Annotated in this window: 79 protein-coding genes, 3 tRNA genes, 5 rRNA genes and 3 pseudogenes (2 of these 90 only partly in view); 55 read left to right on the forward strand and 35 right to left on the reverse strand. The window is 59.5% G+C overall.

The annotated features are described in order from the left end of the window. Both trpB and trpA read left to right on the forward strand, forming a co-directional pair. On the forward strand, positions 1 to 1039 hold the 3' portion of the coding sequence (gene trpB, locus EL257_RS00565; protein ID WP_126358890.1) for a tryptophan synthase subunit beta. It extends 209 nt beyond the left edge of the window; 1039 of the gene's 1248 nt are visible here — the last part of the coding sequence; its start codon lies beyond the left edge, outside the window; it ends in the stop codon at positions 1037 to 1039. Further along, complete coding sequence (trpA, locus tag EL257_RS00570; protein WP_126358892.1) at positions 1039 to 1854, forward strand: tryptophan synthase subunit alpha; 816 nt, start codon at positions 1039 to 1041, stop codon at positions 1852 to 1854. Before trpB ends, trpA begins: the two co-directional genes overlap by 1 nt. Positions 1855 to 1909: 55 nt before the next feature. Here the strand turns inward: trpA and EL257_RS00575 are convergent, their stop codons facing one another. The 10 genes from EL257_RS00575 to EL257_RS00625 form a co-directional block, all read right to left on the reverse strand. Continuing rightward, on the reverse strand, positions 1910 to 3871 hold the full coding sequence (locus EL257_RS00575) for a DUF4105 domain-containing protein (RefSeq protein WP_126358894.1): 1962 nt from the start codon (positions 3869 to 3871) through the stop codon (positions 1910 to 1912). Further along, on the reverse strand, positions 3868 to 4188 hold the full coding sequence (locus tag EL257_RS00580) for a DUF2388 domain-containing protein (RefSeq protein ID WP_126358896.1): 321 nt from the start codon (positions 4186 to 4188) through the stop codon (positions 3868 to 3870). The genes EL257_RS00575 and EL257_RS00580 overlap by 4 nt, the downstream gene beginning before the upstream one ends. Positions 4189 to 4227: 39 nt before the next feature. Beyond that, positions 4228 to 4545 (reverse strand): DUF2388 domain-containing protein, encoded by a 318-nt coding sequence (locus tag EL257_RS00585; RefSeq protein ID WP_126358898.1) that lies wholly within the window; start codon positions 4543 to 4545, stop codon positions 4228 to 4230. A 108-nt stretch (positions 4546 to 4653) separates the two neighbouring features. Then, the gene (locus tag EL257_RS00590; RefSeq protein ID WP_007953908.1) at positions 4654 to 4971 is read right to left on the reverse strand and encodes a DUF2388 domain-containing protein; all 318 of its coding nucleotides are present in this window, start codon (positions 4969 to 4971) and stop codon (positions 4654 to 4656) included. Between the two features lie 372 nt (positions 4972 to 5343). Continuing rightward, on the reverse strand, positions 5344 to 5559 hold the full coding sequence (locus EL257_RS00600) for a DUF1127 domain-containing protein (RefSeq protein WP_007911656.1): 216 nt from the start codon (positions 5557 to 5559) through the stop codon (positions 5344 to 5346). 321 nt (positions 5560 to 5880) lie between these two features. Next, the gene (locus EL257_RS00605; RefSeq protein ID WP_126358902.1) at positions 5881 to 7374 is read right to left on the reverse strand and encodes an acetyl-CoA hydrolase/transferase family protein; all 1494 of its coding nucleotides are present in this window, start codon (positions 7372 to 7374) and stop codon (positions 5881 to 5883) included. A gap of 214 nt (positions 7375 to 7588) precedes the next feature. Continuing rightward, complete coding sequence (locus EL257_RS00610; protein WP_126358904.1) at positions 7589 to 9022, reverse strand: NAD(P)(+) transhydrogenase (Re/Si-specific) subunit beta; 1434 nt, start codon at positions 9020 to 9022, stop codon at positions 7589 to 7591. Then, positions 9022 to 9342, reverse strand: a complete 321-nt coding sequence (locus EL257_RS00615) for an NAD(P) transhydrogenase subunit alpha (protein WP_003187417.1) — start codon at positions 9340 to 9342, stop codon at positions 9022 to 9024. The genes EL257_RS00610 and EL257_RS00615 overlap by 1 nt, the downstream gene beginning before the upstream one ends. Before the next feature lie 15 nt (positions 9343 to 9357). Continuing rightward, positions 9358 to 10479 (reverse strand): Re/Si-specific NAD(P)(+) transhydrogenase subunit alpha, encoded by a 1122-nt coding sequence (locus EL257_RS00620; RefSeq protein ID WP_126358906.1) that lies wholly within the window; start codon positions 10477 to 10479, stop codon positions 9358 to 9360. Positions 10480 to 10913: 434 nt separating this feature from the next. Then, positions 10914 to 11813: a LysR family transcriptional regulator gene (locus EL257_RS00625; protein WP_126358908.1), complete on the reverse strand. Its 900-nt coding sequence runs from the start codon at positions 11811 to 11813 to the stop codon at positions 10914 to 10916. A 158-nt stretch (positions 11814 to 11971) separates the two neighbouring features. Between EL257_RS00625 and EL257_RS00630 the strand changes: the two genes are divergently transcribed. From EL257_RS00630 to rrf (EL257_RS00675), 9 genes are all read left to right on the forward strand, one after another. Beyond that, a complete protein-coding gene (locus tag EL257_RS00630) occupies positions 11972 to 13153 on the forward strand; it encodes an acyl-CoA dehydrogenase (protein WP_126358910.1) in 1182 nt (393 codons plus the stop codon). A gap of 13 nt (positions 13154 to 13166) precedes the next feature. Further along, on the forward strand, positions 13167 to 14387 hold the full coding sequence (locus tag EL257_RS00635) for a CaiB/BaiF CoA transferase family protein (RefSeq protein WP_126358912.1): 1221 nt from the start codon (positions 13167 to 13169) through the stop codon (positions 14385 to 14387). Between the two features lie 572 nt (positions 14388 to 14959). Next, positions 14960 to 16496, forward strand: a 16S ribosomal RNA gene (locus tag EL257_RS00645). A gap of 123 nt (positions 16497 to 16619) precedes the next feature. Further along, positions 16620 to 16696 (forward strand) — tRNA-Ile (locus EL257_RS00650). A gap of 10 nt (positions 16697 to 16706) precedes the next feature. Further along, positions 16707 to 16782: transfer RNA gene (locus EL257_RS00655), tRNA-Ala, on the forward strand. A 239-nt stretch (positions 16783 to 17021) separates the two neighbouring features. After that, a 23S ribosomal RNA gene (locus tag EL257_RS00660) occupies positions 17022 to 19915 on the forward strand. A 162-nt stretch (positions 19916 to 20077) separates the two neighbouring features. After that, a 5S ribosomal RNA gene (gene rrf / locus EL257_RS00665) occupies positions 20078 to 20193 on the forward strand. A gap of 106 nt (positions 20194 to 20299) precedes the next feature. Continuing rightward, positions 20300 to 20415: ribosomal RNA gene (gene rrf, locus EL257_RS00670) — 5S ribosomal RNA — on the forward strand. Between the two features lie 106 nt (positions 20416 to 20521). Continuing rightward, positions 20522 to 20637: ribosomal RNA gene (gene rrf, locus EL257_RS00675) — 5S ribosomal RNA — on the forward strand. Together the 16S, 23S and 5S rRNA genes with 2 tRNA genes alongside form the textbook arrangement of a ribosomal RNA operon. A 49-nt stretch (positions 20638 to 20686) precedes the next feature. Here the strand turns inward: rrf (EL257_RS00675) and EL257_RS00680 are convergent. The 4 genes from EL257_RS00680 to EL257_RS00695 form a co-directional block, all read right to left on the reverse strand. Then, positions 20687 to 20926 carry a hypothetical protein gene (locus tag EL257_RS00680; protein ID WP_126358914.1) on the reverse strand — a complete coding sequence of 80 codons (240 nt, stop codon included), beginning with the start codon at positions 20924 to 20926 and terminating at the stop codon, positions 20687 to 20689. A 74-nt stretch (positions 20927 to 21000) separates the two neighbouring features. Then, positions 21001 to 23505, reverse strand: coding sequence for a TonB-dependent siderophore receptor (locus EL257_RS00685; protein ID WP_126358916.1), 2505 nt, complete (start codon positions 23503 to 23505; stop codon positions 21001 to 21003). A gap of 87 nt (positions 23506 to 23592) precedes the next feature. Continuing rightward, positions 23593 to 24594: a FecR domain-containing protein gene (locus EL257_RS00690; RefSeq protein WP_126358918.1), complete on the reverse strand. Its 1002-nt coding sequence runs from the start codon at positions 24592 to 24594 to the stop codon at positions 23593 to 23595. Next, positions 24594 to 25094 carry a sigma-70 family RNA polymerase sigma factor gene (locus EL257_RS00695; protein WP_126358920.1) on the reverse strand — a complete coding sequence of 167 codons (501 nt, stop codon included), beginning with the start codon at positions 25092 to 25094 and terminating at the stop codon, positions 24594 to 24596. Before EL257_RS00695 ends, EL257_RS00690 begins: the two co-directional genes overlap by 1 nt. Before the next feature lie 67 nt (positions 25095 to 25161). On the opposite strand from EL257_RS00695, the pseudogene EL257_RS00700 reads away from it, so the two are divergent. Then, positions 25162 to 25313, forward strand: a pseudogene (locus tag EL257_RS00700) (methyl-accepting chemotaxis protein); the annotation flags it as partial. 192 nt (positions 25314 to 25505) lie between these two features. Here the strand turns inward: EL257_RS00700 and EL257_RS00705 are convergent. The 5 genes from EL257_RS00705 to EL257_RS00725 all read right to left on the reverse strand — a co-directional run bounded on the left by EL257_RS00705 (position 25506) and on the right by EL257_RS00725 (position 32571). Beyond that, complete coding sequence (locus EL257_RS00705; protein WP_126358922.1) at positions 25506 to 25973, reverse strand: SRPBCC family protein; 468 nt, start codon at positions 25971 to 25973, stop codon at positions 25506 to 25508. A 21-nt stretch (positions 25974 to 25994) separates the two neighbouring features. Further along, complete coding sequence (locus tag EL257_RS00710) at positions 25995 to 29387, reverse strand: amino acid adenylation domain-containing protein (protein WP_126358924.1); 3393 nt, start codon at positions 29385 to 29387, stop codon at positions 25995 to 25997. Positions 29388 to 29400: 13 nt separating this feature from the next. Next, positions 29401 to 30330, reverse strand: a complete 930-nt coding sequence (locus EL257_RS00715; RefSeq protein ID WP_126358926.1) for a diiron oxygenase — start codon at positions 30328 to 30330, stop codon at positions 29401 to 29403. Next, complete coding sequence (locus EL257_RS00720) at positions 30327 to 31100, reverse strand: DUF3050 domain-containing protein (RefSeq protein ID WP_419866588.1); 774 nt, start codon at positions 31098 to 31100, stop codon at positions 30327 to 30329. The genes EL257_RS00715 and EL257_RS00720 overlap by 4 nt, the downstream gene beginning before the upstream one ends. 760 nt (positions 31101 to 31860) lie before the next feature. Beyond that, a complete protein-coding gene (locus EL257_RS00725) occupies positions 31861 to 32571 on the reverse strand; it encodes a GntR family transcriptional regulator (protein WP_126358930.1) in 711 nt (236 codons plus the stop codon). A 196-nt stretch (positions 32572 to 32767) separates the two neighbouring features. On the opposite strand from EL257_RS00725, the gene lapG reads away from it, so the two are divergent. Continuing rightward, positions 32768 to 33460, forward strand: a complete 693-nt coding sequence (gene lapG / locus EL257_RS00730) for a cysteine protease LapG (RefSeq protein WP_126358932.1) — start codon at positions 32768 to 32770, stop codon at positions 33458 to 33460. A 14-nt stretch (positions 33461 to 33474) separates the two neighbouring features. Beyond that, entirely contained in the window at positions 33475 to 35421 is a 1947-nt protein-coding gene (gene lapD / locus EL257_RS00735; RefSeq protein ID WP_126358934.1) for a cyclic di-GMP receptor LapD, read from the forward strand. Positions 35422 to 35882: 461 nt separating this feature from the next. Here the strand turns inward: lapD and EL257_RS00740 are convergent, their stop codons facing one another. Further along, positions 35883 to 36221, reverse strand: coding sequence for a hypothetical protein (locus EL257_RS00740; RefSeq protein WP_016772279.1), 339 nt, complete (start codon positions 36219 to 36221; stop codon positions 35883 to 35885). A gap of 148 nt (positions 36222 to 36369) precedes the next feature. Continuing rightward, positions 36370 to 51422, reverse strand: a pseudogene (locus EL257_RS00745) (LapA family giant adhesin). Positions 51423 to 51781: 359 nt separating this feature from the next. On the opposite strand from EL257_RS00745, the gene EL257_RS00750 reads away from it, so the two are divergent. From EL257_RS00750 to pgaD, 23 genes and pseudogenes are all read left to right on the forward strand, one after another. After that, complete coding sequence (locus EL257_RS00750; protein ID WP_126358936.1) at positions 51782 to 53137, forward strand: TolC family outer membrane protein; 1356 nt, start codon at positions 51782 to 51784, stop codon at positions 53135 to 53137. Between the two features lie 33 nt (positions 53138 to 53170). Next, positions 53171 to 55327 carry a type I secretion system permease/ATPase gene (locus EL257_RS00755; protein WP_126358938.1) on the forward strand — a complete coding sequence of 719 codons (2157 nt, stop codon included), beginning with the start codon at positions 53171 to 53173 and terminating at the stop codon, positions 55325 to 55327. Beyond that, positions 55317 to 56684, forward strand: coding sequence for an HlyD family type I secretion periplasmic adaptor subunit (locus EL257_RS00760; protein ID WP_126358940.1), 1368 nt, complete (start codon positions 55317 to 55319; stop codon positions 56682 to 56684). The genes EL257_RS00755 and EL257_RS00760 overlap by 11 nt, the downstream gene beginning before the upstream one ends. 338 nt (positions 56685 to 57022) lie before the next feature. Further along, positions 57023 to 57919: a TauD/TfdA dioxygenase family protein gene (locus tag EL257_RS00765; RefSeq protein ID WP_126358941.1), complete on the forward strand. Its 897-nt coding sequence runs from the start codon at positions 57023 to 57025 to the stop codon at positions 57917 to 57919. A 17-nt stretch (positions 57920 to 57936) separates the two neighbouring features. After that, positions 57937 to 58797, forward strand: coding sequence for an ABC transporter ATP-binding protein (locus EL257_RS00770; protein WP_126358943.1), 861 nt, complete (start codon positions 57937 to 57939; stop codon positions 58795 to 58797). Positions 58798 to 58817: 20 nt separating this feature from the next. Then, on the forward strand, positions 58818 to 59684 hold the full coding sequence (locus EL257_RS00775; RefSeq protein WP_126358945.1) for an ABC transporter permease: 867 nt from the start codon (positions 58818 to 58820) through the stop codon (positions 59682 to 59684). Positions 59685 to 59816: 132 nt separating this feature from the next. Further along, positions 59817 to 60734 (forward strand): LysR family transcriptional regulator, encoded by a 918-nt coding sequence (locus EL257_RS00780; protein WP_126358947.1) that lies wholly within the window; start codon positions 59817 to 59819, stop codon positions 60732 to 60734. 191 nt (positions 60735 to 60925) lie between these two features. Continuing rightward, the gene (locus EL257_RS00785; protein ID WP_126358949.1) at positions 60926 to 62464 is read left to right on the forward strand and encodes an MFS transporter; all 1539 of its coding nucleotides are present in this window, start codon (positions 60926 to 60928) and stop codon (positions 62462 to 62464) included. Between the two features lie 25 nt (positions 62465 to 62489). Continuing rightward, the gene (locus EL257_RS00790) at positions 62490 to 63560 is read left to right on the forward strand and encodes an HlyD family secretion protein (RefSeq protein WP_126358951.1); all 1071 of its coding nucleotides are present in this window, start codon (positions 62490 to 62492) and stop codon (positions 63558 to 63560) included. After that, complete coding sequence (locus tag EL257_RS00795; protein WP_172604438.1) at positions 63557 to 65152, forward strand: efflux transporter outer membrane subunit; 1596 nt, start codon at positions 63557 to 63559, stop codon at positions 65150 to 65152. The genes EL257_RS00790 and EL257_RS00795 overlap by 4 nt, the downstream gene beginning before the upstream one ends. 78 nt (positions 65153 to 65230) lie before the next feature. Next, positions 65231 to 65476 (forward strand): DUF2789 domain-containing protein, encoded by a 246-nt coding sequence (locus EL257_RS00800; protein WP_126358953.1) that lies wholly within the window; start codon positions 65231 to 65233, stop codon positions 65474 to 65476. Positions 65477 to 65566: 90 nt separating this feature from the next. Continuing rightward, a pseudogene (locus tag EL257_RS00805) lies at positions 65567 to 65811 on the forward strand (type II toxin-antitoxin system Phd/YefM family antitoxin). 403 nt (positions 65812 to 66214) lie between these two features. After that, positions 66215 to 66643, forward strand: a complete 429-nt coding sequence (locus EL257_RS00810; protein ID WP_126367959.1) for a MarR family winged helix-turn-helix transcriptional regulator — start codon at positions 66215 to 66217, stop codon at positions 66641 to 66643. Further along, entirely contained in the window at positions 66640 to 68703 is a 2064-nt protein-coding gene (locus EL257_RS00815) for an FUSC family protein (RefSeq protein WP_126358955.1), read from the forward strand. The genes EL257_RS00810 and EL257_RS00815 overlap by 4 nt, the downstream gene beginning before the upstream one ends. Further along, complete coding sequence (locus EL257_RS00820; protein WP_126358957.1) at positions 68700 to 68909, forward strand: DUF1656 domain-containing protein; 210 nt, start codon at positions 68700 to 68702, stop codon at positions 68907 to 68909. The genes EL257_RS00815 and EL257_RS00820 overlap by 4 nt, the downstream gene beginning before the upstream one ends. After that, entirely contained in the window at positions 68906 to 69793 is an 888-nt protein-coding gene (locus EL257_RS00825) for an HlyD family secretion protein (RefSeq protein ID WP_016772263.1), read from the forward strand. The genes EL257_RS00820 and EL257_RS00825 overlap by 4 nt, the downstream gene beginning before the upstream one ends. Further along, the gene (locus EL257_RS00830; RefSeq protein WP_126358959.1) at positions 69790 to 71232 is read left to right on the forward strand and encodes an efflux transporter outer membrane subunit; all 1443 of its coding nucleotides are present in this window, start codon (positions 69790 to 69792) and stop codon (positions 71230 to 71232) included. The genes EL257_RS00825 and EL257_RS00830 overlap by 4 nt, the downstream gene beginning before the upstream one ends. A gap of 92 nt (positions 71233 to 71324) precedes the next feature. Next, positions 71325 to 71960: an NADH:ubiquinone oxidoreductase subunit N gene (locus EL257_RS00835; protein ID WP_126358961.1), complete on the forward strand. Its 636-nt coding sequence runs from the start codon at positions 71325 to 71327 to the stop codon at positions 71958 to 71960. 248 nt (positions 71961 to 72208) lie between these two features. Further along, on the forward strand, positions 72209 to 73714 hold the full coding sequence (locus EL257_RS00840) for a YdgA family protein (protein WP_126358963.1): 1506 nt from the start codon (positions 72209 to 72211) through the stop codon (positions 73712 to 73714). 236 nt (positions 73715 to 73950) lie between these two features. Beyond that, positions 73951 to 76431 carry a poly-beta-1,6 N-acetyl-D-glucosamine export porin PgaA gene (gene pgaA / locus EL257_RS00845; protein ID WP_126358965.1) on the forward strand — a complete coding sequence of 827 codons (2481 nt, stop codon included), beginning with the start codon at positions 73951 to 73953 and terminating at the stop codon, positions 76429 to 76431. A gap of 12 nt (positions 76432 to 76443) precedes the next feature. Beyond that, entirely contained in the window at positions 76444 to 78441 is a 1998-nt protein-coding gene (gene pgaB, locus EL257_RS00850) for a poly-beta-1,6-N-acetyl-D-glucosamine N-deacetylase PgaB (protein WP_126358967.1), read from the forward strand. Between the two features lies 1 nt (position 78442). Then, positions 78443 to 79798, forward strand: a complete 1356-nt coding sequence (pgaC, locus tag EL257_RS00855) for a poly-beta-1,6-N-acetyl-D-glucosamine synthase (protein ID WP_126358969.1) — start codon at positions 78443 to 78445, stop codon at positions 79796 to 79798. Further along, positions 79795 to 80322, forward strand: coding sequence for a poly-beta-1,6-N-acetyl-D-glucosamine biosynthesis protein PgaD (gene pgaD, locus EL257_RS00860; RefSeq protein WP_126358971.1), 528 nt, complete (start codon positions 79795 to 79797; stop codon positions 80320 to 80322). Before pgaC ends, pgaD begins: the two co-directional genes overlap by 4 nt. Positions 80323 to 80513: 191 nt before the next feature. Here the strand turns inward: pgaD and EL257_RS00865 are convergent, their stop codons facing one another. After that, the gene (locus EL257_RS00865; protein ID WP_126358973.1) at positions 80514 to 82037 is read right to left on the reverse strand and encodes an FAD-dependent oxidoreductase; all 1524 of its coding nucleotides are present in this window, start codon (positions 82035 to 82037) and stop codon (positions 80514 to 80516) included. A gap of 139 nt (positions 82038 to 82176) precedes the next feature. Between EL257_RS00865 and EL257_RS00870 the strand changes: the two genes are divergently transcribed. Next, positions 82177 to 82737 carry a YbhB/YbcL family Raf kinase inhibitor-like protein gene (locus EL257_RS00870; RefSeq protein ID WP_126358975.1) on the forward strand — a complete coding sequence of 187 codons (561 nt, stop codon included), beginning with the start codon at positions 82177 to 82179 and terminating at the stop codon, positions 82735 to 82737. A gap of 107 nt (positions 82738 to 82844) precedes the next feature. Further along, positions 82845 to 83051: a hypothetical protein gene (locus EL257_RS00875; RefSeq protein ID WP_126358977.1), complete on the forward strand. Its 207-nt coding sequence runs from the start codon at positions 82845 to 82847 to the stop codon at positions 83049 to 83051. A 77-nt stretch (positions 83052 to 83128) separates the two neighbouring features. Here the strand turns inward: EL257_RS00875 and EL257_RS00880 are convergent. After that, positions 83129 to 83205, reverse strand: a tRNA-Arg gene (locus EL257_RS00880). A gap of 432 nt (positions 83206 to 83637) precedes the next feature. Here EL257_RS00880 and gabD point away from each other — a divergent pair. From gabD to EL257_RS00895, 3 genes are all read left to right on the forward strand, one after another. Continuing rightward, the gene (gene gabD, locus EL257_RS00885; protein ID WP_024011131.1) at positions 83638 to 85080 is read left to right on the forward strand and encodes an NADP-dependent succinate-semialdehyde dehydrogenase; all 1443 of its coding nucleotides are present in this window, start codon (positions 83638 to 83640) and stop codon (positions 85078 to 85080) included. 186 nt (positions 85081 to 85266) lie between these two features. Then, positions 85267 to 86544 (forward strand): 4-aminobutyrate--2-oxoglutarate transaminase, encoded by a 1278-nt coding sequence (gabT, locus tag EL257_RS00890; protein WP_007917687.1) that lies wholly within the window; start codon positions 85267 to 85269, stop codon positions 86542 to 86544. Between the two features lie 137 nt (positions 86545 to 86681). Continuing rightward, entirely contained in the window at positions 86682 to 87893 is a 1212-nt protein-coding gene (locus EL257_RS00895; protein ID WP_126358979.1) for a response regulator, read from the forward strand. A 134-nt stretch (positions 87894 to 88027) separates the two neighbouring features. Here EL257_RS00895 and EL257_RS00900 read toward each other — a convergent pair whose 3' ends face one another. Together EL257_RS00900 and desA are read right to left on the reverse strand one after the other, a co-directional pair. Beyond that, the gene (locus EL257_RS00900) at positions 88028 to 89017 is read right to left on the reverse strand and encodes a GGDEF domain-containing protein (RefSeq protein ID WP_126358981.1); all 990 of its coding nucleotides are present in this window, start codon (positions 89015 to 89017) and stop codon (positions 88028 to 88030) included. A gap of 228 nt (positions 89018 to 89245) precedes the next feature. After that, positions 89246 to 90427, reverse strand: coding sequence for a delta-9 fatty acid desaturase DesA (gene desA, locus EL257_RS00905; RefSeq protein ID WP_126358983.1), 1182 nt, complete (start codon positions 90425 to 90427; stop codon positions 89246 to 89248). A 146-nt stretch (positions 90428 to 90573) separates the two neighbouring features. On the opposite strand from desA, the gene dibA reads away from it, so the two are divergent. From dibA to EL257_RS00935, 6 genes are all read left to right on the forward strand, one after another. Then, positions 90574 to 92493, forward strand: coding sequence for a phosphodiesterase DibA (gene dibA / locus EL257_RS00910; protein WP_126358985.1), 1920 nt, complete (start codon positions 90574 to 90576; stop codon positions 92491 to 92493). A gap of 238 nt (positions 92494 to 92731) precedes the next feature. Next, on the forward strand, positions 92732 to 92914 hold the full coding sequence (oscA, locus tag EL257_RS00915) for a sulfur starvation response protein OscA (RefSeq protein WP_007917682.1): 183 nt from the start codon (positions 92732 to 92734) through the stop codon (positions 92912 to 92914). A gap of 161 nt (positions 92915 to 93075) precedes the next feature. Next, a complete protein-coding gene (locus tag EL257_RS00920) occupies positions 93076 to 94089 on the forward strand; it encodes a sulfate ABC transporter substrate-binding protein (protein WP_126358987.1) in 1014 nt (337 codons plus the stop codon). 173 nt (positions 94090 to 94262) lie between these two features. Next, positions 94263 to 95081 (forward strand): sulfate ABC transporter permease subunit CysT, encoded by an 819-nt coding sequence (cysT, locus tag EL257_RS00925; protein ID WP_126358989.1) that lies wholly within the window; start codon positions 94263 to 94265, stop codon positions 95079 to 95081. A 13-nt stretch (positions 95082 to 95094) separates the two neighbouring features. Then, complete coding sequence (cysW, locus tag EL257_RS00930; protein ID WP_108224225.1) at positions 95095 to 95967, forward strand: sulfate ABC transporter permease subunit CysW; 873 nt, start codon at positions 95095 to 95097, stop codon at positions 95965 to 95967. A gap of 3 nt (positions 95968 to 95970) precedes the next feature. Then, entirely contained in the window at positions 95971 to 96960 is a 990-nt protein-coding gene (locus tag EL257_RS00935) for a sulfate/molybdate ABC transporter ATP-binding protein (RefSeq protein ID WP_126358991.1), read from the forward strand. 124 nt (positions 96961 to 97084) lie between these two features. Here EL257_RS00935 and EL257_RS00940 read toward each other — a convergent pair whose 3' ends face one another. Beyond that, entirely contained in the window at positions 97085 to 97612 is a 528-nt protein-coding gene (locus EL257_RS00940) for a DUF962 domain-containing protein (RefSeq protein WP_126358993.1), read from the reverse strand. An 83-nt stretch (positions 97613 to 97695) separates the two neighbouring features. Here EL257_RS00940 and EL257_RS00945 point away from each other — a divergent pair, with 83 nt between their 5' ends. Then, positions 97696 to 98373: a Crp/Fnr family transcriptional regulator gene (locus tag EL257_RS00945; RefSeq protein WP_126358995.1), complete on the forward strand. Its 678-nt coding sequence runs from the start codon at positions 97696 to 97698 to the stop codon at positions 98371 to 98373. A gap of 163 nt (positions 98374 to 98536) precedes the next feature. Here the strand turns inward: EL257_RS00945 and uraH are convergent, their stop codons facing one another. Then, positions 98537 to 98947, reverse strand: coding sequence for a hydroxyisourate hydrolase (gene uraH / locus EL257_RS00950; protein WP_042610175.1), 411 nt, complete (start codon positions 98945 to 98947; stop codon positions 98537 to 98539). An 11-nt stretch (positions 98948 to 98958) separates the two neighbouring features. Further along, positions 98959 to 99444 (reverse strand): GlcG/HbpS family heme-binding protein, encoded by a 486-nt coding sequence (locus EL257_RS00955; RefSeq protein ID WP_126358998.1) that lies wholly within the window; start codon positions 99442 to 99444, stop codon positions 98959 to 98961. 136 nt (positions 99445 to 99580) lie between these two features. Between EL257_RS00955 and EL257_RS00960 the strand changes: the two genes are divergently transcribed. Together EL257_RS00960 and EL257_RS00965 are read left to right on the forward strand one after the other, a co-directional pair. Then, entirely contained in the window at positions 99581 to 100261 is a 681-nt protein-coding gene (locus EL257_RS00960; RefSeq protein ID WP_041477440.1) for a heavy metal response regulator transcription factor, read from the forward strand. Continuing rightward, positions 100251 to 101636, forward strand: a complete 1386-nt coding sequence (locus EL257_RS00965) for a heavy metal sensor histidine kinase (RefSeq protein WP_126359000.1) — start codon at positions 100251 to 100253, stop codon at positions 101634 to 101636. Before EL257_RS00960 ends, EL257_RS00965 begins: the two co-directional genes overlap by 11 nt. Before the next feature lie 132 nt (positions 101637 to 101768). On the opposite strand, the gene EL257_RS00970 is transcribed toward EL257_RS00965, so the two are convergent. Beyond that, a complete protein-coding gene (locus EL257_RS00970) occupies positions 101769 to 102773 on the reverse strand; it encodes an AraC family transcriptional regulator (protein WP_126359002.1) in 1005 nt (334 codons plus the stop codon). 100 nt (positions 102774 to 102873) lie between these two features. Here EL257_RS00970 and EL257_RS00975 point away from each other — a divergent pair, with 100 nt between their 5' ends. Beyond that, positions 102874 to 103944 carry a fatty acid desaturase gene (locus EL257_RS00975; RefSeq protein ID WP_126359004.1) on the forward strand — a complete coding sequence of 357 codons (1071 nt, stop codon included), beginning with the start codon at positions 102874 to 102876 and terminating at the stop codon, positions 103942 to 103944. 394 nt (positions 103945 to 104338) lie between these two features. On the opposite strand, the gene EL257_RS00980 is transcribed toward EL257_RS00975, so the two are convergent. The 3 genes from EL257_RS00980 to EL257_RS00990 are packed head-to-tail and all read right to left on the reverse strand — an operon-like array spanning position 104339 to position 108374. Further along, on the reverse strand, positions 104339 to 105949 hold the full coding sequence (locus EL257_RS00980) for an arylsulfatase (RefSeq protein ID WP_126359006.1): 1611 nt from the start codon (positions 105947 to 105949) through the stop codon (positions 104339 to 104341). 14 nt (positions 105950 to 105963) lie between these two features. After that, positions 105964 to 106779, reverse strand: a complete 816-nt coding sequence (locus tag EL257_RS00985) for an ABC transporter ATP-binding protein (RefSeq protein WP_126359008.1) — start codon at positions 106777 to 106779, stop codon at positions 105964 to 105966. Then, positions 106776 to 108374, reverse strand: coding sequence for an ABC transporter permease (locus EL257_RS00990; RefSeq protein ID WP_126359010.1), 1599 nt, complete (start codon positions 108372 to 108374; stop codon positions 106776 to 106778). The genes EL257_RS00985 and EL257_RS00990 overlap by 4 nt, the downstream gene beginning before the upstream one ends. Before the next feature lie 382 nt (positions 108375 to 108756). Between EL257_RS00990 and EL257_RS00995 the strand changes: the two genes are divergently transcribed. Next, on the forward strand, positions 108757 to 109770 hold the full coding sequence (locus tag EL257_RS00995) for an ABC transporter substrate-binding protein (protein ID WP_126359012.1): 1014 nt from the start codon (positions 108757 to 108759) through the stop codon (positions 109768 to 109770). Positions 109771 to 109906: 136 nt separating this feature from the next. Here the strand turns inward: EL257_RS00995 and EL257_RS01000 are convergent, their stop codons facing one another. Continuing rightward, positions 109907 to 110827, reverse strand: a complete 921-nt coding sequence (locus EL257_RS01000) for a LysR family transcriptional regulator (RefSeq protein ID WP_126359014.1) — start codon at positions 110825 to 110827, stop codon at positions 109907 to 109909. A gap of 182 nt (positions 110828 to 111009) precedes the next feature. Here EL257_RS01000 and EL257_RS01005 point away from each other — a divergent pair, with 182 nt between their 5' ends. Beyond that, positions 111010 to 111930, forward strand: coding sequence for a TauD/TfdA dioxygenase family protein (locus tag EL257_RS01005; RefSeq protein WP_126359016.1), 921 nt, complete (start codon positions 111010 to 111012; stop codon positions 111928 to 111930). 107 nt (positions 111931 to 112037) lie between these two features. Here the strand turns inward: EL257_RS01005 and EL257_RS01010 are convergent, their stop codons facing one another. Together EL257_RS01010 and EL257_RS01015 are read right to left on the reverse strand one after the other, a co-directional pair. Then, positions 112038 to 113654: an alkaline phosphatase family protein gene (locus EL257_RS01010; protein ID WP_126359018.1), complete on the reverse strand. Its 1617-nt coding sequence runs from the start codon at positions 113652 to 113654 to the stop codon at positions 112038 to 112040. A gap of 202 nt (positions 113655 to 113856) precedes the next feature. Next, positions 113857 to 114801, reverse strand: coding sequence for a LysR family transcriptional regulator (locus tag EL257_RS01015; RefSeq protein WP_126359020.1), 945 nt, complete (start codon positions 114799 to 114801; stop codon positions 113857 to 113859). A gap of 165 nt (positions 114802 to 114966) precedes the next feature. Here EL257_RS01015 and EL257_RS01020 point away from each other — a divergent pair, with 165 nt between their 5' ends. Further along, on the forward strand, positions 114967 to 115343 hold the beginning of the coding sequence (locus tag EL257_RS01020) for a TonB-dependent receptor (RefSeq protein WP_126359022.1). It continues 1984 nt past the right edge of the window; only the first 377 of its 2361 coding nucleotides appear in the window; it begins with the start codon at positions 114967 to 114969; its stop codon lies off the right edge, out of view.

Raw genomic sequence — 115343 nt, forward strand, 5'->3', positions numbered from 1 at the left:
GTATTTCGCCGAGCGTCTGACCGAGTTCTGCGGCGGCGCAAAGATCTACCTCAAGCGTGAAGAGCTCAACCACACCGGCGCGCACAAGATCAACAACTGCATCGGCCAGATCCTGCTGGCGCGGCGCATGGGCAAGAAGCGCATCATTGCCGAGACCGGCGCCGGCATGCACGGCGTGGCCACGGCTACCGTTGCTGCGCGTTTCGGGCTTGATTGTGTGATCTACATGGGCACCACTGACATCGAACGTCAGCAGGCCAACGTGTTCCGCATGAAGTTGCTCGGCGCTGAAGTGATTCCGGTGGTTGCCGGCACCGGCACCCTGAAAGATGCGATGAACGAAGCCCTGCGTGACTGGGTGACCAACGTCGACAATACTTTTTACCTGATCGGCACGGTGGCCGGCCCGCACCCTTATCCAGCGATGGTTCGCGACTTCCAGGCCGTCATCGGCAAGGAAACCCGCGATCAGTTGCAAGCGCAGGAAGGTCGTCTGCCTGACAGCCTGGTGGCATGCATCGGTGGCGGTTCCAACGCGATGGGCCTGTTCCACCCGTTCCTGGATGACAAAAGCGTCGAAATCATCGGTGTCGAAGCGGCAGGCTACGGCATTGAAACCGGCAAACACGCAGCCAGCCTCAATGGCGGGGTTCCGGGTGTGTTGCACGGCAACCGCACCTTCCTGCTGCAGGACGACGACGGCCAGATCATCGACGCCCACTCGATTTCCGCCGGCCTCGACTATCCGGGCATCGGCCCTGAGCATGCATGGTTGCATGACATCGGCCGCGTCCAGTACACCTCCGTGACTGACGACGAAGCTCTCGAAGCGTTTCATAAATGCTGCCGCCTGGAAGGGATCATTCCAGCGCTGGAAAGCGCCCACGCCTTGGCTGAAGTATTCAAACGCGCACCGAAGCTGCCGAAGGATCACCTGATGGTGGTCAACCTGTCGGGCCGTGGCGACAAAGATATGCAAACCGTCATGCACCATATGGAAAGCGCTCAACAAGAGCCATCCAAGCAGGAGAAACACTGATGAGCCGCCTGCAGACCCGTTTTGCCGACCTCAAGGAACAGAATCGCGCCGCGCTAGTGACCTTCGTCACCGCCGGTGATCCGGATTACGACACCTCGCTGGCGATCCTCAAGGGCTTGCCGCAGGCGGGGGCGGACGTGATCGAGTTGGGTATGCCGTTCACCGACCCCATGGCTGATGGTCCGGCCATTCAATTGGCCAACATCCGAGCCTTGGGCGCCAAACAGAACCTGGCGAAAACCCTGCAAATGGTTCGCGAATTCCGCCAAGGCAATAGCGACACGCCGCTGGTGCTGATGGGTTACTTCAACCCGATCCACATGTACGGTGTGGCTCGTTTCATTGCTGACGCAAAAGAGGCCGGCGTCGACGGTCTGATCGTGGTCGACATGCCACCTGAGCATAATGAAGAACTGTGCGATCCGGCGCAGGCGGCCGGTCTGGACTTCATCCGTCTGACCACACCGACCACCGACGATGCGCGCCTGCCACGGGTGCTCAACGGCAGTTCCGGTTTCGTTTACTACGTTTCGGTGGCTGGTGTGACCGGTGCCGGTGCTGCGACTCTGGAGCACGTTGAAGAAGCGGTGACTCGCCTGCGTCGCCATACCGATCTGCCGATCAGCATCGGCTTTGGCATCCGTACGCCGGAGCAAGCGGCGGCCATTGCGCGTCTGGCAGATGGTGTCGTGGTGGGCTCGGCGTTGATCGATCATATCGCCAACGCGACCACCCCCGCTCAGGCCATCGACGGCGTGTTGAGCCATTGCGCGGCGCTGTCCGAAGGCGTGCGTAAGGCCCGCGTCAGCCAGTAAAAGGCGCAGTCAAAAGATCGTCCGAATGCGGCCGCGTTCGGACGATCTTTTGCTTTCAGGGCAACTCCAGTCCGCCTGAAGCCTTGTGCAACTGGCGCAGATGCGCGCCAATCTGTTTAACGTTCTCCTCGCTGGCGGCAATCTCGGCGGCACGTTTTGGCTCCAGCAATTTACGGACTTCTGCGTCCAGATCACCGGAAAGTGCCAGCAGCTTTTTCTGCCGTTGACTGCTTTCATCCTCCAGCCGCTTGAATTCACTCGGCTGCGGCAATCCATAGCCTTTGGAGTCAAGCAGCTCCGCCGGACGGCTTAGGAATCCGCTGTTGGCGAGAATTTCCTGCAAAGTCGCGTTGGCCTTGTCCATGCCACCGTTCTCCAGCTCTCGGGCTCCGAGGTAGCGCTGCTTCACCTCATCTTGAGCCAACAGCAATTGGCGGCGATAACTCGCTTGTTCGAGCAACAGCAACGCCGCGCTGGTTCGCAGATCCGCGCGTGCGAACCACTCCCGACGCTCTTGGGCAGTGAGCGAGAGCCATTCTTCGACGGTGGTCTGTTTGATCGGCAGCTGCTTTTTCAACACATCGAACATCGCCTGATAGCGATCGCGGAACGAGTCGAAGCGGTAACCCAGACGCAGCGCTTCTTTCGGATCGTCCAGCACGCTGGTATCCGCCAGGCCGCGCCCCTTCATCACCTCCAGCAAGCCGTTGGGCATGATGCTGTCGAGGCCGACGAACTGAGTGTTGTTACTGCCGCTGCGCAACAGTTTCAGGCCTTCCACTGCGCAATTGTTGGAAAGGAAAAAGTAGTTGCCGTCGTAGCTCCAATGCATTTCGGCCGCGTGTTCGACCACGCCTTCAATTTCCTCCCGTGACAGATTCAGCGGCACTGAAGCGAGGCTACGCAATTCGGTCTTGGTGTATTCGTCGATCACTTGCGCGAGTGGCAATACGAACAGCCGCGACGGATATTTGCCGACCAGTCCGTCCCAGCTCGACAACTGCACATCGCCAACGAACGCACGATACGAGAGCACCAGATGCTGATCCAGATCGAGCCGGCAATCCGGGCCGCGCGGGCGACCGGGGGCGCAGATCACCAGGCGCAGCATGCTGTGGCCCCAGCGGCTGACCCAGTTCTGGTTGGCCTCCGCCAGCAGGTAATCGACGGCGTACACGCGCTCAGGGTCAACCTGCCCCAAAGGTTGTTTGGCGAAGTCGTTCCCGGCATTGAGAAACGCGAACGTCTTGCTGCAAGTGTCCTTGGCCGGCGGTGCCCAATCGAAGTGCTGCTGGTAATAGCGGTAAAGCGCGGGTCGGCGGCAGGCGTAACTTGGATCGAGGAGAAAATACTCCATGTTGACCGCAACGAATTCTTTGGAACTGGAGATCTCGTAAAGATCCGGGCTGCGGGCAATTTGTCGATTGTGCTGCTCGCGCTCGCCACGGCGGCCAACGTATTGCTGCCAACCGGCGAGGTCGAGCAGGCGCGGATCATCGCTGAGGCTGAAGCGCCGGCCGTTCTGCCCGCGACATTCATCGGGAATACCGATCAGCCCGGCGCTGTTGAACCGGCGCGTGCAGCGCTGAATCAACGTGCGCTCGGCATCTGGCCATAGCCGCGCCCGATCGTAGATATGGGTAATTTCATGCAGCACGGTGGCGAGCAATTCCTGGCGCACCGTGCCGTGCGGGCGATTGGTTTTTTCTCTGGCGGCGCTGCCGTCGGTGAGACCGGCGAGCAGCTTGCGATTCAGATCGAGTTCGGAAACCAGCGTGGCCTGGCCATAAGCGTTACCGGGCATGTCATCGGTCCAGCCGACATCGATGCGTCGATCCAGCCGTTCGATAAAACTCGGTGGCAACTTCGCCATCGCCTCATCAATCAGCGCCTGACTGGCGTGTTGTTGAGCGGGGCTCAAGCCCTCGGTCTTGAGCCGCAATTGCAGGCCAGCGTTGGCGTTGTTGCCAAGCAGCAACAAAGCCCCGGCCAGCAGCCAGGCGCCGAAACGCCTCACAGTGCGAGGATGGCTTCGGCGAGTACCTGATCACTGGCGTCGCGCGCTTCCGGCACGCGAGCGCGCAAGGTGTTGAGGGCGGCTTCCAGGTGAGCGCCACGAATATCGCCATTGCTGGCCACGAAGCTGGCGGCGTCGTCATGGGCTTCGCGGATGATTTTCGAGTCGCGAATCGACGTGGTGGTGTCAGAGGTGAAATCAATGGTGCGCTGGGACGCGCGAACGATGATGTTACTGGTGGCTACCAGGGTGTGCGCCTGGGCCACGTCGGCCAACAAAAACAGGCCAAGGGCGGCAGCAATCAGCGGGCTACGCATGGAACGACTCCAATAGGGCAGTGATAACGGACAGGATGACTATTGGACGAGAATTGCCTCTGCCAGTTCAAGGTCGCTGACATGAAGTTTTGGCCGGGTTTTGCGCAAGTAATGCAGCGCGGATTCAAGCCTTGCGCCTCGCCATTCACCGTCACTGGCGACGAACGCCGCTGCGTCATCTCGGGCGGCGAGCAGCAGTTTACGATCGAAGGGGGCGGAAGACACCATGCTCGTGGCGTACCCGCTGACGACGGTGCCTTGGGTGGAAGCATTGAACGCATCGAAGGCGCCGGCGGACGTGACCCAGCAGGCGGTCAATAAAGCAGAAGTAACAATAAGATTTGGAAGAAAGCGCATGGGACTCGACAACTGTTAGCGAGCCCAAAGGCTAGCGCAATGCCCGAGCCAGAGCCAGCGCCGAAACATCGGGACACGCCGAGCGTGCCCCGTATGCCGCGCGATGGTTTAGATCGTCAGAATGGCTTGGGCCAATTGAGCGTCGGTCGCGTTCAGTTGTGGCGCCTGATGGCGGATGTGATCCAGCGCGCTTTCCAGTTTCACACCGCGAATCTCGCCTTCGCTGGCAACGAAGCTGGCGGCGTCGTCACGGGCGGCGAGGACGATCTTGTCGTCACGGAAGGATGAGGTGACATCGGAAGTGGCATCGGACGAGGATTTGAGAGCACCGACCACAGCATCCGTGGTGACGATGAAGCTGGTAGCGCTGGCGTTGGCGGCTACGGCCAGCAAGGCGGCAGCGCTGAGCAGGCGAAGACGGGACATAAGGTAACTCCTGTGGATAAACCGTTGTGGGAGGTGGCTCGGTATCTGAGGAGTCAGACGCCAGTTGCGCAGCATTCGCCACGTTCTGAACCGATATTAGGCGCAGACCGCTTGGCTCACCAGCTTCGATACAAAACTGTAGGAGCTGCCGAAGGCTGCGATCTTTTGATCTGGGTTTTTAAGATCAAAAGATCGCAGCCTTCGGCAGCTCCTACAACTGTGATGGTTCTTTTTCGGATGACTTGAACTGTAATGGTTTGGCTTTCTGAAGCCCACAACGACAAAACCCGTCGTGGTTTCCCACGACGGGTTTTGTTTTGTTCAATTCGGGTTGCTGGCGGTGGGTCTGAAGACCAGAGCCAGCGACGCTACTTAGCGCCAGAACGGCTTGCTCAGCTCTTCGTAGCGTTGTGCTTCGCTGATACCGGCGTCAGCCAGCAGACGCGAATCCAGACGGGCCAGTTGGTGGCGGCTGGAGATGCGGCGCTGCCACAACATCAGGTTGGCGATAACGCGCAGAGGCAGGGAAGCCTGGGTGTTTACAGCTTTGTCTTCGAAGAACAGTTCGGAACTGAGTGTACGTTCCATGGTTGACATCCTTCCGCTTGTGGCGGGATCAGGTAGTGGTTTGACTGGTGCCCATGATCCTCTCGTTTGCCTAGTCTCTCTAGATACAGTTCAACTGTATTGTGAGTGACCAGTTAACTGTTTATAGGGGGTGTACGGGTCAAAATCGAGCAAACTGTACCTGTGTGCACTCAAGTGGTGCATTTTCGCCTGTTTTAATCGAAACGGTAGGCAAATGCTGTAGGAAATGACCAGTACAGCAGTACAGTTTTTGTAAGGTGAGAGGCTTGCGAAAATCCACTGACGCAAACTGTGTCTGCATCAGCGGTTTATCTGTGTGAATTACACAGCGAGCATGCGACCGGTTTCTTCCAGGTTCATATGCCAGCTCAGCGCTTCCCGCAGGATGTGCGGGGTGTGGCCACCGATTGCACAGGCCGCTGTGAAGTAATCGTTAAGCGCCTGACGGAAGTCCGGGTGCACACAGTTATCGATGATCACCCGCGCACGCTCCCGTGGCGCCAGGCCGCGCAAGTCAGCCAGACCCACTTCGGTCACCAGAATGTCGACGTCATGCTCGGTGTGGTCAACGTGGCTGACCATCGGCACCACGCTGGAAATTGCGCCGCCCTTGGCGATCGACTTGGTCACGAACACCGCCAGATGCGCATTGCGCGCGAAGTCGCCCGAACCACCAATGCCGTTCATCATCCGCGTGCCGCAGACGTGGGTGGAGTTGACGTTGCCGTAGATATCGAACTCCAGCGCCGTGTTGATGCCGATGATGCCCAGACGTCGCACCACCTCCGGGTGGTTGGAGATCTCTTGCGGACGCAGCACCAATTTGTCCTTGTACTTCTCAAGGTTGCCGAACACGTCGCTGTTGCGCCGCTCCGACAGGGTAATCGAGCTGCCCGAAGCAAAGCTCAGCTTGCCGGCATCGATGAGATCGAAAGTCGAGTCCTGCAGCACTTCGGAGTACATGGTCAGGTCTTCAAATGGCGAATCGATCAAGCCGCACATCACCGCGTTGGCAATGTTGCCAATCCCCGCCTGCAAAGGGCCGAGCTTATTGGTCATGCGCCCGGCAGCGACTTCCTCTTTAAAGAAGGTGATCAGGTGCTCGGCGATGGCGTTAGTGTCCACATCGGGCGTCGATACGGTGGACGGCGAGTCCGATTGCTGGGTAATGACGATGGCGACGATCTTCTCCGGCGGAATCGGAATCGCCGTACTGCCGATGCGGTCGTCGACTTTCACCAGCGGGATCGGCGTGCGTGTCGGGCGATACGTAGGGATATAGATGTCGTGCAGGCCTTCGAGGTTGGCGTTGTGCGCCAGATTGATCTCGACGATCACCTGCTTGGCGAAAATCGCAAAGCTCGCCGAGTTGCCCACCGAGGTGGTCGGCACGATGTGGCCTTGTTCTGTGATCGCCACGGCTTCGATGACTGCGATATCCGGCAGCTTCAATTGCTGATTGCGCAGTTGCTCAACGGTTTCCGACAGGTGCTGGTCGATGAACATCACCTGGCCGGCGTTGATCGCCTTGCGCAAGGTGCTATCGACCTGAAAGGGCATGCGTCGCGACAGCACGCCGGCTTCGGTCAGTTGCTTGTCGAGGTCGTTGCCGAGGCTGGCGCCGGTCATCAGGCTGATTTGCAACGGCGTGACCTTGGCGCGCTCGGCCAGTGCGTGAGGAACGGCTTTGGCTTCGCCGGCACGGGTGAAACCGCTCATGCCGACGGTCATGCCATCTTCAATCAAAGCGGCGGCGTCGGCGGCGCTCATCACTTTATCCAACAACGAAGGCAGGCGAATACGGTCACGGTACATGGATTATTATCTCGGGAAGCGAGTAGCAGGATGCGCAGTCTAGTGAATTCGACGGGCGCCTGTCCCGCTACGAAGGTCGCAAACGAGGCCTCTATTGCGCGGGTTTCCAGCAAAACACCGTTACCGGATCGGCAACAACGCGGCAAATTGTCCGGCGCTTTGCGCAAACAAAAACGCCCCGACAAGTCGGGGCGTTCGGTATTGCGGCGCTGAGTTACTCGACCGCTTTGACCATATCTTCGATGACTTTCTTCGCGTCGCCGAAGACCATCATGGTCTTGTCCAGATAGAACAGTTCGTTGTCCAGGCCGGCATAGCCGCTAGCCATCGAGCGCTTGTTGACGATGATGGTCTTGGCTTTGAACGCTTCGAGAATCGGCATACCGGCAATCGGCGACTTCGGATCGTTCTTCGCCGCCGGGTTGACCACGTCGTTTGCACCGAGCACCAGCACCACGTCGGCCTGGCCGAACTCCGAGTTGATGTCTTCCATCTCGAACACCTGATCGTAAGGCACTTCGGCCTCGGCGAGCAGGACGTTCATGTGGCCAGGCATACGGCCGGCAACCGGGTGAATCGCGTACTTCACGGTCACGCCACGGTGGGTCAGCTTCTCGGTCAGCTCTTTTAGCGCATGTTGTGCACGCGCTACCGCCAGGCCGTAACCCGGCACGATGATCACGGTGTCGGCGTTGGTCAGCAGGAAAGTTGCGTCGTCAGCCGAGCCGGATTTAACCGGGCGCGCTTCTTTTGCACCGGCCGGGCCAGCATCCGCCGTATTGCCGAAACCGCCGAGCAGTACATTAAAGAATGAACGGTTCATCGCCTTGCACATGATGTACGAGAGGATCGCGCCGCTCGAACCTACCAGCGAGCCGGCAATGATCAGCATCGAGTTGTTCAGCGAGAAGCCGATACCCGCCGCCGCCCAGCCCGAATAGCTGTTGAGCATCGAGACCACCACCGGCATGTCCGCGCCGCCGATCGGGATGATGATCAGCACGCCCATCACGAACGCCAGCGCCAGCATCAGCGCGAACGCGGTGAGGTTGCCGGTGAACATGAAGGTCAGACCGAGTGCCAGCGTCGCCAGGCCCAGCACGGCATTGAGCTTGTGCTGACCGGCAAATTGTACCGGTGCGCCCTGGAACAGACGGAACTTGTACTTGCCCGACAGCTTGCCGAAGGCAATCACCGAACCTGAGAAAGTGATTGCACCGATCGCCGCACCGAGGAACAGCTCCAGACGGTTGCCTGCCGGAATCGAGTCGCCCAGCTGTTTAACGATACCCAGCGATTGCGGCTCAACCACGGCGGCGATGGCAATGAACACCGCCGCCAGGCCGATCATGCTGTGCATGAACGCGACCAGTTCCGGCATCTTGGTCATTTCAACGCGTTTGGCCATGATCGAACCGGCAGTGCCGCCGACCAGCAGGCCGACGGTCACGTAGCCGATGCCGGCGGTCGCGAGCTCTGCGCCCAGCTTATAGATGAGACCGACCGTGGTGATGATGGCCAGCGCCATGCCGAGCATGCCGAACAGATTGCCGCGCCGCGAAGTGGTCGGGTGCGACAGGCCTTTGAGAGCCTGGATGAAGCAGATCGACGCGATCAGGTAGAGCGTCGTGACGAGATTCATGCTCATTACTTCGGCGCCTCTTCTTTTACTTTCGGGGCTTTCTTCTTGAACATCTCAAGCATGCGGCGGGTAACCAGGAAGCCACCGAACACGTTGACCGCGGCCAGCGCCACGGCGAGAGTGCCCATGGTTTTGCCCAATGGCGTGACGGTCAATGCGGCGGCAAGCATGGCGCCGACAATGACGATCGCCGAAATGGCGTTGGTTACCGCCATCAAGGGTGTATGCAGCGCAGGCGTTACGTTCCAGACCACGTGGTAGCCGACGTAAATCGCCAGCACGAAGATGATCAGGTTGTAGATACCGGGGGAGATAAGCTCTTCCATCGTCTGAATCCCTGCTTAGGCGTTTTTGCGGATGACTTGGCCGTCGCGGCACATCAGGCACGCGGCGACAATGTCGTCTTCGAGGTTGACGTCGAACTGGCCTTCTTTGGTGAAGACCAGCTTGAGGAAGTCCAGCAGGTTGCGCGCGTACAGTGCCGAGGCATCTGCAGCGACTTCACCGGCCAGGTTGGTCGGGCCGCAAATGGTCACGCCATTCTCGATCACAACCTGATCAGCCACCGTCAGCGGGCAGTTGCCACCCTGAGCGGCGGCGAGGTCGATGACGACCGAGCCCGGTTTCATCTGCGCCACGGTTTCTGCGCTCAACAGCGTCGGCGCCTTGCGGCCGGGAATCAGTGCAGTGGTGATAACGATGTCCGCCTGCTTCGCGCGTTCGTGCACAGCCTGGGCCTGACGCTGCATCCAGCTCGCCGGCATCGGCCTGGCGTAACCGCCGACACCGACGGCGCATTCGCGCTCTTCATCGGTCTCGTAAGGCACATCGACGAACTTGGCGCCGAGGGATTCGATCTGCTCTTTCACCGCCGGACGCACATCAGAGGCTTCAATCACCGCACCCAGACGTTTCGCCGTGGCAATCGCCTGCAATCCGGCAACGCCGGCGCCGAGAATCAGCACACGCGCCGCTTTCACGGTGCCCGCAGCGGTCATCAGCATTGGCATGAAGCGCGGATAGTGGTGGGCGGCCAGCAACACAGCCTTATAGCCAGCAATGTTCGCCTGCGAGGACAACACATCGAGACTCTGCGCCCGGGAAGTACGCGGCGCGGCTTCGAGGGCGAACGCGGTAATGCCGCACTCGGCCATCTTCGCGATGGCGTCGTTGTTGAACGGGTTGAGCATGCCCACCAGCACCGTACCGCGCTTGATCAGCGTCAGTTCGGCATCGCTTGGGGCGACCACTTTGAGAATCAGCTCGGCGCCAAACGCATCATTGGCGCTGCCAATGGTTGCGCCTGCCGCTTCATACGCACTGTCGACCACACTGGCTTTAACGCCGGCGCCGGTTTGCACAGTGACCTTATGACCTTGGCTGATCAGCTTTTTAATGGTTTCCGGGGTTGCAGCAACCCGTGTTTCACCGGTCTGGGTTTCGAGAGGAACACCAATGTGCACGTCAAATCTCCTGCGTGATCTTATTGAGTAAACCCAGGCACTGCGGATGGTGCGACTGGGGCGGCCGATCAGCACGATCCCGCCAAATCAGGGCGGGGCGCGGCATTTTGCAGGCGAACTTTAAGCCCTTCAAGGGATTATGACGGGTGACGGAAAATTAACTACAAGTCATGCCGTGACCGAATGTCGCAGATGGCCAGCCGAAACCCTTGCAGGCCGTGCCTTAGAAGGATTTTGGCCGAATATGGAAAAATTTCTCATCGGTGGCGTGAATAGACAGTAATACGTCGTCCGTGAAGGCTCAAAGCCACGTCCTCAGGCGCTTGTAGGACGTCTGTACGACTTTCGGATACAGTCTGTCGAATTGCGACAATTACTTATATCTGTAGGGCTTTGTTTTTCCTGACTACGGGGTTAGTTATCGCGGTAAGCCTTTATTCTTCTAGGTTGTAGCTCTGCGCCTGATTTACCAACCAGTCGCGAAATGCTTTTAACGACGCTGATTCGACCTTTCGCTCCGGAATCATCAGGTAATAAGCCTTGATGCTCGAAAGGGCCTGGGGGTTGGCGATCACCAGTCTTTTCTCGGCCAACTCCCGCTGAATCAGGAACGGCGGAATCAGCGCTACGCCCATGTCGTGCATGGCGGCCTGGGCAAGCATGGAGAATAGCTCGTAGCGCGGGCCGGTCATGTCGCGCGGGACATTCAGCTGTTGCGAGTTGAACCACTGACGCCACGCATACGGGCGGGTGGTCTGTTGCAGCAGGGGCAGTTCGGCAATGTGATCAGCAGTCAGATGCGTTCTTTTGCCGAGTAGGGATGGGCTGCAAACGGGCATCGGATTTTCCCCCATCAACCTGTGGGATTCAGTACCCGACCAATCCGCATCGCCGAAGTAGATCGCTGCATCGAATTCAGTGTCGGCAAACAGGAAGGGGCGGGTGCGGTTGGTCAGGTTGACCGTGACTTCCGGGTGCTTGAGCTGGAAATCCTTGAGGCGCGGCAGCAGCCATTGGGTGCCGAAGGTTGGCACCACCGCCAGTTCAATCACATTGGTGCCTTGTTGGCCCATCACGGAGAGGGTGTCGCGCTCCACGGCATCCAACTGAGTCGCCACTCGGCGACTGTACGAAAGGCCGGCTTCGGTCAGCTTTACTCCGCGGCGTGAACGTCGGAACAGCTCCACGCTCAGGAAGTCCTCAAGACCGGCGATCTGTCGGCAGATGGCGCCTTGAGTGAGGGAAAGTTCTTCGGCAGCGCGAGTAAAACTCTCGTGCCGTGCAGCCGCTTCGAAGCTGATCAGCGCCGCGGTACTGGGAATCTTCCTGCGCATGTACTTGAACCTCACTAATGCGCCGCATAGATGGCATCGGCCGACGTTTCGGAGTGAGAAATTAGCACAACAGAATGCAAAATCCTCGTTTGCCGCGACCGCTAACCGCGCCTACGATCAGTGCCACGTTATTTCAGCTGATTTGCGAGGGCACACTCATGGGCGGTAAAGCTAGCTTCAACTGGATCGATCCTCTTTTGCTGGATCAACAACTCACTGAAGAGGAGCGCATGATTCGCGATACCGCCGAGCAATTCGCTCAACAGAGTCTGGCGCCGCGTGTCCTCGAAGCTTTCCGCCATGAGAAAACCGATCCGGCGATTTTCCGCGAAATGGGGGAGGTCGGCCTGCTGGGCGCGACCATTCCCGAGCAGTACGGTGGCAGTGGTCTCAACTATGTCAGCTACGGTCTGATAGCCCGCGAAGTCGAACGAGTCGACTCCGGCTACCGCTCGATGATGAGCGTGCAGTCGTCGCTGGTGATGGTGCCGATCAACGAATTCGGCACCGAGGCACAGAAGCAGAAATACCTGCCGAAACTGGCGTCCGGCGAATGGATCGGCTGCTTCGGTCTGACCGAGCCGAACCACGGTTCCGACCCGGGTGCGATGATCACCCGTGCACGCAAAGTCGACGGCGGCTACAGCCTGACTGGCGCGAAAATGTGGATTACCAACAGCCCGATTGCCGATGTGTTTGTGGTGTGGGCCAAAGACGATGCTGGTGATATCCGTGGCTTCGTCCTTGAAAAAGGCTGGAAAGGCCTGAGTGCCCCGGCGATCCACGGCAAGGTTGGGCTGCGCGCATCGATCACTGGTGAGATCGTCATGGACAACGTGTTCGTGCCGGAAGAGAACATCTTCCCGGACGTGCGCGGCTTGAAGGGGCCGTTCACTTGCCTCAACTCTGCGCGTTACGGCATTTCCTGGGGCGCGTTGGGCGCTGCCGAATTCTGCTGGCACACTGCTCGCCAATACACTCTGGACCGTCAGCAGTTCGGTCGCCCATTGGCTGCGACGCAGTTGGTTCAGAAGAAGCTGGCTGACATGCAGACTGAAATCACTTTGGCCCTGCAAGGCTGCCTGCGCCTGGGTCGAATGAAGGATGAAGGCACCGCTGCGGTCGAGATCACTTCGATCATGAAGCGTAACTCCTGCGGCAAATCGCTGGATATCGCCCGCGTGGCGCGTGACATGCTTGGTGGTAACGGTATCTCCGACGAGTTCGGCGTGGCGCGTCACCTCGTCAACCTGGAAGTAGTGAATACCTATGAAGGTACGCACGACGTTCACGCACTGATTCTTGGGCGTGCGCAAACCGGCCTGCAGGCGTTCTATTAATAGGAGAGCGACCATGGGCGCCTTGTCGCATCTGCGGGTACTGGATTTATCGCGAGTGCTGGCCGGGCCGTGGGCCGGGCAGATCCTCGCCGACCTTGGCGCCGAGGTGATCAAGGTCGAGCGCCCCGGCAATGGTGACGACACTCGCGCCTGGGGGCCGCCGTTCCTTAAGGACGCGTACGGTGAGAACACCTCCGAAGCGGCTTATTACCTCTCGGCTAACCGCAACAAGCAATCAGTCACTATCGACTTCACACGCCCTGAGGGGCAGAAGTTGGTGCGCGAGCTGGCAGCAAAGTCGGACATCCTCATCGAGAACTTCAAGGTTGGCGGTCTCGCGGCTTACGGCCTGGATTATGAGTCGCTGAAGGCGATAAATCCGAATCTGATTTACTGCTCGATCACCGGATTCGGCCAGACCGGACCCTATGCCAAGCGTGCGGGTTATGACTTCATGATTCAGGGGCTGGGCGGCTTGATGAGCCTGACCGGTCGACCCGAGGGTGACGAGGGGGCCGGGCCGGTTAAAGTCGGCGTGGCGCTGACGGATATTCTGACCGGGCTGTATTCGACGGTGGCAATTCTGGCGGCGCTGGCTCATCGCGATCATGACGGTGGTGGTCAGCACATTGATATGGCTTTGCTGGACGTGCAGGTTGCATGTCTGGCTAACCAAGCAATGAATTATCTGACTACCGGCAACGCGCCCAAGCGTCTGGGGAATGCACACCCGAACATCGTGCCTTATCAGGACTTTCCTACAGCCGATGGCGATTTCATACTTACCGTGGGTAATGACGGGCAGTTCCGCAAGTTTGCCGAGGTGGCGGGTCAACCCCAGTGGGCTGATGATCCGCGCTTCGCTACCAATAAGCTGCGCGTAGCCAATCGGGCGGTATTGATTCCGCTGATCAGGCAAGCGACCGTGTTCAAAACCACGGCGGAATGGGTAGCGCAACTCGAGCAGGCTGGCGTGCCGTGCGGCCCGATCAACGATCTGTCGCAGGTCTTCGAGGATCCACAGGTGAAGGCGCGTGGTCTGGCAATAGAGCTGCCGCATGCGTTGGCGGGAATGGTCCCGCAGGTGGCCAGCCCTATTCGTCTGTCGCAGACCCCGGTTGAGTATCGTTTCGCCCCGCCTTTGCTGGGCGAGCATACGCTCGAAGTCTTGCAGAGCGTGTTGGGTTTGAGTGCGGCTGCGGTGGCGGATTTGAGAGAGGGTGGGGTTCTGTGACAAACCCTTCTATATAGAAGGCGCTTTTTTCTCGCGATTGGTCGTTTTTTAGTCAATGTGCAAGTCATTGAAACAAAAGCGAAATTAACGGTTGACTGCAGATTTCAGATGTCTATAATTCGCCCCACTTCCGGCGCAGTCGAAACGGAAAACTCCTTGAGATTCAACGAGTTACGAAGTTTTCGGCAGTAGGTTGCTTCAGTTCATCGAAGCCAGAAGGAAGTTGAAAAAGAGGTGTTGACAGCAGCGTGTAACGCTGTAGAATTCGCCTCCCGCTGACGAGAGATCGGAAGCGCAAGTGGTTGAAGTTGTTGAAGAATTCTTCGAAAACTTCTGAAAATAATCACTTGACAGCAAATGACGCTGCTGTAGAATGCGCGCCTCGGTTGAGACGAAAGATCTTAACCAACCGCTCTTTAACAACTGAATCAAGCAATTCGTGTGGGTGCTTGTGGAGTCAGACTGATAGTCAACAAGATTATCAGCATCACAAGTTACTCCGCGAGAAATCAAAGATGTAACCAACGATTGCTGAGCCAAGTTTAGGGTTTCTTAAAAACCCAAAGATGTTTGAACTGAAGAGTTTGATCATGGCTCAGATTGAACGCTGGCGGCAGGCCTAACACATGCAAGTCGAGCGGATGAAAGGAGCTTGCTCCTGGATTCAGCGGCGGACGGGTGAGTAATGCCTAGGAATCTGCCTGGTAGTGGGGGACAACGTTTCGAAAGGAACGCTAATACCGCATACGTCCTACGGGAGAAAGCAGGGGACCTTCGGGCCTTGCGCTATCAGATGAGCCTAGGTCGGATTAGCTAGTTGGTGAGGTAATGGCTCACCAAGGCGACGATCCGTAACTGGTCTGAGAGGATGATCAGTCACACTGGAACTGAGACACGGTCCAGACTCCTACGGGAGGCAGCAGTGGGGAATATTGGACAATGGGCGAAAGCCTGATCCAGCCATGCCGCGTGTGTGAAGAAGGTCTTCGGATTGTAAAGCACTTTAAGTTGGGAGGAAGGGCAGTAAATTAATACTTTGCTGTTTTGACGTTACCGACAGAATAAGCACCGGCTAACTCTGTGCCAGCAGCCGCGGTAATACAGAGGGTGCAAGCGTTAATCGGAATTACTGGGCGTAAAGCGCGCGTAGGTGGTTCGTTAAGTTGAATGTGAAATCCCCGGGCTCAACCTGGGAACTGCATCCAAAACTGGCGAGCTAGAGTATGGTAGAGGGTGGTGGAATTTCCTGTGTAGCGGTGAAATGCGTAGATATAGGAAGGAACACCAGTGGCGAAGGCGACCACCTGGACTGATACTGACACTGAGGTGCGAAAGCGTGGGGAGCAAACAGGATTAGATACCCTGGTAGTCCACGCCGTAAACGATGTCAACTAGCCGTTGGGAGCCTTGAGCTCTTAGTGGCGCAGCTAACGCATTAAGTTGACCGCCTGGGGAGTACGGCCGCAAGGTTAAAACTCAAATGAATTGACGGGGGCCCGCACAAGCGGTGGAGCATGTGGTTTAATTCGAAGCAACGCGAAGAACCTTACCAGGCCTTGACATCCAATGAACTTTCCAGAGATGGATTGGTGCCTTCGGGAACATTGAGACAGGTGCTGCATGGCTGTCGTCAGCTCGTGTCGTGAGATGTTGGGTTAAGTCCCGTAACGAGCGCAACCCTTGTCCTTAGTTACCAGCACGTTATGGTGGGCACTCTAAGGAGACTGCCGGTGACAAACCGGAGGAAGGTGGGGATGACGTCAAGTCATCATGGCCCTTACGGCCTGGGCTACACACGTGCTACAATGGTCGGTACAAAGGGTTGCCAAGCCGCGAGGTGGAGCTAATCCCATAAAACCGATCGTAGTCCGGATCGCAGTCTGCAACTCGACTGCGTGAAGTCGGAATCGCTAGTAATCGTGAATCAGAATGTCACGGTGAATACGTTCCCGGGCCTTGTACACACCGCCCGTCACACCATGGGAGTGGGTTGCACCAGAAGTAGCTAGTCTAACCTTCGGGAGGACGGTTACCACGGTGTGATTCATGACTGGGGTGAAGTCGTAACAAGGTAGCCGTAGGGGAACCTGCGGCTGGATCACCTCCTTAATCGACGACATCAGCTGCTCCATGAGCTCCCACACGAATTGCTTGATTCATTGAAGAAGACGATAGAAGCAGCTTTAAGCTCCAAGCTGATAGCTCTGAGCTAACAGTTACAAGCTCGAAATTGGGTCTGTAGCTCAGTTGGTTAGAGCGCACCCCTGATAAGGGTGAGGTCGGCAGTTCGAATCTGCCCAGACCCACCAATTTTGTTATGGGGCCATAGCTCAGCTGGGAGAGCGCCTGCCTTGCACGCAGGAGGTCAGCGGTTCGATCCCGCTTGGCTCCACCATAAACTGCTTCGCACGTTTGAGAGTTTAGAAATGAATATTCGCTCTGAATATTGATTTCTAGTCTTTTGACTAGATCGTTCTTTAAAAATTTGGGTATGTGATAGAAAGATAGACTGGACGTTACTTTCACTGGTAACGGATCAGGCTAAGGTAAAATTTGTGAGTTCTCTTAATTGAGAAATTCGAATTTTCGGCGAATGTCGTCTTCACAGTATAACCAGATTGCTTGGGGTTATATGGTCAAGTGAAGAAGCGCATACGGTGGATGCCTTGGCAGTCAGAGGCGATGAAAGACGTGGTAGCCTGCGAAAAGCTTCGGGGAGTCGGCAAACAGACTTTGATCCGGAGATGTCTGAATGGGGGAACCCAGCCATCATAAGATGGTTATCTTGTACTGAATACATAGGTGCAAGAGGCGAACCAGGGGAACTGAAACATCTAAGTACCCTGAGGAAAAGAAATCAACCGAGATTCCCTTAGTAGTGGCGAGCGAACGGGGACTAGCCCTTAAGTGGCTTTGAGATTAGCGGAACGCTCTGGAAAGTGCGGCCATAGTGGGTGATAGCCCTGTACGCGAAAATCTCTTGGTCATGAAATCGAGTAGGACGGAGCACGAGAAACTTTGTCTGAATATGGGGGGACCATCCTCCAAGGCTAAATACTACTGACTGACCGATAGTGAACTAGTACCGTGAGGGAAAGGCGAAAAGAACCCCGGAGAGGGGAGTGAAATAGATCCTGAAACCGTATGCGTACAAGCAGTGGGAGCAGACTTTGTTCTGTGACTGCGTACCTTTTGTATAATGGGTCAGCGACTTATTTTCAGTGGCGAGCTTAACCGAATAGGGGAGGCGTAGCGAAAGCGAGTCTTAATAGGGCGTCTAGTCGCTGGGAATAGACCCGAAACCGGGCGATCTATCCATGGGCAGGTTGAAGGTTGGGTAACACTAACTGGAGGACCGAACCGACTACCGTTGAAAAGTTAGCGGATGACCTGTGGATCGGAGTGAAAGGCTAATCAAGCTCGGAGATAGCTGGTTCTCCTCGAAAGCTATTTAGGTAGCGCCTCATGTATCACTGTAGGGGGTAGAGCACTGTTTCGGCTAGGGGGTCATCCCGACTTACCAAACCGATGCAAACTCCGAATACCTACAAGTGCCGAGCATGGGAGACACACGGCGGGTGCTAACGTCCGTCGTGAAAAGGGAAACAACCCAGACCGTCAGCTAAGGTCCCAAAGTTATGGTTAAGTGGGAAACGATGTGGGAAGGCTTAGACAGCTAGGAGGTTGGCTTAGAAGCAGCCACCCTTTAAAGAAAGCGTAATAGCTCACTAGTCGAGTCGGCCTGCGCGGAAGATGTAACGGGGCTCAAACCATACACCGAAGCTACGGGTATCACCTTCGGGTGATGCGGTAGAGGAGCGTTCTGTAAGCCTGTGAAGGTGAGTTGAGAAGCTTGCTGGAGGTATCAGAAGTGCGAATGCTGACATGAGTAACGACAATGGGTGTGAAAAACACCCACGCCGAAAGACCAAGGTTTCCTGCGCAACGTTAATCGACGCAGGGTTAGTCGGTCCCTAAGGCGAGGCTGAAAAGCGTAGTCGATGGAAAACAGGTTAATATTCCTGTACTTCTGGTTATTGCGATGGAGGGACGGAGAAGGCTAGGCCAGCTTGGCGTTGGTTGTCCAAGTTTAAGGTGGTAGGCTGAGATCTTAGGTAAATCCGGGATCTTAAGGCCGAGAGCTGATGACGAGTTACCCTTTGGGTGACGAAGTGGTTGATGCCATGCTTCCAAGAAAAGCTTCTAAGCTTCAGGTAACCAGGAACCGTACCCCAAACCGACACAGGTGGTTGGGTAGAGAATACCAAGGCGCTTGAGAGAACTCGGGTGAAGGAACTAGGCAAAATGGCACCGTAACTTCGGGAGAAGGTGCGCCGGTGAGGGTGAAGGACTTGCTCCGTAAGCTCATGCCGGTCGAAGATACCAGGCCGCTGCGACTGTTTATTAAAAACACAGCACTCTGCAAACACGAAAGTGGACGTATAGGGTGTGACGCCTGCCCGGTGCCGGAAGGTTAATTGATGGGGTTAGCTAACGCGAAGCTCTTGATCGAAGCCCCGGTAAACGGCGGCCGTAACTATAACGGTCCTAAGGTAGCGAAATTCCTTGTCGGGTAAGTTCCGACCTGCACGAATGGCGTAACGATGGCGGCGCTGTCTCCACCCGAGACTCAGTGAAATTGAAATCGCTGTGAAGATGCAGTGTATCCGCGGCTAGACGGAAAGACCCCGTGAACCTTTACTATAGCTTTGCACTGGACTTTGAATTTGCTTGTGTAGGATAGGTGGGAGGCTTTGAAGCGTGGACGCCAGTTCGCGTGGAGCCATCCTTGAAATACCACCCTGGCAACTTTGAGGTTCTAACTCAGGTCCGTTATCCGGATCGAGGACAGTGTATGGTGGGTAGTTTGACTGGGGCGGTCTCCTCCTAAAGAGTAACGGAGGAGTACGAAGGTGCGCTCAGACCGGTCGGAAATCGGTCGTAGAGTATAAAGGCAAAAGCGCGCTTGACTGCGAGACAGACACGTCGAGCAGGTACGAAAGTAGGTCTTAGTGATCCGGTGGTTCTGTATGGAAGGGCCATCGCTCAACGGATAAAAGGTACTCCGGGGATAACAGGCTGATACCGCCCAAGAGTTCATATCGACGGCGGTGTTTGGCACCTCGATGTCGGCTCATCACATCCTGGGGCTGAAGCCGGTCCCAAGGGTATGGCTGTTCGCCATTTAAAGTGGTACGCGAGCTGGGTTTAGAACGTCGTGAGACAGTTCGGTCCCTATCTGCCGTGGACGTTTGAGATTTGAGAGGGGCTGCTCCTAGTACGAGAGGACCGGAGTGGACGAACCTCTGGTGTTCCGGTTGTCACGCCAGTGGCATTGCCGGGTAGCTATGTTCGGGAAAGATAACCGCTGAAAGCATCTAAGCGGGAAACTTGCCTCAAGATGAGATCTCACTGGAACCTTGAGTTCCCTGAAGGGCCGTCGAAGACTACGACGTTGATAGGTTGGGTGTGTAAGCGCTGTGAGGCGTTGAGCTAACCAATACTAATTGCCCGTGAGGCTTGACCATATAACACCCAAGCAATTTGCGTCGGCTCTGTAAACCAGAGCAACCAGATTGCGGTGTGTGAAGACGAAACGAACCGAAAGTTCGAAACGCACAAACACCTAGCTGTCACATACCCGATTTGCTGAAGCGAGGCCAGCTGGCCACGGTTCGGTACCCGAATTTCTTGACGACCATAGAGCGTTGGAACCACCTGATCCCATCCCGAACTCAGCAGTGAAACGATGCATCGCCGATGGTAGTGTGGGGTTTCCCCATGTGAGAGTAGGTCATCGTCAAGATTAAATTCCGAAACCCCAATTGCGAAAGCAGTTGGGGTTTTGTTTTAAGTAGAAGTAACCGTTTTTGCTGGCTTGTTACCGTGTTGACGGGCCAGAAACAGAATTTCTTGACGACCATAGAACATTGGAACCACCTGATCCCATCCCGAACTCAGCAGTGAAACGATGCATCGCCGATGGTAGTGTGGGGTTTCCCCATGTGAGAGTAGGTCATCGTCAAGATTAAATTCCGAAACCCCAATTGCGAAAGCAGTTGGGGTTTTGTTTTAAGTAGAAGTAACCGTTTTTGCTGGCTTGTTACCGTGTTGACGGGCCAGAAACAGAATTTCTTGACGACCATAGAACATTGGAACCACCTGATCCCATCCCGAACTCAGAAGTGAAACGATGTATCGCCGATGGTAGTGTGGGGTTTCCCCATGTGAGAGTAGGTCATCGTCAAGATTAAATTCCGAAACCCCTGTCTGCTAACGCAGACAGGGGTTTTGTCATTTCAGGGGTCAGCTTGACCTTCAGTAAAGCGCTCGATGCATTTGCCAATGCGTTGAGCCTGCCATTTGCGTCCCTGGACGCGATACTCACCCTGTAACGCCGGCGATTCATCTACCTCACGAATTAGCACCCGGTAAAGCGTGATTGAAAACCAGCATGCTTCCGGTTGCACCGCCATCAGTAAGCGCACCGCAGGGCCCAACACGATATGGCGCTGCAGAAAAACCAGAAATGCACGCACTGAAAGTTTCACCCATAAAAAAAGCCAGCGCCTGAAATTCAGGCGCTGGCTTTTTCATGCACCAGTCAACAGGCTCAGAATTGGTAGCTGACCGTCGCCGCGACGTTGCGCTCTTCGCCCATGTAGCAGAAGTTCAGACTCGCGCACGAAGCCACGTAGGACTCGTTGGTCAAATTATTCGCATTAAGTCGAATATCGACACCTTTCAAGCCGACCTTGCCCAAGTCATAGCCAATCGATGCGTCAAACAATGTGTAGGACGGCACCTTCAGGGTGTTTTCAGCATCCGCCCAGCTGTAGCCGACATATCGCACCCCCCCGCCCAGGCGCAAACCATCGAGCGCCGCACTGTCGAACGCGTAGTCAGCCCACAATGACGCCATGTGCCGAGGAGCCTGCGTTGGTGAGTTACCCTTGTTCTCGATCACGGCGGTCGGGGTGCTCAACGTGCTGATCATCGACTTCGAATACTCAATGTCAGTGAACGTGTAGCTGCCAAGGACTTTGAGATTATCGGTCAATTGCATGTGCGCCTCGAGCTCCAGTCCCTGAGATCGGACGGCGCCGACAGCGCGATAGAAGTTTTCCTGCGGCAGTTTGGTCGCCAGGTTCTCTTGGTCGATACGGAACAGTGATGCAGTGAACAAGTTGTCCGTCCCTGGCGGTTGGTATTTCAGACCGAATTCCCACTGCGTGCCGTCGGTTGGGGCCAAAGGATTGCCAGCGCTGTCAGCATAGGAGTTGGGGTTGAACGACTCCGAATAGCTGAGGTACGGCGCTAGCCCGTTATCGAACAGATACAACGCACCCGCGCGACCGGTCAGTTTGGTACGGCGATCATTGATTTCGGTACCCAGCGGGCGCTCAGCCTCGGCAAGCCGATTTTCGTCAGAGGTTTCGACCCAATCCTGACGCAGGCCTAGTGAGAAGCGCCACTTGTCCATCTCGATCAAGTCTTGCAGGTAAACGCCGGTCTGTTCCAGACGGCGCAGGTAACTGGTCTCGCTGTACATATCGATCGCCGAATTGCCGTACACCGGCTTGAATGCATTGATCGGCGCGAGGCCGCCGCTGGTCCAGTCGACCACCGTTTTTCGGCGCTGATAATCCGCTCCCAGCAATACCGTGTGCTTGGTCGCACCGGTGAAGAATTCAGCCTGAAGCATGTTGTCGACAATGAAGGCATGCAGGCGCTCATCACCACCGGTGTAGTAACGGTTCAATTCATTACTGGTCGGTGACGTCCAGCCATAGGCATAGACCTGATCCATATTCACTTTTGAGTCGAGGTAGCGCAGGTTCTGGCGGGCGGTGAAGACATCGTTGAAGCGGTGCTCGAACTGGTATCCAAACGATTGTTGGTCACGCGAATAACCATCAATCCCCGGTTCGCCTTCGAAAAAATGTTCGGAGATGCGGTTGCCGTTGCGCTGATGAATCGTGCCATCGGCAGGCACACCACCGTGGTAGCCGCCGTCCGGATCATGTTGCAGATAAGCCTGCAGCGTCAGCGAGGTGTCTTCACTAAAATCGATACTCAGCGTTGGTGCAAGGGCGAAGCGCTTTTCCTTGTTGTGGTCGAATTGCGTGTCGGACTGATCCGTTAGTCCGGTCAGACGATAGGCAATGCGCTTGTCGTCATCAACCGGGCCGCTGAAGTCAAAACCGACCCCTCGCTGACCCTGTGTGCCAACCGTGGCCTGCACTTGGTGATAAGCCTCGTAAAGCGGTTTTTTGCTGGTCAGCGCCACCAGACCGCCCGGTGAACTGCGGCCGTACAACACCGAAGACGGCCCTTTGAGAATGTCCACGCGTTCGAGGAAATACGGGTCGACCTGCAGCGTGCTGTAGGTGCCGCTGTCACCCATCGACTTAAGACCGTCGAGGTAGATATTGTCCACCGAGCCATCATTGAAACCGCGCATGGCGACATAGTCGTAACGGTGCGTTGCGCCGTACGGGTTGGTCAGCACACCGGGCGCGTAACGCATCGCCTGCGAGACGGTTTTTGAACCTTGGTCGTCCATTTGCTCGCGCGTGACCACGGAGACGCTCTGCGAGGTTTCCAGCAATGCGGTACTGGTTTTGGTGGCGATCTGGCTGTGCGTGGCGTTGTAGCCGTCCACGCTGCCCAGCGCGTTGCCGAGTGCGAAGCCTTTGATATCAGTGGTTGGCAGCGCGAGTGCTGCGGTTTCGGCGATCGGTCTGAGAACGTAGCTGCTGCCATCCTGACTGACCGCTTCCAGTCCGGAACCGCCGAGCAAATGGCTCAGTGCCTGAGCGTTGGAGTACTCACCCTGCACACCCGGTGATCGCCGTCCCTCAGTCTGTTGTGGGGTCGTTGCCAAGGTGATGTTGGCCTGGCGCGCGAACTGGTTCAGCGCTTCAGCTAGCGGACCGGCGGCAATGTTGAAACGCTGGCCGACTTCAATATCAAGCGTGTCGGCAGCGATGCTCAGGCTCGGCGTAGCCGCCATGCCCAACGCTGTAGAAAACAGTGCCGCTCGAACGGCGTGGCGTAAGTGGCTCGATTCACAAGTGAATTTCAGACGGTTCTTACAGGTGGCGCGGACAGTCATCGTGGGATTCCGTAGGAAGTCGCAAACGCTTGGGTTGAAGTGCTTAATGACCAAGCCGGACTCACGCTAAAAAACCGCCAAAAAATTTCACGCCGTTTGTTCCAGCGTCACCCACCAACGGGTGCGATAGCGCAATCGCACGGGCAGGGTTTGGGGCAGGATTGCCAGCAGCTTGTCAGTGTCCTCCAGACGAAAAACGCCGGAGAGGCGCAGGTCAGCCACTGCGGGAGCACAATTCAAAAAGCCCTGACGATAACGGCCGACCTCAATGAGAAAATCTCCCAAACGCATGTTGCGAGTGACGATCATGCCATCGACCCAGGCACCGGCATCCATGTCCGGAACTGGCGACAGACGAATGCGCTGATGATCGATCAAATAACTTTGCCCCGTGACGGCTTTTATCGATGCCCCGGCGGCGTGAATCGCAACTTGGCCATGGGTGACGTTCAGGCGCGTGCAATCGCTGTCCTGGCGCAGGATGAACCGTGCATCCTGCGGATCGTAAGTGCCGTGGCGACTCTGCACACGCAGTGGCCGCTCGAACGCTGAGCCCTCATCGGCGCCGCCACAACTGACAATGATCTCTCCGCGCGTCAACTTGATCAGCCGCTGCTGTGCGGTGTAATCCAGATCCACTGCGCTGGCGGTATTGAGCTCGATGCGGGTGCCGTCCGGGAGCTGGAAGCCGCGGCGTTCCCCGGTTGCCGTTGCATAGTCGGCGCGCCATTGCTGCCAGGCGGCGGTGTCCCTTGTCATCCACACGGCAGAGCCGATCAGCGCCGCGCCTGACAACAATTTCAATGCCTGTCGCCGACCCAGACCCTGCGCACTGTTCTCCAGCGTGTTGAACGCCACTTGCGTACCGGGCACGGAGCGCAGGTTATGGCTCAGTTCGGCTTGCAGCGACTGCACCCGTTGCCAGGCCAATTCATGTTCATGGTGCTGGGCGCGCCACTGTTCGCACTGGCGACTCAAGCGCGTATTGCCGTGATTGTTGCGCAGGCGCAGCAGCCACTGAATGGCTTGCTTGACGACTTGATGTTGCGGCTCGTTGCGACGTTCGAGCGAGGCGTTATCGACAGGCATCAGTTTTCGTACCGCAGCACATAGCAGTGATACAGCGCATCGGCGACGTAGCGTTCCACCGAGCGCAACGACAAGCCCATGTGTGCGGCGATCTGCTTATGAGTCAAACCTTCGCACTGCGCCAGCAGAAATGCCTGACGGACTTTCGGCCGCAATCCTTCAAGCATGCGCGCGACGCTTTCCAGCAGCTCGATGACCAGCGCGCGGGCTTCGGCACTCGGCGTCTCGGCTTCGGGCAAATGGGCGATGGTTTGCAGGTAGGCGCGTTCAATTTCTTCGCGGCGCCAATGGTCGATCACCAGACCTCGGGCGATGGTGCGCAAGAAAGCACGGGGCGCCTTGAGTTCGAGACGTTCAGTGCGTTGCAATAAACGGACGAAGGTGTCCTGCGCCAAGTCTGCGGCATCCGCGGCGTTGCCCAGCCGTGTGCGCAACCAAGCGTTAAGCCAGCTGTGATGACTGCTGTAAAGCGTGTGGACCGCGAGCTCTGGCGATGACATGAAAGGCAAACGTCACAAATGATAATTAGTCGCATTGTTATCTTGGGTGGCCGATTTTGCAACTGCCGCTCAGTCTTCCGCGATTGAAGCGGCCCGTGCCGATGAGGCGGGACGCGGTTTTGCGGTGATGGCGGACGAGGTGCGCAACCTGGCCCACGCATTCAGGAATCGGCGGAAGAAATCCATAAAATGATCACCTCGCTGCAGGTCGGCAACAGGCCAATCGCCTGAAGCAGTTGGTCGACAGTTTCAAAATCTGATTTTTCAGATTGAAGACCGCGTTATCGTTCAATCGCTGGCAAGCCAGCTCCCACAGGGTCCAAGTCGTTTACCAATTGTGGGTTCGACAGAAATCCTGTGGGAGCTGGCTCGCCAGCGATAGCGGTGGTTCATTCACCACCGAAGCAAGCCTTAAACAAACAGCTTCAAAACATTCCCCATCGCGTCATCCGCAAACCCCTGCACAAAATCCGTGAACCCCGGAAGCGCTTCTTCACCACCCGAAGCCGGTTCGGCGATGATCGTCCACGTCGCTCGGGATTTACCTTCGCCCAGCCCCTCCACATTCATCGCCGCCCACAAATTCGCCACGCCCAAAGTGTTATAGATCGTCGTCCAGGTCATGCTTCGCGCCTGGTTGTCATGCGAGTTGAGTTGTTCAACCACCACGTTGCCGTCCTTGAAAATTTTCTTGCGCAGGGAGGACACGCCTTCGCCGGTCATTTCGATATGCGACAGCGCCGGAATGAAACGTTCGAAGCCGCCGAAGTTGCCGACTATCGCCCAGACCTGCGCCGCGTCCGCCGGCACCTCTACCGAAGACACAACGTGGCAGCCATGGGGATTTTTGATCAGGGTGTCGGGTTGCAAATTGCTCATGGTGATGCTCCTTTTGGTTGATCAGATGAAGTTGATTTCTTTCAGGTAGTCGCAGCCACGGCGCAGCAGCGCTGGAGATTTCTGCGGGTAATGCGCGCCCATCTGTTGCACGCCGGCCTCGGCGTTGGCGTGGCCGATCAGCGAGATGTCGCCGATGTCTTCCTCGAAGCCGTTGAGATAGAAACCGAGCACACCGAACAGCGCGTTATCGGCATCGACACGGTTCAGTTGCTGCTGCCAGTCGGCGACGCTGACCAGCGAGAATTCGCTGCCGGTTTCCCGAAACGACGCGACGTAGGCATCCCAGCTCAAAGGCTCGGGGTTATGCAGGTTGAACACTGCGCGGTCGGGCGCGTAACGACTGGCGTGGAAGGCGATGAAACGGGCGAGGAAGTCCACCGGCATCAAGTCGAAATTCAGCGCGAATGCCGGCACCTGACCGAGCTGGATCGAACCCTTGAGCATCAGCATCAGACGATTTTTGTGCGGCTGACAAACGCCGCTCAGACTGTTGAAACTGATATTGCCGGGCCGATACAGATTGACCCGCACGCCGCGCTCGCGAGCGCGTTCGAGAATGCGCTCGCCAACCCATTTCGACAGGTTGTAGCCGTTGCGAATGTAGATCGGCGGCGTGGCCGCGGCGGGCAGTTCCAGCACCCGGCCGGCGTCATCGACAGTGCTTGAAGCCGACAGCGTCGAGACAAAATTGAAGACCTTTTTGCTCTGTCCTTCGCACAGTTGCAGCAGGGCGAAAATCGGCTCGACGTTATCTGCCGCCAGTGACTCATAATCGAGTACGTGATTGACGTTGGCAGCGTTGTGCACAAGCGCGCCGAACTCGCGATCCAGACGCTGATAGTCGTCGGCGGACAGACCCAGTTGCGGGCGGCTGATATCGGCCGCATAAACCCGCACGCGACTGAGATCCAGATGCTCCAGGCGGTTTTCGCGCAACGCCTGCGCGAACCGTTGCGCCGCCGTTTGCCCGCCGCCGTCACGCACCAGGCACGCCACTTCGCTGGCGCCCCAACCGAGCAGCGCCTCGACAATGTGCACGCCGACGAAACTGTTGGCCCCGGTGACGATGATTTTGTGCACATCACCCATGCGGCTGATCGGCAGCGTTTCGATATCCAGCGGTCGCTCGGCGTCGGCCATGGCTTGGGCGCTGAGTTCTGCGCTGTCATCGGTGCCGCGCACCAGCGTGGCGAGTTTGCTGATCGTCGGCAGTTCGATGAAGCGATTGATCGAAATGCTGCGGCCGAATTCCTCGCGCAAGCGCAGCAACATGCGCGACAGCAAAATCGAATGGCCACCGAGATTGAAGAAGCTCTCGTCGGTAGAAATGTCGCTGCCGGGCAGCTCCAGCAACTCAGCCCAGATTTCCAGCAGCAAGGCTTCATCGGCATTCGTCGGCAAGCATTTCGGGCCGCTCTCCTGCACACTCACCGGCAGTTCCAGCAACGCTTTGCGGTCGACCTTCCCATTGCTGGCGAAGGGCATGCTGGACAGCTCGGTCCACGCCACGGGCTGCATGTAGTCCGGCAAAAACTGCCGGGCGTGAGCCCTCAGGGCATCGCGGGCGGTGTCCGATTGCGGTTGAGCGAGGAATGCCAGAATCCGCCGCTGACTGTCGATCACCACGGCGACCTGACGGTACAACTGGCTCTCGCGCAGGCAACGTTCGATCTCCTCTGGCTCGACCCGAAAGCCACGGATCTTCACTTGGTTATCGCGCCGCCCGCACAGCTCGATGCCGTCCGCGCCCCACTTGGCCATGTCACCGCTGCGGTAGGCGCGCAACGTTTGGCCATCCGGCAAATGCAAGGTCAGATAACGCTCGGCGGTCTGCTGCGGGTTGTTCAGATAACCGAGGCAGACGCCGGGGCCAACGATGAACAACTCGCCGACGGTTTGCTCCGGCACCGGTTGCAAATCGTCATCGAGAATCAGCACCTGGCTGTTGGCAATCGGCGCGCCGAGGCTGCGGTTGCTGTCGCCCGGTTTGAGCTGGCGCGCGGTGATCAGCACTGTGGCTTCGGTCGGGCCATAGAGATTGTGCAGCGTGCCCTGGCGGGTTAATTGCTCGATGACAAACGGCTCGCAGACATCGCCGCCGGTCATCACTTGCACGCCTTCGAGTTGCTCCAGCGGCAGGATGCTCAACAGCGCTGGCGGCAGGAAGGCGTGGGTCAATTGCCGCCGACGAATCAGCGCGACCAATTGCAGCGGATCGCGCCGTTGCGTGTCGTCCGGCACCACCAGTTCGGCGCCTGCCAGCAGAGTCGGGAAGATGTCGATCAGCGAAGAGTCGAAGCTCAGCGAGGAGAACTGCAACACGCGGCTTTCGGCTCGCAATTTCACGTAACCGGCGTACCACGCAGTGAAGTGCGCAAGATTGGCCTGACTTAGCAACACACCTTTGGGATGGCCGGTGGTGCCCGAGGTGTAGAGCGCCATGCACGGGCCCTCCAGTTCGGGGCGCCGGCGCATCAACGGCTGACCGAGATCCGCTCCGGCGCTGTCGATATCACTGACATCGAGACCTGCCATCGTTGTGCTCAGCGGATGCTCGCCGTCGTGCAGCAATAACGAGGCGCCGGCGTTTTGCAAAATGTATTGCTGACGCTGCAGGGGATGACTCGGCTCCAGCGGCAAATACACCGCGCCGCTGCCGAGGATTGCCAGAATCGAGGCAAACATGGCCGGGCTCTTCGCCAGGCAGATACCGACTACCCACGGTCGCGGGTGTTGCTCGAGCAAGGGCAGCAAGCGCTGCTGAATCGCGAGGCTGTGGATGTGCAGTTCGCGGTAGCTGATCGACTGTCCGGCGAGGTGCAGCGCCGTTCGTTCCGCATGGCGAATCAAACTGTGTTGCAGGCGCTCGATGACTGGGACCTGCGCCTGTTCCAGCAGCCCCGCATCAACCGTGTCGTTGCGCTGATGGACATACGCCAGGCTGTCGAGAAATAACAGATTTTCCATCCGCTCGAAATCCGGCGCTTTCAGCAACGCGGCCTGCTGAAGATAGTCCGCATCGCGAGAGAAGCGGCTGACCAGCAAGGCCACCTCGTCAACGATATGCGTCAGTACCCGCTGACGCAGTGCCTGACCGTTGCCGGAAGGTTCATCGCCTATCGGCACACGGCTGATCAGCGACGAGCCGAGGAAGCACAGCAGATCGAGCGTCGGCAAACCCGCCGCGCCTCTGGCACCGACGCCCAGGCGCAGATGCAGGTGCGGGATGGCGCAGCGATCGCCGGCGCCAATGAAGCCATCGTCGATGATCAGATCCACGGTCGATGCGCCCGCAGCGCTACGTTGCAATGAATGACCGTGTTGTTCCAGTTCCTGCGCCAGGTCGGTCATGGCCTGGCTGGCGCCAATCAGCAAAATGTCGAGACGTTTCATGTCGGCCTCCTCATCAAACCAGGTAGTCGCGCAGGGCGCTGTGCACGCAGGGCGTGTCAAGCAGCGAGCTGCTGTGGAAGAACTTGACGATGTTGCCCACCAGCGGGTGATGGCGATTGATCGGGAAGGCCAGCGCGGTGATTTCGTTCCTGAGCGAACGCCGCGTCGATTCGCTGGCCGGCAGCGCATCGATCAGCCGCAGGTCGAAGGCCTTCTGAATGTCGTTGGTCAGGTAATGGCCGATGAACACCGGCAGAATCTGCGCAATGGTTTCGCGATCTGCATCGCTGGCGGTGTGCCAATAAATGCGCACCATCCGCGCCCAGAAACTCGAATGCCGGCCTTCGTCGAGCAAGTGGTCGGCCATCAGGCCCTTGATCGATGGCTTGACCGTGTCGTCCCGGGCAAACGCCGCGACATCGCCGGTCACGGTGTTTTCGGCGATGGCCACGCAGATCAACTCCACGGCGCTACGCAGGTGTTCCGGAGCCAGCGCCACGGCAGCCGGAATCGCTCGGCTCAGCTCGATTTCATCGGGCAACTGGATGGGTTCTATACCGGTCATCGCTACCGTCTGTTGCATGAAATCCATCGCCACCAAGGCGTGGTAATCCTCGTCGACCACCACCGTCATCGCGTCGTAGCGACAGGCAAACGGGAAGGCGACGGCGAAGCGATTCTTGGCGATGCTGCGCGCGGTCTTGTCGACGATCTCGGTCTCGAAAATCACCACGTCGTTGATGAACTTGTACAGCGTCTGCACCAGGGCGAAATCCCGTTGCTGCGGGCATTCGCGCAGGAACGTTTCGCTGAGCACCAGCGGTTGGCGACTGAGTGGATAAATCAGGCGTTCATCGTCCTCAAGCACGCGGCGCGGTCGGGTGCGGATCGTTGCGCGGCTCTCCCACGCGTCGGCGAAAGATTGATAATCGGCGGCATTCATTGCGCCACCTCCGCCAACGGCTCACGCATGCTTTGGCGCAGGCCGTCCCACAGGGCGATGCGGCTCTCTACGGCGGCGATGGCGCTGGCGTAGACTTCGGCCTCACGCTGCGGGTCGCCACCGACCAGTTTCTCCAGCAGACGCTCGGCAGCGGGGCCGTGGTCTTCGGAGTCGACTTCGATGTGCCGCTCCAGGTAATAACGAAAGGTCGGTGCCTGTTCGATACCGATGCCCCAGTCATCGAGAATGCGCTGAAACATCGTCGGGATCACACTCTCGCGACCGTGCAGAAAGGCCGCCGCCACGCTGTGACCCGGCGCATGCAGGGCAACGCGTAACGTGTCACGAACGAACTGCGCCGCCGCCGGCTCGATCTCCACGCTTTGCAGCGCAACGTCGTAGCTCACCCCTTCCTGTTGCAGAGCGACAAAGCGTTCCACCGCGTGGGTGCTGGCGCCGATTTCGCGCATCGCGTCCAGGTACAACTCGAAGTGGCTGTAATGGCCTTCGCCCAAGCGATCGTCCGATTCCTCCCCGAGTACGATTTCATTGATCAGCCGAGCAGCGTGCGGATCACGCGGTGGTAGCCAGGGCAATCGGATACAGGTCAGTTCTTGCTGCAGACGCTTGGTCAGCGACATGAAATCCCACACCGCGAATACGTGGGTTTCCATGAAGCGCTGCAATACGGATAACGAACTGATCTCGGAGAAGATCGGATGAACGCTCAGTTCAGCTTTTTTCAAGGCGAGTTGGTTCTTAATGGGCATCATGATGTCCTTTATCATTGATATTGAATAGAACGGCTAGTTCAGCGGTACGATCGATTTAACGAGGGCGCATATATCCTGGCGAAAAGTGCTAACCCATCTTTGTAGATGTACAACTTGTTTGCTTTACGGCCTGCAGATATACAACGCGGTTCTTGTCCAAGCCTTTTGGCCAAGGGCTGCAGCCAAGATGAGCGGTAAGGTTCAAACTCGGCGAAGAACAGCTAATACAGGGCAACAACAATTAACAAGTTTAATTTCAATTATTTTAAATTGTGTCTTTTTCAAGTATGAGAGTGGCCGATAAAACTTTTTGTTTAAGTTTTATTTGGGCGTAGTTGCTCCTTTCGGCTAATAGCGGCCAAAATTCAAAATAAGAGTGAATGCCTCACTCGCAGCAACTTTCTAATAAATAAGAATTAATAGATTCGAGAGGGCGGAAGTTGGCCGTGACCGGCGCCAGTGACTTCCTTTTTCCCAGTGACAAGGCTCCTTCCGTAGGTTCCTGTTGCGGGGACTGTGCCGGCGGTGCGGCGCGTCGCCCGTTCTTTATTGGGTTGGCGGATCAAGAGTGCGGGTAAATTGCCATCCCGGCTATTACCGATTGGTCATCAGAACTGCAAAATAACCGGCTGACGCGCGTGGGGGGAGGTTAGAGCGCAAACGTCGACTTGCCAGCCATTGGTCGGCAGATCGATGGGGGGATTTGTAAGCGGGTGAGTCGTCGGGCCAGGGGGTGAGCCTGCCCGATGGGAATTTTTCAGCGTTGGGCTTTACGGCTGTGCGCCGATGGACTGGCGAGGTAATGCGTGATGACCTCGACGCCGCGGTTGAGGTGCTTCACCAGCAGTGCCACTGAGCCTTCAACGTCACGTTCGATGGCCGCTTGCAGCATGACGCGGTGATCGTCCTGGGACAGAGTGCCCAGACCCATGGCTTCGAGATTGAAGCGCAGGAAACGTTCCTCCTCGTTCAGTCCGTCCTCTACCAGGCGTAGTAGCCGTTTGTTAGGCGCCTTGCTGTACAGGGCCATGTGGAACAAACGATTGAGCCGGCCGATTTCGGTGTAGTCGCGCTGGTTTTCCAGTTGTTGGATACAACTGGCCGCCTCAGCGTAATCAGCAGCGGTCAGCAACGGAACCGACTGACGCAACGCTTCGGATTCGAGGAGAATGCGCAGTTCGTAAGTTTCGGTGGCATCTCCCTGAATGAGAGGCGCAACCACCGCACCTTTATGCGTGGTCACGCTCAGTAACTCCTGCGCTTCGAGCTGGCGCAGGGCTTCGCGCACGGGCATGCGACTGACGCCGAACAGGTCGGCCAGATCCTGCTGGCGTAATGCCGTGCCACACGGCAGCCGGCCATCGAGGATGGCGGCGCGTAAGGTTTCTTCAATGATCGAACGGGCCAGGTGCGCTGGAATCGGTCCTTCGACTTTAATGCTGTGCAGCGGTTTGGGCTTCTGTGTCACGAATACGCACCCTGTCTGTCGACATATTTGGATCCAAATGACACTAGTGATTGCTCTACAGGTTGTCAAATCGTGTAGAGGATATCTGCAGATAATCACAGTCTAGCGCGGCGACGATGATCTCATGGTGCCATTGTTTTTTGCCGGACTAAGCTTCACCATCAAACGCCTCCCCTTTTGCCCCTGGAAACCTGCTGTGGCGGTACGTTTCGCGATCCCCCGGACACTGCGCTGGCTTGGCTGCGCACTGCTGCTGGCCGGCGTCATGCTGGGCGGTCTGCATGCCGATTGGGATTTTTCCGCGATCAGCCGCAAAGCCACGGCGATCTACGGGCCGCTCGGCGCGGGACAGCAGCGCATCGATGCCTGGCAGAACCTGTTGGCGACGCAGAAACAGGTCAGCGAAATGGACAAACTGAAAGTAGTGAACCTGTTTTTCAACAAACAGGTGCGCTACGTCGAAGACATCGATCTGTGGCGCGAAGTCGATTACTGGGAGACGCCGATCGAAGCGCTGTGGAAGGGCGCTGGCGATTGCGAGGACTATGCAATCGCCAAGTATTTCAGCCTGCGCCATCTCGGGGTGTCCAGTGACAAGCTGCGTATCACCTACGTCAAGGCGCTGCGCCAGAACCGCGCGCACATGGTGCTGACGTACTATGCGACCCCCGATGCCATGCCGCTGGTGCTCGACAGCCTGATCGATCCGATTCAGCCAGCCTCGCAGCGGACCGACTTGCTGCCGGTCTACTCTTTCAATGCTGAAGGTTTGTATCTGCCGGGGGCCAAAGGCAATAAAAAGGTCGGTGACACGAAACGCCTGTCGCGCTGGCAGGATGTACTGAAAAAAATGCAGGCCGAAGGTTTTCCGGTCGAGACGATTAACTAGGAGCACGCGCTCAGATGTCTTTGTTCAAACAGCTGTTGATCGCTATCTGTCTGTTCCTGGTGGTCGCCTTCACCGGCAACTTCATGGTCAGTCTGGAGAGTTCGCGCACCCAGTACGTCAACCAGTTGCGCTCGCACGCCCAGGACGCCGCCACTGCGCTGGCGTTATCGCTGACGCCGAATATCGACGACCCGGCGATGGTTGAGCTGCTGGTCAGTTCGATTTTCGACAGCGGTTACTACGCCAGCATTCGCGTGGTCGACGTGAAGACCGATCAGACCATCGTTGAGCGCTCGGGTGCTCCGTCGGTGAGCAACGTGCCGGACTGGTTCGTCAATCTGATCGGTCTGGAATCGGCCGGTGGCGATGCACTGGTCAGCCGTGGCTGGGAGCAGGCGGCGCGAGTGGAAGTGGTCAGCCATCCGATGTTCGCCGTGGCCAAGCTGTGGCAGAGCGCGTTGGGTAGCCTCGGCTGGTTGCTGATCTGCGGGGCGATCAGTGCGGTGCTCGGCGCGCTGTTACTGCGCCGGCAACTCAAGCCGCTGGATTACATGGTTCAGCAGTCTCACGCCATCGCTCGACGCGAATTTCTCAGCCTGCCGGAGCTACCGCGCACGCCGGAACTGCGCCGCGTGGTGCAGGCGATGAACCAGATGGTCGAGAAGCTCAAGGCGCTGTTTCAGGAGCAAGCAGAACGCAGTGAAAAGCTGCGCACCGAGTCCTATCAGGACAACCTCACGGGGTTGGCCAACCGCCGCTATTTCGAGATGCAGCTGAACAATCGCGTGAGCAACCCGGAGCAGGCCAGCTCCGGTTACCTGCTGTTGCTGCGGGTCAAGGATCTGGCCGGGCTCAACCAGCGCCTCGGTGGTCAGCGTACCGATGAGCTGTTGAAAGCGGTCGGCGAACAGTTGTCTCGCGAATGCGCCAAATACCCGGAAACGCAAAACCTGGTGACGCGTATTCGTGGCGGGGAATTTGCCGTGCTGGCACCGGGGCTGGTGCGAGAGGAAGCGCTGCAACTGGCGCAGAATCTCGACAGTGCGCTGAGCAGCCTGCATGCCACGGGCGCTACCGATGTGCCGGCGGTGGCTTCGATTGGTCTCGCGCCGTTCGCCCATGGTGATTCGCCGCAAGCAGTGTTGACTCTGGGTGATCAGGCGCTGGCGCAGGCCGAAGGGCAGGGCGAGCAGAATTGGGCGTGCATCGATCAGAGCCTGGTGGCGGATGTGGGCGACGATCATCATGCCTGGCATCGGCTGCTGGATCAGGCGTTGAGTCAGCAGCGTTTCGAGTTGTATTTCCAGCCGGTGGTCGCGGCGCAGGACACACAACTGGTGCTGCATTACAAAGTGCTGTCGCGCTTGCTCGACGAGCAAGGCCAGACCATTCCCGCCGGGCGTTTCCTACCGTGGCTTGAGCGCTTCGGCTGGACCGCGCGGCTGGATCGCCTGATGCTCGAGCGGGTGCTGGAGCAGATGAAAGAGCATGAGGATTCGCTGGCGCTGAACCTGTCCTCGGCGACCCTGGCCGATCCATTGGCATTGAACAAAGTCTTCGAGATTTTGCGTGCGCACTCCAACCTCGGCGCGCGTTTGACCCTGGAAATCGGTGAGGAGCAATTACCGGAACAGGCGGTGCTGGAGCAACTGACCCGACGCCTGCGCGAGCTCGGTTTCTCGCTGAGCCTGCAGCGTTTTGGCGGGCGCTTCAGCATGATCGGTAACCTCGCGCGGTTGGGCCTGGCGTACTTGAAAATTGACGGCAGCTACATTCGCGCGATCGACCAGGAGAGCGACAAGCGCCTGTTCATCGAAGCGATCCAGCGCGCCGCGCACAGCATTGATCTGCCGCTGATTGCCGAACGGGTCGAGACGGAAGGGGAGCTGTCGGTGATTCGCGAGATGGGCTTGTATGGGGTGCAGGGGCAGTTGTTCGGTGAGCCGAAGCCTTGGGGGTGAGCCAAGAAGCGCCCTCACCCTAACCCTCTCCCGGAGGGAGAGGGGACTGACCGTGGGATATTTACGAGATACGCCGACGTGAAAGGGCTCCACTGAATCCATAATCGACACGATCTCTCAGGTCGATGGTCAGTGCCAGACACCTCGATCGGCCCCCGTTCCCGGAGGGCGACTGACCGTGGGATATTTACGAGATACGCCGACGTGAAAGAGCTCCACTGAACCCATAACCGACGCGATCTCTCAGGTCGATGGTCAGTGCCAAACACCTCGATCGGCCCCCGTTCCCGGAGGGCGACTGACCGTGGGATATTTACGAGATATGCCGGCGTGAAAGGGCTCCACTGAATCCATAACCGGCGCGATCTCTCAGGTCGATGGTCAGTGCCAAACACCTGGATCGGCCCCCTCTCCCTCCGGGAGAGGGCTGGGGTGAGGGTAAGCTTTTGATCTTGAGAGGATCAGATCAACCCACCCTCATCTTCATCGATCAACTGGCTCAACCCGCCCAGCGCCTCACGTGCCTGGGTCCGGTCCATCAGCTTGGCCTGGGCCGCTGCAGGCAGGTCGGTGACGCGGATTACGCCTTTTTGCGTCAGCACCTGAATCAGGTCGTCGAGAACCCGGATCATCTCAAAGTCGCTCTGCTTGAGCTGTTTGAGGCTGTTTTCCACGGCTTCGTTGGCGTACCACGCCTGAATCTCATGATTGTCGGCGGGCAGCGTTTCCGTGGCCTCGGCATACGCCGCGGCTTCCACGCGAATCAACTGGCCTTGCGCATCGCGTTGCACGTAAAACATTGAGCATCCCTCGGAAATGAACAGCGTCATGCTGTCAGCAGCATAGCCAACTGCGCACAAGTATGCGGGGCGGCGATCAAATCGTCACCGCTGCATTGCCCCTAAACGCGACGGCCGCCTCATCGGAGGCGGCCGTTTTGTTTCAGCCTCAGCTGTTGTTGTGATCGACCTTGATGGTCGGGTCGCTGCCGGCGATCAGGTTGTGCAGGTTGGCGCTCGACCAGTTGTTGCCTTCCAGTTTGATCGTCACATCCGGGGTTGCCGCAGCGGCATCGGCGGAGTTGAACTTGCCGCCGGAACTGACTTGCAGCGACGACGTGCCATCGACCGTGGTGATCTTGAGGAAGTTGTCGATGGTGCTGCCGGTTTCGCCTTGCAGCAGATCGCGCAAATCAATGCGGTCGCCTTCGCTGGCTTTGAAATCCTTGATCACATCGCTGCCGGTGTCGCCCGACTTCCAGACGAAGGTGTCGCCACCAGAACCACCGATGAGGATGTCATTGCCCTGACCACCGATCAGCGTGTCGTTGCCGGAACCGCCAAGCAGGATGTCATTGCCTTTGCCGCCATCGAGCAAGTCTTTGCCGCCCGAGCCGAACAGGATGTCGTTGCCCGCACCACCGAGCAGCGAGTCGTCGCCATCGTGTGCGCCGGACACATCGAACGCCTGATAGTGCTCGGTGATGTATTGGTGCACATTGCTGGTGCTGACTTTGCTGACATCGACGCCGGTTTCCTTGGCGACGAACGCCTGCATCGCTTGATAACCCTCGCCGGCAATGCCGTTGAAGCTGACCAGATCGCCGAACAGAATGTCATTGCCGTCGCCACCGTTGACGGTGTCGTTACCTGGCATCGTCGCTTCGGTGTGACCGATGATCGAGTTGGCCAGATCCTTCGGATCGATGTTGGTTTGCGGCGTTTTATCCGAATCGTACGGCTTGAGGTCGTTGAGGCTGACCCCACTGTTCAGGCCGATAGCTTCTACATTCGACAGACCACTGAGCAAGGCGAAGCTGCTGGTGGAGTTGTCGGTGGTGTACCAGTCAGTGCTGTTGCCGCTACCGTTGAGGCTCGACAATTCGTAGGTACCATCGCCTTGGGCGTGAACGGTGCCCAGATTGCTCGTGGTCCAGCCATAACGATTGGTGTAGGTCTGCAGCTGCGCAAAACCGTTGGCATTGATGCTCAGGTAATGCGTGTTATCGATATACGTGCCGAAGCTGTCGCCCAGCTTGTAGTTGCTGGTGGTGATCACGCTGTCGAATTTCACCGTCCCGTACAGCGTCGGGTTGGTCTGTTCGCCGCTCTGGTAATAGGTCGGCTGACCATCGGTGATGAAGTACGTCAGGTTCTTGGCCCCGGTGTTAGCCACGGCGTCGGCGCTCTGGAACCAGTTGGCCGTGGTCTTGAACACGTCCTCGTAGTTGGTGCCGCCGCCGGAGCCCATCGAGTTCAGCACCGCTTTGAGCAAGGTCAGCGCATTCGGGTCGTTGAGGTTCACCGACACCGACTTGTTGACCTGGGTATCGAAGTCCACCAGGAATATGTTCACCGTGCCCGAGGTGCTGCCGCCCAGACTTTGCTTGAGGCTGTTGAACACCGAAGTCAGCGAGTCTTTCGCGGCGTTCAGCGACGAGGTGCTCATGCTGCCCGAGCTGTCGACCATGAATGCGATGTTGTAGTTGGTGCCCGGCACCACGGTCAGGCCGCCGATGTCTGCGACGATGATGTCGTTGGCGTCGGTGCCGATGACATCATCGTCACCCGAGGTGGCGGTGACGGCGTTGTAAACCGCCGGCACTACCGTGACCGGAATGGTCGCGGTGCTGCTGGCCGAACCGCCGACCTGCTCAGTGGCGGTCGAAGTCACGGTCAGGTTGAACTGGCCGTTGTAATAAGGCGGTGGTGTGACGGTCAGGCTGCCAAGGCTCCAGCCCGTAACGTTGGCTTCGCCATTGCTCGCGGTAACGGTGAAGGTATGCCCCGCGCCATCGCTGAGCACCGAACCGACCGGAGCGCCGCTGATCTTCACGCTCAAGGTTTCCGAGCCGTCGGTATCGCTCAGCGCGGTAGTGACCGCCGACAGTTTCACGGTGGTGCCTTCGGCGCCGGTGTTGAGCTTGTAGCCGTCGTAGTAGCCTTCGCCGTTGGTGCCGTGCAGATCGGAAACAGTCACGCCCGAGTTCACCAGATCCTGCACGCCGGTGTAGATCGGCACGCCAGCGCTGCTCAGGTCGATCGGCGTGCTGCCGTTGACCGACAGGTTGACGTCGTAGCTGCCCGGGCCGCTCTGGTTGTGGTGGTAAATGTCGAGGGTGTAATAGCCGCTGGTGGTCGGTGTGAACGAACCGTTGATCGCACCGCCTGCGCCCCAGGTGCCCGAAGCCACGTTCTTGCCACCGATGGTGATCAGCAGGCTGTCATCGGCAACGCCGCTGAAGCTGTAGGTTTGCCGGCTTCCAGATACATCAGGCCGGAAGTTTTCGAAGCTGTGCCGGCGGCAACGCTGCCGTCAGACTGCACGTTGGTGACGTTGCTGCTGGAGTTCGGTTTGCCGCCAGCGTCGATGACATTTTTCAATGTCGTCGAATCCGCGCCATTGCCGTTGGTGCCCAGCCCCGACAGACCGGTCCAGACTTCCTTGATCAGCCCGGTGGATTTCACGCTGTTGTCGGCCACGCTCACGCTCGGCGCATCCGCCACTGGCGTGATATCGATTTTGATCGTGCCGGTGCTGCCCAGTGCCTGACCGTCGGTAGGCTGGAATTTGATCTGTGCGTAGTCCGCCTGATTGTTGCCCAGGCCGGTGCCACCGTAACCGTTGGCGCCCGACTCGTTGGCATCCGGCAGAAAGCGCAGCTTGCCAGCGTCGATGTCGGCCTTGCTGAAGGTCTGGTTGGTGGCGACGTCTTTCCAGGTCGAGCCATCCAGATACTGCAGTTTGCCTTCGCCCGGCAGCTGGGTGATTTTGACCCCGAGGCTGCTCGCCGGGCTGTCGACATCGCTGACGCCAAAGGTCGACCAGCCGAGGACCAGCGGTGTGTCTTCGGTGCCAGTGACATTGCTCGGCGCGGCAAACGGTGCATCATTAATCCCCACTACGTTGACCGTTGTGGTCGCGGTATTGGAGTAGTTGCCGCCGTCGGTCACGGTCACGGTGATGATGCGCGGTACGGTGCTCGGGTCGTCACTGCTGTTGGTGAAGCTGATGTTCTTGATGGCCTGCATGTAGTCGGCCAGGGTGGCGTTGCCTGACAGCGTCAGGGTCACCGTGCCGTTGGTGCTGTTGGGAATGATGCTGATGCCGTTGACGCTGTTGCCCAGGTTCAGCGCATCGCCGTCCTGACGGTTGGTCAGTACAACGGTCGCGCCGGTCAGCATGGTGCTGTCCGGATCAGTGATTTTGAGATCCGTGTCGGCAATCGACACGCCGGCACCCGGGGTATTTTCGGTGAACGTCACCTTGTAATCGGCACCCGTCGCGCCGCTGGAATTGTTGGCATCCAGATCCAGCACGGGCGGTGCATCGTTGTCGATGATGGAGGTGCTGACGCTGCCATTGGTGCCGCTGACTGCGAGGTTCTCGAAGTTGCCGCCGGTGGCCGAATCGATCTTGACCACGAAGTTCTCGGTGCCTTCGGTGATCTTGTCATCGAGGGTGGCGACGTTGAACTGCGCGCTGCTGGCGCCCGCCGGAATTTTCACGGTGTACACGCCAGTGAAGTCCGAACCGTCAGCGGCAGTGCCGCTGTAGACGATTTTCAGGGTCACTTCGGTTTGCGCCGGGTGATTCAGGCTGACGGTGTAGCTGGCGGTCTGGCCTTCGGTCACCGAGCTGCTGCCGGTGATGCTGACGGTGGTGGTATCGACGGTATCCGTAACGCTAGTCACCGCTGGCGTGGTGCTTGGCACCAGATTTTCGAAGTTGCCGCCGGTGGCGCTGGTGATCGTGGCCTGTACGGTGCCGGCGTCTTTATAAACGTCGTCCGATGGCGCAGGAACGGTGGCGCTCCCGCTGGTTTTACCAGCCTCGATGGTGATCACGGCGCCGTTGCTCAGGGTCACGGTGACCGGCGAGCCGGCCGGATTGGTGAGCGTGGCGGTGTACGTGATCTGGCCACCTTCAGCTACCGAGTTGCTGGCGCTCAGCGACAGATTGGTGGTGTCGACGGTGTCGGTGACAGTGGTGCTGACCGGAGTCTTGTCGGCGACCAGATTTTCGAAATTACCGCCGCTGACATTGGTGATCGCGTTGGTGATTGGCGCGTGACCGGCCAGCGCATCGTTCGATGCGATGACGGTTGCGGTGCCGGTGGTTTGGCCAACGGCGATAGTGATGTTTTGACCATTGGCCAGAGTCACGACAACAGGCGAACCAGTCACCGGCGCACCAACGGTGGCGGTGTAAGTCACAGTGCCGCCTTCCGCCACCGACGTATCAGCGGTCAGTTTGACGGTGGAGGTGTCGATGGTGTCGGTGACTTGGGTGACCGCTGGCGCTGTGCTCGGAACGAGATTTTCGAAATTACCACCGGTGGCGCTAGTGATGGTTGCCTGCACGGAACCGGCGTCTTTGTAGACGTCATCTTTCGGTGCATCGACGGTTGCGGTGCCGGTGGTTTCGCCTGCTTTGATGGTGATGACAGCACCGTTCGACAGGGTGACGGTCACTGGAGTGCCAGCGGCGTTAGTCAGCGTCGCGGTGTAAGTGATCTGGCCACCCTCAGCCACAGAGCCGGTCGCGCTCAGTGACAGGTTGGTGGTGTCGACGGTGTCAGTCACGGTAGTGCTGACCGGAGTCTTGTCGGCGATCAGGTTTTCGAAATTACCGCCGCTGACATTGGTGATCGCGGTGGTAATCGGCGCATGACCGGCCAGCGCATCGTTCGATGCGATGACGGTTGCGGTGCCGGTGGTTTGGCCAACGGCGATAGTGATGTTCTGACCATTGGCCAACGTCACGACCACTGGCGAACCAGTCACCGGCGCACCGACCGTGGCGGTGTAAGTCACGGTACCGCCTTCAGCCACGGACGTATCGGCAGTCAGTTTGACGGTCGAAGTATCGATGGTGTCGGTGACTTGAGTGACCGCTGGCGTGGTGCTCGGTACCAGGTTCTCGAAGTTGCCACCGGTGGCGCTGGTGATCGTCGCCTGCACAGAACCGGCGTCTTTGTAGACGTCATCTTTCGGCGCATCGACGGTCACGTTGCCGGTGGTTTCACCTGCCTTGATGGTGATCACCGCGCCGTTCGACAGGGTGACGGTCACTGGAGTGCCAGCGGCGTTGGTCAACGTTGCGGTGTAAACAATCGAGCCACCTTCAGCCACAGAACCGGTCGCGCTCAGCGACAGGTTGGTGGTGTCGACGGTGTCGGAAACCTGAGTGACCGCTGGCACCTTGCTTGGTACCAGGTTCTCGAAGTTGCCACCGGTAGCGCTGGTGATGGTTGCCTGGACGGAGCCGGCATCTTTGTAGACGTCATCTTTCGGTGCGTCGACGGTTGCAGTGCCGGTGGTTTCGCCTGCTTTGATGGTGATGACAGCACCGTTCGACAGGGTGACGGTCACCGGTGTGCCAGCAGCGTTGGTCAGGGTTGCGGTGTAGGTGATCTGGCCACCTTCAGCCACAGAACCCGTCGCGGTCAGCGACAGATTGGTGGTGTCGACGGTGTCGGTGACGGCGGTGCTGACCTCAGTTTTGTCAGCGACCAGATTTTCGAAATTACCGCCGCTGACATTGGTGATCGCGGTAGTAATTGGCGCGTGACCGGCCAGCGCATCGTTCGATGCGATGACGGTTGCGGTGCCGGTGGTTTGGCCAACGGCGATAGTGATGTTTTGACCATTGGCCAGAGTCACGACAACAGGCGAACCAGTCACCGGCGCACCAACGGTGGCGGTGTAAGTCACAGTGCCGCCTTCCGCCACCGACGTATCAGCGGTCAGTTTGACGGTGGAGGTGTCGATGGTGTCGGTGACTTGGGTGACCGCTGGCGCTGTGCTCGGAACGAGATTTTCGAAATTACCACCGGTGGCGCTAGTGATGGTTGCCTGCACGGAACCGGCGTCTTTGTAGACGTCATCTTTCGGTGCATCGACGGTTGCGGTGCCGGTGGTTTCGCCTGCTTTGATGGTGATGACAGCACCGTTCGACAGGGTGACGGTCACTGGAGTGCCAGCGGCGTTAGTCAGCGTCGCGGTGTAAGTGATCTGGCCACCCTCAGCCACAGAACCGGTCGCGCTCAGCGTCAGATTGGTGGTGTCGACAGTGTCGGTGACGGTGGTGCTGACCTCAGTTTTGTCGGCGACCAAGTTTTCGAAATTACCGCCGCTGACATTGGTGATCGCAGTGGTAATTGGCGCATGACCGGCCAGCGCATCGTTCGACGCGATGACGGTTGCGGTGCCGGTAGTTTGGCCAACGGCGATAGTGATGTTTTGACCGTTGGCCAATGTCACGACCACTGGCGAACCAGTCACCGGCGCACCAACGGTGGCGGTGTAAGTCACAGTGCCGCCTTCAGCCACCGACGTATCGGCAGTCAGTTTGACCGTCGAGGTGTCGATGGTGTCGGTAACTTGGGTGACCGCTGGCGTAGTGCTCGGTACCAGATTTTCGAAGTTACCGCCGGTTGCGCTAGTGATGGTTGCCTGCACAGAACCGGCGTCTTTGTAGACGTCATTTGTCGGTGCATCGACGGTCACGTTGCCGCTGGTTTCACCTGCTTTGATGGTGATCACGGCTCCGTTCGACAGGGTGACGGTCACTGGAGTACCAGCGGCGTTGGTCAACGTTGCGGTGTAAACAATCGAACCACCTTCAGCCACAGAACCCGTCGCGGTCAGCGACAGGTTGGTGGTGTCGACGGTGTCGGTGACGGTGGTGCTGACCTCAGTTTTGTCAGCGATCAGGTTTTCGAAGTTGCCGCCGCTGACGTTGGTGATCGCAGTGGTAATTGGCGCATGACCGGCCAGCGCATCGTTCGATGCGATGACGGTTGCGGTGCCGGTAGTCTTGCCGACTTCGATGGTGATGGCCTGGCCGTTGGCCAGAGTCACGACAACAGGCGAACCGGTAACCGGCGCACCAACGGTTGCGGTGTACGTCACGGTACCGCCTTCAGCGACGGACGTATCGGCGGTCAGTTTGACGGTGGAGGTGTCGATGGTGTCGGTGACTTGAGTGACCGCTGGCGTGGTGCTCGGTACCAGATTTTCGAAGTTACCGCCGGTAGCGCTGGTGATGGTTGCCTGGACAGAGCCGGCGTCTTTGTAGACGTCATCTTTCGGTGCGTCGACGGTTGCAGTGCCGGTGGTTTCGCCTGCTTTGATGGTGATGACAGCACCGTTCGACAGGGTGACGGTCACTGGAGTGCCAGCGGCGTTAGTCAACGTTGCGGTGTAAACAATCGAGCCACCTTCAGCCACGGAACCTGTCGCGCTAAGCGTCAGATTGGTGGTGTCGACGGTGTCGGTGACGGTGGTGCTGACCTCAGTTTTGTCAGCGACCAGGTTTTCGAAGTTGCCGCCGCTGACATTGGTGATCGCGGTAGTAATCGGCGCATGACCGGCCAGCGCATCGTTCGATGCGATGACGGTTGTGGTGCCGGTAGTCTTACCGACTTCGATGGTGATGGCCTGGCCGTTGGCCAGAGTCACGACAACAGGCGAACCGGTAACCGGCGCACCAACGGTTGCGGTGTAAGTCACGGTGCCGCCTTCAGCAACCGACGTATCGGCAGTCAGTTTGACCGTCGAGGTGTCGATGGTGTCGGTGACTTGAGTGACCGCTGGCGTGGTGCTCGGTACCAAGTTCTCGAAGTTGCCACCGGTAGCGCTGGTGATCGTTGCCTGCACGGAACCGGCGTCTTTGTAGACGTCATCTTTCGGTGCGTCGACGGTTGCGGTGCCGGTGGTTTCGCCTGCTTTGATGGTGATGACAGCGCCGTTCGACAGGGTGACGGTCACTGGTGTGCCCGCGGCGTTAGTCAACGTTGCGGTGTAAGTGATCTGGCCACCTTCAGCGACGGAGCCGGTAGCGCTCAGCGACAGGTTGGTGATGTCGACGGTGTCGGTGACGGTGGTGCTGACCTCAGTTTTGTCAGCGACCAGGTTTTCGAAATTGCCACCGCTGACATTGGTGATCGCGGTGGTAATCGGCGCATGACCGGCCAGCGCATCGTTCGATGCGATGACGGTTGCGGTGCCGGTGGTTTGACCGACTGCGATGGTGATGTTCTGACCATTGGCCAACGTCACGACCACTGGCGAACCGGTCACCGGCGCACCAACGGTGGCGGTGTAAGTCACGGTGCCGCCTTCCGCCACCGACGTATCAGCGGTCAGTTTGACCGTCGAGGTGTCGATGGTGTCTGTGACGGCGGTCACGGCTGGCGCGGTGCTTGGCACCAGATTCTCAAAGTTGCCACCGCTGGCATCCTTGATGGTCACTTCGATTTCGCCGGCGTCTTTGTAGACGTCATCTTTCGGTGCATCGACGGTGACGGTGCCGGTGGTTTTACCCGCTTCGATGGTAATAACCGCGCCATTGCTCAGGTTCACGGTCACTGGCGAACCAGCGGCGTTAGTCAGGGTCGCGGTGTAGGTGATCTGGCCACCTTCAGCCACAGAACCAGTCGCGCTCAGTGACAGATTGGTGGTGTCGGCCACATCGGTAACGGTGGTCGAAACCGGAGTTTTGTCCGCAACCAGATCTTCGAAATTACCGCCGCTCACGGCTGTGATCGAGTTGGTCAGCGGTGCGTTGCCGGTCAGGGCATCGTTAGGCGCGGTGTAGGTGATGGAGCCGGTAGTCTTGCCGACTTCGATGGTGATGCTCTGACCATTGGCCAAGGCTACGACAACCGGCGAACCGGTAACCGGCGCGCCAACTGTGGCGGTGTAGGTGACGGTGCCACCTTCAGCCACGGAAGTGTCGGCGGTGAGTTTGACCGTCGAGGTGTCGATGGTGTCGGTGACATTGGTCACCGCTGGAACCGCGCTTGGCACGAGGTTTTCGAAGTTGCCGCCGGTCGCATTCTCGATGGTCACTTCGACTTTGCCGGCGTCTTTGTAGACGTCATCTTTCGGTGCGTCGACGGTCACGTTACCGCTGGTTTCGCCAGCTTTGATGGTGATCACGGCGCCATTCGATAGGGTCACGGTCACCGGTGTGCCGGCCGGGTTGGTCAGCGTCGCGGTGTAGGTGATCTGGCCGCCCTCGGCGACGGAGTCGCTCGCCGTCAGGTTCAGATTGGTGGTGTCGTTGGTATCGGCAACCACGGTGTCGGCGGACTTGCCGTCGACCACGAGTTTTTCGTAGTTGCCACCCGTGGCGCCATCGATGGTCACGCTCAACGAGCTGCCGCCAGCCAACGGGCTGTTCGGCGCGACGTAGTTGACGCTGCCGGTGGTTTCACCGACGGCGATGGTGATGGACTGACCGTTGGACAGGTTTACGATCACCGGCGAGCCAGTTACCGGCGAGCCAGTTACCGGCGCGCTTACGGTCGCTGTGTAGACCACGGTTTCGCCTTCAGCGACGTTCGCGGTGGCGCTCAGCGATACGGTGGAGCTGTCGATGGTGTCGTTGACCGTGGTCACGGCCGGTGCCGAGCTGGTAACCAGGTTTTCGAAGTCGCCGCCAGTCGCATTCTTGATGGTGGCTTCAACGCTGCCGGCGTCTTTGTAGACGTCATCCTTGGGCGCGTCGACGGTCACGGTGCCAGTGGTTTTACCGGCGTCAATGGTGATTGTCGCGCCGTTGCTCAGGGTCACGGTCACCGGGCTGCCGGCGGCGTTGGTCAGGGTCGCGGTGTAGGTGATAAGGCCACCCTCGCTCACCGAACCGGTGGCGCTGAGCGACAGATTGGTGGTGTCGACGGTGTCGGTCACGAGGGTGCTGACAGGGGTTTTGTCGGCGACCAGATTTTCAAAGTTGCCGCCGCTGACGTTGGTAATCGAATTGCTCAACGGCGCATGGCCGGCGAGGACATCGTTCGGCGCCATGGTGCTCACGCTGCCGCTGGTCTTGCCGACTTCGATGGTGATGTTCTGGCCGTTGGCCAAAGTCACGACGACAGGCGAGCCGGTAACCGGTGCGCCGACCGTGGCGGTATAGGTGACAGTGCCACCCTCGGCCGCCGTTTCGGTGGCGGTCAGTTTTACCGTCGAGGTATCGACGGTATCGGTGACATCGGTAACCGCCGGCGCGGTGCTCGGCACCAGGTTTTCGAAGTTGCCGCCGGTAGCATCCTTGATCGTGACTTCAACTTTGCCGGCATCTTTATAGACATCATCGGCAGGTGCCGGAACGGTGACGGTGCCGGTGGTTTTGCCGGCCGCGATGATGATCACCGCGTCGTTGCTCAGATTCACGGTCACTGGCGTGCCGGCCGGATTGCTGAGGGTCGCGGTGTAAACGATCGAACCGCCCTCGGCCACGGAGCCGGTCGCGCTGAGCGACAGATTGGTGGCGTCGACGGTATCGGTCACCGACGTTACCGCCGGGGTTTGGTCGGCCACCAGATTTTCATAGTTACCACCGCTGGCGCCGTCAATCTTCACGCTCAGGGTGTTGCCGCCGGCCTGAGCATCATTCGGCGCAGTGAAGTTGACGCTGGCGCTGCTGGAGCCGACCGGAATGGTGATGGTCTGGCCGTTGGACAAAGTCACCACAACTGGCGAACCGCTGACCGGTGCGGTCACGGACGCGGTGTACACGACCACGCCGCCTTCGACCGCGCTGGCGCTAGCGGTCAGCGAAACGGTGCTGTTGTCGATAGTGTCGGTAACGTTGGTGAAGGCCGGGGTCTTGTCGACCACCAGGTTCTCAAAGTTGCCGCCGCTGGTTTTGGTGATGCTCGCATCGACCTTTCCGGCGTCCTTGTATACGTCGTCGCCAGGTGCGGCGACGGTTGCGGTGCCGGTGCTGGCACCTTTGGCGATGTTGATCACCGCGCCGTTGCTCAAGGTCACGGTCATGGCCGTGCCGGCCGGATTGCTCAGGGTCGCGGTGTAGACAATCGAACCGCCCTCGGCCACGGAGCCGGTGGCGCTCAGGCTGATGTTGGTGGTGTCGACCGCGTCGGTGACTTTGGTCACGACGGCGGAACGATCCGCTTCGACCTTCTCGAAATCGCCGCCGCTGTGGCTGGCGATTGCGGTCCGCACGTTGCTGCCGTCAACGTATGGCGTGTTGGCAGGTGCAGGGAAATTCACCGAACCGCTGGTAGCGCCGGCGGCGATGTTGATCACCGCGCCGTTGGCCAGGGTCACCGTCATGGCGCTGCCGGCCGGGTTGCTCAAGGTCGCGGTGTAGGTGATCTGGCCACCCTCGCTGACGGTGTCGCTGGCAGTCAAGGTCAGCGCGGTTTTGTCGACAGTGTCGTTGACCGTCGTACTGATCGGGGTTTTGCTCACGTCGAGTTTTTCGAAGTTGCCACCGCTGGCATCGGTCATCGTTACGGTGAGCTTGCTGACGTCTTTGTAGACGTCATCGCTCGGCGCGGCGATGGTTACCGAGCCGCTGGTTTTGCCGGCTTCGATAGTGATGGTCTCGCCGTTGCTCAGTTTGACGGTTACCGGCGTCTGCGCGGCGTTGGTCAGGGTGGCGGTGTAGGTGATCGAAGTGCCTTCGAGCACGTAGCTTTCCGCGCTGAGCGTCAGGTGCGTGGTGTTGACGGTGTCGGCAACGTTAGTCACCGCTGGCGTCGGATTGGGCACCAGGTTCTCAAAGTTGCCGCCGGTCGCGTCCTTGATGGTTACTTCAACCTTGCCGGCGTCCTTGTAGACGTCATCGGCAGGCGCAGGAACGGTCACGGTGCCGGTGGTTTTGCCGGCTTCGATGGTGATTGTCGAGCCGTTGCTCAGATTCACGGTTACCGGGGTGCCGGCCGGGTTGCTCAGGGTCGCGGTGTAAGTGATCTGCCCGCCTTCGTTGACGTTGCCGGTGGCGGTCAGAGCGACGCTGGTGGTATCGACGTTGTCGGTGACAGTGGTGCTGACCGGAGTCTTGTCAGCGACCAGGTTTTCATAATTGCCGCCACTGACGTTGGTGATCGAATTGGTCAGCGGTGCGTGACCGATCTGGACGTCATTCGATACGGTGGCGGTAACACTGCCGGCAGTCTGGCCGACGGCGATGGTGATGTTCTGGCCGTTGGCCAATGTCACGACGACAGGCGAGCCGGTGACTGGCGCGCCGACGGTGGCGGTGTAGGTCACGGTGCCGCCTTCAGCGACCGAGGTGTCTGCGGTCAATTTGACCGTCGAGGTATCGACAGTGTCGGTGACTTGCGTGACCGCTGGCGTGGTGCTCGAGACCAGATTCTCGAAATTGCCACCGGCGGCGCTGCTGATCGTTGCCTGAACGGCGCCGGCGTCTTTGTAGACGTCATCAGACGGTGCCGCAACGGTTGCGGTGCCGCTGGTTTCACCCGCCTTGATGGTGATGACGGCGCCGTTCGACAAGGTCACTGTTACAGGCGAGCCTGCGGCGTTGCTCAAGGTCGCGGTGTACGTAATCTGGCCACCTTCAGCCACGGAACCGGTCGCACTCAGCGACAGATTGGTGGTGTCGGCAACGTCGGTGACATTGGTCGAAACTGCAGTTTTGTCCGCAACCAGATTTTCGTAATTGCCGCCGGTTACGCCAGTGATGGAATTGGTCAGCGGCGCGTTGCCGGTCAAAGCGTCGTTCGGTGCGGTGTAGGTGACGGAGCCAGTGGTCTGGCCGACGGCGATGGTGATGTTCTGGCCGTTGGCCAAGGTCACGACAACAGGCGAATCGGTCACTGGCGCGCCGACAGTGGCAGTGTAAGTGACGGTGCCACCTTCAGCGACCGAGGTGTCAGCGGTCAGTTTCACTGTCGATGTGTCGACGGTATCAGTGACGTCGGTTACCGCCGGGGTGGCGCTCGGCACCAGGTTTTCGAAGTTGCCGCCGGTGGCGTCCTTGATGCTGACTTCCACTTTGCCGGCGTCTTTGTAGACGTCGTCCTTCGGCGCATCGACGGTCACGGTGCCGGTGGTTTTACCCGCTTCAATGGTGATGACCGAGCCGTTGCTCAGGTTCACGGTAACCGGCGCGCCGGCCGGATTGCTCAAGGTTGCGGTGTAGGTGATCTGCCCACCTTCGGCCACGGTGCCGGTCGCGGACAGAGACAGGCTGGTGGTGTCGGCGACATCGGTGACGTTGGTGGAGACGGGCGTTTTATCGGCGACCAGATTCTCGTAATTACCGCCGCTGACGTTGGTGATCGAGTTGGTCAACGGCGCATTGCCGGCCAGGGCATCGTTCGGTGCGGTGGTGGTGATGCTGCCGGCAGTCTGGCCGACAGCGATGGTGATGCTTTGACCGTTGGCCAGCGTCACGACCACAGGCGAACCAGTGACTGGCGCGCCCACAGTGGCGGTATAAGTAACGGTGCCGCCTTCGGCGACTGAGGTGTCCGCGGTCAGTTTCACTGTCGACGTGTCGACGGTGTCAGTGATTTCGGTCACCGCTGGGGTAGTGCTCGGCACCAGGTTCTCGAAATTGCCACCGGAGGCGTCCTTGATCGTCACCTCAACTTGGCCGGCATCTTTATAGACGTCATCAGCCGGCGCCGGAACAGTTACGGTGCCGGTGGTCTTGCCTGCGTCGATGGTGATGACCGAGCCGTTGCTCAGGTTCACGGTCACTGGCGTGCCTGCCGGATTGGTGAGGGTCGCGGTGTAAACAATCGAACCACCTTCGGCCACGGAGCCAGTGGCGCTGAGGGTCAGGCCAGTGTTATCGACCGAGTCGGTGATCGTGGTCACCGCTGGCGTCGTGCTCGGCACCAGATTTTCGAAGTTGCCGCCGGTTGCGCCAGTGATCGTGGTGCTGACGGTGCTGCCATTGTTGTAGACGTCGTTGGCCGCTGTCGACACGTTGACGGTGCCGACAGTTTCGCCAGCCGCAATGGTGATGGTCGAGCCGTTGGACAGGGTGACGGTCACCGGCGTCTGCGCCGGGTTGGTCAGGGTCGCGGTGTAGGTGATCTGGCCGCCTTCAACGATGTTGTTGGTCGCGGTCAAGGTCAGGCCAGTGTTATCGACCGAGTCGGTGATCGTGGTCACCGCTGGCGTCGTGCTCGGCACCAGATTTTCGAAGTTGCCGCCGGTTGCGCCAGTGATGGTCGTGCTGACGGTGCTGCCATTGTTGTAAACGTCGTTGGCCGCTGTCGGAACGTTGACGGTGCCGGTGGTTTGGCCTGCACCGATGGTGATGGTCGAGCCGTTGGACAGGGTGACGGTTACCGGCGTCTGCGCCGGGTTGGTCAGGGTCGCGGTGTAGGTGATCTGGCCGCCTTCGGTGACGCTTTGGCCTGCCGTCAGGGTGACGGTGGTGGTGTCGACGGTGTCGGTGACCTGAGTCGTGGCCGGGAGCGTCGGCGGGGTCACGGTGATGCCGTTGCCTCCGGAGGTACCGGTGACGGTCACGTCGATCTGGGTCGGGTCGTTATAGACAGTATCGTTCGGCGCCATCGGCACGTTCACGGTGCCTGTGGTGGAACCGGCCGGGATCACGATCACCGCGCCGTTCGACAGGGTGATGGTCAGGTCGGTCAGCGGCGCCTGAGTCAGGGTCGCGGTGTAGACCAACACGCCGCCGGCTTCGGTGATGGTCGGCGTGGCGCTGAGGCTCAGAGTCGAATCACGCAAAGCGTTAGTAGTGGGGTCGGTAGTCTGTCCAGCAGTGATGTCCTGCGCAGCCTGACCTGCAGAGTTAATGCCCGCAGTCGGGAAACCGATCGTCGGGTCAACGCGCCCGGCAGTGGCGTCGAGCATCACAAAACTATGGCCGCCGCCCGCCGCACCGCCAGTGCCTGCGGCGCTTGGGCCGGCAGCGGTGGCTTCAAGGGCGGTAGTCGGGTCGACACCGGCAGCGATGGCTTGCTGCAGTTCTTCAACCGACGGCGCAGCTTGCGCAGTAGCTTCGGCCAGGTCAGTGCTGGAGTCAGGGGAATTGGCGCTCCACTGGGTCTCGCGGCCGAGGTCGAGCGTGCGGCCATCGGCCAATTCAAGCGAGACGGCACCGGAAAGACCGGTATCGATCTGATCGCCTACATAAAGGCGATCGCCTTCAACGAGTACGCGACGCACGCCCTCTGGGGACACCACGAAAACCTGACCGACAATGCTTTTGACGATGGCCACAACACTGCTCATTGAAGACTCTCCGGGGTGTCGCATTCAGTTGACTTCCATGGACCTGACGGGCGTCGGTGCCACTTCAGTCTGGACGTGTTTCGATAAAAGGGATAACTTGTTGATGCTACAATTCGTCAATAATTTGACTAGATATTTTCGCGATTAACTTAATGCCAAACTATTGACCTTATGGGAGCCATCCTAAACAATCGCCCCACTAATGTCACATTGATATTTCCGCGGCGACCTGTCCTTCAGCGTGTCATCCAGTTCCTCTTTTGAACTTTCCGACATACGGTCATTCGGGTTGCCTCCATCCGACGCAGCGCCACGTTTTGCTGTGATTCAAGACAAGAAGTACTGGGAAAATTCCAACCATGCGTTCGCCTTTGTTGCTGGCTGTACCCTTCGTTCTCGCCGCCAGTTTTGTACAAGCACAATCCTTACCAGAAGCCATGCAACAGGCGATGGACGTCCATCCGGAGATTCAAGCCGGCGTGAACAGTCGAATCGCGGCGGACTATCAATTGCGCGCGGCGAAGGGCGGTTACCTGCCGAAGGTCGATTTGCTGGGCGGTTATGGCCGGGAAGGAACGGACAGCGTGACCACGAGGGCGAACGGCGGGAATGGCAATCATTGGGAGACCTTGAACCGCAGCGAGTCAAGTTTACGTCTTTCGCAAATGGTTTTTGACGGTTTTGCGACGTCGAATGAAGTTGCGCGTCAACAAGCCAACGTCAGCTCCCGTGCTTATTCGTTGCTCGGCACTTCCGAGCGCACCGCGCTGACCGTCGCTCAGGTGTATCTGGATGTACTCACCCGTCGCGAGTTCGTGCGCCTGGCCGAAGAAAACCTGAAAAGCCACCAACGTATTTACGACCAGATTCAGCTGCGTACCCAGCGTGGCGTCGGCAGCGGTGCGGATCTCGATCAGGCCGAAGCGCGGATGGCTCAGGCCCGCAACAACCTGATCACCGAGCAGACCAACCTCGCCGACGCGGAAACCAATTTCCTCAGCGCCGTTGGCCAGATGCCTGACCAGCTGGAGCGCCCGGCGCCGTTCATGGCGATGATGCCGGCCAATCTCAATGAAGCCCGTGCGCAGATGCTGGAAAACAGCCCGATCCTGCGTTCGGCCGAGTCGGATATCGCCGCTGCCGAGAACCAGTACGCCACCGCCAAATCGACCTTCTATCCGCGTTTCGACGCCGAACTGGGCCGCACCGCCGATAACGATCTCGATGGGCAGAACGGCCATAACAACGAATGGCAGGCCATGCTGCGCATGCGCTTCAACCTCTATTCGGGCGGCAGCAACAAGGCTGATCTGGAATCCAAGTCGTACTTGGCCAATCAGGCACTGGACATCCGCAACAACGCCCTGCGTCAGTTGAATGAAGAGCTCGGCCTGGCCTGGAACGCCCTGAACAACGCCAATGCCCAGGTGCCGATCGCCCAGCAATATGTCGATCACAGCACCTCGGTGCGTACCGCGTATCAGCGTCAATTCAGCCTCGGCGAACGCACCCTGCTGGACTTGCTCGACAGCGAAAACGAGCTGTTCACCGCGTCGCGGCGTCTGGCGGAAATCAAGAACATTCAGTTATTTACTCAGTACCGAATCAAGGCGACCATGGGCGAATTGCTCAAAAGCCAGGGAGTGGTCGCACCGTTGGCATCCGTTGTGCAGAACGACGTAAAGCCCAAGGTCCAGCTGCCTGGGATGAATTGAGTTATCCCTTTCAACTGCTAAAGAGTGTCGAGCGTGGAATCAGAAGTCAGTCGAGTTCAACTCAGCCATGATCCACGCGCGTTGCACGACGATCCGTTGCTGGATGGTCTGCTCGCCTTGTGCATGCTGCACCAGAAACCCGCCAGCGCGGCGATGCTGACCACCGGCCTGCCGCTGCCCAAGCAACGCCTGAGTGTCGAGTTGCTGCCGCGCGCAGCGGCGCGGGCCGGTCTGCAAGGTCGGGTGTTGCAGCGCAAGCTCGAAGAAATTCCGGCGATTGCCATGCCCGCGCTGTTGCTGCTCAAGGATGGCCGCAGCGCTGTTCTGCTCGGCTGGCAGGGTGAAAACGATGCGCGGGTGCTACTGAGCGAGAGCGATGGCGGCGAATCGGTGGTCAGTCGTGAGCTGCTGGCCGACGACTACATCGGCAAAGTGTTCTTCGCCCAGCCGCAGCATAAATTCGACGTCAACCACGGCACGCTGATCCCCCGGGCGCGCTCGTGGTTTCGCGACACCCTCAAGCGTTCACGCTGGCTCTATGCCGATGCGATCGCTGCCAGTTTCCTGATCAACATCATCGCCATGGCCGCCCCGCTGTTCGTGATGAACGTCTACGACCGCGTGGTGCCGAACCAGGCCGAAGCGACCCTGTGGGTGCTGGCGCTGGGCATCACCGGCGCATACATTTTCGACCTGATCCTTAAAAGCCTGCGCAGCCTGTGCCTGGATCTGGCGGGGAAGAAAACCGACCTGATCATCTCTGCCACGTTGTTCGAGCGTATCGTCGGCATGGCGATGAAATACCGCCCGGCGCGGGTCGGCAGCTTTGCGCAGAACATCCATGAATTTCAGAGCCTGCGCGACTTCCTCGCCTCGCTGACCCTGACCAGCCTGATCGACCTGCCATTCACGATTTTGATCTTCATCGTGATCGCCATCCTCGGCGGGCATCTGGTGTGGATTCCGGTGTTGGCCTTCCCGATTGCCCTGCTGATCGGCTACGCCTTGCAGAAGCCACTGATCGCGACCATGGAACGCACCATGGCGCTGGGCGCCGAGCGCCAGTCGAGCCTGATCGAAACCCTCGCCGGCCTCGATGCGGTCAAGGTCAACAACGCCGAAAGCGAGCGTCAGTATCAGTGGGAGCAGACCATCGGCACCCTCAGCCGTCTCGAGCTGCGAGTGAAAATGCTCTCCGGTCTGGCGATGAACATCACTTTGCTGATGCAGCAATTGGCCGGGGTGATCATGATCGTCTTCGGCGTGTATCAGATCATCGCCGGCAACCTGAGCATGGGCGGGCTGATCGCCTGCTACATGCTCAGCGGCCGCGCCCTGAGTCCGCTGGCGTCGCTGTCCGGTCTGCTCACTCGCTATCAACAGGCGCGGGTGACCATGACCTCGGTTGACCAGATGATGGAGCTGCCGCAGGAGCGTAATTTCGAAGAGCGCCCATTGAGCCGCAAGGTCTTGCAAGGCGCCATCGAATGCCGCCAGCTCAGCTTCACCTACCCGGACCAGCAGCACCCGGCGCTGAAGAACATCAACCTGGTGATCCGTCCCGGCGAGAAAATCGGCATCATCGGCCGCAGCGGTTCGGGCAAGAGTTCGCTGGCGAAACTGCTGGTGGGCCTGTATCAACCGGATGACGGTGCGTTGTTGGTCGACGGTGTGGATATCCGGCAGATCGACGTCAGCGAACTGCGCTACAACATCGGCTATGTGCCGCAGGATATCCAACTGCTGTCCGGCACCCTGCGTGACAATCTGGTTTCCGGCGCGCGTTATGTTGAAGACGAACTGGTGCTGCAAGCCGCCGAGCTGGCCGGTGTCCACGAATTCGCCCGTCTGCATCCGCAAGGCTACGAACTGCAGGTCGGCGAGCGCGGGCAGAACCTCTCTGGCGGGCAGCGCCAGAACGTTGCGTTGGCGCGGGCGCTGCTGCTCAACCCGCCCATCCTGTTGATGGACGAGCCGACCAGCGCGATGGACAACACCGGCGAAGAACGCCTCAAGCAACGCCTCGCCGCGGTGATCGAAAACAAGACCGTGGTGCTGGTCACGCACCGGGCATCGCTGTTGTCGCTGGTTGATCGTCTGCTGGTGATCGACCGCGGGCAGATTCTCGCCGACGGCCCGAAAGCCGCCGTGATGGAAGCGTTGAAGAAGGGGCAGATCAGTGTTGCTTAAGTCTGGTGTCAAGGAATCGATCCGTCGCTACTTCAAGGGTTCCGCTTCGCTGCAGGGCCAGCCGCTGCCAGAGGTCAACAAGGCGCTGATCGAAGACGCTCCGCGCGTCGTGCGCCTGACCATTTGGGGCATCATCGGCTTTTTTCTGTTCCTCATGCTCTGGGCCAACTTCGCTGTGATCGACGAAGTGACCAAGGGCGACGGCAAGGCGATCCCGTCGTCAAAGATCCAGAAAATCCAGAACCTCGAAGGCGGGATCGTCTCCGAGTTGTTCGTCAAAGAAGGGCAGATTGTCGAGGTCGGCGCACCGCTGATTCGCCTCGACGATACGCGTTTCGCCTCCAACGTCGGCGAGACCGAAGCTGATCGACTGTCGATGCTGCTGCGCGTCGAGCGTCTGAGCGCGGAAGTCGATGACCGGCCGCTGAATTTCCCCGAGGACGTGCTCAAAGCCGTGCCGGGCCAGGCGAAAAGCGAAGAATCGCTGTACATCAGCCGCCGTCAGCAACTGCATGACGAGATCGGCGGCCTGCAGGAGCAGTTGATCCAGCGTCAGCAAGAGCTGCGTGAGTTCAGCTCCAAGCAGGCGCAATACCGTCAGCAACTCGGTTTGCAGCGTCAGGAAATCAACATGTCCGAGCCGCTGGTGGCGCAGGGCGCGGTTTCGCCGGTGGAAGTCTTGCGCCTCAAGCGTGCTGAAGTGGAAACCCGTGGTCAGCTCGACGCGACGACGCTGGCAATCCCCCGTGCCGAATCAGCGATCAAGGAAGTGCAGCGCAAGATCGACGAGACGCGGGGCAAATTCCGCAGCGAAGCGCTGACCCAGCTTAACGAAGCGCGCACCGATCTGAACAAGGCCCAGGCCACTGGCAAAGCGCTGGAAGATCGCGTCAGCCGTACGTTGGTGACCTCGCCGGTGCGTGGCATTGTCAATAAATTGCTGGTCAATACCATCGGCGGCGTGATCCAGCCGGGGAGTGACATGGTCGAAATCGTGCCGCTGGATGACACCCTGCTGGTCGAAGCGAAAATCCGGCCGCAGGACATCGCCTTCCTGCATCCGGGGCAGGAAGCGATCGTCAAGTTCACCGCGTATGACTACACCATTTATGGCGGGCTGAAAGCGCAGCTGGAGCAGATCGGCGCGGACACCATTACCGACGAAGACAAGAAAACCACTTACTACGTGATCAAGGTGCGCACTGAGCGCAGCCATTTGGGCACCGATGAGAAGCCGCTGCTGATCATTCCGGGCATGGTTGCCTCGGTGGACATCATCACCGGCAAGAAGTCGGTGTTGAGCTATTTGCTCAAGCCAATCATCCGAGCGCGGGCCGAGGCGTTGCACGAGCGCTGAACACCCAATAACCCTGTAGGAGCTGCCGAGTGAAACGAGGCTGCGATCTTTTGATCTTGTTATTCAAAATCAAAAGATCGCAGCGTGCCGCAGCTCCTACAGGGGTGCCTTATAAACGTGGGTAAGTGCCCGAAACCGTCAATCGCCCTCCCTCACCATTCGCCATATCGTTATTCATTAACGGTATTTAATTTCCAATTCTTATAGCTTTAAAGTCACCCACCTGCGTACCTGCCGACCAATCGGCGCGCCGCACGACCTGAACCAACACGCAATCCAGCGTGAGTGTCTGATCGACGAGCGCGCCCGTGAGCGCGCCGTGCGTGGGAGATTGAAAGATGTCCGCAGCTACTGCCACCTCAAGCGCCGCGACCGCCGCGCCGCAATTCTTTGAAATTAAACCGTTCAGCGGTGCCGTCGGCGCCGAAATCGTTGGCCTCGACCTGAGTCGACCGGTCAATGATCAGGACTTTGCGCGCATTCATCGCGCGCATCTCGACCACCACGTTGTGGTCTTCCGTGACCAGCAGATTACTCCGCAACAGCAAATCGCCTTCAGTCGTCGCTTCGGCGTGCTGCAGATCCACGTCCTCAAGCAATTCCTGCTGGCCGATCACCCGGAAATTCTCATCGTTTCCAACATCGTCGAGAATGGCCAAAACATCGGTCTCGGTGACGCCGGCAAGTTCTGGCATTCCGATCTCTCCTACAAGGAACTGCCGAGTCTCGGCTCGATGTTGCATGCGCAAGAGCTGCCGTCCGAGGGCGGCGACACGCTGTTCGCTGACATGCACAAAGCCTGGGACGATCTGCCCGAAGCCCTGCGCAAGGCGGTCGAAGGACGCTTCGCCGCGCATTCCTACACGGCGCGCTATAGCGAAACCAAATTCGAAGGCAACTGGCGCCCGACGTTGACGCCGGAACAACTCGCTCAGGTTGCCGAAGTGGTGCATCCGGTGGTGCGCACTCACCCGGAAAACGGTCGCAAGGCGCTGTTTGTCAGCGAAGGCTTCACCACGCGCATCGTCGGTTTGCCCGAAGACGAAAGCCGCCAGTTACTCGCCGAGTTGTACGCCCACAGCGTGCTGCCACAAAACATCTACCGCCATCAGTGGCAGCCCCACGATCTGGTGTTCTGGGACAACCGCTCGCTGATCCACCTTGCCGCCGGCTGCCCCGCGCACCTGCGCCGCAAGCTGTATCGCACGACCATTCAGGGCGACGCGCCTTTCTGATTTGCCGGAGATCGACCATGAACGCCTCTTTGCCAGGCCACGCGGCCAGCAACCCGATCGCCCGCAGCGAAGCGTTGCTGGCCGTCGATCACGTCAGCCTCGAATACCGCACGCCGCAACGCGTAGTGCGCGCCACACATCAGATCAGTTTTGAAATCGATCCCGCCGATCGTTACGTCCTGCTTGGCCCGTCCGGTTGCGGTAAGTCGACCCTGCTGAAAGCGGTCGCCGGTTTTATCAAACCGTGTGAAGGCGAGATCCGCCTGCAAGGCCAGCGCATCGATGCGCCGGGGCCGGACCGCATTGTGGTGTTCCAAGAATTCGATCAGCTGCCGCCGTGGAAAACCGTGAAGCAGAACGTGATGTTTCCGCTGCTGGCCTCGCGCACCTTGAACAAGAAAGACGCCGAACAACGCGCGCTGCACTATCTGGAAAAGGTCGGACTGGCGGCGTTTGCCGATGCCTATACGCACACCCTGTCTGGCGGCATGAAGGCGCGGGTAGCGATTGCCCGGGCGTTGGCGATGCAGCCGAAAATCCTGCTGATGGACGAGCCGTTCGCCGCACTCGATGCGCTGACCCGACGCAAGATGCAGGAAGAATTGCTGCTGCTCTGGGAAGAGGTGCGCTTCACCTTGCTGTTCGTCACACATTCGATTGAAGAAGCCCTCGTGGTTGGCAATCGCATCCTGTTGCTGTCGCCGCATCCGGGCCGGGTGCGCGCCGAAGTGCACAGCCATCAGTACGATCTGCACAGCCTTGGTGGTGTGGCGTTTCAGGAATCGGCACGGCGCATTCATCGTCTGTTGTTCGATGAAGGCCCGTCGCCGGAAGCCCAACGTGATCATGACTTCAACGATATTCGCATCGCCTATTGAACGGCCGAGAGGACTACCCGATGAGCCATTCATCATCTGTGCGTGAAGAATTCGAAATCGTGCTTGAGCCGCTGACCGAAGTGCCGGTCGAGCGCGAGCTATCGCTCGGCACGCGGCTGTGGCAACAGGGCTGGCTGCGCAAAAGCCTGATCCTGATTGTGCTCGCGATCATTTGGGAAGTGGTTGCGCGGATCCAGAACAATGACCTGATGCTGCCGAGTTTTCTGCAAACCAGCCATGCGCTGTTCGATGGCCTGCTGAGCGGCGAGTTGTTGGCCAAGGTGTGGATATCGCTGGTGGTGCTGATCAAGGGGTATCTGATCGGCATCGTCCTCGCGTTTGCCCTGACGACGCTGGCGGTGTCGACGCAGTTGGGGCGTGATTTGCTAAGCACGATGACTTCGATGTTCAACCCTTTGCCGGCGATCGCCCTGCTGCCGCTGGCACTGTTGTGGTTTGGCCTGGGCCAGAACAGCCTTATTTTCGTGCTGGTGCATTCGGTGCTGTGGGCATTGGCGTTGAACACCTATGCCGGGTTTCTCGGCGTCTCGGAAACCCTGCGCATGGCCGGGCGCAACTATGGGCTCAAGGGCTTGCGATTGGTGCTGTTCATTCTGATCCCGGCGGCGCTGCCGTCGATTCTCGCGGGTTTGAAGATTGGCTGGGCGTTTGCCTGGCGCACGCTGATCGCTGCCGAATTGGTCTTTGGTGCGACCAGCGGCAAGGGTGGATTGGGTTGGTACATCTTTCAGAATCGCAACGAGTTGTATACCGACAAGGTTTTTGCCGGGTTGGCGGTGGTGATTCTGATTGGTCTGCTGGTGGAAAATCTGGTGTTTGACACCCTTGAACGTGTGACGGTGAAGCGGTGGGGTATGCAGCGCTGACCTGAAAAAGATCGCAGCCTTCGGCAGCTCCTACAGGAAGTTGCATTCCAATGTAGGAGCTGCCGAAGGCTGCGATCTTTTGATCTGCTAGCATGCGCCTGGATCAATCCAGATCAGCAAAGAGTGCTCGCAATGCAACTCCCCGACATGAATCTTCTGGTGGCCCTCGATGCCTTGCTCGATGAGGGCAGTGTGGTCGGCGCGGCGCGGCGGATGAACCTCAGCCCGGCGGCCATGAGCCGAACGCTGACGCGGATTCGCGAAGCCATCGGCGATCCGATCCTGGTCCGGGCCGGTCGCGGTCTGGTACCGACCCCCAAAGCCCTTGAATTGCGCGAACAGGTGCGGGACTTGGTCGAGCAGGCGGCGCTGCTGTTTCGCTCAGCCGACACCGTTGAGCTGGGCTCGTTGCGACGACGTTTCAGCATCCGCGCCAATGATTTTTTCGTCGGCGTCTACGGCGGAAAACTGTTCGATACGCTCGACCAACTCGCCCCGCATTGCGAACTGCGTTTTGTCCCGGAAGGCGACGGTGACGACGAGGCGCTGCGTGAAGGGCGCATCGACTTGAGCGTCAGTAACACCCGGCCGGTCACACCGGAAGTGAAGGTTCAGAATCTCTTCGCTACGCACTTCGTTGGGCTGGTGCGGGAAGACCACCCGCTGCTCGACGGCGAGATCACGGCCGAGCGTTACGCCGGGTTTTCTCACATCAGCATGTCACGCCGTGGCATCGCTCGCGGTCCCATCGATACCGCATTGAATGCGCTGGGCCTGGAGCGCCGGGTGGCGGTGATTGCCCCGAGTTTTCACGCCGCGATGTTCGCCCTGCCGGACTCCGACCTGATCCTGCCGGTGCCCAAGGAAGCGCTGCTGAGTGTGCGACGGTTGGGCCTGAAGCTGCGCTCATTCGACCTGCCGATTCCGCTGCCCACGCTGATGTTGACTCAGGCCTGGCATCCGCGCTTCGACAAGGATCCGGCGCATCGCTGGCTGCGCGAAACGCTCAAGAGCTGTTGCGATGAAACGTGGCTGGCGGCGCAGCCTTGAAAAATCAAAAGATCGCAGCCTTCGGCAGCTCCTGCACTGGAATGCATTTCCCCTGTAGGAGCTGCCGAAGGCTGCGATCCTCTGTTTCCCATAGTTGTGTCTGACGCACTTATAACCTGTCAATAAGTCAATTTTCGTCAGCATCCAGTCTCACTAAAATGCTCCGGTATTTCTCACCCCCGGAGTTTCCCATGACATCCCTGACGGTCACGGCGCCCCTTGCCGCGATCAACCCGGCGACGGCGTCCACGCCACCGGTGTTCGGGGCGCGGATCATCATTGGTCTGGTCGGCGTGCTGTTGGCCGTGCTGGTCTCGGGCCTCAACGAGATGGTCACCAAAGTCGCGCTCGCCGACATTCGCGGCGCACTGCACATCGGTTACGACGAAGGCACCTGGCTCGTCGCCAGTTATACCGCGACGTCGGTCGCGGCCATGGCCTTCGCGCCGTGGTGCTCGGTGACCTTCTCCTTGCGTCGCTTCACTTTGAGTGCGATCAGCGTGTTCACTCTACTCGGCGTGTTGTGCCCGTTCGCCCCGAACTACGAAAGCCTGTTGCTGATGCGCACCCTGCAAGGCCTGGCCGGCGGTGCGTTGCCACCGATGCTGATGACGGTTGCGCTGCGGTTCTTGCCGGCAAACATCAAGCTTTACGGTCTTGCCGGTTATGCGCTGACCGCAACGTTCGGCCCTGGCCTCGGCACACCCCTGGCCGGTCTGTGGACCGAATACGTCGGCTGGCAATGGACGTTCTGGCAAATCATCGTGCCGTGCCTGATCGCCATGGCTGCCGTGGCGTATGGCTTGCCGCAGGATCCGCTGCGACTGGAGCGGCTCAAGTCGTTCAACTGGAAAGGCCTGCTGCTGGGCTTCCCGGCGATCTGCATGCTGGTGATCGGTCTGTTGCAGGGCAATCGGCTGGACTGGTTCGAATCGCGGCTGATCTGCGGATTGCTCGGCGCCGGTTCGCTGTTGCTGGTGGCGTTTCTGATTAACGAGTGGTCGCAGCCAATTCCGTTTTTCAAATTGCAGATGCTCGGCATCCGCAACCTGTTGTTCGCGTTGATCACTCTGGCTGGCGTGCTGATTGTGCTGCTGGCGGTGGTGCTGATTCCGTCGAGCTATCTGGCGCAAGTGCAGGGTTATCGCCCGGCGCAAACCGCGCCGATCATGCTCATCGCCGCGTTGCCGCAGTTGCTTGCGCTGCCGTTGGTGGCGGCGCTGTGCAACTTGCGTTGGGTCGATTGCCGCTGGGTGCTTGGCATCGGCCTGGGCATGTTGGCGCTGTCGTGTCTCGGTGGATCGCACCTGACATCGGCGTGGATTCGCGACGATTTCTACGTGTTGCAGTGGTTGCAGATTTTCGGCCAGCCAATGGCGGTGTTGCCATTGCTGATGTTGTCGACCGGCAGTATCACGCCGATGGAAGGGCCATTCGCTTCGGCGTGGTTCAACACCGTCAAGGGCCTGTCCGCGGTGGTCGCCACCGGAGTGATTGAAGCGCTGACCACTTCGCGCCTGCATTTCCATTCGACGATGTTGGTCGACGCGCTGGGTAATTCGCCGCTGGCCGATCACGGCGATCCGGGCCTCGCCCATCGCTTGCACGAGCAGGCGGTGGTGCTGACTTCTGCCGATCTCTATGTGTGCATGGCCGGCGTCGCGGTGGCGTTGATCCTGCTGATTTTCTGGCTGCCGACGCGGATCTATCCGCCGCGCGCACCGACCTGATAGCTGTATGAAACAGAAGGCTTTTATGACGACTCAAGCAAAGCAAAAACTCGCGGTGGCCGTGGCGGCCGCGCTGGCCGTTGGCGTGCTGGTGTATCTGGCGATGCCCGGACTATTCGGCAAACGCACCGAGCAAACCACCAACGATGCCTTCGTCTCGGCCGATTACACGCTCGTTGTGCCGCGCGTGGCCGGGTTCATCAAGCAAGTGCTGGTGGAAGACAATCAGCAGGTCAAAGCGGGGCAGTTGCTGGCGCTGATCGATGATCGCGATTTGCGCGCCGCGGCCGAGGCGGCGGATGCGCAAACGCTGGTCGCGCGGGCGCAATTGCAGAATGCCAACGCGACTCTGGAACGTCAGGCTTCGCTGATTGCTCAGGCGCAGGCGTCGGTGGTGTCAGCCAAAGCTGAAATGGCCTTCGCTCAGCAGGAATTGAATCGCTACAACCACTTGGCAGGCGTCGGCGCCGGCACTGTGCAGAACGCCCAGCAGGCGCGAACCCGCATCGACCAGGCTTCGGCGCGTCTCGACACCGCGACGGCGAAACTGGCGGCCGAACGCAAGCAAGTCGAAATTCTCACGGCCCAGCGCAACGCCGCCGAAGGCAATCTCAAACACGCGCAGGCGGCGCTGGAAATCGCCAGTTTCAACCTGTCTTACACGCGCATCACCGCGCCGCAGGACGGCATGATCGGCGAGCGTGCGGTGCGCGTCGGCGCCTACGTCACGCCGGGTAGCAAACTGTTGGCGGTGGTGCCGTTGCAGCAGGCTTATGTGGTCGCCAACTTTCAGGAAACCCAGTTGACCGACGTGCAGCCTGGGCAGGATGTGCAAGTGCGGGTCGACAGCCTCGGCGGCGAAGCCTTGAGCGGCCGCGTTGAAAGCATCGCACCGGCGACCGGCGTGACGTTCGCAGCGGTCAAACCCGATAACGCGACGGGCAACTTCACCAAAGTGGTGCAGCGGATTCCGGTGAAGATCGTGCTCCAGCCTGGCCAGCCACTGGCTGAGCGCTTGCGGGTGGGGATGTCGGTGGAGGCGAGTATTGATACCGCGAGTTCGGCAGCGCCCGGCCGCGAGGTGACGCAGCGATGATCGGTGTTGAATCGTCTGGCCTCATCGCTGGCAAGCCAGCTCCCACAGGGGGCATTGGCAGGCTGAACCGTTTTGCACAACCTGCACCATCCTTGTGGGAGCTGGCTTGCCAGCGATGGGGGCATTGGCAGCAACTCACCCTGAGTGCCTTGCTTGCAGTCAGCCTCAGCGCTTGTACCGTCGGCCCAGACTTCCAGAAACCCGGAGCCACTCAACCTGCCGACTGGGCGAAACCGGCCCAATCCACCCCCAGCCAAGCCGTCAGCGAGCCCCTGAATGAACGGTGGTGGGAAACCTTTCGAGACCCGCAGCTTTCCGCCCTCACTCAACGCGCGGCAAAGAACAATCTCGATCTGCAACTGGCCAGCAGCCGCCTGCAACAAAGTCGCGCCGCCCGTCAGGTAATCACCGCCGAGCGCTACCCGAACACCGCAGCCACTGGCAGCTACGGGCGCAAACGCAACAGCGGCGATGGCCTGAACGATCCGTCCGGGCACAACGGCGATTCGGCATTCAACCTGTGGGATGCCGGTTTCTCGGCCTCGTGGGAGCTGGACTTCTGGGGACGCGTGCGCCGCGAGACCGAAGCCGCCGATGCCAATCTCGAAGTCGCCGAAAACGACCGGCGCGGGGCGTTGCTGACAGTACTTGCCGACACCGCGCAAAACTACATTCAGTTGCGCGGCGTGCAGAACACCCGCGCCGTCACTCAACAGAACCTCGATGTCGCGCGGCACAGTCTGAAGCTTTCGCAGCTGCGGCTGGCCGATGGCGTGGCGACTGATCTCGACGTCGCCGAAGCCGCCGCGCAAGTCGCCGCCATCGAAGCACGGCTGCCGGCGCTCGAGCAGCGTCAGGCGCAATTGATCAACGCGATCAGTCTGCTGATGGGCGAACCACCGCAGGCGCTGGCTCAAGCGTTATCCCCGGATGCCGCAGTGCCGCAGTCTCCGTTGCGAGTCGCCATTGGCCTGCCGTCGGAACTGGCCGAACGGCGTCCGGATATTCGTCAGGCCGAAGCGCGCCTGCATGCCGCCACCGCCAACATCGGCGTGGCCAAGGGCGATTTCTATCCGCGCATCACCTTGTCCGGCAACCTCGGTTCGCAGGCCATGCAACTCAGCGATTTCGGTTCCTGGGGTTCGCGTGCGTTTGGCATTGGCCCACAGTTCAGCTTGCCGTTGTTCGACGGCGGACGCCTGCGCGGCATGCTGCAACTGCGTGAAGCCCAGCAACAGGAAGCGGCCATTGCCTACCAGCAAACGGTGCTGCGGGCCTGGCATGAAATCGACGACCAACTGACCGCCTACAACGCCAGCCAGCGCCGCCGCGACAGCCTCGCCGAAGCCGTGCGCCAGAATCAGATCGCGCTGCGCACCGCGCAGCAGCAGTACGTCGAAGGCGTAGTCGATTTCGTCAACGTCCTCACCGTGCAGAGCGCGCTGCTGGCGACGCAAGAGCAGTGGGTGGAAAGCTCCACCGGCGTTTCCCTGGCGATGGTCGGGTTGTACAAAGCGTTGGGCGGCGGATGGCAGTCGGTTTATCCAGCGGCGCAACTGGCCGCAGGCTCGCAGGACGTCGCGAAACCCTGAACTGACAGCGGCGGCTATGATCAACTCCACTGAAGCAGGCGGCGTAACGTCGCGCCTGAGTTCCAGAGGAGTTGCATCATGGAAAAGCCGCAGCACAGCCTTCCGGCCCTGTTCAAACAACTCGGCCTCGCTGATGACCCGATCAGCATCGACCAATTCATCGCCAGCCATTCCCCGCTCAAGCCGGAATTGCATCTGGCCGACGCGTTTTTCTGGACGCAAAGTCAGGCGCAGCTTTTGCGCGACGAAATTTTGGAAGACGCGGATTGGGCGAATGTGGTGGATCGGTTGGATGTGATGTTGCGTAAGGGGCGGGCGGTGTGATCATTGCGAATTTGCAGTCACGTCTGACGCCAAGGTTGTCCAAGTGGCATAAATAGACCAAAAATCACGCCCTAATTAGAGGTTCTTATTATGCAAAGCGTTCTCGCCGATATGGCTGTCAGTGTCTCTGAACTAAAGAAAAATCCTACCGCCGTGTTGAACGGTGCACACGGGGGGCCGTCGCTGTCCTCAACCACAATCGCGTCATGGGTTATATGGTGCCGGCCGAAGTTTACGAAGCGATGATGGAGCGGCTTGATGATCTTGAGCTGGCTGACATCGTTCGTTCGCGCCCCCACGAAACGCCCATTTCGGTAAGCCTGGATGACTTATAAGCTTGAGTTTCTGCCGTCTGCGCACAAACGGGATATATCGTTTGGCATGAGGTGCAGCGTGTAAAAAAAATTGCGGGAAAAGGCTCAGATGTAAAAAAAACCTGCTTACTGTAAAAAAAACTTCGTTTTGTCCCTCGAAGTAGATTTTTTCTACGGAAAATTACAATCCGACTCGTGGGTACGCCTCCCTCCGTGACGCTCTCTGGTTGACGTATTTCTCCCATACGCATTTGGATGATCGTGTCTGTCGATCCAAACACCTTCCCACAGCGTGTCCTTCATTCGGCCAAGCGCGGCAGATTTGTTTCAAAACTTGACTGAAATTCCCCTCCAGTGCGATATTGATAGTTAGCAAACTAACAGTGTCCGTTTTCCCGTGTCCGATTCCCTCGACAATCTCCAGATGAACATCAGCAGCGCCATGGTGGTGGCCGCCCGGCATTGGCGGAAGATCTGCCAGACCACGCTGGTCAATTATGGAATTTCCGAAGCCTGCGCCGTTCCATTATTGATGATCGGCCGTTTGGGCGAGGGGGTGCGCCAAGTGCAGGTGGCGCAGGCGGCCGGGATGGAAAGTCCGTCGCTGGTGCGTCTGCTCGATCAGTTGTGCCATGCCGGTTATGTCTGCCGCACCGAAGATGCCCAGGACCGGCGCGCCAAGTGCTTGAGCCTGACCGATACCGGCCGTGAGCTGGTGCAGGCGGTCGAAGTCGAGCTGGTGCGTTTGCGTCGCGAGGTGCTTGAAGGCATCGATCAGTCCGATCTGGAAGCTACGCTTCGAGTACTCAGAGCTTTTGAGGCGGCCAATCCGCCTGTGGTGGTTAATCCTTGAACGGTTTTTTCACTGGCATTCCGCCGGCCCGCGATTGGTTTTACGGGGTTCGAACTTTTGCAGCGTCGATGATTGCGCTGTACATCGCCTTGCTCATGCAAATGCCGCGTCCGTATTGGGCGATGGCTACGGTGTACATCGTCTCCAGCCCGTTTCTCGGCCCGACCAGTTCCAAGGCGCTCTACCGCGCGGCAGGCACTTTTCTTGGCGCCGCGGCGGCGGTGCTGTTCGTGCCGATGTTCGTGCAGAGCCCGTATGTGCTGGTGGTGGTCGTCGCCTTGTGGACCGGGATCCTGCTTTTTATGTCCCTGCATTTACGCACGGCCAATAGCTACGCTCTGATGCTGGCCGGTTACACCTTGCCGCTGATTGCCCTGCCGGTGGTCGATAATCCGCTGGCGGTGTGGGATGTGGCCGAGGCGCGCACGGAAGAGATTTTCCTTGGCATCGTGGTCGCCGCAGTGGTTGGTGCGATGTTCTGGCCACGGCGGCTGGCGCCGGTGTTCAACGATGCAGTGAGCAAGTGGTTCGCCGACGCAACCAGCTATAGCCTGAAGTTTCTCAGCCGCGATGTGCAGCCGGAAGAAGTCACCGCACTGCGCATGGCCATGGTCGCCAATTTCAACAGCCTCGAATTGATGATCGGCCAGCTGCCGCACGAAGGCGCGCGGCCGCAGACCGTGCGCAACACCAAGGAATTGCGTGGCCGGATGATTCATCTGTTGCCAGTGATCGATGCGCTTGAAGATTCGCTGTATGCGCTCGAACGCCGCACGCCAGAGCTGGTGGAAAAATTTCAGCCGCTGCTGACGGCAACTCGCGAATGGCTCGGGCATGCAGACGCGGATCTCGATCGCTGGCAAGCACTGAGACATCCACTCGACGCGCTGCAACCCAGCGCCGAAGCACTGGAAGATCGCAGGCAGCTGCTATTTTCCAACGCGATTTACCGCCTCGGCGAATTCATCGATTTGTGGCAGGACTGCCGTAGCCTGCAGGATGCGATTCTGTGCGAGCGCCAGGACAGCTGGCGCGCGGTGTATCGGCACTGGCGCCTTGGTCGTTTGACGCCGTTTATCGATCGCGGGCTGATGCTGTATTCGGTGGCCTCAACCATTCTGGCGATCATCGTCGCGTCGGTGTTATGGATCCTGCTCGGCTGGCCGGATGGCGGCAGCGCAGTGATTCTGGCGGCAGTGGCGTGCAGCTTCTTCGCCTCGATGGACGACCCGGCGCCGCAGATCTACCGGTTCTTTTTCTGGACCGGCATGTCGGTGCTGTTCGCCAGTCTGTATCTGTTTTTGATCCTGCCCAACCTGCACGATTTCCCGATGCTGGTGCTGGCGTTTTCCATCCCGTTCATCTGCGTCGGGACGCTGACCGTGCAGCCGCGTTTCTACCTCGGCATGCTACTGACGCTGGTCAACACCTCGTCGTTCATCAGCATTCAGGGCGCTTACGATGCGGATTTTTTCGCCTTCGTGAACTCCAACCTCGCCGGACCGCTGGGGCTGTTGTTTGCCTTCATCTGGACGCTGGTGGCGCGGCCATTCGGCGCTGAACTGGCGGCCAAGCGCCTGACCCGATTCAGCTGGGAAGACATCGTCAGCATGACCGAGCCGGCCAGCCTCGCCGAGCATCGACAGTTGGGCGTGCAGTTGCTTGATCGGCTGATGCAGCACCTGCCGCGTCTGGCCTTGACCGGTCAGGACACCGGCATCGCGATGCGCGAAGTGCGTGTCGGTCTGAATATGCTCGACTTGCTCGCCTACACGCCGCGAGTGACGGGGGCTCCGAACGCCTTGCTCCAGCAAGTGGTGGCCGAAGTCGGAGAGTATTTCCGCGCTTGCCTCAAGTCTGGCGAACGCTTGCCGGCGCCGAGCGGTCTGCTGATGACGCTGGACCGTACCCGCCGTGCTCTTAACGGCCACGGCGACGATGAAACCCGTCTGCACCTGTTGCACGCTTTGAGCGGTTTGCGTCTGGCCTTGCTGCCCGGCGTCGAATTCGTCTCCAGCGCCGAGCCCGAAGAACCGCTGCCCGATGGAGCGCCCCTATGATCGGTGATCTGGACATCAGCGGTATTTTCCTGCCGACCCTGCTGGTGCTGATGGGCATTACTTATGTGCTGTTTGTGTTGGTGCATGGCGTGCTCCAGCGCCTGCACTTTTACCGTCTGGTCTGGCACCGGGCATTGTTCAACGTGGCCCTCTACGCGGTACTGCTGTACGGCGTGGACTCACTCAGTCGATACCTGATGACATGAAAAAACCGTTTTTGACCATCGGTCGCGTGGTGCTGACCCTGCTGATCGTGACTTTTGCCGTTGTCCTCGTCTGGCGCATGGTGATGTATTACATGTTCGCGCCGTGGACCCGCGACGGCCACATCCGCGCCGACATCATCCAGATCGCCCCGGACGTGTCCGGATTGATCCAGCAGGTCGAGGTGAAGGACAACCAGTTGATCAAGCGTGGTCAGGTGTTGTTCAGCATCGACCAGGATCGCTTCAAGCTCGCCCTGCGTCAGGCCAAGGCCGCCGTCGCCGATCGCGAAGAAACCCTTGCTCAGGCGCAGCGCGAAGCCAAGCGTAACCGTGGCCTCGGCAACCTGGTGCCGGCCGAGCAATTGGAAGAAAGCCAATCGCGGGTGGCCCGTGCGCAATCGGCGCTGGCCGAAGCGTTGGTAGCGGTGGACAGCGCGCAGCTCAACCTCGATCGCTCGGTGATCCGCAGCCCGGTGGACGGCTACGTCAACGACCGCGCGCCGCGTCCGCAGGAATTCGTCACCGCCGGGCGTCCGGTTTTGTCGGTGGTCGATAGCAATTCCTTCCACATTGACGGCTATTTCGAAGAAACCAAACTCGACGGCATTCACGTCGGGCAATCGGTGGACATACGCGTGATTGGTGACCGCGCCAGATTGCGCGGGCATGTCGAAAGCATCGTCGCCGGTATCGAAGACCGCGACCGCACCAGCGGCAGCAATCTGCTGCCCAACGTCAACCCGGCGTTCAGCTGGGTGCGCCTGGCGCAGCGAATTCCGGTGCGCATCGCCTTCGACGAGGTGCCGGCCGACTTCCGCATGATTGCCGGGCGTACAGCGACGGTGTCGATCATCGACGATCAGCATGAGGAGCCCCAGCCATGAGCAGGGCGTTGTTGATCGCCGGGTTGGGCGTGATGCTCTCGGCCTGTCAGATGGTCGGTCCGGACTATCAGGTCCCGGCGGACGCGGCGGTACAGCGCAAGGATATTCAGGGCGAATTGGCGGTGGCCGGCAAACCGGTGGTCTCGGCGCCGGTGCCGACAGACTGGTGGCGACTGTATAAAGACCCGCGCCTCGATCAACTGGTGCAGCAGGCCATGGCTTCCAACACCGATCTGCGCGTGGCAGCGGCGAACCTGTCACGGGCGCGTGCTCAGGTAGATGAAGCCGAAGCCGCCGGAGGCTGGAGCGGCGGGGTGAAGATGGGCGCCGAGCGGTTACAGGAATCCGGTCAGGCGTTCCTGCTGCCGGAAAAAGTCCCGGTGGCCAACATCGCCGATATCGGCATCAGCGCGTCGTATCAGTTCGACCTGTGGGGCACTTTGCAGCGCGGCATCGAGGCGGCCAAGGCCAACGCCGATGCGACTCAGGCCGCCGCCGACACCGCGCGCATCACTTTGGTGGCGGACGTGGTACGCGCATACACCCAGGTTTGCGCTGCCAACGAAGAGCGCGAAATCGCCGAGCATTCCCTTGATCTGCAATCGCAAAGCACCAAGCTGATCCAGCGCCTGCGCGACGCCGGGCGTGGCGACGAAACCCAGGTCACTCGTTCGCAAACCCAGTTCAAATCCTTGCGCGCCGATCTGCCGCGTTATGAAGCAGCGCGTCAGGCCGGGCTGTTCCGCCTGTCGATGTTGCTGGCAAAACCGGTCGATCAATTGCCGGCGGGCACGGCCAGCTGCGCCGAATTGCCGAAGATCGCGCAACTGGTGCCGGTCGGTGACGGTGCCGCTCTGCTCAAACGGCGCCCGGATATTCGCCAGGCCGAACGGCGTCTTGCAGCGGCAACCGCTGGCATCGGCATCGCCACCGGCGAGCTGTACCCGGACATCAGCATTGGCGCGACCATCGGCACGGTCGGCATCATCGATGACCTCGGCGATCCGTCAACCAACCGTTGGGGCTTTGGTCCGTCGCTGAGCTGGAAAGTCCCGACCAATGGTGCCCGTGCGCGCATTCGTGAAGCCGAAGCCAATACCCAGGGTGCACTGGCGCATTTCGACGGCGTGGTACTTAACGCCATCCGCGAGACCCAGACCGGTCTGGCCCAATACAGCGCACTGCTGCAACGCCGCGATGCCCTGGCCGAAGCCGAGCAGTCCGCAAAGCTTGCCGCCGAGCAGACGCACCGCTTCTTCCAGGCCGGCCGCGAGTCGTTTCTCGCTGACCTGCAAGCAACCCGCACCTACACCGATGTCACCGCGCAACTGGCCGCCGCCAATACTCAGGTCGCGATGAGCCAGATCGATTTGTTCCTTGCCCTTGGCGGTGGCTGGGAAAGCGGACGAACGAACACCTCGCACGCCAGCAAACCCTGAAGCCGTTGCTATGCTTTGAAGTGTTGGAGGGCGCCCCATGCCAAGCGCTCCTCCAATGCACATTGCTCGTGCTGGCCCAGGGGAAACCAATAATGAAGAACCCTTACGCTCTCGGCTTCTGGTGCGCTCTGGTCGCGCTGGTGCTGCTCTCGGCCACGTATTTCTACGGGATCATGCTGGCGCACCAGATCGACACGGCGATGATCTTTCTCGACAGCGCCGTCGCGCTGATTGCGGTCATGGCGATCGTTGTCGTCGCCTGGGCCTCGGTGCAAGTGCAACGGGTCAAGAAGCGCCAACTGGAACGAGGCAAGATCCTGGTGCTGATCTGGGACACCAAAGTGGCCCTGCGCCGGGTCGAAACCGTCTTTGACCGGTATTTCTGGGGGAGCTATTGGCAACCGGGACGAACGTTCGCCGAAGTCATGGGCGAGCTGACCGGTACACCGCTGGAAAAAAGTCTCGAAGCGCTGAAAAAGCAGTGTCTGGAACTCGACAAGCAGATTGATGACGAGGGCTGGCATTGGCTCAACAACGCCCGCGAACTGTCGGATGTCGCCACGGCCATGGCCCGTGAACGCTATCAGCTGGATTTTTGCGATGTGCGCGCGGACTCGGCGGGCGGGGCAGTGATCGACCGGGATTTTGAAGTGCTGGTTTACACCTGGACCGCGCGGCTGAAGACTTTTGATCATCAGCTGGATGAGATCGAGGTTCAGTATTCCTGAACAGCAAAAGATCGCAGCCTGCGGCAGCTCCTACAATGGAACGCGTTTCCCTGTAGGAGCTGCCGCAGGCTGCGATCTTTTTGCTTTCCCGAGTGTCCATAGACACTCTTTAACCTTTAAACACTGGGCCCTCGTCGGCGCCCGGTGCTAATCTCCACCGCTGAATTGCGCACAGTCGAGCCGCGACCCGCTCTCGGGTTCAAGGAAGACGACCACCCCCACAGCCACGGAAATCGATCAGGTCATTCATGAATAAATCAGCAGGCGTGCTTCTCGGAATTGTTGTTGCCATCGGCGCGATCAGCGCAGGCGGGGCCTGGTACACCGGGACCAAGATCGAAGGCGTGTTGAACAATGCGGTCAGCAACGCCAACAAAGAACTGCAAACCGCCATGGCCGGCTCCAACGGCACTGCGTCGCTGGAGCTGGTATCGCTCGAGCGCCACACCTTCACCAGCACCGCCCATTATCGCCTCAAGGGCGAAGGCGAGATGTTCGGCGAAGGGCCAGTCGAGCTGCTGTTTGTCGACCATATCGAACACGGCCCGCTGCCCTTCTCGCGCCTGGTCTCGCTGAAATGGCTGCCGGTCATGGCCACCAGCAATTACGAGCTGGAAAAGAGCCCGGCCACCGAAAAATGGTTCGCCGCCACCAAAGGCGCGGCGCCGCTCAAAGGCGTGACCAACATCGGCTACGACGAATCCACCACCAGCACCCTCGATCTGCTGCCGTTCGAAACCGCGCTTGATGAACAGTCGAACCTGAAATTCTCCGGCCTGACCATGGATATCTCCGCCAGCGCCCAGGCGCAAAAGGTCAAAGCCAACGGTTACATGGACAACTTGAAACTGAGCACTGTGGCCGAAGATCAGACACCGGTTCAGGTCGAGCTCAATGGCCTGACCCTGGCCAGCAACCTCGCCAAGAGCAGCTACGGCTATTACACCGGCGAAAATACTCTGGAGCTGACCAACAGCAAAACCACTTTCGGGCCTAAACAATCGGTGCTCGGTGTGAAGAACTTCGAAATGAAGAACCTCACCGAAGAAAACGGCAGTAACGCTTCCGGTCGCGCCGATTACAAGGTTGGCGAAGTCAGCCTCAACGACAAGAAAATCGGTTCGGCGAACATGGCCATGAGCCTGAAGAACCTCGACATCCCGTCGACCATGTCGCTGATGCAGATCTACCAGACCAAGTTGCAGCCATACGAAAAAGCCGCTGCCGAAGCCGCCGCTCAAGGTTTGCCGGCGCCGGAACTGAACCTGACTGAAGCGGAAAATGCCCAAGTCAAAGCCGATCTGCAGAAACTGTTGGCCGCCGGCCCGCAAATCGCGCTGGAAAACCTGTCGTTCAACACCGCCAACGGCGAAAGTCGCGCCAATCTGGTGATTGATCTGACCAAGCCGCAGTCGCTGGATCTGCCGCCGGATCAACTGGGCAAACAGTTGGTCGCGTTGCTCGACCTGAATATCCAGGTGTCCAAGCCGATGCTGGTCGATCTGCTCAGTGTCCAGGCGCAACTGGATGGCCAGACCGATGCCAAAGCCATCGTTGATCAGTCCAAGGAAGCCGCCGACATGTTCGCCGGCATGGCCGTCGGCTCGCAATTGGCCGTGGCCGATGGCACCAACGTTGTGACCAAGCTGCATTACGCGGCCAATCAGGTCGAATTCAACGGCCAGAAAATGACCGTTGAGCAGTTCGTCGGCTTCCTGATGAGCAAGTTTGCGGGTGTCACCCAAGTGCAATAATTCGCGGCGCTCCAGCAGAACGCCCGGCCCCTGTGTGAACAGGCGCCGGGCGTTTTGCTGTACGAGATTTGTACAGACGTGACGATTCTGAATAATTATTGCGATGTGCAAATTCGACCACCCTTGCGTGCAGACTGCCTCACCAAGCTTGGCCGAGGGCTGTCATCGTCGGCCACCGTTACGAATGGGCAAGGAGGGCATTGCGACCCGGCTGGCCATGTAAGGATGCTGACGAAATGCCGCGTATTGATGGTCCTGTATTACATCGTGGTTTGCGCCCGTTGTTCCGATTCGCCCTGTGCAGCCAGTTGCTTTGGCCGCTTGTGGCATTGGCCGACACCCCTTACGACGAAATGGTCCGCGATGCCCGCGCCGGGCATTACACGCCTGCGCTGACGGTTTTGCGCCAAGTGCCGCCGGGACAGGCGAGCGACGGACAGATCAGCGATCACCTGCAAATCGCCAGTTGGGCCGGGCTTGATGCAGAAGTGGTCAAGGTTTATGAAACCCAGGGCCGCGACCGCGCCTTGCCGGTTCAAGCGCTGACCGCCACGGCACGCGCTTATCGCAATCTCAAGCGCTGGGATCAGGCCACGCAGGTCTACAACAAAGCGCTGGCGCTGGAGCCGGACAATGCCGACCTGCAACTGGGTCTGGCGCTGACCCAGGCCGACGCCGGCAAACCTGATCAGGCAGTGAGCCGCGCCCAGGCGCTGGTGGCAGCCAAACCCGATGATCCCTCGCGTCGCCTCGCCCTGGGCTATGCGCTCGGCCGAGCCGGTAAACAGTACGACGCGTTGTTCGAATTCGACCAAGCGTTTATCCGCGCCGGCAACAAACCGGAAGTGGCCCGCGAATACGTGGTCGCGCTGCAAAAGGCCCGTCTGCCCGAGCCGGCCCTGCGTCTGGCGAGCCAACGTCCCGGCCTGATCGATCCGGTGACCCTGCGTCGCCTTGAAGGCGATCTTGCTGCCGAGCGTGTGCGCCTTGCCGAACTGGCCACCCGCAGCGAAAAAGAGCGTTACGTGATTGCCGACCGGGCATTGGCCGATTACGACAAGCTGCTCGCCACCTGGACTCCGGACGCTACCGCGCACGACGACGTGACCCGCTGGCGCATCGACCGCATGGGCGCGCTCAGGGCCCGCGCGCGCACTGCCGATGTCATCCGCGAATACGAAATATTGCAGGCTGAAGGCGTGCAGATTCCGACTTACGCCCGGCGCTGGGTCGCTGCCTCGTATCTGGATCAGCGTGAGCCGGAAATCGCCACGGATCTCTATCGCCAGGTGCTTTCTGCGCCGGACGCCGATGTCGGTGATCGCCTCGAAGACACCACCGCGCTGTACTACTCGCTGCTGGAAAGTGACCGCGCCGACGAGGCGCGCAAAGTTGCCGAAGAGGCAGCCAAAGCCCAGCGGCCGCGGGTCGAACTCAAAGGACTGCCGGTCGGCAACCCCAACGATGAGTGGATGGACGCGCAACAACTGGCGGCCCAGGCCGGCACTTACAGCGCTGACCTGCCCCACGGCGAAGAGCGCTTGCAGGCGCTGGTCGAACAGGCGCCGGGCAACCTCGGTTTGCGTCTCGCTCAGGCTGATTTGTACCTTGCCCGCGAATGGCCGCGCCGTGCCGAAAGCCAACTCAAGGAAAGCGAAAGCATGGCCCCGCGCGACGCCGGTCTGGAAGTCGCTCAGGCGCGCACGGCGATGCAATTGCAGGAATGGCGGCAGAACGATGCGCTGGTCGACGATGTGGTCGCGCGTTTTCCGGACAACCGCCAGGTGCAGCGTTTGGCCCGTGAACGCGAAGTCCACGACATGGCCGAACTGCGCGTCGAAGCCTATGGCGGCAAAGCCAACGGTGGCGGCAGCGGTGATGCCGGTGCGGTCAGCGGCAGCCGTGACTTCGGTATCCAGAGCACCGTTTACAGCCCGCCGATCAACGAAGACTGGCGCGTTTTCGCCGGTGCCGGTTATGCCACCGGTGATTTCGCCGAAGGCACCGGCCACCATCGCTTTCAACGTGTCGGCCTGGAACGGCGCACGCGGGACATGACCCTCGAAGCCGAAGTGTCGAATCACGACTACGGTTTTGGCGACAAGCAGGGCGCACGCTTGGCGATAGCCCGCGACATCAACGATCACTGGCAGTACGGCGGCAGCCTCGAATATCTCTCGGCGGAAACGCCGTTGCGTGCGCTCAACAGCGACATCAAGGCCAATGGCGGCAGCGCGTTCCTGCGCTGGCGCGCCAATGAAAGCCGCGAATGGCGGGTGTCGGTCAGCCCGTCGCATTTCAGCGATGGCAACAACCGCGTCGAAGCCTTGCTGACCGGGCGCGAGGGTATCTACAGCGCGCCGAACATCCAGGTCGATGCCGGTCTGGAAGTCGGTACCAGTCACAACTCCAAGTCTGACGACGTGCCGTACTTCAACCCGAAGTCGGACTTCAGCGTGATGCCGCTGATCAACGCCAACCACGTGCTCTATCACCGTTACGAAACCTCCTGGAGCCAGCAATTCCAGGCCGGCGCCGGCACTTACAGCCAACGCGACCACGGCACCGGCGGCATGGCATTGCTCGGTTATGGCCAACGGTATGCCTGGAACGACGTGTTCGATGTGGGCGGCATGCTCAGTGTGATCAACCGGCCTTACGACGGTGATCGGGAAACTGATCTGCGTCTGCTCGTCGACCTCACTTTCCGCTTCTAGAAGAGTTTGAAGATGCCTTTTATCTCGCGTTTCATCCTTCTGCTGGGAGCGCTGCTGATCAGCGCCTGCGCCCAGCAAGCCCCGGCCTTCGCGCCGCCTTCCGAGCGCCCGGTCGCGGACAGCGAACAAGCGTGGCCGAAAAACCAGGTGCTCGGCATCGCCTATCACGATGTCGAGGACCGCGATCCCGATCAGGCCGTGGTGGCGGTACGCACCGAGCGCATGATCGAGCAACTCGCCTGGCTGCGCGAGAACGGCTACAAACCGGTGACCGTCGACCAGATCATGGCCGCGCGCAAGGGCGGCCCGGAGCTACCGGCGAAAGCGGTATTGCTCAGCTTCGACGACGGTTATGCGAGCTTCTACACCCGTGTGCTGCCGGTATTGCGCGCCTATAACTGGCATGCCTTGCTGGCGCCGGTCGGCACCTGGATCGACACGCCGCTGAATCAGCCGGTGGATTTTGCCGGTACGCCGCGCAAGCGTTCGGACTTCCTCACCTGGGATCAGGTACGCGAAATTTCCAGATCCGGTTTGGTGGAAATCGCCGCGCACACCGACGCCAACCACAAAGGCATTCTGGCCAACCCGCAGGGCAACCTGCAGCCGGCGGCCGCCACCCGGCGTTATGACCCGGTGACGAAAAGTTACGAATCCGAAGCCGATTTCCAGGCGCGGATTCGTAGCGACGTGAAGAATATCTCGGAAAAAATCCGCAAGGTCACCGGTTACAAGCCGCGTGTCTGGGTCTGGCCTTACGGCACCGCTGACGGTACGTCGCTGACGGTGGTTGGCGAGGAGGGCTATGAAATGGCCCTGACTCTCGACGACGGCCTCGACACCCTCGACAACCTGATGAGCAGCCCGCGCTTTCTCGTCGCGTCCGACCCTGACGGCACCCACTTCGCCAACAGCATCGTTTCGGTGCAAGCCCAATCGGCCATGCGCGTGGTCCACGTCGATCTGGACAACGTCTACGATCCGGACCCGGCGCAACAGGACATCAACCTCGGCAAACTCGTGCAGCGCATGGCTGACCTGGGCGCCAACACGGTGTTCCTGCAAGCGTTCGCCGATCCGAAGGGCGATGGGCTGGTGCATTCGCTGTACTTCCCTAATCGCCACCTGCCGGTACGCGCCGACCTGTTCGACCGTGTCGCCTGGCAACTGCGCACCCGTGCTCACGTGAAGGTGTATGCGTGGATGCCGGTGCTGAGTTTCGAACTCGATGCGAAGCTGCCACGCGTCACCCGTTGGGACCCGAAAACCGGTACCACGTCGGTCGACCCGAAGCAGTACAAACGCCTGTCACCGTTTAACCCCGAAGTGCGCAAAATCATCGGTGAAATCTACGAGGACCTGGCGCGCCTGACGTCGGTCGACGGCATTCTGTATCACGACGATGCAGTGCTGTCGGATTTCGAAGATGCCACTTCCGATGCTTTGAAAGCCTACGCCGCGCAAGGCTTGCCGGGCACGGTCGCTGCGCTGCGCGACGATCCGGCGGCCATGCAGCGCTGGACGCGTTTCAAGAGCCGTTACCTGATCGACTTCACCAACGAACTCACCGCCAAGGTCCGTGCGATTCGCGGCCCGCAGGTGCTGACCGCACGCAACATCTTCGCCGAGCCGATGCTCAATCCGGAAAGTGAAGCGTGGTTCGCGCAGAACCTTGACGACTTCCTCGCCACCTACGACTGGACGGCGCCGATGGCCATGCCGCTGATGGAAAAACAGACTCAGGCGCAGTCCGGCCCTTGGCTCGAAGCGTTGGTCGCCACGGTGAAGAAACGTCCCGGTGCGCTCAATCGCACGGTGTTCGAATTGCAGGCGCGCGACTGGAACAAAAAGGATCAGGCCGATATCGATGCCGCGCATTTGGCCGACTGGATGGGCCGTCTCAAGCGTCAGGGTGCGACCAGCTTCGGTTATTACCCGGACAACTTCCTCGACAACCTGCCAGACCTGAAAACCGTAAGGCCTGCACTCTCCAACAAATGGAACCCATGACATGCTGGATAGACTGTTTGCCCTGCTTGTTCTGGCGCTCGTCCTCGGCGTGCCGCTGGGCCTGATTTTCCTCGTGACCGGGCAGTTCCTGATGGACTTCGTGTTCTTCTACCCACTGTTCATGTCCGGGTTGTGGATTGCCGGCGGCCTGTATTTCTGGCTGCACTGGGAGCGTCACTGGCCGTGGCAGGACGACACGCTGCCGCCACCGCTGGAAGGCGAGCCGCTGATCTCGATCCTGATTCCTTGCTACAACGAAGGCGACAACGCCGCTGACACCATCCATGCGGCGCTGGCCCAGCATTATCCGAACATCGAAGTCATCGCGATAAACGATGGTTCCAAGGACAACACCGCCGCAGTCCTCGATGCGCTGGCCAAGGAAGATCCGCGTCTGCGCGTGCTGCACCTGGCGGAAAACCAGGGCAAAGCCGTCGCTCTGCGCATGGGCGCCATTGCTGCGCGCAGTGAATATCTGGTGTGCATTGACGGTGACGCGCTACTGGCGCCGAACACCGCAGCTTATCTGGTAGCGCCGATGCTCGATAATGCGCGTCTCGGTGCGGTGACCGGCAACCCGCGCATTCGTACGCGTTCGACACTGGTCGGGCGAGTGCAGGTGGGTGAATTCTCATCGATCATCGGTTTGATCAAACGCACGCAACGCGTGTTCGGGCGGATCTTCACCGTGTCTGGCGTGATCGTCGCGTTCCGCCGTACGGCGCTGAACCGGGTCGGTTACTGGAGCCCGGACATGATCACCGAAGACATCGACATCAGCTGGAAGCTGCAACTGGATCACTGGAGCATCTTTTACGAACCGCGCGCACTGTGCTGGATTCTCATGCCGGAAACCCTCGGCGGCCTGTGGAAGCAGCGTCTGCGCTGGGCCCAGGGCGGCGCCGAAGTGCTGTTCAAGAATATTCGCGGCATCTGGCAGTACCGCCACCGGTACCTGTGGCCTCTGCTGTTCGAATACTGCCTGTCGACCGGTTGGGCTTTCACCTTCCTGTTGTCGGTGATTTTCTGGGCCGTCGGCAAGTTCGTGGTCATGCCGGAAGCCATCGCCGTGGATCACCTGATGCCGCCGGCGTTTACCGGACTGTTGCTGGCCTTTGTCTGCCTCGTGCAATTCGCGGTGAGCATCATCATTGACCGCCGCTACGAGCCGGGGCTGGGCAAAACCATGTTCTGGGTGGTCTGGTATCCGATTGCGTTCTGGCTCGTCAGCCTGCTGACCACCCTGGTCAGCTTCCCCAAAGTGTTGTTCGGTCAACATCAGAAACGCGCGCGCTGGGTCAGTCCCGACCGGGGCATCAAGCCGATCGGCGACGATACAGAGGAGGTGATCAAATGAAAATCATCCGGACCCGCCAACGACCCTTTCTGGTCGTGGTCGATGTGATTCTCACGGTTGTGGCCTGGGTAGGCCTGTTGTACCTGCTGTTCCGTGGGCTATGGCCGTTGTTTGCCTCCCAGGTAAGCGAGTCAGCCATCGACAACTCGGCATTCGACGCGTTGGGCACTCTGGAAATCTACCTGTGGGTGGCATTGGTCAACGCTCTGATCCTGATCGGTTGGGCGCGTTATCAACAGCGCAAGAGCCGCAGCTTCGCTCAGCGCCGGTTGCCTTCGCCGGTCATCGACGATGCGGGACTGAGCAAAAGTTTCAAACTGAGCGACGACCGATTCCAGAAACTGCGCACGCCCGGGGTGATGACCATTCACAACGATCAGGAAGGCGATATCAGCAACGTAGTCACGCATTTCTGGCCGTTACAGCTGGAGAGTCTGCCGCCACCGCTGGCACCGCTGGAGCATCCGCGGGTGATCTTTCTGCATGCCGATGAGGGAGACAATCGCGAGCCCCTGCCCCGCTAAAGGCAGGCCTCACCTGTAGAAGCTGCCGAAGGCTGCGATCTTTTGATCTTGTTTTTCAAGAATCACAGATCGCAGCTAAAGGCATGCCTCCCTGTAGGAGCTGCCGAAGGCTGCGATCTTTTGATCTTGTCTTTCAAGAATCAACAGATCGCAGCCTCGTTTCACTCGTCAGCTCCTACAGTGGATCGGGGTCAGGCCTGGATCAGCGTCCACGCCTCTTTCATCCGCAACGGCTGCTTCATTCGCTCGGCGAGCAGCGCCATCGCACGTTGCTTGTCGCATGCCACCGCGGCGACGACGATGCCGTCTTTGGCGAACAGACCAATGAACGGCGGATTCTCCGGTTCGCCGCTGAATTCGACTTCGTCCCACTCCTTGGCATGACCAAGATAGTCATAGTTCTTGCCGAAGTGGTACGTCCAGAAAAACGGCACATCCAGATAGTGTTCCTCGCCGCCAAGCATGTTTGCAGCGGCAATTCGCGCGTGCTGCTGAGCCAGCCGCCAATGTTCGATACGGGTCGGCTCGCCGCTCAACGGGAACGTGGCGATATCGCCGATGGCCCACACGCTTTCGGTCACGCGCATGTCGCCATCGACCCGCAACGATTGATCGTCCTCTTGGGGCAATGAGGCGAATGCCTCCGTGGCGGGATGAACGCCGACCCCGGCCAGCACCAGATCAGCCGCCAGCCGCAGGCCATTGTCCAGCAGCACGCCATCGACCTTGTCTTCGCCAAGAATTTCCATGGCTTCATGCTCGCTGATGAATTTCACGCCGTGCGCCTCGTGGAGCGCGCGGATCGCCTTGCCGACGGCGTCGCCGAATTGCTTGGCGAAGGGAGTGGCATGGCGCGCGAGAACAGTGACGTCGAGACCGTATTCGCGCAGGGCCGATGCACATTCGAGCGCAATGAAGCTGTCGCCGATGATCACCGCGCGTTGACCCGGTTGAGCGGCCTGCATGATCTGTTCGGCCTGGGCTTTTGAGCGAAGAACGAAGACGTTCGACAGGTCGGCGCCGGGTAATTTCAGTGGATTCGGTGCCCCGCCCGTGGCCAGTACGACGGCGTCGTAGCGCAAGGTCCCACCGTTATTCAGCTGAAGGACTTTGCCTGGGGCATCGACTGAAGTGACTTCGCCCTGCACCCGTTCGAGGCGCTGCGCTTGATAGAACGCCTCGTCGCGCAGGCGCGGCGCTTCTTTGGCCGTCATCTCGCCGGCGAGGACAAATTTGCTTAACACGGTGCGGTCATATCCGGCGTCAGGTTCGCCATCGACCAGCACGATTCGCCCGCCAAAACCTTTCTCCCGCAGTGCCGCCGCGCACGCCGTGCCTGCGGCCCCGGCGCCGACCACAACGAACGTGCGCGGGTCATCGGCGGGCGGTGTGTGTTGATCTGGCAAAGGCTGATCGTCGACCCAGACTTCGTCGCCACGCAGCTCCAATGGATAGCGTTTGAGACTGTCCAGCGACGGCGGCTCGCACAAACCGCCGTCCTCGGCGCGGTACGCAGCTTTGTGCCAAGGGCAGATCAGCCGTCCGTGACACAAGGCGCCCTCGGCCAAGGGCGCGCCGGCGTGCGGGCATTGGCCCTGAAAGGCACGCAACTCGCCATTGGCACGCAGCAACACAATCTTGCAGTCGCCGATTTCGACTTGCAGGCCACGGTCTTGCGGGACGTCTTGGGCATGGGCGACACGGTGCAGGGACATTTTCGGCTTCCTCGCAGGCATTTCTCTTACGAGTTGACGCCGTCGTGCGAGGTTCAGCCATTTGTTGCTGCCAAGGCACGAACGGTACAGCTATAGTTTGCGGGCCGACGATGGCCTCACTGCACAAGGTGTTCCCGGAATGACCCGATTGACCTCTCTCAACCCATGGCTGGCGGCCATCGCCGTGACCCTTTGCGTGCAGGTTTCGGCGCAGGCCCAGGAGCGCTTTACCCTCAGCATCCCGGGCGTCTCGGATAACCGCCTGTTTACCTCGGCAGCAGCCAGCGATGCACCCGGTTGCGGCGGCAAGAACCAGTCGCCGGCGCTGAGCTGGAACGCCGGCCCCACCGGCACTCAAAGCTACGCCATCGTCATGCACGACCCGGACGGGCAGAAAGGCCTGGGCGTCGATCACTGGATTCACTACGGCATCAAACCCACCACCCATCAGATCGCGGCCGGCGTCGGCGCCAAATCCGCGCTCGAAGGCGTCGGCGGCACCAACAGCAAAGGCAACACCCATTACATGGGCCCGTGCCCGCCAGTGGGCGACAGCGCGCACCACTACATCATCCAGATCTACGCCCTCGACCTTGGTCCGGACGCCTTGCCCGCCGGCCTGACCCGCGCCGAGCTGATGGAAAAAATCAAAGGCCACGTGCTGCGTAACAGCAGTGCGGTACGTCGCTATCACCGCTGAGGTTTTGCCGCTTGGGAACGGCTGACCTCAGCGGCCCATCCGCCATTTGGCATTAGCCCGCGAAAACGCGCACTATCGAGCGCATAGCCAATGCGCTGGAGGAAACCGTGGCAGCAAAAATCGACCGCATCGCCCAACTTCTCAGCTGCCCGCAAAAGGGTGAGGAGATGCGCCGAGCGATTACTGAAGCACGTAAGGAGTTTCTGCTGAATCAGCCGGAAGAAGACCTGGTTCAGGAAGACGAGGTTTTTGACGAGGTCGAGGAGGAGGGGGATGACGACGAGTATGATGAGTTTGACTGGACGACGGAGTGAGTTGATCCAGCGTCGTCATCAGCGCCCACAAAAAAGCCCCGGACCATTACAGTCCGGGGCTTTCTCGTTTAAATCAATGGCGCACCAGGCGGGATTCGAACCCACGACCCCTGCCTTCGGAGGGCAGTACTCTATCCAGCTGAGCTACTGGTGCAGCGGGCGACATCATACCTAGGTCGGCTCGGGGCGTCCATGCCGGGTTTGGGCGGGTTTTGTCAGTGTGCGTGTCGGCGCAAAATCGCTGCATTCCTTAAAGCGGTAACGTCCTGCAAAACCCTCGCTTGGCGCTTTGCCGGGGTTGATCTATGGTTTTTCTGCGGCAAGGGCTTTTGATGCGTTGATCTGAAAAGCGGCATTTTTGTTCTTTTTTTCGAACGGCCTATTGTCCTTTAACCCCTTTGATCCTACGATCCGTTTGAGATTTCAAACGCTCGTTGACGGGGTGTTGATGCGCCGGTGGTTCTAATCGTCCACTGTTGATGCGCCACAACCGGTCACTGATTTCCCTGACGGCAGCCTTGCGAGGCGCCTTTCTACAATCATAATTTGCTCCGCGCAGGCCGCGGTGCTGTTAAGGAAAGCCGACATGCAGCTTAAAGACACCCAGTTGTTCCGCCAGCAAGCCTTCATTGATGGCGCTTGGGTCGATGCGGACAACGGTCAGACGATCAAGGTCAATAACCCGGCCACCGGCGAAATCCTCGGCACCGTGCCGAAGATGGGCGCTGCCGAAACCCGCCGTGCCATTGAAGCGGCAGACAAGGCGCTGCCGGCCTGGCGGGCACTGACCGCCAAAGAGCGTGCCGGCAAACTGCGTCGCTGGTTCGAACTGATGATCGAAAATCAGGACGACCTCGCGCGCCTGATGACCCTCGAGCAGGGCAAGCCACTGGCCGAAGCCAAGGGCGAAATTGTTTACGCCGCATCGTTCATCGAGTGGTTCGCTGAAGAGGCCAAGCGCATCTACGGCGACGTGATTCCGGGTCACCAGCCAGACAAGCGTCTGATCGTGATCAAGCAGCCCATCGGTGTGACCGCTGCCATTACGCCGTGGAACTTCCCGGCGGCGATGATCACCCGCAAGGCCGGTCCAGCGCTGGCTGCCGGTTGCACCATGGTGCTCAAGCCTGCTTCGCAAACGCCTTTCTCCGCATTCGCCCTGGCCGAACTGGCTCAGCGCGCGGGCATTCCGGCTGGCGTGTTCAGCGTGGTGTCCGGCAGCGCCGGCGACATCGGCAGCGAGCTGACCAGCAACCCGATCGTGCGCAAACTGTCCTTCACCGGTTCGACCGAAATCGGTCGCCAGTTAATGGCTGAATGCGCCAAAGACATCAAGAAAGTCTCGCTGGAACTGGGCGGCAACGCGCCATTCATCGTGTTCGACGATGCGGATCTGGATAAGGCCGTCGAAGGCGCGATCATTTCCAAGTACCGCAACAACGGCCAGACCTGCGTCTGCGCCAACCGTCTGTACATTCAGGATGCGGTCTACGACGCATTCGCCGAGAAGCTGAAAGTGGCTGTGGCCAAGCTGAAGATCGGTAACGGTCTTGAAGACGGCACCACCACCGGCCCGCTGATCGACGAAAAAGCCGTAGCCAAGGTTCAGGAACATATCGCTGATGCGGTGAGCAAAGGCGCAACCGTGCTGGCCGGTGGCAAGGCGATGGAAGGCAATTTCTTCGAGCCGACCATCCTCACCAACGTGCCGAAAAACGCCGCAGTTGCCAAGGAAGAAACCTTCGGACCGCTGGCGCCGCTGTTCCGCTTCAAAGACGAAGCCGAAGTGATCGCGATGTCCAACGACACCGAGTTCGGTCTGGCGTCGTACTTCTACGCGCGTGACCTTGGCCGTGTGTTCCGCGTGGCGGAAGCGCTGGAATACGGCATGGTCGGCGTCAACACCGGGCTGATCTCCAACGAAGTCGCGCCATTCGGCGGCATCAAGGCCTCGGGCCTGGGCCGTGAAGGCTCCAAGTACGGCATCGAAGATTACCTGGAAATCAAATACCTCTGCCTGGGCATCTAAGTTCGGACAAGGATCGCTGCAAACGCAAAGGGCACGAGAGCGCTGTCCCTTTGCGTCGTTTCAGAACCGGAATTTTCTCTGCGGCCGGGAACGCCGTGGCAGTCGATCATCGCATGCTGCCACCGCCGATTCCTCCCGCTTCATCCTTGAACTGCGCCGCCCGATGAGCGGCGAATGAGGACTGTAATGAGCAAGACTAACGCTGAACTGATGGCCCGTCGCACCGCAGCTGTTCCACGTGGCGTCGGCCAGATTCACCCGATCTTCGCCGAATCGGCAAAGAACGCTACCGTGACTGACGTCGAAGGTCGTGAGTTCATCGACTTCGCTGGTGGTATCGCCGTACTCAACACTGGCCACGTACACCCGAAAATCATCGCCGCCGTGACCGAGCAGCTGAACAAGCTGACGCACACCTGCTTCCAGGTGCTGGCCTACGAGCCATACGTTGAACTGTGCGAAAAAATCAACGCCAAGGTGCCAGGTGATTTCGCCAAGAAAACCCTGCTGGTCACCACCGGTTCCGAAGCCGTCGAAAACGCCGTGAAGATCGCCCGTGCCGCCACTGGCCGCGCTGGAGTGATCGCGTTCACCGGCGCTTATCACGGCCGTACCATGATGACTCTGGGCCTGACCGGTAAAGTCGTTCCGTACTCCGCAGGCATGGGCCTGATGCCAGGCGGCATCTTCCGCGCGCTGTACCCGAACGAGCTGCATGGCGTGAGCATCGACGATTCGATCGCTTCCATCGAGCGCATCTTCAAGAACGATGCCGAGCCGAAAGACATCGCCGCGATCATCATCGAACCGGTTCAGGGCGAAGGCGGTTTCTACGTCGCTCCGAAGGAGTTCATGAAGCGTCTGCGCGCGCTGTGTGACCAGCACGGCATCCTGCTGATTGCTGACGAAGTGCAGACCGGCGCTGGCCGTACCGGTACGTTCTTCGCCATGGAGCAGATGGGCGTTGCTGCCGACCTGACCACGTTCGCCAAATCCATCGCTGGCGGCTTCCCGCTGGCCGGTGTCTGCGGCAAGGCCGAATACATGGACGCCATCGCTCCTGGCGGCCTGGGCGGCACCTATGCCGGCAGCCCGATCGCTTGCGCTGCGGCCCTGGCCGTAATGGAAGTGTTCGAGGAAGAACAACTGCTGGATCGCTGCAAAGCGGTTGGCGAGCGTCTGGTCACTGGCCTCAAGGCTATTCAGGCCAAGTATCCGGTGATTGGTGAAGTGCGTGCTCTGGGCGCAATGATCGCGGTCGAGCTGTTTGAAAACGGCGACAGCCACAAGCCGAACGCTGCAGCGGTAGCGTCCGTTGTCGCCAAAGCGCGCGACAAGGGTCTGATCCTGCTGTCCTGCGGCACCTACGGCAACGTTCTGCGCGTGCTGGTTCCGCTGACTTCGCCGGACGAGCAACTGGACAAAGGTCTGGCGATCATCGAAGAGTGCTTCTCCGAGCTCTGATCACCCAGTGTGACCTGATCGACAAAAAACCCGCTTCGGCGGGTTTTTTTATACCCCCTGAAACATATCGGATGCTTTGGCGCTGTATCGAATCGCCAGCATTGGCTAAGGTTCAGGCATTGCAAGGGAGAGCGCGCATGACTGCTGTTGAATTACCCGCCGCACCGCGAGTGCTGATTGCCGAGGCCGATCCGTGGTCGCGTGACCTGCTCAAACAGGTTCTGTTGAATGTGCGTTGCGATGCGCGACTGGACCTGTGTGCCGATGGCCAGCAAGCCCTGTCGATGCTTGGCGAGATTCCCTATGACCTGGCCATCGTCGATTGGGAGTTGCCCGGCGTCGATGGCTTGAACGTGTTGCGCAATGTGCGTCAGCGCAAACGTAATCCGCCGCTTCCGTTCATCCTGATGAGCAGCCGCAACGACAGCGCCAGTGTCCGTGAGGCCATACCGCTGGCGCCGACGGCGTATCTGACCAAACCGCTGAACATGGAGAGCCTGACCGAGCGCTTGCAGGGGTTGTTGCTCAATGCCGGGGAGGAAGTGTTTTGTGAAGTGCCCGCTCTGGCGCTGGGCATGACCTTGTCGGTTTTTCTCGAGCGGCGCCGCGAACAGGCCGATGGCGCGCCGTTGATGACTGACGTGCAACTGGCGGTGAAGCGCAGCCTCAATCCCGGCGGTCTGGATCTGAAATTGCTGGAAGAAGAAATTCGCACCGATCCGCAAATCACTGCGGTGCTGATCGCAGCGGCCAATAGCGCCGCGCAACATCATGGTGCGCCAGTGCAAACCTTGGCTCAGGCGCTCCATCGGCTGGGTACCGGGCAAAGCATGAACCTCATTCTGGGGCTCGCGCTCAAGCGCAGCGCCAGGCTCAGTGACCCGTGTCTGGCGGACTACGCCGAACGTTATTGGGAGCTGTCGCTGCACACCGCTGAATATGCACGCACGCTGGCGCGCCTGCTCGATCTCGATCAGGAGCGCTGCTATTGCGCCGGGATGCTGCATTGTCTGGGTGATCTGGCGCTATTGCGCTGCTTGCAGGAGTGGCAGCAGGCTGGCGGCACGCTGGATGAATGGGAGGAGGTCGGCGAAGCGCTCGCCGAATTTGGCGCCGCGTATGGTTCGGCATTGCGCACGCGTTGGCGTTTGCCACTGGAATTGCGCGAGTTGATCGCTGCGGTGTATCAGCTCGGTGGCGGGGTGTATTCCCGCGAGGCGCTGGTGATGAACATGGCCGCGCAGATGGCGCGCATGACCGAGCATGAGGGGATCGAGGAACTGGCGAAGAGCCGCACGGCGCGTTTGCTCAAGATCGGTTTGCCGGAATTGCTGCGGATGCGTAAGTAACCCGGAACAATGCAAATCACTGTGGGAGCGGGCTCGCCCGCGATGGCGTCGGCGCAGACAACATCTGCTGAATGTGCTGGCCTCATCGCTGGCAAGCCAGCTCCCACAGGTTTTGTGGCGGATTCAAATAGGGTCTACGCAGAAATAATCCGGTTCTTGCCCTGCCGCTTCGCCTCGTACATCGCCATATCCGCACGGGCGAACAGGCTGTCGAGGCTCTCGTCATCCTCGGTAAGGCTGGTCAGGCCCTGGCTGACGGTGATGCCGAATGTCTGGCCGTCATGGTTGAAGCGCAATCGCTGAATTTCCTGCTGCAACCGCTCGGCCACCTGCATGGCCATATCCGGCGCGCACCCCGGAAACACCGCGGCAAACTCTTCTCCGCCAATCCGCCCAAACACATCGCCGCGGCGCAATGAGCCGCGTCCGCACTCGGCAATCCGCTGCAATACGTTATCGCCTTCCTGATGGCCGTAGGTGTCGTTGATGACTTTGAAATCATCGATATCCAGCAGCAGAAACGCCATTGGCGATCCTTGCAGGCGGGCTTGCTGGAATTCGCGATTGGCGCATTCGAAGAAATGGCGACGATTGCTGCTCTGGGTCAGGACATCGGTGGTCGCCAAGCGTTGCAGCTCGGCTTCCATGTGCTTCTTGTCGGTAATGTCTTCAGCGATGCCGACAATGATCACCGGTTGCCCGGGTTCGTCCTGACGGTTGATGAAGCACTTGTCGCTGAGCCAGCGCACCTGGCCGTCGGCAGCGATGATCCGATACTCACGATCTTCTACCGCGCCTTTGTGCAAGACCTCGGCGAGGCTGCGCTCGGCATAGTCCAGGTCGTCGGGATAGATGCTGTCGCGCCACTGGTTATAGTCCGCCAGTACAAGCGCAGCGGAGCGGCCGAAAATGCGTTCATAGGCGGGGCTGACGTACAACACCTGCCGAGTCTCCCAGTTGAAAGCCCAAAGCACAGCGTTGACGCTCACCAGCAATGAGCTGAACAGTTGCTCGCGTTCGCTGAGGCGAGCGACTTCGCCCTGAGCGTGCATCAAGGCCATGAGGGTTTGCGCGGCTTCTGGCCACTGCGGGAAACATGAGTCTTTCTGGTTGTTATTGACCATCGACACAGATCTCAAAGGGCGTGCCGCATCGACGACGGCCACGGTACAGCGCGCCGGGATGGCGAAGTGTCATTGAGATAGGGGATTTTTGCCGAAGTTCCCGGTTATTACCGGAACTGCAAGCGGGACTCTGCTCAGCTGTAGGAGCTGTCGAGTGAAACGAGGCTGCGATGTTTTGATTTTGGAAAGCAATTCAAAAGATCGCAGCCTGCGGCAGCTCCTACAGGGTCAAGCGGCAGGGCGTAAAGAGTAGGTTTTCAGCTGATCAGCGAATTCACGCAACGACTGGATGCCACTGGCCTCTGCCTCGTGAATCCACTCTTTGATAGCGGCGAGCATGTCGTGGCCATTGGAACTGGTCTTGACCCAGATCTGCTGCAGCGCCAGACGTTTTTCGTAGATCACCTTCAGTGCCTGGCTGTGTTCGAGCATGTTCTGAATGCGCAGATGGTGACGGTCTTCCAACAGACTGGTTTCTCGCGACAAGAGACGTTTGGCGCGGTGGAACTGGTGGCGCACCGAATGATCGACCTTGGCCAGCTCTTGCTTGACCAGCGGGCCGATCACCAGCTTGCGGTACTGCGCCATGATCTGGAAACGGTTGTTGAGGATCGCCATCGCGGTGTCCATGTCCAGATTGCCCTTGCCTTCGACACGGTGCGCAATCGGCGCGACACGCTGCACCTTGGCCAGACGCAGGAAACAGAAGACCTTGATCCAGGCCCAACCTAGGTCGAACTCCCACTTCTTCACCGACAGCTTGGCCGAGTTGGGATAGGTGTGATGGTTGTTATGCAGTTCTTCGCCGCCGATCAGGATGCCCCACGGCACCAGATTGGTCGCCGCATCGCGGCATTCGAAGTTGCGATAGCCGACGGCATGCCCCAGACCGTTGATCACGCCAGCGGCCCACACCGGGATCCACATCATCTGAATCGCCCAGATGGTGATGCCGATGGTGCCGAACAGCATGAGGTCAATGCCACCCATGATCGCCACGCCGAGCAGCGGGTAGCGGCTGTAGACGTTGCGCTCGATCCAGTCTTCCGGGCAGTTCTTGCCGTAGATGCGCAGGGTTTCCGGGTTCTGTGCTTCGCTGCGATACAGCTCGGCGCCGGTGCGCAGCACGGTGGACAGACCCTTGATGACCGGGCTGTGCGGGTCATCTTCGGTTTCGCATTTGGCGTGGTGCTTGCGGTGGATGGCAGTCCACTCGCGGGTGTTCTGCGCCGTGGTCAGCCACAGCCAGAAACGGAAAAAGTGCTTCAGACCCGCATTCAGCTCGAGCGAGCGATGGGCCGAGTAACGGTGCAGATAGACCGTGACCGCAACAATCGTCACGTGGGTCATCAGCAGGGTGACCGCGACCAGAGACCAGGCCGACAAGCCAAGAAAACCTTCGTACCACATAGGCTATAGGGCCCTCGATAAAGATAAAAACAGCCGTTGCATTATCACCAAGCACACAGATAAAACCAGTCGCCCTTTCAGATAAGAGTCGCTGAATGTTTCTTGACTTATAATCCCAGCTTTTTTGTAGGGACTTGGACAGCCGAATGTCTGCCACTTATCGCGATGCCTTGCGTGCAGCGCTGCTCTATCTGGTGCTTGCTGTCGTGTGGCTGCTGGCTACTGATCATTTATTAAACAATTTCTTCGATGATTCCGTCGATCGTGCCCGCTGGCAACTGATCAACGGTTATGCATTGGCGGCGGTCAGCGCGGGGCTGATCTTTCTGGCACGGGCGCGTTTGTGTGCGTTTCTCGGGATTGGTGCGCGCCTGCGTGAGCGGCAGGCCGATCGTGAGCGCTTGCGCCAGGCTGCCGCCGTGTTCGATTGCACCCGTGAAGGCGTGTTGGTCACCGACCATCGCGGGCTGATCGTCCACGTCAACCGGGCGTTCATGGCCATTACCGGTTACCAGCGCGAAGAAGTCCTCGGGCAGCAGCCGAGCCTGTTCAAGTCGGGTCATCATCCGCCAGAGTTTTACCAAGTGATGTTTGCCACGCTGGAGAAGCAGGGCGAATGGAGCGGTGAGATCTGGAACCGGCGCAAGAGCGGTGAGATTTATCCACAGTGGCAAACCATTCGCGTCATTTGCGACGATCAGAGGCAGCTCAGCCATTACGTCGCGGTGTTTTCAGACATCACCGCGATCAAGGATTCCGAGCACGAACTCAAGCACCTTGCCCACCACGATCCGCTCACCGACTTGCCCAATCGCCTGTTGTTCAGCGACCGCGCCGAACAGGCGCTGGCCTCCGCGCAAGTGCACAAGCGCGGCTGCGCGTTGCTGATGCTGGATCTCGATCACTTCAAGATGATCAATGACAGCCTTGGGCATAACGTTGGTGATCGGTTGCTCAAAGCGCTGGCGCTGCGCTTGCAGGAATTGTTCGGCCCCGGCATCACGCTGGCGCGGCTCGGCGGTGACGAGTTCGCCGTGCTGGCGGAAAGTTGTCCACAGCCTGGACAGGCGGCGGCGTTGGCACAGCGCATTCTCGATGCGTTGAAGAAACCCCTGCACGTCGACGGCCATGAACTGTTCATCAATGCCAGCATTGGCATCAGCCTGTTTCCCAATGATGCATTGAGCGCCGAGCAGTTGCTGCGCAACGCCGATGCGGCGCTTTTCAAGGCCAAGAGCAACGGCCGTGACGGTTACGCGTTGTACACCGAAGAACTCACGCTTCACGCTCAGCAGCGCGTCGAAATTGCTTTCGAATTGCGCCGCGCACTGGAACAGCAGGAACTGCGTGTTCATTACCAACCGGTGCATGAATTGAAGGGCAGTCGCTTGGTCGGCGTCGAGGCTTTGGTGCGTTGGCAGCATCCGCAGCGGGGGCTGGTGTCGCCGGCAGAATTCATCCCGATTGCCGAGCGCACCGGGTTGATCGCCGAGATCGATGCCTGGGTGATGCAGCAGGCGTGTCGGCAGATGTGCGAGTGGCAGCAGGCCGGGGTGGTGCTGTCGTTTGTTGCGGTGAATGTGTCGTCGCGATTGTTTGCCCGCCGCGAGCTGTACGAGCAGGTGGCGCAGGTGTTGGACGAAACTGGTCTGGCTCCGGCGTATCTGGAGCTGGAAGTCACTGAAAGTGCGGTGATGGATGACCCGGAGGTGGCGCTGGAACAGATGCACCGCTTGCGCGAACTCGGGATTCGTCTGGCGATTGACGATTTCGGCACGGGGTATTCGTCGCTGCTGCGGCTCAAGCGATTGCCGGTGCAAAAGTTGAAGATTGATCAGGGTTTTGTCGCGGGTTTGCCGTGGGATGAAGATGACGCGGCAATCGTCCGGGTCATTATCGCGCTGGCGCGGAGCATGGGCATGCAGGTGCACGCCGAGGGCATTGAGCAGGTCGAGCAAGCGGCGTTTTTGCTCGAGCAGGCGTGCGATTTGGGACAGGGATATTGGTTTGGACGCCCGAGCCCTGCGGCGGACATTGATTGGGCACGCGCTCCGCTGATTGGTTGAAGATCAAAAGATCGCAGCCTGCGGCAGCTCCTACATGGATCCGTGCAGGAGCTGCCGCAGGCTGCGATCTTTTTTGCTTTCTCAACGCGTAGGCCCTTGCCTCGCCACATAATGTTTTCTGGTTATATAAACATTCTTAAATAGTCTTTTTAAGAATATCTGCGTCTCTCTTATATTGCTCCCACGCCGAACGCAGTGCCGCCCACTGCAAGGCAATCCCCTTCAAAGGAGCAGCACCATGAGCGCATCCCTTCGCAGCGTTGACGGTCAGGACGAAAGCACCATCTTGCGTGAAATCCAGAGCGCCCTGCGCGATCTGCGGTTCGGCGCGGTGGAAATCACTGTGCACAACGCGCAAGTCGTGCAGATCGAACGCAAAGAGAAATTCCGTTTGCAGCAACCGGGGAAGCAACCGGGCTGAGTTGAAAATCAAAAGATCGCAGCCTGCGGCAGCTCCTACAGGGGGCTGTGTGCAGGAGCTGCCGAAGGCTCGGGCCGCGATCGGACGATCTTTGAACCGGCACAACGATTTCCGAAATACATAAGAAAAAGCCACCACCAAGAATTCCAGGAGCTTTCACCATGTCGTCGATTCGCCGTTACGCTTTGGCCGCGCTGGCCAGTGCTGTGTTTGCCGGTTCTGCGGTTGCCAAGGATTACGAGCTGCTGAACGTGTCGTATGACCCGACCCGCGAGCTGTATCAGGAATACAACGCCGAATTCATCAAGTTCTGGCAGAAAGATCACGCCGGCGACAACGTGAAAATCCAGCAGTCTCACGGTGGTTCGGGCAAGCAGGGCCGTGCGGTAATCGACGGTCTGCGCGCTGACGTGGTGACCTTGGCCCTGGCCGGTGACATCGACGAAATCGCCAAACTCGGCAAAAGCCTGCCGGCCGACTGGCAGAAGCGTTTGCCGGAAGCGAGCACGCCGTACACTTCGACCATCGTGTTCCTGGTGCGCAAGGGCAACCCGAAAGGCATCAAGGACTGGGGTGATCTGGTCAAGAACGACGTCTCGGTGATCACGCCGAATCCGAAAACCTCAGGTGGCGCGCGCTGGAACTTCCTCGCGGCCTGGGCCTATGGCCTGAAGGCCAACGGCGGTGACGAAGCCAAAGCCAAAGAATACGTGCAAACCCTGTTCAAGCACGTGCCGATTCTCGACACCGGCGCCCGTGGTTCGACCATTACTTTCGTCAACAACGGCCAGGGCGATGTGTTGCTGGCTTGGGAAAACGAAGCGTTCCTGGCGCTGAAAGAAGACGGCGGCGCCGACAAGTTCGACATCGTCGTGCCGTCGCTGTCGATCCTCGCCGAACCGCCAGTGGCGGTGGTCGACAAGAATGCCGAGAAGAAGGGCAACGCGCAGATCGCCGAAGCCTATCTCAAGCATCTGTACAGCCCGGCCGGCCAGGAAATCGCTGCGAAGAACTTCTATCGTCCGCGCGACAAGGATGTAGCGGCCAAATACGCTCAGCAGTTTCCGAAACTGGAACTGGTGACCATCGACAAGGACTTTGGCGGCTGGAAATCTGCACAGCCGAAATTCTTTAACGATGGCGGCGTGTTCGACCAGATTTATCAGGCGCAGTAATCTGACTTCAGCCACACATCAAGCCTGAAGCCAGGCGCGGAAAATGTGGGAGCGAGCCTGCTCGCGGAAGCGCAGTGTCAGACGACCTGGAGTTGACTGATACTCCCCCTTCGCGAGCAGGCTCGCTCCCACATTGGTGCGTTCAGCGGATTGCTTATTAACCAAGGACTTTTATGTCGCGTCGTATCTCCCCCGTCATACCCGGCTTCGGGCTGACGCTGGGTTACACCTTGGTGTACCTCAGCCTGATTGTGCTTATTCCGCTGGCGGCGATGTTCGTCCACGCCGCCCAGCTGACCTGGGATCAGTTCTGGACGATCATCACCGCGCCGCGCGTGCTTGCCGCATTGAAACTGAGCTTTGGCACGGCGCTGTGCGCAGCGATCATCAACGGTATCATCGGTACGCTGCTGGCCTGGGTGCTGGTGCGCTACACCTTCCCCGGGCGCAAGATCATCGACGCGATGATCGATCTCCCCTTCGCCCTGCCGACCGCTGTGGCCGGTATCGCGCTGACCGCGCTGTACGCGCCGGCCGGCCTGGTCGGGCAGTTTGCTGCTGATCTCGGTTTCAAAATCGCTTACACCCCACTCGGCATCACGCTGGCGCTGACCTTCGTCACCTTGCCGTTTGTAGTGCGCACGGTGCAACCGGTGCTGGCCGACATTCCCCGTGAAGTCGAAGAAGCCGCCGCCTGCCTCGGTGCGAAGCCGTGGCAGGTGTTCCGCCACATCCTCGTACCCGCGCTGCTGCCAGCCTGGCTGACAGGTTTTGCCTTGGCGTTCGCGCGTGGTGTCGGCGAGTACGGTTCGGTGATTTTCATCGCTGGCAACATGCCGATGAAAACCGAGATCCTGCCGCTGCTGATCATGGTCAAACTCGACCAATACGATTACACCGGCGCCACCGCTATCGGCGTGCTGATGCTGGTGGTTTCCTTTGTCCTGTTGCTGCTGATCAATTTGCTGCAGCGGCGCATCGAAACCCCATAAGGAGGCGCGAACCATGTCCCAATCGTCTATTGCGGCCGCCTCTTCGGCCAACGCTGCACGCCGTGGCAGCGCCACTTCGCGCAGAGTTCTGATCGGTCTTGGCTGGCTGGTCTTTTTCCTGTTTCTGCTGCTGCCGTTGTTCATCGTCGTATCGCAGGGGTTGAAGAATGGGCTCGGTGCATTCTTCACCGCGATCTTTGAACCGGACGCACTGTCGGCATTGAAACTCACCGTGTTCGCGGTGCTGATTTCGGTGCCGCTGAACCTGGTGTTCGGCGTCAGCGCCGCGTGGTGCGTGAGCAAATACTCGTTTCGCGGCAAGAGCATGTTGGTGACATTGATCGACCTGCCGTTTTCGGTATCGCCGGTGATCGCCGGTCTGGTCTACGTGCTGATGTTCGGCGCCCAGGGCCTGTTCGGGCCGTGGTTGCAGGATCACGACATCCAGATCGTCTTCGCCCTGCCGGGCATCGTGCTGGCGACGATTTTCGTTACCGTACCGTTCGTGGCTCGTGAACTGATTCCGCTGATGCAGGAACAAGGCACCCAGGAGGAAGAAGCCGCGCGTCTGCTCGGGGCCAATGGCTGGCAGATGTTCTGGCACGTCACCGTGCCCAATATCAAGTGGGGCCTGATTTACGGCGTGGTGCTGTGTACCGCGCGGGCCATGGGTGAATTCGGTGCGGTGTCGGTGGTTTCAGGGCACATTCGCGGGGTGACCAACACCTTGCCGCTGCACGTCGAGATCCTCTACAACGAATACAACCACGTGGCCGCGTTCGCCGTGGCGAGCCTGTTGCTGATCCTGGCGCTCTTCATCCTGCTGCTCAAGCAGTGGAGCGAAAACCGTATCAACCGCCTGCGCGCCAGCGCCGCGGAGGAATAATTCATGTCGATCGAAGTGCGTAACGTCAGCAAGAATTTCAATGCGTTCAAGGCGCTGGACAACATCAGTCTGGACATCCAGAGCGGTGAGCTGGTGGCGCTACTTGGCCCGTCGGGCTGTGGCAAGACCACGTTGCTGCGGATTATTGCCGGTCTGGAAACCCCGGATCAGGGCAACATCGTGTTCCACGGTGAAGACGTTTCCGGCCACGACGTGCGTGATCGCAACGTCGGTTTCGTGTTCCAGCATTACGCCTTGTTCCGCCACATGACGGTGTTCGACAACGTCGCGTTCGGCCTGCGCATGAAACCGAAAAACCAGCGACCGAGCGAGAGCCAGATCGCGGCCAAGGTTCATGAACTGTTGAACATGGTGCAACTGGATTGGCTGTCGGATCGCTACCCGGAGCAGTTGTCCGGTGGTCAGCGTCAGCGAATTGCTCTGGCCCGTGCTTTGGCGGTCGAGCCGAAGGTGCTGCTGCTGGATGAGCCGTTCGGTGCGCTCGATGCCAAGGTGCGAAAAGAGCTGCGCCGCTGGCTGGCGCGTCTGCACGAAGACATCAACCTGACCTCGGTATTCGTGACCCACGATCAGGAAGAAGCGATGGAAGTCGCCGACCGCATCGTGGTGATGAACAAGGGCGTGATCGAGCAGATCGGTTCACCGGGCGATGTCTACGAAAACCCTGCCAGCGATTTCGTTTATCACTTCCTCGGCGACTCGAATCGCTTGCTGCTGAGCGACGACAACCATGTGCTGTTCCGTCCGCACGAAGTGTCGTTGTCCAAACATGAGCTGGAAGATCACCATGCTGCCGAGGTGCGCGATATCCGCCCTCTGGGCGCGACTACGCGGGTGACGCTGAAGGTCGAAGGACAAACTGATCTGATCGAAGCCGAAGTGGTGAAGGATCACGACAGCCTGATCGGCCTGGCCAAGGGTGAAACGCTGTTCTTCAAGCCGAAGGTCTGGCAGAAAGTCGCTAACCTCTAAAATCAAAAGATCGCAGCCTTCGGCACCTCCGACAGGGAAACGCATTCCAAAATGATCGTTCCCACGCAGAGCGTGGGAACGAGCGGATGTAGGAGCTGCCGCAGGCTGCGATCTTTCAAGCGGCCTAAGCCGCCGCCTTTCGATTCGGATTGACCCGAACCCCTCCCGCCCGTGCCTCGATCTGCTCTTTCAGCTCATGCCGCATCCCGAGCAAAAACGCCAACTCGGCCACGACAAACAACGGCCCGACAATCAGTCCACTGATGTCATCGACAAACGCCGGTTTGCGCCCTTCATAGTGGTGCCCGACAAACTGGATTACCCAGCCCACCACGAACATCGCCAGTCCGCTGCTCAGCCAGACCATCGTGCTCTGTTGCGCCAGCACGTGCCCGGCCCAGACGGATAAACCCATCAGTACCGTCATCAATACTCCAAGCTTCACCTCCAGACGCAAGTAAAACCACGCCGAGGCCAGCGCCAGCACCACGGCGGGAGATATCCACAACCCACCCAGCGACCATTGCGGCCGCGACAACAACACCGCCACAGCCACCACAATCAGCGGAATGCCGATAAAGTGGCTGGCGACGTTGCGTGGATCACGGTGGTAGGTGGCGTATTGACTGAGATGGTCGACGAGGCTTTTCATTGTTGTTCCTCCGGTAGGGTGATCGCATCATCCCTCGGGATCAGGGTTCGCTCTGTCAGGCAGACGACAATCCAGGAGTGTTTATGCACATACGTTCACGGCTGATGACCGGCCAGTGGTTCAGCCATCTGCCAGCATCCTTTCAGGATAGTCTGCTGGCGGCGGCCCGGGAGCGGAAGCTGACGGCGGGGCAGCGCTTGTTCCAGCGCGGCGATGCGCCGTGCGGCTTGTACGCAGTGCTCGACGGCGCAGTGCGTATCGGCGCGGTGAGCGAGCAGGGCAAGGAGGCGTTGCTGAGCCTGGTGGAAGCCCCGCACTGGTTCGGCGAAATCTGCCTGTTCGATGGCCAGCCGCGCACCCACGACGCCTATGCGGTGGGGCCATGCACGTTGCTGAATATTCCGCAGGCGGCGCTGCTCAAGTTGCTTGACGAGCAGCCCGTGTATTGGCGGCATCTGGCGCTGCTGATGAGCCACAAATTGCGCTTGGCATTCATCAGTCTCGAACAGCTGAGCCTGCTGCCGGCCCCGGCGCGTCTGGCCCATCGCTTGCTGATGATTGCCGAAGGCTACGGCGAACTCGACGCGCCACGCCGGGTGCTGCAACTGCCGCAGGAACAATTGGCGGCGATGCTGTCGCTGTCGCGGCAGACCACCAACCAGATCCTCAAGGATTTGCAGGGGCAGGGGATTATCGGACTCGGCTACGGCGAGATTGAAATTCTCGACGCTGCGCGATTGCGTGCCCTGGCCACGATCTGACAATGCACCCGAACCCTGTGGGAGCTGGCTTGCCAGCGATAGCGGTGGATCAGCCGACATCGATGTCTGCTGAACGGACGCCATCGCTGGCGAGCCAGCTCCCACAGGGTTTTCCACCGTCCACGATATCTCAGGCAAACCACAGAGCCTGTGGGAGTGGGGATCACGAACCGCGATAGGTCGAGAAACCGTACGGGCTCAGCAGCAGCGGGATGTGGTAGTGCTGGTCGGTCTGCTTGACCTGGAAGATCACCGGGATTTCCGGGAAGAACGTCTCGTGTTTGATCTTCTGGTAATACTCGCCAGTCTTGAACACCACGCGGTATTCACCTGCTTCAAAAGGCTGTTTTGCCGGGAATAGTTCGGCGATCCGCCCTTGTTCGTTGGTGGTGCCTTGGGCCAGTGGCTGCCAGTTTTCGCCGACGTGTTTTTCCAGGGTGACGTTGATGCCCGGTGACGGCAGGCCGTTTTCCAGGTTGAGCACGTGCACGCTCAGCGGATTGCCGGCGGCCAGCGCCAGGCTTGAGACAGCGCTCAGGCCAAGGGCGGCGAGAGTCATGCGCAGGGTGGTCATGGTGGATCTCCTTATTGGGAACGGGTGAGGGTCAGGCCGGCCTTGTCGGCGGCGGCCCGGGCGCAGTTTTCGTCTTGCTCGCCACCGCCGGAACCGGCCACGCCCATGGCGCCGACCAGTTCGCTGCCGGCGAACAACGGAATGCCGCCGCCCAGTAAAAGCAACTCGTCGAGGGTATTGAGGTTGGCGGTTTCCGGGTTGCTGCGGGCGCGCTCGGCGAACAGCCGCGTCGGCGTCTTGGTCGACAGCGCGGTGAAGGCTTTGCGTTGGCTGGCGGCGGTGTTGTGCGGGCCGACGCCGTCACCGCGCAGGGTTACCAGCAGGTTGCCGCCACGGTCGAGTACCGACACGGTGCCGGTGCAAGAGCTCATCGCTTTGTCGGCGAGCCAGCGTGCGGTTTTCAGATCGAGATCGGCGTGGCGCGGCAGGTCCGGCGTGGCGATAGCAGCGCCGCTGAGACCGAGCAGCAGGCTGGCGACGAGATATTTGACGGTCATGTGCAGGCTCCGAAAGGGAAGGTCTGCACCTTAACCGGCGCACTTCGTCAGAACCCCGTCAGGCGGATTACAAGTTTGTAATGGGCAACGGCGCCGAAGACGCCTAGCCTGTGTGCCTGATCAATCGAGGTGTGCCATGCGTTTGCTGGTCGTAGAAGATGAAGCCAAAACCGCAAATTTCCTCGCCAAGGGCTTGGGCGAGTCGGGTTTTGCGGTAGATGTGGCGCTCAATGGCCTCGATGGCCGCTATTTCATCGAGCAGCAGGAATACGACCTGATCATCCTCGACGTGATGCTTCCCGGCCTCAACGGCTGGCAATTGCTGCAACTGATCCGCCAGCGCGGCGCCACGCCGGTGCTGTTTCTGACTGCCAAGGACGCCATTGAAGACCGTGTACGTGGTCTGGAACTCGGTGCCGACGATTACCTGCTCAAGCCCTTCGCCTTCGCCGAACTGCTCGCGCGGGTGCGCACGCTGCTGCGGCGCGGGCCGATGCGCGAAGCCGAGTCCTACAGCATCGCCGACCTTGAAATCGATGTGCTCCGCCGCCGCGTCAGTCGCGGCGGCCAACGTATTGCGCTGACCAACAAGGAATTCGCTCTCTTGCAGCTGCTCGCCAGCCGCCAGGGCGAAGTCCTGTCGCGCACGCTGATCGCTTCGCAGGTGTGGAATCTTAATTTCGACAGCGACACCAACATGGTCGAGGTTGCCGTGCGTCGCCTGCGCGCCAAGGTCGACGACCCGTACATGCCAAAACTTATCCACACCGTGCGCGGCGTCGGTTATCAACTGGAAGCGCCGGACGATGTGGAGTAAATCGATCGCCTGGCGACTGGCGCTGGCTTTCGCCATGGTTTGCGCCTTGGTGTTGAGCGCAATCGGCGTGTTTCTCTATCGCTCGCTGGCTTCGGAGCTGGCCTTTCGCGACGATATGGCCCTGCTCGGTCGCCTTGAACAAGTGCGCGCCTTGCTCGCCGACAGCGACAGCCTCGATGCCTTGCAGGCGCGGCCTCGGCTTTACCAAAACATGCTCGGCAATCTCGACAGCCTGCTGCTGGTGCGCCGGGCCGATGGTTCCAGCGTGATCGCGATCAATCCGCGTCAGCGTGAATTGCCGGCCCTGAATGCGCTGCCGCGAGAACAGCTGCCGCAGCGCCGCGATGTGCTTACCTGGCAGGCCAGCGACGGCGCCGAACTGGCCTTGCTGTCCGGCCAGGCTCAAGGCCCCAATGGTGAAACCCTGACGGTGATTGCCGGCAAAGTGCTCAGCGAACGCGAGCAAATGCTCGGCAGTTATCGCCTGCGCTTGTACCTGTCCGTCGGTCTCGGCGCGCTGCTCGCATTCGCTTTGGGATTGCTCTTGCTGCGCCGCGGTCTGCAACCGTTGCGTCAACTGAGCGCGGCCGTGCGCAGCATCGATTTGCGCAGCCTCGATCGACGCCTGCCCGCAGAGGGCACGCCGAGCGAACTAGTTGAGCCGGTACAAGCGCTCAACGCCATGCTGGCGCGGCTGGACGACAGCGTGCAGCGCCTGTCGCAATTTTCCGCCGACCTCGCCCACGAAATCCGCACGCCGCTGCACACTCTGCTCGCCAGCAATGGTCAGGCGCTCAATCACCCGCGCAGCATGGCGGAATATCAGGAAGTGCTGGCCTCGAACATGGAAGAATTCGAACGGCTCAAGCGCATGGCGGAAAACTTGATGTTCCTCGCCCGCGGCGAACAGGCCGAACGTGCGCTCAACCTGCAAACGCTGGACCTGCGCAGCGTCGGCGACGAGCTCTGCGATTATTTCGAAGCCCTGGCGGACGACCGCGGCCTGCAATTGGAAAACCGGATGCACGGCGAGCTGTTCGCCGATCTGCAACTGCTGCAACGCGCCCTCGGCAACCTGTTGGCCAACGCCGTCCGCCACGCGACCCCCGGCACCCTGGTCAGCCTGCGCCGTCACGACGAACCGGGGATGTGCTGGCTGCAAGTGCACAACCACGGCCCGGTCATTGCGCCTGAGCATCTGGGCAAACTGTTCGATCGCTTTTATCGCGTCGATCCGTCGCGTGCGGAACCGGGGGATTCGGGCGGGTTGGGGTTGGCGATTGTGCAGTCGATCATGCAGTTGCATGGCGGGCAGGTGCGGGTCAGCAGTGATGCTAACGGCACCGTTTTCGAGCTGGGCTTTGCAGTGAATTAGAAAGCCTCTTCGCGGGCAAGCCCGCTCCCACAGGGTTTTGTGTTGGTCATAGCATTTGAGTCTTACCCGAAACCTGTGGGAGCGGGCTTGCCCGCGAAGAGGCCAGTCGATACACAGCAAATGCCGGATCAGTCAACGCAACTGATCCCGAAACTGCCCCGGCGTCATCCCCGTCCAGCGCTTGAATGCGCGGCTGAAGCTGCTGGTGTCGGCGAATCCCAGCAAATAGCTGATCTCGCTTAACGAGCACTGCGGATCACGCAGGTGCAGCAGGGCGAGGTTTTCGCGACTTTCGTTGAGCAGCGTGTCGAAGCGACAGCCCTCATCCGCCAGATGCCGTTGCAGACTGCGCAGGCTCAGGTGCAACGCCTGCGCAATGCGTTCGGCACTCGGTTCGCCTTCCGGCAATTGTTCTTCAATGGCATCGCGCACCTTGCGCTCCCAGGTCAGCGGTTTGAGCTGGGCGAGGGTGCGCTTGAGCACGGCTTCGTTGTGTTCGGCGAGTTCCGGGTTGGCGTCGTCGAGGTGGCTGTCGAAATCCGCGAGGGCGAACTCCAGGCGATCTTCGACACAGCCGAAATGCACCGGGGCGCGAAAGACCTTGTGCCATTGATGGGCGTCCGTCGGCTCCGGGCGGCGCAGGAACACGGCCAGCGGCGCGTAATCGCGGCCGAGGCGATTGCGGCAAGTTCGCACGTAGATCGCGGTGAATGCGTCGATGGCTTCGAAGGCCGGTGCCGGATTGCCTGACGGAATTTTCAGACGGAATTGATAGCGGTCGTCGCTGCGGCTCAGTTCCAGTTCCAGCGCATCGCTGACCACCGGGTGATAGCGCACGATGCGCTCGAACACTTCGCGCAAACTGCCGCTGGCCACCAACGCATAACCGAGCGCGTGGAACGTGGTCGGGCTGACGAAGCGCGATACGCGCAAGCCCAGCGCCGGGTCGCCACTGGCCTGAACGGCAATTTCCCAGAGACGCGTGGTGCCGGATAGCGGGTAGCGCGCGTTAGGGTCGTCCATCAGCGTCGGATCCAGCCCGGCCTGTTGGCACAGGGCAAAGCTGTCCAGCCCCAGCGCATCGAGTTGCTTGCGCAAGGCACGGGTCCAACTGGCGAGGGAGGTGGGTTCCTTCATGCTGATTGGCGCGTCCGGTCAACAGGTTGGCGTTCTCGGCTACCGCAATCGAAGCCATCGCGAGGCACGATGCGAACATCATAAACCCGAGGATGGAAGCATGGACGGTACTTCTGCAAGTCCCCAACGCCTGAATGCGGCGCAACGGTCAGCGCAGATTCGCGAGGTGGTGCTGGCCAAAGGCATGGAATTGCGCAAGCGCTACCCGATTCTTCAGCATCAGGATGCGCTGGGCGCAGGAATTCTAGCGTTTGCCCTGGCCGGAATGATCGGTTCGGCGGCTATGTACATCAGCGGTCATATGGCGTGGTGGGTGTGCCTGTTGCTCAACGCGTTTTTTGCTTCGCTGACCCACGAGCTGGAACATGATCTGATTCACAGCATGTATTTCCGCAAGCAACGCGTGCCGCACAATCTGATGATGGGCCTGGTCTGGCTGGCGCGGCCGAGCACGATCAATCCGTGGATCCGCCGTCATCTGCACCTCAATCATCACAAGGTGTCCGGCACCGAAGCCGATATGGAAGAACGCGCGATCACCAACGGCGAGCCGTGGGGATTTGCGCGGTTGCTGATGGTCGGTGACAACGTGATGTCTGCGTTTATTCGCATGCTTCGAGCCAAGACCTGGGCGCACAAATGGAGCATCGGTAAACGCGTTTTCAAGGTCTACGCGCCACTGGCGCTGCTGCATTGGGGCGCGTGGTATGTGTTTCTCGGGTTTCATGCGGCGAACGGCATCGCCTATCTGCTGGGCTCGCCGATCGAATGGTCAGCGACCACGTTGTCGGTGATGCAGGTGATCGATATCGCCGCCGTGGTGATCATCGGCCCGAACGTGCTGCGCACGTTTTGCCTGCACTTCGTCAGCTCGAACATGCATTACTACGGCGACATCGAGCCAGGTAATGTGCTGCAGCAATGTCAGGTGCTGAACCCATGGTGGCTGTGGCCGTTGCAGGCGTTTTGCTTCAACTTCGGCAGCAGCCACGGGATTCATCATTTCGTGGTGAAGGAACCCTTCTACATTCGCCAGATGACCGTGCCGGTGGCGCATAAGGTGATGCGCGAGATGGGGGTTCGGTTCAATGATTTCGGCACGTTTGGCCGGGCGAACCGGTTTGTGCGCAGAGATGAGGAAGTGGTGTCCGGGGAAGCGGTGGAGGCCTGACAGATACCCCTCACCCTAACCCTCTCCCAAGGGAGAGGGGACTGACCGAGCTGTTTAGGCTGGATGCATCGACCTGAAATTCCGAGCCGAGCTCAGGTTTGAAAAGCATGAAGATCCGCTCCCTTCCCCCTCTCCCTAAAGAAAGGGGACTGACCGAGCTGTTTATGCTGGATGCATCGACCTGAAATTTCGAGCCGAGCTCAGGTTTGAAAAGCATCAAGATCTGCTCCCTTTCCCCCCCTCCCTAAAGAGAGGGGACTGACCGAGCTGTTTATGCTGGATACATCGACCTGAACTTTCGAGCCGAGCTCAGGTTTGAAAAGCATAAAGATCTGCTCCCTTTCCCCCTCTCCTTAGGGAGAGGGCTGGGGTGAGGGGGGCTTTTGATCTTGCTTCAATCCGGCTGAAACGGCGAAGCACTAAGGATCACCCCGGTCTCTTCGACATACTGCTGCCAATGCCCGATCAGGTCAGTGAGCTTCTGCGGCTGACTCAACGCCAGATCATGAATCTCTCCCGGATCACTGCTCAAATCATACAGCTGCCAAGTTGCCGGCCCCACCGGTCCAGGAATCCATACCGCTTTCCACGATCCCTGCCGAATCGCCCGACGCCCAAACAATTCCCAACCGGTGACGGTGTGCTCGTCGTGCACCTGCGCCGTCTCGCCGGACAGAAAACCCAGCCACGACTTGCCGCGTAACGGCGCCACCGCTTTGCCTTTCCACTGTGTGCCCGGATGACGCACGCCGGCCAGATCGAGAATCGTCGGTGTGATGTCCATTACCGTGCCGAAACCATGGCTGATCTGCCCTTTGAGCGGCAGTTGCGGGTAGTGCAGCAACGCTGGCACGCGAATCCCGCCCTCGGTGGTGAACGCCTTGAACAGTCGCGACGGCGCGGTCGCCACCTGCGCCCAGTTCGGCCCGTACCAGACGTAGGAATTGGCCCGGCCAATGTTGTCCAGGCTGTTGTCGTAATGCTGGTTCAGGTAAGTCATCAGCTCCGGTCCGAACTTGGGGAAAGCTTCCAGCAGCGCACCTTCGGCACCGTTATCGGACATGAACAGAATGAACGTGTTGTCGAGTTGGCCTTGCTGGCGCAGATAATCGACGACCCTGCCGATGTTCCAGTCCATGCGCTCGACCATGGCCGCGTAGACCTCCATCGCCCGCGCGGAAATCTGCTTTTGCTCATCGCTCAACGCGTCCCACTGCGCGCTCAGCTGAATCAGCGGATGCGGCTCGACATCCGGCTCAATCAGGCCGAGGGCTTTGAGTTTTTCCAGGCGTTCAAGGCGCAGCACTTGCGGACCTGCGTCGTAGCGGCCACGGTATTTCTCGACAATATCGGCGGGCGCCTGCAACGGCCAATGCGGCGCGGAGAAAGGCAAATAAGCGAAGAACGGCCGGGTCTGATCGCGCTCCTTGAGGTATTGCAGCAGCTTGTCGCCGAAGGCGTCGGAGGAATAGAAATCCTGCGGCAACTCTTCGACGAACGTGTCGTTTTCGATGTACAACGCCGGGGTGGATTTCAGCAGCCCCGGCGTTTGCTCATCATAGGTTGGCTCGAAACCGTAGTGGTTGGCCGCGCCTGGCAGCAGCGAAAACGAGCGCTCGAAGCCCCGTGCATGGGGTGCCAGTTCGGCTGTCAGACCGAGGTGCCATTTGCCGCTCATCAATGTTTGATAGCCACCCTCGCGCAGCAGCTCAGGTAGCGCCACCACCCGATCATTGAGGTAGCCCTCGTAACCCGGTTTGCCGATCAGATCGGGCGTCAGCGCCTCGGCCATGGTGCCGATGCCAGCGATGTGATGGTCAGTGCCGGTCAGCAACATCGAACGGGTCGGCGAGCAGGTCGGTGCGGTATGAAAATCGGTCAGGCGCAGGCCATTGGTGGCCAGGGCATCGAGGTTCGGTGTAGCGATTTCGCCACCGAATGCGCCGATGTCGGAGAAGCCCAGATCGTCGGCCAGAATCACCAGAAAGTTGGGACGTTGCGGCATTGCGAAACTCCTGTTCAGCAGGCAATGAATGTCAGCGGCAGATCACGGATCTGCACCGGCACGCTCGGTTGGTAATGGTCATCACTGGTCAGTTCGTGGAGCAGTTCTTCGCGCAATTGGTGAAAGTCGAAACTGCTGCGCTGCCGCGGATGCGGCAGAGCGATATCGACCACCTGCTTGATCCGTCCCGGACGTGGCTCCATCACCACCACCCGGTCAGCGAGGAAGATCGCTTCCTCAACGTCGTGGGTGACAAGAATCGTGGTGATTTTCGCGCGCTCGCGGATTGCCAACAGCTCGTCCTGCATCTGCTGGCGGGTCAGCGCGTCGAGCGCCCCGAACGGCTCGTCGAGCAACAGAATTCGCGGGCTGGCGACCAGACCGCGAGCAATCGCCACGCGCTGCGCCATGCCACCGGAAAGCTGATGCGGATAGGCGCGTTTGAAGTCGCGCAGGCCGACGAGGTCGATGAAGTCGTCGATGCGTTTGTGTTTTTGCGCAGCGCTCAGCGGCTCGTTGACCAAGCCGAGGCCGATGTTGTCGGCGACGGTCAGCCATGGAAACAAGCGATGTTCCTGAAAGACGATGCCGCGCTCGCCGCCGATGCCGTGGACGGCTTTACCGTCGACACTGATCTGCCCGCGAAACTGCGTATCGAGGCCGACCAGCAAGCGCAGCAACGTCGATTTGCCGCAGCCGCTGGAACCGACGATGGCGACGAACTCGCCCTCGGCGATGTCCAGGTTGAATTCGCGAATCGCCTCCAGTTCGAAGCCGTCGACGGCGAATGATTTCCCTACGTGAGTGAAGCTGACAATGGGTGCGTTCATGCGTGTCTCCAGCGGGTCGCGCGGATTTCCAGGCGTTGGCCGATCAGGTTGAGCAGGGCGCCGGTCAGGCCGACGAGAAGCATGCCGGCCATGATCAAGTCCATGCGCAGCAGTTGTTGGGCGCCGATCATCTGGCTGCCGATGCCGCCATTGGACGGCATGAAATATTCGGCGCCGATGGTGCCGAGCCAGGCGTAGATCAGGCTCAGGCGCAGCCCGGCGAAAATGCCCGGCGCAGCGCCCGGCAGCACCAGGCGGCGCACGCGTTGGCCAAGGCTCAAGCGCAGAACTTGCGCGGCTTCTTTGAGCTGTGGCGAGAGGTGGGCAACGCTGCGTTGCGTGGCGATGAACAGCGGAAAAAACGCCGCGAGAGCTACGAACACCCATTTGGCCAATTCACCGAGACCGAACCACGCGGTGAGCAGGGGCACCCAGGCGAAGATCGCAATCTGACGCAGGGCTGCAAAGGTCGGCCCGAGCACGCGCTCGCTGATACGTGACAGACCCAGCAGTAAACCGAGCGCAAACCCGAGCCCGCCGCCCAACAGCAATCCGCCGAGGGTGCGGCCCAGGCTCAGGGCCATGCCGCTGATCAACGTGCCATCGAGCAGGCCATTGCTGGTCGCGGTCAGTACGGCCAGCGGACTCACCAGAATGTTGGCGTCGATCCACTGTTGTTCATTAGCCAATTGCCACAAAGCCAACAGGCTCAGTGGCAGCAGCCACGGTTGCAGACGCTGCCAGCCTTGATAACGCGGGCCACGGCGAATCTCAGCAGTGGGCGGATGGGGCCAGTGCACCAGTTTCCGGTCGAGCCATCCGATGCCGCGATCCATTACCACGCCGATCACACCAATCACCACGATGCACACGAATACGATGTCGAGCATGAACAGCTGGCGCGCCCAGACCATCAGATAGCCGATGCCTTCGCTGGACGCGAGCAGCTCGACCGCCAGCAACGACGTCCATCCCGCGGAGAGCGCCAGACGCACGCCAGCCATGAACGCGGGGAGCGCGGCGGGCAACACCAGGCGCCGGATCAGCAGGTACGAAGGCAGCCGCAGAACGGCGGCGGCTTCGCGTAATTTCGGCTGCGCATCACGAACGCCGACCAACGTGTGCAGGGTTACCGGCACCACGATGGCTTTGATCAGCACCACCAGTTTCAGCACTTCGCCGATGCCGAAAAACACCATGAACAACGGAATCCACGCCAGCGTCGGCACCTGCGCCAGGCCGGCAAAGGTCGGAAACACCAAGCGCTCCAGGCGAGGACTGAAACCCAGTACGGCGCCCAACAGCGCACCGGCCGAAACACCGCCGAGCAAGCCCCAAAACAAGCGCTGCAGACTGATCCACAAATGGCTCCACAACTCGCCTTGCGCCAGTTCAACGGCGCTGCTCCAGACCAGCGCCGGCGCGGGGAGAATCTGCTCGCTCATCCATAGATTGCGCGCAGCCAGCCACCACAGGGCGAACAGGCTCACGGGCATCAGCCAAGGCAACAGGCGCTGGTTGAGGCTGGGCCAGGCGCGCCGGGTCTTCACCACCGGTGCGGCCAGCGGCAGGCTAAGCAAGGATTGACGGGCCATGGGTGACCTCCGGTGTCGGGTTGGATCAAGATCAAAAGATCGCAGCCTTCGGCAGCTCCTACAGGGGCGAATGCGTCCTTGAATCCGCCCTGTAGGAGCTGCCGAAGGCTGCGATCTTTAGCGGTATCAGCTATCTACAAAAGGTTATAAAAAAGCCACGCAAATATGATTCAGAAGATAAGCGAAGCCATTTAAGGCCCGCGGCCCGTACGCATCCAATGCATTCGGAGAATATTTTCAATGCTGTTTATGCATATGCCGCTGCAAGCCCCGGCGGACCGCTCTTAGCGCAAAAAGCTATAAAAATGTGCGTTTATAGTATTTAAGTGAAGATGGTCGTTCAGCCTACCTTCGGCTCCTCAGCGATCAAGGAGCCCCACCCATGAACCTCCCCTTCAAACGCGTCATCAGCCTGTTGGCCGCTCCGGCGCTCGCCGGTTTTCTCGCGCTCTGCGCTCAGGCCGAAGAACTCAAGGAAATTCGCATCGCCGTGCCCGACCTGAGTGCCGGTACGCAAAACAGCGGTGGCGGCATTGTCGATGTACTGCGCGATCAACAGATTTTCGAGAAAGCCTTCGCCGAGCAGGGCATCAAGATTCAGTGGAGCTTCTTCAAGGGCGCCGGGCCGGTCATCAACGAGGCGTTTGCCAATGGCCAGGTCGACCTGGCATATCTGGGCGATCTGGCCGCGATCATCGGTAAATCCAACGGTCTCGATACGCGGCTGCTTAGCGCCACTGCTCGAGGCGTGAAGCAATATCTGGGCGTGGTGCCGGGGTCCGGAATCAAGACGCTGCAGGATCTGAAGGGCAAACGTGTGGCGATCTTCCGCGGCACCGCGACGCAGTTGTCATTCGATGCGGCGCTGGCCAGCCAGGGCCTGAGCGAAAAAGACGTGAAGGTCATCAATCTGGATTTCAACGCAGCGGTCTCGGCGCTAGCGGCCAAGCAGATCGATGCCTCGTGGGGCAGCTCTGGCTTGAGTGCCTTGCAGGTCAAGGGCCTGGCTGAGTTGCCACTGAACACCAAAGACCTCGGTGGCGCCGGCAGCGTGCAAGCGGTTTTGCTCGGCAATGGCGAGTTTGTCGACGCGCATCCCGACGTCATCGCGAAAGTGCTCAAGGCGCAGCAGCAGGCTGTGCAATGGCTGACCCAGGACAGCAACAAGCAAGCCTATGTGCAACTGGTGTCGGGCTTGGCGAGCTACCCGCCGGTGATTCTCACTCAGGATCTGAAAGACCAGAATCTGAGCGAGATTTTCCCATCGACACTGGATCCGGTGTTCCTCAGCAACCTGCAGGACAAAGTGGATCTGGCGGCGCAGCAGAAGCTGATTCGCAAACCTTTCAAGGTGAGTGATTGGGTGGCGCCTGAGTTGGCGGCGGCCAAGCTTTAAGGTACGCAGATTGTTCCCGCGCAGAGCGTGGGAACGATCACAGCTTTAAAGGCAAAAAGATCGCAGCCTTCGGCAGCTCCTACAGGGGTATGCGTCTTTCTGTAGGAGCTGCCGAAGGCTGCGATCTTTCAAAATTTCAAACAGCGACGCTGACGTCCTGCCGATCCACCGCCACCAACGTCTCGATCATCGCCCTCGCCGCTGGCGAGAGCCGAAACCCGGTGCGGCTGACGATCCCGCAACGTGCATTCATGCTCTCGAGGTTTTGCGGCAGATTGCGCCAGTGCAACAACACCAGCGAACCTTTGGCGATGTCCTCGACAAACGCCTCTTCCGTACCCACGCCTATCGCATTCGACTGCAACACCACCTTCACCAGCGCCGGGAAGTGTTCGGTCTCGATGGTCGGGGAAAAATCGATGCGCCCACTGAGATTTGCCAGCAGTTTACGAATGCCTGGCGGGATGCGCGTGGTCGCCAGCGGATAGTCAAACATGTCATTGGTCGACAGGCTTTCCTTGGCCAGCAACGGATGCCCCGGCCGGCAAAAAAACACCCCGCGCTTGGGCGTCAGCGCCTGCGTCTGAAAGTTGGGATCCGCCTCGAAATGACGGATGTCGGCGATGAAGAATTCGATCTCTTCACGGCTCAATGCTCGGCTGAGTTTTTCCCAGTTATCCACTTGGAAGCAGGTGCGCACTTTCGGGTGCGCATTGATGAATTGCGCCACCGCATCCGGCACCAGTTTGACCGCTGGCGCCGGACCGGAGCCGAAATGCACTTCCCCGGCATCAAGCTTGGTCATCTGTGTGACCTCGGCGCTGAGCATGGCCGCGCCTTGCACCAGACTCAAGGCATGTTGCAGCACCACCTGGCCTTCGGGCGTCGGGCGCAGATCCTTGTTGCCACGGTCCACCAGCACACAACCGAACTCTTGTTCCAGCCCCTGAATGCTGCGGCTGAAGGCCGGTTGAGTGATGCCCATGGCATCTGCCGCGCGAACAAAACTGCGGTGTTCATTGAGGGCGATGAAGTAACGCAACTGGCGAAGATCCATATGCTTTTCCGGCATCCTAAAAATAGCTCGAAGGCATTTGCGACGAGGGTTCTCTGAGGTTTTAAATGCAAGCTCTTATTCCGTCAACGAAGCATGCGTATATCTGTTAGATGTAAAAGATATATAGATAGAGCGTTGTTTCGCTGCGGCCCAACCGTAAGCAGTCCGATGAGGGTCTACCCATGAGCAATGCCGCACTCGCCGTAAAACCCGCTGTCCACGCGCTGGACATCCATCCGGTAGCCGGTCGTATCGGCGCCGAAATCCGTGGCGTTCACCTGTCCGGTGATCTTGACGCTGCCACGGTCGAAGCCATCCAACAGGCACTGGTGCAGTACAAGGTGGTGTTCTTTCGCGAACAGACCCAACTCGACGACCAGCGTCAGGAGGCTTTCGCCCATTTGCTCGGCGAGCCCGTGGCGCATCCAACTGTGCCTTCGCGCGAAGGCACCCGTTATTTGCTGGAGCTGGACGGTGCCGAAGGTCAGCGCGCCAATTCCTGGCACACCGACGTGACCTTCGTCGATGCCTACCCGAAAGCCTCGATCCTGCGCTCGGTGGTGGCCCCGGCATTCGGCGGTGACACGCTCTGGGCCAACACCGCCACCGCCTACAACGGCTTGCCGACCGAACTGCGGGAACTGGCGGACAAACTGATCGCCGTGCACAGCAATGAATACGACTACGCCAGCGCGAAACCGGACGTCTCGGCAGAGAAGCTCGAACGCTATCGCAAGGTCTTCACCTCGACGGTTTACGAGACCGAGCACCCAGTGGTGCGCGTGCATCCGATCAGCGGCGAAAAGAGTTTGCTGCTGGGCCATTTCGTCAAACGCATCAAGGGGTATTCGCAGGCGGATTCGGCGCACCTGTTCGGCTTGTTGCAAAGCCATGTGATCCGCCAGGAAAACACCGTGCGCTGGCGCTGGCAGGCCGGCGATGTGGCGATCTGGGATAACCGCTCGACGCAGCATTATGCGATTGATGATTACGGGACTCAGGATCGGGTGGTGCGTCGGGTGACATTGAAGGGCGAAGTGCCGGTTGGCGCTAATGGGCAACGCAGTCAAACCATCAAAGGTCTGGATATCGTCGGCGTCTGATCGGGACCCATCGCTAGCAGGGCTAGCTCCCACATGGATTTGCGTCGAACACAAAGGATGTGATCGACGCGAGACCCTGTGGGAGCGAGCCTGCTCGCGAAGGGCTTTCACCACACTCCGATCTGGACGACTTTCTCGGTCTCCGGCTCACCATACCGAAACCGCTGCCCACGCAAATCAATCTCCTGATGACTGATCGTGGTCCGCCGCTTCAACCCGCGCAGCCACTCAAAAAGATATCCCGCATGTTCCTCGCGCACCGCCGCGTAGGCCGGGTCCTCACCCAGATCACGCAACTCCTGCGGATCATTGAGCAGATCGAACAGCTGCGGTCGGAAACCATCGTACGCCAGGTATTTCCAGCGCTCGCTGCGCACCATGGTCATGCGACAACGGTCGATCGGTTGGCCCAGTCGCTCGCGCGCCGGGGCTTGAAAGGCGTAGTCGTACTCGCTGATCGCATAGCGGCGCCAATCGGGGTTTTCCCCATGCAGAAGCGGGATCAGCGAGCGTCCTTCAAGCCTGTGGTCCGCGTTTGGTAATCCCAGCGCCTGCAGAAATGTGGGCAACGCATCGATGGTCTCCGTCAGTCGACCATCGACAGTGCCACGGGTGGCATCCGCCGCTTTCCGAGGATCACGCACGATCAACGGCACACCCACCGCTTGCTCCAGCAAAAACTCTTTTTCCCCCAGCCAGTGATCGCCGAGAAAGTCGCCGTGGTCGCTGGTGAACACGATCAGCGTGTCATCCCAGCGGCCATTGCTTTGCAGAAAATCGAACAGCCGCCCCAACTGATCATCCACTTGCTTGATCAGCCCCATGTAGGTGGGGATTACAGTCAATCGTACTGAATCGCGGGAGAAGTTAAGGCTTTCCTCATGTTGGCGAAAGGCAATGTATACGGGGTGCTGGCTGGCTTCGGAGGGCGTCGCGCGGACCGGTTCGAGAATCGATTTCGTACTGTACAAGGCGTGGTATGGCGCTGGTACGATGTAAGGCCAGTGCGGTTTGATGTACGAAAGGTGTAAACACCAGGATTTGTCGCCTTGTTCGGTGATGAAGTCGATGGCGCGATTTGTAGTGTAGACAGTCTCTGAGTGTTGCTCGGGAATTCGTGCTGGCAAATTCGCATGACGCATTTTCCAGCCGCTGAGTATTTCGCCGTTCTCGCCTTCAGCGGCGTTGGCCCAGTCGTGCCAGGGGTTACGGCCTTCGAAACCGTGTTCGCGCAGGTAATGGGTGTAGGGCGCGGCTTCACGTTTGTCATCGAACAGCGGGTCGTCGGGGTAGATCCCGTCGTGACGCAGGTAGGGTTCGAAGCCGACCTCGTTGAAAACTTCGGCCTGTTCGCTTTCAGGGTTGATCGCCATGCGTTGCAGCGCATCGACATTGGCAGTCGCGTGGGTTTTGCCGACCAGCGCAGTGCGGATGCCATACGGGCGCAGGTAATCGCCGATGGTCAGTTCTTCGAGCGGTAACGGCACCGCGTTCCAGGTCACTTGATGGCTGCTGACATAGCGCCCGGTATAGGCCGACATCCGCGAGGGGCCGCAAATCGTGCCTTGGGTATAAGCACGGCTGAAGCGCACACCGGCGGCGGCCAGGCGATCGATGTTCGGCGTGTGCAAATACGGGTGGCCGTAGCAGGACAGATAATCGCGGCGCAATTGATCGCACATGATGTACAGGACATTGCGCACAGGGTTGGACGGGGCGGGCATGGGGTTCACCGGTCAGTGGGACAGGCGAGAGTTTTCGCTTTCGGTGGAGGTGTTCGGCAAGTGCATTTGGGGAATGGGTTTTATGCAGGGAATGCATCGCTGCCTGCACCGGCCTGATCGCCAGCAGGGCTGGCTCCCACAATGGATATCAGTGATCGACGCCGAACCTGTGGGAGCCAGCCCTGCTGGCGATAGAGGTAGGTCAGACAGCCAGTCCATCCAGTGAACACACCGCTTCATCCACCGCATCAATCGCTTTGATCTGCTCAATCATCGCTTCAGCCAGGGGCGACAACCGATACCCCGCGCGGCTGACAATCCCGTAGCGCGTATACAGCTCCTCGAGATCATCAGCCAAGCCTTCAATCGTCAGGCACACCAACTCGCCCTTGGCCAAATGCAATGCGTCGGAGTAAGCGCCGACAATCCCGATCGCCTCCGAACGCAGCACCACGCTCAACAGGCTCGAACCGTTTTCGCACTCTACGTTCGGAGTGAAATCCGGACGCCCACTCAGGTCGACAATGACCTTGCGCAGGTTCGGCGGGCGGATGCTCACCGCCATCGGATAACTCATCAATTGCTCGGCGCTGACTCGCTCAAACGCCGTCAGCGGATGCCCTGCACGGCAGCAAAAATGCCATTTTCGTGGGCGCAAGCGGTACGTCAGGTAATCCGGATCCGCTTCGAACTGGCGGGTGTCAGCGACGAAGAATTCAAACTCCTCGCTGAGCAGTCGCCGGCTCAGACTTTGCCAATCATCGACCTGAAACTGCACCCGGGCTTTCGGATAACGACCGATGAAGCTGCCAATCGCGCGCGGAATCAATCCCGCCGCCGGCGCGGGCCCGCAACCGAAGCGCAGCTCCCCGGCTTCCAGACCATTGAACTGACTGATCTCGTTGGCCATTTGCTGCGCACCACTGACCAGTCGCCGCGCATGTTCAAGCAGCACCTGACCCTGTTTGGTCGGCGGTAATTCTTTGCGCCCACGGTCGACCAACTGACAGCCGACGCTGTGTTCCAGCGCTTGAATACTGCGACTGAATGCCGACTGCGACAGGTTCACCGCCTGCGCGCCAGCGACGAAGCTGCGCTGTTCAGCCAAGGCGATGAAGTGACGAAGTTGCCGCAAGTCGATATGCATTTTTCACATAAAAAATATCCGGGAAATGCATTGGATATGCATTAGGTCGACTCCTTATAAAGGCAATCTCTTATGCAGTAAATATTTGTAAATCCATAAATAAATAACTTAAAAGAATATGCAGCGCTAAGGATGTCTGTGTGTTTTTTGACCAGGAGCCGCGCCATGAGTCCGTTGAACCTTGCGTCACCCTTACCGCCACGACGGCTCAAGCGCCTGCCTTTGGCTCTATTGCTCGCAGGCAGCGCCAGTTGGACTCACAGCTACGCCGCCGAAGCTGAAACCTCGGCGCCGGTGCCCGCGGGCAAAGCGTCAGCGAGCGGTTCGCAACTGGAAACCGTGACTGTGACCACTCGCCGTCGCGAGGAGAGTTCGCAAGACGTGCCGACGCCCATGAGCGTGGTCAGCGGGCAGAACCTGGAGACGCAACGGGTCTACCGAATTCAGGATTTGCAGCAACTGGTGCCCAGCGTCAACGTCGCCTACATGCATGCGCGGCAGTCCAGTGTGTCGATCCGCGGCTTGGGCAACAACCCGGCCAG

This window comes from Pseudomonas fluorescens, assembly GCF_900636825.1.
GTDB lineage: Bacteria > Pseudomonadota > Gammaproteobacteria > Pseudomonadales > Pseudomonadaceae > Aquipseudomonas > Aquipseudomonas fluorescens_BG.

Coding starts and splice junctions, on each gene's coding strand:
- pgaB (WP_126358967.1), top strand. CDS start 76,444: ATGCCTTTTATCTCGCGTTTCATCCTTCTGCTGGGAGCGCTGCTGATC.
- EL257_RS00740 (WP_016772279.1), bottom strand. CDS start 36,221: ATGTTTTACGTGCAACGCGATGCGCAAGGCCAGTTGATTCGCGTGGAA.
- oscA (WP_007917682.1), top strand. CDS start 92,732: ATGAGCGCATCCCTTCGCAGCGTTGACGGTCAGGACGAAAGCACCATC.
- EL257_RS00705 (WP_126358922.1), bottom strand. CDS start 25,973: ATGAGCAATTTGCAACCCGACACCCTGATCAAAAATCCCCATGGCTGC.
- EL257_RS00800 (WP_126358953.1), top strand. CDS start 65,231: ATGGAAAAGCCGCAGCACAGCCTTCCGGCCCTGTTCAAACAACTCGGC.
- EL257_RS00785 (WP_126358949.1), top strand. CDS start 60,926: ATGACATCCCTGACGGTCACGGCGCCCCTTGCCGCGATCAACCCGGCG.
- EL257_RS00605 (WP_126358902.1), bottom strand. CDS start 7,374: ATGTACCGTGACCGTATTCGCCTGCCTTCGTTGTTGGATAAAGTGATG.
- EL257_RS00585 (WP_126358898.1), bottom strand. CDS start 4,545: ATGCGCTTTCTTCCAAATCTTATTGTTACTTCTGCTTTATTGACCGCC.
- EL257_RS01010 (WP_126359018.1), bottom strand. CDS start 113,654: ATGCCCGCCCCGTCCAACCCTGTGCGCAATGTCCTGTACATCATGTGC.
- EL257_RS00975 (WP_126359004.1), top strand. CDS start 102,874: ATGGACGGTACTTCTGCAAGTCCCCAACGCCTGAATGCGGCGCAACGG.
- EL257_RS00685 (WP_126358916.1), bottom strand. CDS start 23,505: ATGACTGTCCGCGCCACCTGTAAGAACCGTCTGAAATTCACTTGTGAA.
- EL257_RS00985 (WP_126359008.1), bottom strand. CDS start 106,779: ATGAACGCACCCATTGTCAGCTTCACTCACGTAGGGAAATCATTCGCC.
- EL257_RS00960 (WP_041477440.1), top strand. CDS start 99,581: ATGCGTTTGCTGGTCGTAGAAGATGAAGCCAAAACCGCAAATTTCCTC.
- EL257_RS00820 (WP_126358957.1), top strand. CDS start 68,700: ATGATCGGTGATCTGGACATCAGCGGTATTTTCCTGCCGACCCTGCTG.
- EL257_RS00720 (WP_419866588.1), bottom strand. CDS start 31,100: ATGCCCATTAAGAACCAACTCGCCTTGAAAAAAGCTGAACTGAGCGTT.
- EL257_RS00690 (WP_126358918.1), bottom strand. CDS start 24,594: ATGCCTGTCGATAACGCCTCGCTCGAACGTCGCAACGAGCCGCAACAT.
- EL257_RS00955 (WP_126358998.1), bottom strand. CDS start 99,444: ATGACCGTCAAATATCTCGTCGCCAGCCTGCTGCTCGGTCTCAGCGGC.
- EL257_RS00600 (WP_007911656.1), bottom strand. CDS start 5,559: ATGGAACGTACACTCAGTTCCGAACTGTTCTTCGAAGACAAAGCTGTA.
- EL257_RS00935 (WP_126358991.1), top strand. CDS start 95,971: ATGTCGATCGAAGTGCGTAACGTCAGCAAGAATTTCAATGCGTTCAAG.
- EL257_RS00835 (WP_126358961.1), top strand. CDS start 71,325: ATGAAGAACCCTTACGCTCTCGGCTTCTGGTGCGCTCTGGTCGCGCTG.
- EL257_RS00580 (WP_126358896.1), bottom strand. CDS start 4,188: ATGCGTAGCCCGCTGATTGCTGCCGCCCTTGGCCTGTTTTTGTTGGCC.
- EL257_RS00945 (WP_126358995.1), top strand. CDS start 97,696: ATGCACATACGTTCACGGCTGATGACCGGCCAGTGGTTCAGCCATCTG.
- trpA (WP_126358892.1), top strand. CDS start 1,039: ATGAGCCGCCTGCAGACCCGTTTTGCCGACCTCAAGGAACAGAATCGC.
- EL257_RS00625 (WP_126358908.1), bottom strand. CDS start 11,813: ATGCGCAGGAAGATTCCCAGTACCGCGGCGCTGATCAGCTTCGAAGCG.
- pgaC (WP_126358969.1), top strand. CDS start 78,443: ATGCTGGATAGACTGTTTGCCCTGCTTGTTCTGGCGCTCGTCCTCGGC.
- EL257_RS00840 (WP_126358963.1), top strand. CDS start 72,209: ATGAATAAATCAGCAGGCGTGCTTCTCGGAATTGTTGTTGCCATCGGC.
- EL257_RS00865 (WP_126358973.1), bottom strand. CDS start 82,037: ATGTCCCTGCACCGTGTCGCCCATGCCCAAGACGTCCCGCAAGACCGT.
- EL257_RS00990 (WP_126359010.1), bottom strand. CDS start 108,374: ATGGCCCGTCAATCCTTGCTTAGCCTGCCGCTGGCCGCACCGGTGGTG.
- EL257_RS00870 (WP_126358975.1), top strand. CDS start 82,177: ATGACCCGATTGACCTCTCTCAACCCATGGCTGGCGGCCATCGCCGTG.
- EL257_RS00970 (WP_126359002.1), bottom strand. CDS start 102,773: ATGAAGGAACCCACCTCCCTCGCCAGTTGGACCCGTGCCTTGCGCAAG.
- EL257_RS00830 (WP_126358959.1), top strand. CDS start 69,790: ATGAGCAGGGCGTTGTTGATCGCCGGGTTGGGCGTGATGCTCTCGGCC.
- uraH (WP_042610175.1), bottom strand. CDS start 98,947: ATGACCACCCTGCGCATGACTCTCGCCGCCCTTGGCCTGAGCGCTGTC.
- EL257_RS00980 (WP_126359006.1), bottom strand. CDS start 105,949: ATGCCGCAACGTCCCAACTTTCTGGTGATTCTGGCCGACGATCTGGGC.
- EL257_RS00695 (WP_126358920.1), bottom strand. CDS start 25,094: ATGTCATCGCCAGAGCTCGCGGTCCACACGCTTTACAGCAGTCATCAC.
- EL257_RS01005 (WP_126359016.1), top strand. CDS start 111,010: ATGAGCAATGCCGCACTCGCCGTAAAACCCGCTGTCCACGCGCTGGAC.
- cysW (WP_108224225.1), top strand. CDS start 95,095: ATGTCCCAATCGTCTATTGCGGCCGCCTCTTCGGCCAACGCTGCACGC.
- EL257_RS00770 (WP_126358943.1), top strand. CDS start 57,937: ATGAACGCCTCTTTGCCAGGCCACGCGGCCAGCAACCCGATCGCCCGC.
- EL257_RS00635 (WP_126358912.1), top strand. CDS start 13,167: ATGGGCGCCTTGTCGCATCTGCGGGTACTGGATTTATCGCGAGTGCTG.
- lapD (WP_126358934.1), top strand. CDS start 33,475: ATGTCTTTGTTCAAACAGCTGTTGATCGCTATCTGTCTGTTCCTGGTG.
- dibA (WP_126358985.1), top strand. CDS start 90,574: ATGTCTGCCACTTATCGCGATGCCTTGCGTGCAGCGCTGCTCTATCTG.
- EL257_RS00810 (WP_126367959.1), top strand. CDS start 66,215: ATGAACATCAGCAGCGCCATGGTGGTGGCCGCCCGGCATTGGCGGAAG.
- gabT (WP_007917687.1), top strand. CDS start 85,267: ATGAGCAAGACTAACGCTGAACTGATGGCCCGTCGCACCGCAGCTGTT.
- EL257_RS00765 (WP_126358941.1), top strand. CDS start 57,023: ATGTCCGCAGCTACTGCCACCTCAAGCGCCGCGACCGCCGCGCCGCAA.
- EL257_RS00920 (WP_126358987.1), top strand. CDS start 93,076: ATGTCGTCGATTCGCCGTTACGCTTTGGCCGCGCTGGCCAGTGCTGTG.
- cysT (WP_126358989.1), top strand. CDS start 94,263: ATGTCGCGTCGTATCTCCCCCGTCATACCCGGCTTCGGGCTGACGCTG.
- pgaA (WP_126358965.1), top strand. CDS start 73,951: ATGCCGCGTATTGATGGTCCTGTATTACATCGTGGTTTGCGCCCGTTG.
- EL257_RS00775 (WP_126358945.1), top strand. CDS start 58,818: ATGAGCCATTCATCATCTGTGCGTGAAGAATTCGAAATCGTGCTTGAG.
- EL257_RS00965 (WP_126359000.1), top strand. CDS start 100,251: ATGTGGAGTAAATCGATCGCCTGGCGACTGGCGCTGGCTTTCGCCATG.
- EL257_RS00825 (WP_016772263.1), top strand. CDS start 68,906: ATGAAAAAACCGTTTTTGACCATCGGTCGCGTGGTGCTGACCCTGCTG.
- EL257_RS00895 (WP_126358979.1), top strand. CDS start 86,682: ATGACTGCTGTTGAATTACCCGCCGCACCGCGAGTGCTGATTGCCGAG.
- EL257_RS00940 (WP_126358993.1), bottom strand. CDS start 97,612: ATGAAAAGCCTCGTCGACCATCTCAGTCAATACGCCACCTACCACCGT.
- EL257_RS00630 (WP_126358910.1), top strand. CDS start 11,972: ATGGGCGGTAAAGCTAGCTTCAACTGGATCGATCCTCTTTTGCTGGAT.
- EL257_RS00610 (WP_126358904.1), bottom strand. CDS start 9,022: ATGAGCATGAATCTCGTCACGACGCTCTACCTGATCGCGTCGATCTGC.
- EL257_RS00795 (WP_172604438.1), top strand. CDS start 63,557: ATGATCGGTGTTGAATCGTCTGGCCTCATCGCTGGCAAGCCAGCTCCC.
- EL257_RS00900 (WP_126358981.1), bottom strand. CDS start 89,017: ATGGTCAATAACAACCAGAAAGACTCATGTTTCCCGCAGTGGCCAGAA.
- EL257_RS00615 (WP_003187417.1), bottom strand. CDS start 9,342: ATGGAAGAGCTTATCTCCCCCGGTATCTACAACCTGATCATCTTCGTG.
- EL257_RS00790 (WP_126358951.1), top strand. CDS start 62,490: ATGACGACTCAAGCAAAGCAAAAACTCGCGGTGGCCGTGGCGGCCGCG.
- EL257_RS00780 (WP_126358947.1), top strand. CDS start 59,817: ATGCAACTCCCCGACATGAATCTTCTGGTGGCCCTCGATGCCTTGCTC.
- pgaD (WP_126358971.1), top strand. CDS start 79,795: ATGAAAATCATCCGGACCCGCCAACGACCCTTTCTGGTCGTGGTCGAT.
- EL257_RS00750 (WP_126358936.1), top strand. CDS start 51,782: ATGCGTTCGCCTTTGTTGCTGGCTGTACCCTTCGTTCTCGCCGCCAGT.
- EL257_RS00590 (WP_007953908.1), bottom strand. CDS start 4,971: ATGTCCCGTCTTCGCCTGCTCAGCGCTGCCGCCTTGCTGGCCGTAGCC.
- EL257_RS00710 (WP_126358924.1), bottom strand. CDS start 29,387: ATGAAACGTCTCGACATTTTGCTGATTGGCGCCAGCCAGGCCATGACC.
- desA (WP_126358983.1), bottom strand. CDS start 90,427: ATGTGGTACGAAGGTTTTCTTGGCTTGTCGGCCTGGTCTCTGGTCGCG.
- EL257_RS01015 (WP_126359020.1), bottom strand. CDS start 114,801: ATGCATATCGACTTGCGGCAACTTCGTCACTTCATCGCCTTGGCTGAA.
- EL257_RS01000 (WP_126359014.1), bottom strand. CDS start 110,827: ATGGATCTTCGCCAGTTGCGTTACTTCATCGCCCTCAATGAACACCGC.
- gabD (WP_024011131.1), top strand. CDS start 83,638: ATGCAGCTTAAAGACACCCAGTTGTTCCGCCAGCAAGCCTTCATTGAT.
- EL257_RS00715 (WP_126358926.1), bottom strand. CDS start 30,330: ATGAATGCCGCCGATTATCAATCTTTCGCCGACGCGTGGGAGAGCCGC.
- EL257_RS00995 (WP_126359012.1), top strand. CDS start 108,757: ATGAACCTCCCCTTCAAACGCGTCATCAGCCTGTTGGCCGCTCCGGCG.